At 34.8% G+C, this 107,990-nt stretch carries 105 protein-coding genes, 2 tRNA genes and 3 pseudogenes (1 of these 110 only partly in view); 36 read left to right on the forward strand and 74 right to left on the reverse strand.

Annotated features, from left to right (window positions below; all coding sequences use genetic code 11):
• From D778_RS06530 to D778_RS06550, 5 genes are all read left to right on the forward strand, one after another.
• Positions 1-468: the 3' portion of a TIGR04283 family arsenosugar biosynthesis glycosyltransferase gene (locus tag D778_RS06530; RefSeq protein ID WP_007648908.1), read on the forward strand. It extends 246 nt beyond the left edge of the window; 468 of the gene's 714 nt are visible here — the last part of the coding sequence; its start codon lies off the left edge, out of view; its stop codon occupies positions 466-468.
• 112 nt (positions 469-580) lie between these two features.
• Positions 581-4,033 carry a pyruvate carboxylase gene (locus D778_RS06535; protein ID WP_007648909.1) on the forward strand — a complete coding sequence of 1,151 codons (3,453 nt, stop codon included), beginning with the start codon at positions 581-583 and terminating at the stop codon, positions 4,031-4,033.
• A gap of 62 nt (positions 4,034-4,095) precedes the next feature.
• Complete coding sequence (locus D778_RS06540; RefSeq protein WP_007648910.1) at positions 4,096-4,545, forward strand: hypothetical protein; 450 nt, start codon at positions 4,096-4,098, stop codon at positions 4,543-4,545.
• 113 nt (positions 4,546-4,658) lie between these two features.
• Positions 4,659-5,348, forward strand: a complete 690-nt coding sequence (locus D778_RS06545; RefSeq protein ID WP_040491725.1) for a glycosyltransferase family 2 protein — start codon at positions 4,659-4,661, stop codon at positions 5,346-5,348.
• Positions 5,348-6,838 (forward strand): cellulose synthase family protein, encoded by a 1,491-nt coding sequence (locus tag D778_RS06550; protein WP_040491727.1) that lies wholly within the window; start codon positions 5,348-5,350, stop codon positions 6,836-6,838. Before D778_RS06545 ends, D778_RS06550 begins: the two co-directional genes overlap by 1 nt.
• Here D778_RS06550 and D778_RS06555 read toward each other — a convergent pair.
• Together D778_RS06555 and D778_RS06560 are read right to left on the reverse strand one after the other, a co-directional pair.
• On the reverse strand, positions 6,835-7,644 hold the full coding sequence (locus D778_RS06555; RefSeq protein WP_007648913.1) for an amidohydrolase family protein: 810 nt from the start codon (positions 7,642-7,644) through the stop codon (positions 6,835-6,837). The genes D778_RS06550 and D778_RS06555 overlap by 4 nt on opposite strands.
• A 21-nt stretch (positions 7,645-7,665) precedes the next feature.
• Positions 7,666-8,907 carry a serine hydrolase domain-containing protein gene (locus D778_RS06560; RefSeq protein ID WP_007648914.1) on the reverse strand — a complete coding sequence of 414 codons (1,242 nt, stop codon included), beginning with the start codon at positions 8,905-8,907 and terminating at the stop codon, positions 7,666-7,668.
• Positions 8,908-9,036: 129 nt separating this feature from the next.
• Here D778_RS06560 and D778_RS06565 point away from each other — a divergent pair, with 129 nt between their 5' ends.
• Positions 9,037-10,425 (forward strand): MptA/MptB family glycosyltransferase, encoded by a 1,389-nt coding sequence (locus D778_RS06565; protein ID WP_007648915.1) that lies wholly within the window; start codon positions 9,037-9,039, stop codon positions 10,423-10,425.
• The gene (locus D778_RS06570; RefSeq protein WP_007648917.1) at positions 10,397-11,218 is read left to right on the forward strand and encodes an alpha/beta hydrolase; all 822 of its coding nucleotides are present in this window, start codon (positions 10,397-10,399) and stop codon (positions 11,216-11,218) included. The genes D778_RS06565 and D778_RS06570 overlap by 29 nt, the downstream gene beginning before the upstream one ends.
• Before the next feature lie 97 nt (positions 11,219-11,315).
• On the opposite strand, the pseudogene D778_RS14785 reads toward D778_RS06570, so the two are convergent.
• From D778_RS14785 to D778_RS06605, 8 genes and pseudogenes are all read right to left on the reverse strand, one after another.
• Positions 11,316-11,804: pseudogene (locus D778_RS14785) on the reverse strand (RMD1 family protein); the annotation flags it as partial.
• Positions 11,805-11,825: 21 nt separating this feature from the next.
• Positions 11,826-12,095 carry an RMD1 family protein gene (locus D778_RS14790; RefSeq protein WP_007648919.1) on the reverse strand — a complete coding sequence of 90 codons (270 nt, stop codon included), beginning with the start codon at positions 12,093-12,095 and terminating at the stop codon, positions 11,826-11,828.
• On the reverse strand, positions 12,095-12,508 hold the full coding sequence (locus tag D778_RS06580) for a VOC family protein (RefSeq protein ID WP_007648920.1): 414 nt from the start codon (positions 12,506-12,508) through the stop codon (positions 12,095-12,097). Before D778_RS06580 ends, D778_RS14790 begins: the two co-directional genes overlap by 1 nt.
• Before the next feature lie 11 nt (positions 12,509-12,519).
• A complete protein-coding gene (locus D778_RS06585; RefSeq protein WP_007648922.1) occupies positions 12,520-12,750 on the reverse strand; it encodes a hypothetical protein in 231 nt (76 codons plus the stop codon).
• Between the two features lie 12 nt (positions 12,751-12,762).
• Positions 12,763-13,122, reverse strand: a complete 360-nt coding sequence (locus tag D778_RS06590) for a hypothetical protein (protein ID WP_007648923.1) — start codon at positions 13,120-13,122, stop codon at positions 12,763-12,765.
• Positions 13,123-13,132: 10 nt separating this feature from the next.
• Entirely contained in the window at positions 13,133-14,107 is a 975-nt protein-coding gene (locus tag D778_RS06595; protein WP_007648925.1) for a deoxyhypusine synthase family protein, read from the reverse strand.
• Entirely contained in the window at positions 14,097-15,038 is a 942-nt protein-coding gene (gene speB, locus D778_RS06600) for an agmatinase (protein ID WP_007648926.1), read from the reverse strand. The genes D778_RS06595 and speB overlap by 11 nt, the downstream gene beginning before the upstream one ends.
• Positions 15,028-16,428 (reverse strand): type III PLP-dependent enzyme domain-containing protein, encoded by a 1,401-nt coding sequence (locus tag D778_RS06605; protein ID WP_007648927.1) that lies wholly within the window; start codon positions 16,426-16,428, stop codon positions 15,028-15,030. The genes speB and D778_RS06605 overlap by 11 nt, the downstream gene beginning before the upstream one ends.
• A 477-nt stretch (positions 16,429-16,905) precedes the next feature.
• Here D778_RS06605 and D778_RS06610 point away from each other — a divergent pair, with 477 nt between their 5' ends.
• Positions 16,906-17,145: a hexameric tyrosine-coordinated heme protein gene (locus D778_RS06610; protein WP_007648929.1), complete on the forward strand. Its 240-nt coding sequence runs from the start codon at positions 16,906-16,908 to the stop codon at positions 17,143-17,145.
• A 71-nt stretch (positions 17,146-17,216) separates the two neighbouring features.
• Here the strand turns inward: D778_RS06610 and D778_RS06615 are convergent, their stop codons facing one another.
• The 9 genes and pseudogenes from D778_RS06615 to D778_RS06655 form a co-directional block, all read right to left on the reverse strand.
• The gene (locus D778_RS06615; RefSeq protein WP_007648932.1) at positions 17,217-18,125 is read right to left on the reverse strand and encodes a pseudouridine synthase; all 909 of its coding nucleotides are present in this window, start codon (positions 18,123-18,125) and stop codon (positions 17,217-17,219) included.
• A 66-nt stretch (positions 18,126-18,191) separates the two neighbouring features.
• Positions 18,192-19,094: a geranylgeranylglycerol-phosphate geranylgeranyltransferase gene (locus tag D778_RS06620; protein WP_007648935.1), complete on the reverse strand. Its 903-nt coding sequence runs from the start codon at positions 19,092-19,094 to the stop codon at positions 18,192-18,194.
• A gap of 46 nt (positions 19,095-19,140) precedes the next feature.
• Entirely contained in the window at positions 19,141-20,070 is a 930-nt protein-coding gene (locus D778_RS06625) for a mevalonate kinase family protein (protein WP_040491729.1), read from the reverse strand.
• A gap of 36 nt (positions 20,071-20,106) precedes the next feature.
• Positions 20,107-20,271, reverse strand: a pseudogene (locus D778_RS14895) (four helix bundle protein); the annotation flags it as partial.
• Positions 20,272-20,510: 239 nt separating this feature from the next.
• Complete coding sequence (locus D778_RS06635) at positions 20,511-21,611, reverse strand: diphosphomevalonate decarboxylase (protein ID WP_007648939.1); 1,101 nt, start codon at positions 21,609-21,611, stop codon at positions 20,511-20,513.
• 9 nt (positions 21,612-21,620) lie between these two features.
• Positions 21,621-22,148: pseudogene (locus tag D778_RS06640) on the reverse strand (DUF1697 domain-containing protein).
• The gene (locus D778_RS06645) at positions 22,145-23,356 is read right to left on the reverse strand and encodes a BaiN/RdsA family NAD(P)/FAD-dependent oxidoreductase (protein WP_007648941.1); all 1,212 of its coding nucleotides are present in this window, start codon (positions 23,354-23,356) and stop codon (positions 22,145-22,147) included. Before D778_RS06645 ends, D778_RS06640 begins: the two are co-directional and overlap by 4 nt.
• Positions 23,353-24,042 (reverse strand): glycerophosphodiester phosphodiesterase, encoded by a 690-nt coding sequence (locus D778_RS06650; RefSeq protein WP_007648942.1) that lies wholly within the window; start codon positions 24,040-24,042, stop codon positions 23,353-23,355. The genes D778_RS06645 and D778_RS06650 overlap by 4 nt, the downstream gene beginning before the upstream one ends.
• A 28-nt stretch (positions 24,043-24,070) precedes the next feature.
• Positions 24,071-24,934 carry an acyl-CoA thioesterase gene (locus D778_RS06655; protein WP_007648943.1) on the reverse strand — a complete coding sequence of 288 codons (864 nt, stop codon included), beginning with the start codon at positions 24,932-24,934 and terminating at the stop codon, positions 24,071-24,073.
• Positions 24,935-25,038: 104 nt separating this feature from the next.
• On the opposite strand from D778_RS06655, the gene D778_RS06660 reads away from it, so the two are divergent.
• A complete protein-coding gene (locus D778_RS06660) occupies positions 25,039-25,848 on the forward strand; it encodes a hypothetical protein (RefSeq protein WP_007648945.1) in 810 nt (269 codons plus the stop codon).
• Between the two features lie 13 nt (positions 25,849-25,861).
• Here D778_RS06660 and msrA read toward each other — a convergent pair whose 3' ends face one another.
• The 3 genes from msrA to D778_RS06675 all read right to left on the reverse strand — a co-directional run bounded on the left by msrA (position 25,862) and on the right by D778_RS06675 (position 27,072).
• The gene (gene msrA / locus D778_RS06665; RefSeq protein ID WP_007648947.1) at positions 25,862-26,401 is read right to left on the reverse strand and encodes a peptide-methionine (S)-S-oxide reductase MsrA; all 540 of its coding nucleotides are present in this window, start codon (positions 26,399-26,401) and stop codon (positions 25,862-25,864) included.
• Positions 26,402-26,851, reverse strand: coding sequence for a peptide-methionine (R)-S-oxide reductase MsrB (gene msrB / locus D778_RS06670; protein WP_040491772.1), 450 nt, complete (start codon positions 26,849-26,851; stop codon positions 26,402-26,404).
• A gap of 139 nt (positions 26,852-26,990) precedes the next feature.
• Positions 26,991-27,072: transfer RNA gene (locus D778_RS06675), tRNA-Leu, on the reverse strand.
• Between the two features lie 103 nt (positions 27,073-27,175).
• Here D778_RS06675 and D778_RS06680 point away from each other — a divergent pair.
• Complete coding sequence (locus D778_RS06680; protein ID WP_007648951.1) at positions 27,176-28,564, forward strand: dipeptidase; 1,389 nt, start codon at positions 27,176-27,178, stop codon at positions 28,562-28,564.
• Positions 28,565-28,689: 125 nt separating this feature from the next.
• On the opposite strand, the gene D778_RS06685 is transcribed toward D778_RS06680, so the two are convergent.
• Complete coding sequence (locus tag D778_RS06685; RefSeq protein ID WP_007648953.1) at positions 28,690-30,057, reverse strand: M28 family peptidase; 1,368 nt, start codon at positions 30,055-30,057, stop codon at positions 28,690-28,692.
• Positions 30,058-30,178: 121 nt separating this feature from the next.
• On the opposite strand from D778_RS06685, the gene D778_RS06690 reads away from it, so the two are divergent.
• The 4 genes from D778_RS06690 (at position 30,179) to D778_RS06705 (ending at position 34,520) form a co-directional block, all read left to right on the forward strand.
• Entirely contained in the window at positions 30,179-30,547 is a 369-nt protein-coding gene (locus D778_RS06690; protein ID WP_007648959.1) for a BlaI/MecI/CopY family transcriptional regulator, read from the forward strand.
• Between the two features lie 110 nt (positions 30,548-30,657).
• Positions 30,658-32,541, forward strand: coding sequence for a M56 family metallopeptidase (locus D778_RS14165; RefSeq protein ID WP_162138293.1), 1,884 nt, complete (start codon positions 30,658-30,660; stop codon positions 32,539-32,541).
• Positions 32,542-32,654: 113 nt separating this feature from the next.
• Positions 32,655-33,755: a DUF4407 domain-containing protein gene (locus tag D778_RS06700; RefSeq protein ID WP_007648961.1), complete on the forward strand. Its 1,101-nt coding sequence runs from the start codon at positions 32,655-32,657 to the stop codon at positions 33,753-33,755.
• Positions 33,756-33,845: 90 nt separating this feature from the next.
• Entirely contained in the window at positions 33,846-34,520 is a 675-nt protein-coding gene (locus D778_RS06705) for a hypothetical protein (protein WP_007648962.1), read from the forward strand.
• A gap of 5 nt (positions 34,521-34,525) precedes the next feature.
• Here D778_RS06705 and D778_RS06710 read toward each other — a convergent pair whose 3' ends face one another.
• Genes D778_RS06710 through D778_RS06725 form a run of 4 tightly spaced genes read right to left on the reverse strand, consistent with a single transcriptional unit; the run spans position 34,526 to position 39,253 of the window.
• Positions 34,526-35,989 (reverse strand): class I adenylate-forming enzyme family protein, encoded by a 1,464-nt coding sequence (locus D778_RS06710; RefSeq protein ID WP_202898524.1) that lies wholly within the window; start codon positions 35,987-35,989, stop codon positions 34,526-34,528.
• A 7-nt stretch (positions 35,990-35,996) separates the two neighbouring features.
• Positions 35,997-36,977 carry an NAD(+) synthase gene (gene nadE, locus D778_RS06715; protein ID WP_007648965.1) on the reverse strand — a complete coding sequence of 327 codons (981 nt, stop codon included), beginning with the start codon at positions 36,975-36,977 and terminating at the stop codon, positions 35,997-35,999.
• 12 nt (positions 36,978-36,989) lie between these two features.
• Entirely contained in the window at positions 36,990-38,963 is a 1,974-nt protein-coding gene (asnB, locus tag D778_RS06720) for an asparagine synthase (glutamine-hydrolyzing) (RefSeq protein ID WP_007648967.1), read from the reverse strand.
• A 29-nt stretch (positions 38,964-38,992) separates the two neighbouring features.
• Positions 38,993-39,253, reverse strand: coding sequence for an acyl carrier protein (locus D778_RS06725; protein WP_040491732.1), 261 nt, complete (start codon positions 39,251-39,253; stop codon positions 38,993-38,995).
• 277 nt (positions 39,254-39,530) lie between these two features.
• Here D778_RS06725 and D778_RS06730 point away from each other — a divergent pair, with 277 nt between their 5' ends.
• A complete protein-coding gene (locus D778_RS06730) occupies positions 39,531-39,965 on the forward strand; it encodes a YybH family protein (RefSeq protein ID WP_007648970.1) in 435 nt (144 codons plus the stop codon).
• On the opposite strand, the gene D778_RS06735 is transcribed toward D778_RS06730, so the two are convergent.
• The 9 genes from D778_RS06735 to D778_RS06775 all read right to left on the reverse strand — a co-directional run bounded on the left by D778_RS06735 (position 39,966) and on the right by D778_RS06775 (position 46,026).
• The gene (locus D778_RS06735; protein WP_007648972.1) at positions 39,966-40,244 is read right to left on the reverse strand and encodes a hypothetical protein; all 279 of its coding nucleotides are present in this window, start codon (positions 40,242-40,244) and stop codon (positions 39,966-39,968) included. It lies immediately after the preceding gene.
• 206 nt (positions 40,245-40,450) lie between these two features.
• Complete coding sequence (locus D778_RS06740) at positions 40,451-41,029, reverse strand: PhnA domain-containing protein (protein WP_007648978.1); 579 nt, start codon at positions 41,027-41,029, stop codon at positions 40,451-40,453.
• A gap of 36 nt (positions 41,030-41,065) precedes the next feature.
• Positions 41,066-41,428 (reverse strand): MmcQ/YjbR family DNA-binding protein, encoded by a 363-nt coding sequence (locus D778_RS06745; RefSeq protein WP_040491733.1) that lies wholly within the window; start codon positions 41,426-41,428, stop codon positions 41,066-41,068.
• A gap of 54 nt (positions 41,429-41,482) precedes the next feature.
• Positions 41,483-41,824 (reverse strand): DUF4870 domain-containing protein, encoded by a 342-nt coding sequence (locus D778_RS06750; RefSeq protein WP_007648983.1) that lies wholly within the window; start codon positions 41,822-41,824, stop codon positions 41,483-41,485.
• A gap of 221 nt (positions 41,825-42,045) precedes the next feature.
• Positions 42,046-42,795 carry a cyclase family protein gene (locus D778_RS06755; RefSeq protein ID WP_007648985.1) on the reverse strand — a complete coding sequence of 250 codons (750 nt, stop codon included), beginning with the start codon at positions 42,793-42,795 and terminating at the stop codon, positions 42,046-42,048.
• A 2-nt stretch (positions 42,796-42,797) separates the two neighbouring features.
• Positions 42,798-43,574 (reverse strand): DUF3667 domain-containing protein, encoded by a 777-nt coding sequence (locus tag D778_RS06760; protein WP_007648987.1) that lies wholly within the window; start codon positions 43,572-43,574, stop codon positions 42,798-42,800.
• 2 nt (positions 43,575-43,576) lie between these two features.
• Positions 43,577-44,788, reverse strand: coding sequence for a radical SAM family heme chaperone HemW (hemW, locus tag D778_RS06765; protein ID WP_007648989.1), 1,212 nt, complete (start codon positions 44,786-44,788; stop codon positions 43,577-43,579).
• 45 nt (positions 44,789-44,833) lie between these two features.
• A complete protein-coding gene (gene ruvC / locus D778_RS06770; protein ID WP_007648991.1) occupies positions 44,834-45,388 on the reverse strand; it encodes a crossover junction endodeoxyribonuclease RuvC in 555 nt (184 codons plus the stop codon).
• On the reverse strand, positions 45,388-46,026 hold the full coding sequence (locus D778_RS06775; protein WP_007648993.1) for a hypothetical protein: 639 nt from the start codon (positions 46,024-46,026) through the stop codon (positions 45,388-45,390). The genes ruvC and D778_RS06775 overlap by 1 nt, the downstream gene beginning before the upstream one ends.
• Before the next feature lie 49 nt (positions 46,027-46,075).
• Between D778_RS06775 and D778_RS06780 the strand changes: the two genes are divergently transcribed.
• Genes D778_RS06780 through D778_RS06795 form a run of 4 tightly spaced genes read left to right on the forward strand, consistent with a single transcriptional unit; the run spans position 46,076 to position 49,844 of the window.
• The gene (locus D778_RS06780; protein ID WP_040491777.1) at positions 46,076-47,047 is read left to right on the forward strand and encodes a lysylphosphatidylglycerol synthase domain-containing protein; all 972 of its coding nucleotides are present in this window, start codon (positions 46,076-46,078) and stop codon (positions 47,045-47,047) included.
• Positions 47,044-48,168 carry a glycosyltransferase family 2 protein gene (locus tag D778_RS06785; RefSeq protein ID WP_007649011.1) on the forward strand — a complete coding sequence of 375 codons (1,125 nt, stop codon included), beginning with the start codon at positions 47,044-47,046 and terminating at the stop codon, positions 48,166-48,168. Before D778_RS06780 ends, D778_RS06785 begins: the two co-directional genes overlap by 4 nt.
• Before the next feature lie 53 nt (positions 48,169-48,221).
• Positions 48,222-49,109: a hypothetical protein gene (locus D778_RS06790; protein WP_007649013.1), complete on the forward strand. Its 888-nt coding sequence runs from the start codon at positions 48,222-48,224 to the stop codon at positions 49,107-49,109.
• 3 nt (positions 49,110-49,112) lie between these two features.
• Positions 49,113-49,844: a Bax inhibitor-1/YccA family protein gene (locus D778_RS06795; RefSeq protein WP_007649016.1), complete on the forward strand. Its 732-nt coding sequence runs from the start codon at positions 49,113-49,115 to the stop codon at positions 49,842-49,844.
• Between the two features lie 3 nt (positions 49,845-49,847).
• On the opposite strand, the gene D778_RS06800 is transcribed toward D778_RS06795, so the two are convergent.
• From D778_RS06800 to D778_RS06815, 4 genes are all read right to left on the reverse strand, one after another.
• Complete coding sequence (locus D778_RS06800; RefSeq protein ID WP_007649018.1) at positions 49,848-50,324, reverse strand: hypothetical protein; 477 nt, start codon at positions 50,322-50,324, stop codon at positions 49,848-49,850.
• A gap of 125 nt (positions 50,325-50,449) precedes the next feature.
• Positions 50,450-51,583, reverse strand: a complete 1,134-nt coding sequence (locus tag D778_RS06805; RefSeq protein ID WP_040491736.1) for a tetratricopeptide repeat protein — start codon at positions 51,581-51,583, stop codon at positions 50,450-50,452.
• Positions 51,576-53,009, reverse strand: a complete 1,434-nt coding sequence (locus D778_RS06810; protein ID WP_007649022.1) for a M56 family metallopeptidase — start codon at positions 53,007-53,009, stop codon at positions 51,576-51,578. Before D778_RS06810 ends, D778_RS06805 begins: the two co-directional genes overlap by 8 nt.
• 2 nt (positions 53,010-53,011) lie before the next feature.
• Positions 53,012-53,371, reverse strand: a complete 360-nt coding sequence (locus D778_RS06815; RefSeq protein ID WP_007649024.1) for a BlaI/MecI/CopY family transcriptional regulator — start codon at positions 53,369-53,371, stop codon at positions 53,012-53,014.
• A gap of 244 nt (positions 53,372-53,615) precedes the next feature.
• On the opposite strand from D778_RS06815, the gene D778_RS06820 reads away from it, so the two are divergent.
• Positions 53,616-54,125: a DUF456 domain-containing protein gene (locus tag D778_RS06820; RefSeq protein ID WP_007649032.1), complete on the forward strand. Its 510-nt coding sequence runs from the start codon at positions 53,616-53,618 to the stop codon at positions 54,123-54,125.
• A 256-nt stretch (positions 54,126-54,381) separates the two neighbouring features.
• Here D778_RS06820 and D778_RS06825 read toward each other — a convergent pair whose 3' ends face one another.
• The 3 genes from D778_RS06825 to D778_RS06835 all read right to left on the reverse strand — a co-directional run bounded on the left by D778_RS06825 (position 54,382) and on the right by D778_RS06835 (position 57,406).
• Positions 54,382-55,056: a response regulator gene (locus D778_RS06825; RefSeq protein WP_007649033.1), complete on the reverse strand. Its 675-nt coding sequence runs from the start codon at positions 55,054-55,056 to the stop codon at positions 54,382-54,384.
• 15 nt (positions 55,057-55,071) lie between these two features.
• On the reverse strand, positions 55,072-57,012 hold the full coding sequence (locus tag D778_RS06830) for a tetratricopeptide repeat-containing sensor histidine kinase (RefSeq protein WP_238307603.1): 1,941 nt from the start codon (positions 57,010-57,012) through the stop codon (positions 55,072-55,074).
• A gap of 208 nt (positions 57,013-57,220) precedes the next feature.
• Positions 57,221-57,406, reverse strand: a complete 186-nt coding sequence (locus D778_RS06835; protein WP_007649035.1) for a hypothetical protein — start codon at positions 57,404-57,406, stop codon at positions 57,221-57,223.
• 432 nt (positions 57,407-57,838) lie between these two features.
• Between D778_RS06835 and D778_RS06840 the strand changes: the two genes are divergently transcribed.
• Entirely contained in the window at positions 57,839-59,128 is a 1,290-nt protein-coding gene (locus D778_RS06840) for a DUF2254 domain-containing protein (RefSeq protein ID WP_007649036.1), read from the forward strand.
• 119 nt (positions 59,129-59,247) lie between these two features.
• Here the strand turns inward: D778_RS06840 and D778_RS06845 are convergent, their stop codons facing one another.
• The 11 genes from D778_RS06845 to D778_RS14170 all read right to left on the reverse strand — a co-directional run bounded on the left by D778_RS06845 (position 59,248) and on the right by D778_RS14170 (position 75,747).
• Complete coding sequence (locus D778_RS06845; RefSeq protein WP_007649037.1) at positions 59,248-60,702, reverse strand: hypothetical protein; 1,455 nt, start codon at positions 60,700-60,702, stop codon at positions 59,248-59,250.
• A 2-nt stretch (positions 60,703-60,704) separates the two neighbouring features.
• The gene (locus D778_RS06850) at positions 60,705-62,645 is read right to left on the reverse strand and encodes a T9SS sorting signal type C domain-containing protein (RefSeq protein ID WP_007649039.1); all 1,941 of its coding nucleotides are present in this window, start codon (positions 62,643-62,645) and stop codon (positions 60,705-60,707) included.
• A 34-nt stretch (positions 62,646-62,679) separates the two neighbouring features.
• Entirely contained in the window at positions 62,680-63,123 is a 444-nt protein-coding gene (locus D778_RS06855) for a response regulator (RefSeq protein WP_040491738.1), read from the reverse strand.
• The gene (locus D778_RS06860; RefSeq protein ID WP_040491740.1) at positions 63,116-64,951 is read right to left on the reverse strand and encodes a PAS domain-containing sensor histidine kinase; all 1,836 of its coding nucleotides are present in this window, start codon (positions 64,949-64,951) and stop codon (positions 63,116-63,118) included. The genes D778_RS06855 and D778_RS06860 overlap by 8 nt, the downstream gene beginning before the upstream one ends.
• 11 nt (positions 64,952-64,962) lie before the next feature.
• Positions 64,963-65,379: a DUF7793 family protein gene (locus D778_RS06865; RefSeq protein ID WP_007649050.1), complete on the reverse strand. Its 417-nt coding sequence runs from the start codon at positions 65,377-65,379 to the stop codon at positions 64,963-64,965.
• Between the two features lie 211 nt (positions 65,380-65,590).
• On the reverse strand, positions 65,591-67,945 hold the full coding sequence (locus D778_RS06870) for a sigma 54-interacting transcriptional regulator (protein ID WP_007649052.1): 2,355 nt from the start codon (positions 67,943-67,945) through the stop codon (positions 65,591-65,593).
• 403 nt (positions 67,946-68,348) lie between these two features.
• A tRNA-Asp gene (locus tag D778_RS06875) sits at positions 68,349-68,422 on the reverse strand.
• Between the two features lie 80 nt (positions 68,423-68,502).
• Entirely contained in the window at positions 68,503-69,432 is a 930-nt protein-coding gene (locus D778_RS06880) for a DUF58 domain-containing protein (protein ID WP_007649054.1), read from the reverse strand.
• A gap of 159 nt (positions 69,433-69,591) precedes the next feature.
• Entirely contained in the window at positions 69,592-69,909 is a 318-nt protein-coding gene (gene trxA / locus D778_RS06885) for a thioredoxin (RefSeq protein WP_007649058.1), read from the reverse strand.
• A 218-nt stretch (positions 69,910-70,127) separates the two neighbouring features.
• Complete coding sequence (gene dnaE, locus D778_RS06890) at positions 70,128-74,513, reverse strand: DNA polymerase III subunit alpha (RefSeq protein WP_007649060.1); 4,386 nt, start codon at positions 74,511-74,513, stop codon at positions 70,128-70,130.
• Between the two features lie 229 nt (positions 74,514-74,742).
• Entirely contained in the window at positions 74,743-75,747 is a 1,005-nt protein-coding gene (locus D778_RS14170) for a DUF6252 domain-containing protein (protein ID WP_007649062.1), read from the reverse strand.
• Between the two features lie 151 nt (positions 75,748-75,898).
• Between D778_RS14170 and D778_RS06900 the strand changes: the two genes are divergently transcribed.
• From D778_RS06900 to D778_RS06920, 5 genes are all read left to right on the forward strand, one after another.
• Positions 75,899-76,438 carry a 30S ribosomal protein S16 gene (locus D778_RS06900; RefSeq protein ID WP_007649064.1) on the forward strand — a complete coding sequence of 180 codons (540 nt, stop codon included), beginning with the start codon at positions 75,899-75,901 and terminating at the stop codon, positions 76,436-76,438.
• 177 nt (positions 76,439-76,615) lie between these two features.
• Positions 76,616-77,143, forward strand: a complete 528-nt coding sequence (gene rimM / locus D778_RS06905; protein WP_007649066.1) for a ribosome maturation factor RimM — start codon at positions 76,616-76,618, stop codon at positions 77,141-77,143.
• Positions 77,144-77,264: 121 nt separating this feature from the next.
• Positions 77,265-77,978: a tRNA1(Val) (adenine(37)-N6)-methyltransferase gene (locus tag D778_RS06910; protein WP_007649068.1), complete on the forward strand. Its 714-nt coding sequence runs from the start codon at positions 77,265-77,267 to the stop codon at positions 77,976-77,978.
• Positions 77,979-78,018: 40 nt separating this feature from the next.
• Entirely contained in the window at positions 78,019-79,197 is a 1,179-nt protein-coding gene (locus D778_RS06915) for an acyl-CoA dehydrogenase family protein (protein ID WP_007649071.1), read from the forward strand.
• A 118-nt stretch (positions 79,198-79,315) separates the two neighbouring features.
• Positions 79,316-80,215 carry a metallophosphoesterase family protein gene (locus D778_RS06920; RefSeq protein WP_040491744.1) on the forward strand — a complete coding sequence of 300 codons (900 nt, stop codon included), beginning with the start codon at positions 79,316-79,318 and terminating at the stop codon, positions 80,213-80,215.
• 103 nt (positions 80,216-80,318) lie between these two features.
• Here the strand turns inward: D778_RS06920 and D778_RS06925 are convergent, their stop codons facing one another.
• The 7 genes from D778_RS06925 to trmB all read right to left on the reverse strand — a co-directional run bounded on the left by D778_RS06925 (position 80,319) and on the right by trmB (position 85,092).
• A complete protein-coding gene (locus tag D778_RS06925; RefSeq protein ID WP_007649078.1) occupies positions 80,319-80,651 on the reverse strand; it encodes a 2Fe-2S iron-sulfur cluster-binding family protein in 333 nt (110 codons plus the stop codon).
• A gap of 44 nt (positions 80,652-80,695) precedes the next feature.
• Positions 80,696-81,757 (reverse strand): NAD(P)/FAD-dependent oxidoreductase, encoded by a 1,062-nt coding sequence (locus D778_RS06930; protein WP_007649081.1) that lies wholly within the window; start codon positions 81,755-81,757, stop codon positions 80,696-80,698.
• Positions 81,758-81,841: 84 nt separating this feature from the next.
• Positions 81,842-82,084 carry a NifU family protein gene (locus tag D778_RS06935; protein ID WP_007649083.1) on the reverse strand — a complete coding sequence of 81 codons (243 nt, stop codon included), beginning with the start codon at positions 82,082-82,084 and terminating at the stop codon, positions 81,842-81,844.
• Between the two features lie 3 nt (positions 82,085-82,087).
• A complete protein-coding gene (locus tag D778_RS06940; protein WP_007649085.1) occupies positions 82,088-83,224 on the reverse strand; it encodes an Mrp/NBP35 family ATP-binding protein in 1,137 nt (378 codons plus the stop codon).
• A 220-nt stretch (positions 83,225-83,444) separates the two neighbouring features.
• Positions 83,445-83,774, reverse strand: a complete 330-nt coding sequence (locus D778_RS06945; RefSeq protein WP_007649095.1) for an MGMT family protein — start codon at positions 83,772-83,774, stop codon at positions 83,445-83,447.
• 7 nt (positions 83,775-83,781) lie between these two features.
• Positions 83,782-84,414, reverse strand: a complete 633-nt coding sequence (locus D778_RS06950; RefSeq protein WP_007649096.1) for a LysE family transporter — start codon at positions 84,412-84,414, stop codon at positions 83,782-83,784.
• 3 nt (positions 84,415-84,417) lie between these two features.
• Positions 84,418-85,092, reverse strand: coding sequence for a tRNA (guanosine(46)-N7)-methyltransferase TrmB (gene trmB / locus D778_RS06955; RefSeq protein WP_007649098.1), 675 nt, complete (start codon positions 85,090-85,092; stop codon positions 84,418-84,420).
• Between the two features lie 87 nt (positions 85,093-85,179).
• On the opposite strand from trmB, the gene D778_RS06960 reads away from it, so the two are divergent.
• The gene (locus D778_RS06960; protein WP_007649101.1) at positions 85,180-86,235 is read left to right on the forward strand and encodes a glycosyltransferase family protein; all 1,056 of its coding nucleotides are present in this window, start codon (positions 85,180-85,182) and stop codon (positions 86,233-86,235) included.
• Here the strand turns inward: D778_RS06960 and D778_RS06965 are convergent.
• Positions 86,209-87,246, reverse strand: coding sequence for a sensor histidine kinase (locus D778_RS06965; protein WP_040491746.1), 1,038 nt, complete (start codon positions 87,244-87,246; stop codon positions 86,209-86,211). The two genes, D778_RS06960 and D778_RS06965, sit on opposite strands and share 27 nt — an antisense overlap.
• Positions 87,246-87,929 (reverse strand): response regulator transcription factor, encoded by a 684-nt coding sequence (locus D778_RS06970; RefSeq protein WP_007649105.1) that lies wholly within the window; start codon positions 87,927-87,929, stop codon positions 87,246-87,248. Before D778_RS06970 ends, D778_RS06965 begins: the two co-directional genes overlap by 1 nt.
• 184 nt (positions 87,930-88,113) lie before the next feature.
• Here D778_RS06970 and D778_RS06975 point away from each other — a divergent pair, with 184 nt between their 5' ends.
• The 3 genes from D778_RS06975 (at position 88,114) to D778_RS06985 (ending at position 91,380) form a co-directional block, all read left to right on the forward strand.
• On the forward strand, positions 88,114-88,446 hold the full coding sequence (locus D778_RS06975) for a T9SS type A sorting domain-containing protein (protein WP_007649108.1): 333 nt from the start codon (positions 88,114-88,116) through the stop codon (positions 88,444-88,446).
• Positions 88,447-88,561: 115 nt separating this feature from the next.
• A complete protein-coding gene (locus tag D778_RS06980) occupies positions 88,562-90,313 on the forward strand; it encodes a DUF5689 domain-containing protein (protein ID WP_007649110.1) in 1,752 nt (583 codons plus the stop codon).
• A gap of 86 nt (positions 90,314-90,399) precedes the next feature.
• The gene (locus D778_RS06985; protein ID WP_007649111.1) at positions 90,400-91,380 is read left to right on the forward strand and encodes a LuxE/PaaK family acyltransferase; all 981 of its coding nucleotides are present in this window, start codon (positions 90,400-90,402) and stop codon (positions 91,378-91,380) included.
• Between the two features lie 101 nt (positions 91,381-91,481).
• Here the strand turns inward: D778_RS06985 and tyrS are convergent, their stop codons facing one another.
• The gene (tyrS, locus tag D778_RS06990; protein ID WP_007649112.1) at positions 91,482-92,789 is read right to left on the reverse strand and encodes a tyrosine--tRNA ligase; all 1,308 of its coding nucleotides are present in this window, start codon (positions 92,787-92,789) and stop codon (positions 91,482-91,484) included.
• 88 nt (positions 92,790-92,877) lie between these two features.
• Between tyrS and D778_RS06995 the strand changes: the two genes are divergently transcribed.
• The gene (locus D778_RS06995) at positions 92,878-93,885 is read left to right on the forward strand and encodes an NAD-dependent epimerase/dehydratase family protein (RefSeq protein ID WP_007649113.1); all 1,008 of its coding nucleotides are present in this window, start codon (positions 92,878-92,880) and stop codon (positions 93,883-93,885) included.
• On the opposite strand, the gene D778_RS07000 is transcribed toward D778_RS06995, so the two are convergent.
• From D778_RS07000 to D778_RS07010, 3 genes are read right to left on the reverse strand one after another with little or no spacing between them, the layout of a single operon-like run.
• The gene (locus D778_RS07000) at positions 93,882-94,337 is read right to left on the reverse strand and encodes a DUF4296 domain-containing protein (RefSeq protein WP_007649114.1); all 456 of its coding nucleotides are present in this window, start codon (positions 94,335-94,337) and stop codon (positions 93,882-93,884) included. The two genes, D778_RS06995 and D778_RS07000, sit on opposite strands and share 4 nt — an antisense overlap.
• Positions 94,338-95,678, reverse strand: coding sequence for a dihydroorotase (locus D778_RS07005; protein ID WP_007649117.1), 1,341 nt, complete (start codon positions 95,676-95,678; stop codon positions 94,338-94,340).
• Position 95,679: 1 nt separating this feature from the next.
• Positions 95,680-96,405, reverse strand: a complete 726-nt coding sequence (locus D778_RS07010) for a polyprenol monophosphomannose synthase (RefSeq protein ID WP_007649119.1) — start codon at positions 96,403-96,405, stop codon at positions 95,680-95,682.
• Positions 96,406-96,513: 108 nt separating this feature from the next.
• Between D778_RS07010 and D778_RS07015 the strand changes: the two genes are divergently transcribed.
• Together D778_RS07015 and D778_RS07020 are read left to right on the forward strand one after the other, a co-directional pair.
• A complete protein-coding gene (locus D778_RS07015; protein WP_007649120.1) occupies positions 96,514-97,167 on the forward strand; it encodes a DUF4271 domain-containing protein in 654 nt (217 codons plus the stop codon).
• A 13-nt stretch (positions 97,168-97,180) separates the two neighbouring features.
• The gene (locus tag D778_RS07020; RefSeq protein ID WP_007649121.1) at positions 97,181-97,930 is read left to right on the forward strand and encodes a uroporphyrinogen-III synthase; all 750 of its coding nucleotides are present in this window, start codon (positions 97,181-97,183) and stop codon (positions 97,928-97,930) included.
• A 70-nt stretch (positions 97,931-98,000) separates the two neighbouring features.
• Here the strand turns inward: D778_RS07020 and D778_RS07025 are convergent, their stop codons facing one another.
• The 5 genes from D778_RS07025 to D778_RS07045 all read right to left on the reverse strand — a co-directional run bounded on the left by D778_RS07025 (position 98,001) and on the right by D778_RS07045 (position 103,444).
• Positions 98,001-98,975, reverse strand: coding sequence for a T9SS type A sorting domain-containing protein (locus D778_RS07025; protein ID WP_007649122.1), 975 nt, complete (start codon positions 98,973-98,975; stop codon positions 98,001-98,003).
• 208 nt (positions 98,976-99,183) lie between these two features.
• Complete coding sequence (locus D778_RS07030; RefSeq protein ID WP_081602625.1) at positions 99,184-100,140, reverse strand: T9SS type A sorting domain-containing protein; 957 nt, start codon at positions 100,138-100,140, stop codon at positions 99,184-99,186.
• Positions 100,141-100,335: 195 nt separating this feature from the next.
• A complete protein-coding gene (locus D778_RS07035; protein ID WP_007649124.1) occupies positions 100,336-101,127 on the reverse strand; it encodes a T9SS type A sorting domain-containing protein in 792 nt (263 codons plus the stop codon).
• A gap of 250 nt (positions 101,128-101,377) precedes the next feature.
• Positions 101,378-102,988 (reverse strand): phosphoenolpyruvate carboxykinase (ATP), encoded by a 1,611-nt coding sequence (pckA, locus tag D778_RS07040; protein ID WP_007649125.1) that lies wholly within the window; start codon positions 102,986-102,988, stop codon positions 101,378-101,380.
• Between the two features lie 60 nt (positions 102,989-103,048).
• Positions 103,049-103,444: a DUF423 domain-containing protein gene (locus D778_RS07045; RefSeq protein ID WP_007649127.1), complete on the reverse strand. Its 396-nt coding sequence runs from the start codon at positions 103,442-103,444 to the stop codon at positions 103,049-103,051.
• A 79-nt stretch (positions 103,445-103,523) separates the two neighbouring features.
• Here D778_RS07045 and D778_RS07050 point away from each other — a divergent pair, with 79 nt between their 5' ends.
• Both D778_RS07050 and D778_RS07055 read left to right on the forward strand, forming a co-directional pair.
• Positions 103,524-104,888: a saccharopine dehydrogenase family protein gene (locus tag D778_RS07050; RefSeq protein ID WP_007649132.1), complete on the forward strand. Its 1,365-nt coding sequence runs from the start codon at positions 103,524-103,526 to the stop codon at positions 104,886-104,888.
• A gap of 7 nt (positions 104,889-104,895) precedes the next feature.
• On the forward strand, positions 104,896-105,366 hold the full coding sequence (locus D778_RS07055) for an Lrp/AsnC ligand binding domain-containing protein (protein WP_007649133.1): 471 nt from the start codon (positions 104,896-104,898) through the stop codon (positions 105,364-105,366).
• Between the two features lie 317 nt (positions 105,367-105,683).
• On the opposite strand, the gene D778_RS07060 is transcribed toward D778_RS07055, so the two are convergent.
• Together D778_RS07060 and D778_RS07065 are read right to left on the reverse strand one after the other, a co-directional pair.
• On the reverse strand, positions 105,684-106,409 hold the full coding sequence (locus D778_RS07060; RefSeq protein ID WP_007649134.1) for a Bax inhibitor-1/YccA family protein: 726 nt from the start codon (positions 106,407-106,409) through the stop codon (positions 105,684-105,686).
• A 100-nt stretch (positions 106,410-106,509) separates the two neighbouring features.
• A complete protein-coding gene (locus D778_RS07065) occupies positions 106,510-107,208 on the reverse strand; it encodes a zinc metallopeptidase (RefSeq protein ID WP_007649135.1) in 699 nt (232 codons plus the stop codon).
• A 375-nt stretch (positions 107,209-107,583) separates the two neighbouring features.
• On the opposite strand from D778_RS07065, the gene D778_RS07070 reads away from it, so the two are divergent.
• Positions 107,584-107,874, forward strand: a complete 291-nt coding sequence (locus tag D778_RS07070) for a GIY-YIG nuclease family protein (RefSeq protein ID WP_040491758.1) — start codon at positions 107,584-107,586, stop codon at positions 107,872-107,874.
• The last annotated feature ends 116 nt before the right edge of the window (positions 107,875-107,990 follow it).

Consider the following 107,990-nt stretch of genomic DNA (forward strand, 5'->3'; position numbering starts at 1 on the left):
ACAGCGCAAGGCAACATCCTTTACTTTTTGCATGCCGATTCCTTTCCTCCCAAAAACTTCGATCAATACATTATAAATGAAGTCAAAAACGACCATTTAGCTGGTTGTTTTAGAATGCAATTCAACCACAAACATTGGTGGCTGCGCTTGGCAAGTTGGCTTACCCAATTTCACTGGAGAGCCTGTAGAGGTGGCGACCAAAGTCAGTTTATCACCAAAAAATTGTTTCAGGAAATTGGAGGATATAATGAACGCTATATCATTTACGAAGACAACATCCTAATTAACCAACTCTACAAACGCAAGCAGTTTAAAGTCATCAACAAAAAACTCACAACCTCAGCCAGACGTTACGAGACTCATGGCATTTGGAAACTTCAATATCATTTCTGGGCCATTTATGTTAAAAAATGGTTTGGCGCTTCTCCCGAAGAACTTTACAAATATTATAAAAAACACATTGCTTAAAACCTGTTGATAACCCCTAACTTTCTGATTGAAAAATCGTTGTCCATTTAATTTCCGTTTGCTACATTTGTAGCGAACATTCGCTAAAATCAATTAAAACACACAACCAACCATGAAAATCACGAAAGTACTTGTTGCCAACAGAGGGGAAATTGCCATTAGAATTTTTAGGGCTTGTACAGAAATCAATGTAAGAACCGTTGGTATTTACACCTTTGAAGACAGATATTCCCTACACAGATATAAAGCTGATGAATCTTATCAAATTGGGGAGGACAACGATCCTTTAAAACCCTATCTGGATATAGATGAAATTATAAAAGTAGCTTTGGAATGTGGTGCCAATGCCATTCATCCTGGTTATGGTTTTTTGTCTGAAAATGCACAATTTGCGCAAAAATGCGAAGAAAATAACATCATATTTATTGGCCCTAAAGTATCTGTTTTAAAATCTTTAGGTGATAAGATTACAGCTAAAGAAGTGGCTGTGGCCAATAACATCCCTATCATCCAAAGTAACCAAAAACCTCTTAAAGATATTGACACAGCACTGTCTGAAGCTAAAAACATTGGCTATCCCATTATGTTAAAGGCTGCTTCTGGTGGTGGTGGTCGTGGTATGCGCGTCATACGACAACCCGAAGAACTAAAAGGGGCTTTTAACGAAAGCAAGCGTGAAGCCTTGAATGCTTTTGGAGACGATACCGTGTTTTTGGAAAAGTTTGTTGAAAACCCAAAACATATAGAAATTCAAATTGTAGCAGATAACTATGGAAATACGGTTCATTTATTTGAACGCGATTGTTCGGTGCAACGTCGTTACCAGAAAGTCATTGAATTTGCTCCTTCATACGATTTGAATCAAGAAACCAAGGATGCCCTTTATAAGTATGCCATTAATATTTGTAAGGCTGTTGATTATAACAACATAGGAACCGTGGAGTTTTTAGTGGATGATGACGGCTCCATCTACTTTATTGAAGTCAACCCAAGAATCCAGGTAGAACACACAGTAACCGAAGTGGTAACAAACATCGATTTGGTTAAAACACAACTTTTTATTGCTGGTGGCTATAAATTGTCGGACCAACAAATAAAAATACCAAACCAGGAAGCCATAAAAGTAACAGGGTATGCATTACAATGCAGGATCACCACCGAAGATCCCCAAAACGATTTCAAACCAGATTATGGAGAAATAACCACGTATAGAAGTGCTTCCGGTTTCGGGATACGTTTAGATGCTGGTTCTGTGTATCAAGGAGCCATTGTGTCTCCTTTTTTCGATTCCATGTTGGTAAAAGTGACTGCCAACAGTAGAACGTTAGATGGTGCCTGTAGAAAAGTACGTCGTGCTCTGGCCGAATTTAGAATTCGAGGCGTAAAAACAAACATGCCGTTCCTGGATAATATTTTAAAACACGAAACCTTTAGAAGAGGTGATGTAACCGTAAATTTCATCAAGCAAAACCCAGATTTATTTGTCTTTAAAGCCCCAAGAAACAGAGCCACCAAATTAGTGACATATTTAGGGGATGTGATAGTCAATGGAAATCCTGATGTTAAAAAAACAGATCCAACCAAAACCTTTGTAAAGCCTGTTGTTCCTAAATTCAATCCAAATGGCAGCTATCCTGAAGGGACCAAGGACTTACTCACAACCTTAGGGCCAGATAAATTTGCCCAATGGCTAAAAGCCGAAAAGAAAATTCACTTTACAGACACCACCATGCGCGATGCGCATCAAAGTTTATTGGCTACCAGAATGCGAACCTACGACATGCTGAAAGTAGCTGAAGGCTATGCCAAAAACAATCCCGACATTTTTAGCATGGAAGTTTGGGGAGGAGCCACCTTTGACGTTTGTTTCCGTTTTTTGCAGGAAAATCCATGGGAACGCTTGCAACTTTTGCGTAAAGCCATGCCAAACATCCTACTTCAAATGTTGATTAGGGGATCGAATGGGGTTGGCTATACAGCTTATCCAGACAACCTAATTGAAAAATTTGTGGAGCAATCCTGGGAAAATGGCGTGGATCTTTTTAGGATTTTCGATTCGCTTAACTGGATGAAATCCATTGCGCCTTGTATCGAACATGTAAGAAACAGAACCCAAGGTTTGGCCGAAGGTTCCATCTGCTATACAGGTGATATTTTAAATCCTAAAAACACCAAATACAACCTTAAATATTACACAACTTTAGCAAAAGACATTGAAAATGCTGGAGCCCATATTTTGGCCATTAAAGACATGGCTGGACTGTTGAAACCTTATGCTGCCTTCGAATTGGTTTCTGCCTTAAAACAAGAATTGAACATTCCTGTTCACCTGCACACGCATGATACCTCTTCCATCCAATCGGCTACTTACTTAAAAGCCATTGAAGCTGGTGTGGACGTGGTAGATGTGGCACTAGGAGGCTTATCGGGTTTAACCTCGCAACCAAATTTTAATTCGGTTGTGGAAATGATGAAATTCAACCCACGAGAAAATTCACTAAACATCGACTCCCTAAACGAGTATTCCAACTATTGGGAAACGGTAAGGGAGTATTATTACCCTTTTGAATCTGGTTTAAAAGCTGGTTCTGGGGAAGTATTCAAACATGAAATTCCTGGAGGTCAATATTCCAATTTAAAACCACAAGCTCAAGCATTGGGTCTGGAAGACCGTTTTCACGAAATTACAGCCATGTATGCAGATGTCAATCAGCTTTTTGGAGACATTGTAAAAGTGACTCCAAGTTCCAAAGTTGTTGGAGATATGGCTCAATATTTGGTAAGCAACAATCTAACCGTTCAAGATGTATTGGAACGAGGAGACAGCATTTCGTTTCCACAATCTGCAGTGAGCTTCTTTAAAGGCGACCTAGGCCAACCTGTTGGTGGCTTTCCTAAAGACCTTCAGAAATTAATTTTAAAAGACGAAAAACCTTATACAGATAGACCAAATGCCCATTTGGAACCCATAGATTTTGAAAAGGAATACGAGGCTTTTAGAAAGATTTTCGAAAAAGATCTAAGCAGACCTTTAAAAATAACCGATTTCCTATCCTACAAACTCTATCCTAAAGTTTTTACGGATTCTTACAACAAACATTTGAAGTATGACAACCTGATGAATCTACCGACCAAAAATTTCTTTTATGGTATGGAAATAGGTGAGGAAATCATTGTGGAATTGGACAAAGGCAAAACACTTCTTATTACTTTGGATTCGGTAGGAAAACCTAATGAAGATGGTATGGTAACCGTGTATTTTAAAGTAAACGGACAAGGCCGATCGGTTCAAATAAAAGACGAATCGATTAAAATTGATAAAGTGGAACACCTAAAGGCAGACAAAGCCAATACCAAAGAGATTGGCGCTCCTTTACAAGGTTTGTTATCTACCATTTTGGTCAAGAAAGGAGACAAAGTGACCAAAAACCAACCTTTGTTTATAATTGAAGCCATGAAAATGGAAACTACCATCACTGCCAACGAAGCTGCCACAGTAAAACAATTGGTTTTAAATCCTGGAGTCATGGTAAATTCAGAAGATTTGGTAATTCGTTTAGAATAAAATTAACATCAAAAACTGAAAGGTCTTCTTATTTTTATGGACAAAACAGCAAAACAAACTGTATGAAACCTGACAACCCTGAAACTAAAGAAGAACCTAATTTCTTTAAATGGGCATTTAAATATGCTGCCACAGCCGGAATAGCAGGTATTATATGCTGCGTGGCTCCAGCCGTCTTATTCATGTTTGGACTCATGGGAGGCATTTATGCCATTTCCTTTGCCGATTTCTTTTATGCCGAAGACGGTTCCATTGGAACAGGCTCGTGGATTCTTAGAGGTCTCGCAGTAATAATTGGTGTGTATGGAATTTATCTTTACCGAAAAAAGCAAAATCAATGTTCCATGGATCCTAAAAGAAAAAAGAAAAACCTCATTTTAATGATCGTTATTACCTTTATTTTGGGGCTTGGCATCTTTTTGTCATTAGAAAAATGGTCTTCTTGGTATTTTGATGAACATATTGTTCCTGCCCAACAAGAAGAATACAAGCAAATGGAACTTCAGGAGTAAGTGTTTTTCCTATTTGAAAAATGATATCCAGAAATTCATGGAAAAAGATGCCTTATAACTTAATAACTAAATAACTTAATAACTTAAAAAAATAGAATTTAGCCAAATCATTCATGCCAATACTAAAAGTTATTATTCCTGCATATAACGAAGCTGATTCTATTGCGAAGGTCATTCATGATATCCCTAAAACGGTAAACGAAATTATTGTAGTGAACAACAATTCCACCGATGCTACTGAAGTCAATGCCAAACAAGCAGGAGCAACCGTTTTAACGGAGTCCAGAAAAGGATATGGCTATGCCTGCCTAAAAGGAATGGCTTATGTGTCCAAACAAAAAATAAAACCAGATATTGTGGTCTTTCTTGATGGCGATTATAGCGATTATCCAGAAGAATTAACTAAAATAGTTCAGCCAATTATTGAAGATAACATCGATTTTGTAATTGGAGCCCGTGTAAAACGACTTAGAGAACCTGGCTCCATGACCCAACCTCAAATTTTTGGGAATTGGCTGGCCACCTTTTTAATGCGTATCATGTTTGGTTCAAATTTTACAGACCTAGGGCCTTTTAGAGCCATTAAGTACCAAAAACTACTGGCTTTGAAGATGGAAGACAAAACCTATGGATGGACTGTGGAAATGCAATTAAAAGCCTTGAAACAAAAACTATCTTACATTGAAATTCCTGTGAGCTATAGAAACCGAATTGGAGTTTCAAAAGTCTCTGGCACCTTAAACGGAGCCATTATGGCTGGTATTAAAATTTTAGGTTGGATTTTTAAATACAGTTTCAAATGATGTATTTGCTTAGTGTCATCATAGTTGTATACACCATTGCCCTTACGCTGATATTTATCTATGCGTTGGCGCAGCTCAACTTGCTTTCAAATTATTTAAAGGCTCAAAAAAAACAATCTCAAGCTGTTAAATTTGACTTTTCAAATCCAAATAACATTCCTTTTGTCAGCATTCAACTTCCTGTGTATAACGAAATGTATGTGATGGAACGTTTGCTTGAAAATATTTCCAAAATGGATTATCCAAAAGACAAATTGGAGATTCAGGTTCTGGACGATTCCACAGACGAAAGTTTGGAACTTACCCAAAAATTGGTAAAACAATTGAAACTTTCAGACGTTAACATAGTGCATATTCACAGAACAAAAAGGACTGGGTTTAAGGCAGGTGCATTAAAAGAAGGACTGAAAGTTGCTAAAGGGGAATTTATAGCCATTTTTGATGCCGATTTCCTTCCAAGGCCAAACTGGTTAAAGGAAACCATCCCTTACTTTAAAGATGAAAATATTGGTGTTGTACAAACCCGTTGGAGCCATCTAAACAGGAACCATTCCGTTTTAACAAAAATCCAAGCGTTTGCGCTGGATGCCCATTTTACCCTGGAACAAGTAGGCAGAAACAGTAAATCCCATTTTATAAATTTTAATGGAACAGCTGGTGTATGGCGAAAAACCTGTATTCTGGAAGCTGGAAATTGGGAAGGAGACACCCTAACGGAGGACTTGGATTTAAGCTACAGAGCCCAATTGAAAAACTGGAAATTTAAGTACCTGGAAGACGTTGAAACCCCAGCCGAACTTCCTATGGCAATAAGTGCTGCACGTTCACAACAGTTTAGATGGAACAAAGGTGGCGCAGAAAACTTTAGGAAAATGGCTTGGAAACTCGTTAAGAACAAACATATATCAGCAAAAACAAAAGCTCATGGATTACTGCACTTATTAAATTCCACCATGTTTTTAAACATCTTTATTGTGGCCGTTTTAAGCATTCCCATGCTTTATATTAAAAACGAATATGAATCTTTAAAACCTTACTTTTATGTCATGAGCTTTTTTGTGGTGAGCTCGATAATTTTCTTTGTTTGTTATTGGTTTATGTACAAAAAAATATACGGCAACGGCTTAAAAGACTTTATAGAGTACCTAGGTATGTTTTTTACCTTTTTCTCAATAGCTATGGGTTTTTCGCTGCATAATTCCGTAGCTGTCCTGGAAGGACATTTTGGAAAACGCAGTGATTTTGTGAGAACCCCTAAATTCAACATAAATTCATTATCAGACAGCTGGAAAAACAACAAATACCTTTCTAAGAAAATTCCAATTTATGTGCTTTTTGAAGGGCTATTGACGCTCTATTTTGGGTTCGGTATGTATTCGGCTTTTGTAGTGGGAAATCAAGGTGGCGATTTTGGTCTTTTCCCGTTTCACCTCATGCTATTTCTAGGGTTTGGCTATGTTTTTTTTAAATCCGTAACATCAAGTGCTTAAAGTTTTGAAACATCTATTCGAAACAGTTCAGCAGCATTTTTCCATAGAATCAGTTCTTTTTTTTCATCTGCCAGTTCCAGTTGGTCCATAAATTTCAAATAGGATTTCATATTGGAAATAGGCCAATCTGTTCCATAAAGCAAATAGTTTGGATCGCCAGCATAGGTAATCATTTCTTCGATTTCCTTTTTCATATAACGCTCAAACTTTTCGGAAAAATCTCCAAGCACCAATCCAGAAATATCGGCATAAACGTTTTTGTTTTTATAGACCACCTCCATACAATCCTTAATCCAAGGGTTTCCTACATGACAAATAACAATTTTTAGGTCTGGGTAATCCACTGCTAAATCGTCTATATGTAAAGGATGTGAATACTTTACTTTTCCAGTTGGCGCATAGGTGTCTCCAGAATGAAACATCACAGGTACATTGTACTCTATAGCCATTTCGTACCATACTTTCAATCTGGTGTCATTAGGATAAAAGGGTTCGTAACCAGGATAAAATTTCAAACCTTTAATCAACCCGTTTTCAAGATACTCCCCTATTTCCCTAATATCCCTATGATTGTAATTCAGGTAACTGATTCCAGACACAACTCCCAAGTTATTCCTGTCTTTAATGGCTTCAACTACCTGTTTGGTGCTTGGTCTATGCTCATTAACCTTATAAGATGATAATACCAATGAATATGCTACCTTATTTTCCAACATGGTTTCTGTTAACCGGTTTAAACATTCGTTTAGCGACACCACTCTATCTTCGTGATAATTGTTGATATGGGTATGTACATCTATAATCATATATCTTGCTTAAGGTTGTTTTTATTTTATTTCTTTAAGAACAGCTGCATAAGCTGCATTTTCCTCTAAACTTTTAGATGAAAGAGCTATGGCTCGAAACAGTTCCAAATGGGCAAAGTCGTTACTAGGAACATAGTCCTTATCGTTATATTTTGGATTTGCTGAAAGTTTAACAACTACGGTTTTTGTTGTTGGGTTTACATAAATATATTGTCCGTAAACACCCATAGCCATAAATTCCCCTTGCTTACTTTCTGGAATCCACCATTGATAGCCGTAACCAAAATGGGTTTCGCTAGGTTGAACATGTGGTGCATCTGGATGTGTGGAGGCTTCAACCCACTGTTTTGGCACTACTTGCTTGCCTTGAACCACTCCTTTGTTTAAAAACAAGGTGCCCATTTTGGCAAAATCCCTAAGTGTTAAATTTAAACCTCCTAATACCATTTCCATCTGTTCCCCATCCAACAACCAATAACCATCATATTCCATGCCCAAAGGATTGTATAATTTTTCTTGCATGTATGCTGTGATGGTTTTTCCTGTGGCCCTTTTTAAAATCATACCCAATACATGCGTGTTTATACTTACATAATGGCATACGGTTCCAGGTTCCAATTCGCGATCTAAACTGGCAGCAAAGGCGTCTTGGGAATTCCCCATGGCAAAACCTCTGCCCCAACGATTGATATCGCTAAAAAAATCGGCATAATCTTCATTAAATTTCACTCCTGTGGACATCTGAAGGACGTCTTTAATCTTTACACCTTCATAAGCAGATTCTTTCAGTTCTGGAACATAAACTTCAACAGTTTCGTCAATGCTCTTAATATAACCTTCATGGACTGCAATTCCCATTAAAGCTGATATAACCGATTTTGCCATGGACCACGAAATGTTTCTTGTGGATTGGGTATTTCCCAAATAATAATTTTCAAACACCAAACTGTCCTGCTGAATCACTAAAAATCCGGTGGTCCAGGAATCTTCCAAAAAAGACTCTGTCTGGTACTTTTTGCCATTGAATTGAAAACTTTCCGGTAGTTTGATGCTAGTAGCTTTTGGATATGCCAATTTATTCTCTGGAGCTTCCAAAACGGCCACTGGCCAAACGGAATCAAATGACCTAAAATTACTTACAATCTGGTCTTCATCAAAAAGATGCATGGTTAAATTTAGCATTTTGTATTTTGGATAAAACCAAATACCAAATACAATAAGTATGGCCAACAAACCCAATCCAATTTTTTTCCATGTTTTCATAAGAGTCCTATGTTTAAAAAACAGCTTGTAAGATAACATCTAATTTGTACTTTATTAAAAAAAAGCCTGTTTTATTTGTCATGGAAATGGATTGGGTTTTAAAAAACAAATTATGGCTATCTTTGATTCATGCTATTAAACCCTACATTTTTAAAGCTGTATAAATTTCCAATATTACTGGCTATTTCAAGCTTGTTGTTCTATTTTGGCTTTGCCTACAACCTACAAAGAACAGATTCCATTAAGCTTGTAACCTTATATGTTGCTTTGTTTTTTGTGTTTTACAAACTGGTTAAACTTACTAAAAGCAATCTCTTGTTTTTAACTGTATTGGCTTTTGCATTTAGGGCTGTTTTTATTTTGGCCATCCCAAATCTGTCACAAGATTTTTATAGGTTTATCTGGGATGGACGTATGGTTTTACAGGGTTTTAACCCCTATCTTTACACGCCATATTTTTTTATTTCCATAAACGATTTTCCAATTCCTCAAGCCCAAGAACTGTATTTGGGGATGGGAAGCCTAAGCGCCAATCATTATACCAATTATCCACCATTGAACCAATTGTGTTTTGCTTTAGCCGAATTGTTTCCAGGAAAAAGCATCTTAAGCTCTGTTATTGGCCTTCGACTTATAATTATAGCAGCCGATTTTGGAACGCTTTATTTTGGAAAAAAACTACTGCAACAATTAAAATTGCCTGTTCATCATATTTTTTGGTATGTATTAAATCCGTTTATAATTATTGAGCTTACTGGCAATCTGCATTTTGAAGGTGTCATGATTTTCTTTTTGTTATGGAGTTTGTATTTATTGTCATGCAATAAGTGGTTTTTGGCAGCTGTTGTCTTTGCCTGTTCTGTTTCCATAAAGCTTATTCCATTGCTATTTTTACCTTTGCTTTGGCAGTGGTTTGTACCCAATAAAAAAGATGCTTCTATCTGGCTTAATATTATAAAATTAATAGGGTTTTATGCTGTTGTTGGTTTATTTGTTGCTTTACTATTTACGCCATTTTACTCACAACAATTCATACTAAATTATGCTGAAACCGTTGGTTTATGGTTTCAAAACTTTGAGTTTAATGCAAGCCTCTATTATATTGCCAGGGAAATAGGATACCAAATAACAGGCTATAATGAAATTGCCATAATAGGAAAATTTATGGCGCTATTGGTGTTTATTATGGTGATTGCTTTGGCTTTTTTTAGAAAAAATGCCACCATGGTTCAACTTTTTTCTGCCATGCTTTTTGCTTTAACTTTTTATTACTTTACAGCCACAACCGTTCATCCTTGGTACATTGCAACGCTTTTAATATTATCCATTTTTACTAAATACAAATTTCCATTGGTTTGGAGTTTGGTAATTATTTTAAGTTATTTGGCGTATGCAAATTTCAACAATACCGAAAATTTATGGGTAGTGAGTTTGGAATATGTCGTGGTTTATAGTGTATTTTTGTACGAAATTTTAAGAAAAGAATCTGTTGAAACTAAATTTCCCAAAACTCTTTAGGCGTATTGCCAGAATTATAGCAACGCTTTTAATTTTATATGTCCTTTCGTTGGTTTTTGTTTATTTTAATCAAGAACGTTTCTTTTTCAACCCAAAAACACTGGCAAAAGATTACCAATTTGAGTTTGAAGAACCTTTTGAGGAACTCAATATTCCAGTTGCAGAGAACACCAATTTAAATGCAGTGCTGTTTAAAACCGAAAATCCCAAAGGCGTTATCCTATATCTACACGGAAATGCTGGAGCTATTCACGATTGGGGAAAACGCGCTTCGTTGTATTTAAACAATCAATACGATATTTTATTTGTGGACTACAGAGGTTATGGAAAAAGCGATGGGTCTTATTCTAATTCCGAAGAGTTGTTTAACGACATGCAAAAGGTTTACGATTACACAAAAACACGTTACCATGAAGAAGACATTGTAGTCCTTGGCTTCTCTTTAGGTTCTGGGTTGGCCAGTTATTTAGCTTCTAAAAACAATCCGAGGATGCTTATTTTAAACGCTCCTTATTATTCATGGAAAACCTTGATTACAGAAGAAATTGCTCCTCTCATTCCAGGGTTTATCATAAAATACGACATTCCTTCCTATCAATTTGTCAAGCAGGTAACTTGTCCCATCAAGATTTTTTATGGTACAAGGGATTTTTTAATCCATCCGGATACAAATGCCAAAAAACTTCAGGCATTGCAGCCAAACAACATAACACTGTATCCTATTACAGATGCTGGACACAATGGTTTGCATATTACCAAACAGTACTACGAAGATTTAAAACAGGTACTCTAAACTTCCAGTCTTTTTTATTGTTGTATCTTTTGAAGAACATAAAAAATCCCGTATCCAAAAATACCATTTACTTTTGGAAAGTGTCGGCATAATGCACTTACAAAAGGAATTTGGCTATAAACATATCTACCACTTCTATAACAATAAGAATGATAATAACCCATTCCAATCTGCTACTCTCTTTGTGGTCCATGATGTCCTTAAAAAGCTCCAGGTTTTCTTTAATAATTTCAATTCTATCGTGAATTAACCTATATCTGTCTTTTAAATCAAAGGTTTGTTTTAAATCCGTATTAAGCTTGTTAAGCTGTTCATTTTCCCAAGTAATTACAGGAGAATCAAAAATGTACAAGTTTTCTAAAATACGGTTCTTTATGTTTAAAACCTTACCTATAAACCGTTTCAACTTGTTCCCGGAAATATCCAGCTTACCTTTGTTTTCCAGGTATTTAGTATGTTTATTGGTTTCCATTAAAAGTTCTTCCGTAATTTCGGAATAACCGTTTAAGGCAACAGATTGCGAAGTGTTTAGCATCACCAACCTTATCATTTCTTGATTGAGTTCTGGCAAAACCACATGGTCAAACTGAACCTTTAAGGTATTGGGCTAGATGTAAATAGGAATCTCGTCGGAGTTTTTTTGGGTGAAAAAAGGATCACAAAAAGGTTTTATGTCCATAAAGGCTTTTTCAATTTCGGCTGGAACCATATTGAAAAAACAAACCAGTCCATAATGAAAAATGTAAATAAAGCTGTCTTTGGAACTTTTATAAAAAAGTTCATCACTATCTTGAAACAACAACTGCCATGGCAGTTGTTGTTTGCAGGTTTTTATTTGGATAGTGTTTGCTACTTGATAAGCAACAACGGAGTACATTATGATTTAAAGATGTTATTGGAATCCTTAAAGCATTTAAACTCCAACATATAATCGTTTGGATCTTTAATAAAGAAGGAGGTGTGCTCTCCTGCCTTATTACTTAAAAACGTGGATTTTTCCACTAATTCCATATCCAGTTCCTTAAGCTTGGAATAAATGTTGTTCCACGTATTTTCATCTACTATAACCCCAAAATGGAAAGCAGGTAAAATTTTACCTTCAAACACATAATTAGGACTGTTGAAATTAAATTTCTCGGCTTTTATAAACGTTAATTGATGACCAAATAAATTTATATCCACCCAAGTTTGGGTAAATCTGCCAGAGGTTGCGCCAATCCTGTTTAAGTAAAAGTTTTTGGTTTCTTTTACGCTTAAACATGGTAAAGACATGTGAAATGACGTATTCATAAAGTTACAGATTAAAGTGGTTTTAAGCTTTCTACTCTGTAAATTACGAAATCTTCGTCATTATCTTCATAAACTTCAATAAAAGTTATTTTAAAAGATTTGTTAATCAAACTTTTATCGTTTTTCAAATCGAATTGTTTTAAAACTCTAGGATGAACTTCGTCGAAAACCAGTTCTTCTCCATTTTCAAACAAGAAGGTAAAATACCCGTCTTTATATGATAAAAATTCAGCTTCTCTCATCACTACAACACTTTAATCTTCATCATCAACATCTACGTCGTCTTCTTCGTCCTCCACATCATCCTCATCATCCACATCGTCTGCATCATCAAATTCCAGGTCTTTAACAGCATCGTCTTCCCCAACAACCACGTCATCATCTGCATCGTTATCATCGTCTGAATAATCTTCCATAGCTTGAACCAATCTCACGCCCACTTTTACCAAGTAAATGGTGTCTTCGGTCCTAACTTCTACAGCTTCAACAATTTCATTTTTAATGTTCCTGAAGGAAATGATATCCTCATCATCATAACCGTCAGGGAATTTTTCAACAAGAAGATCCAATATATCTTCGTTTAATTTTTGATAGTCTACTATTACTCGTTTCATTTTAAATAGGTTACATGTCTAATAAATAAGCAAATATTAATGGAGCAACGATGGTTGCGTCGCTTTCAATTATAAATTTTGGGGTGTTGATATCTAGTTTCCCCCAAGTAATTTTTTCGTTAGGAACAGCACCTGAATAGGATCCATAACTGGTTGTGGAGTCACTTATTTGGCAGAAATAACTCCAAAAAGGCGTATCTGTACGTTCCATATCTTGATACAGCATTGGTACCACACAAATTGGGAAATCGCCAGCAATACCTCCTCCTATTTGGAAGAACCCAATTCCGTTTTTAGAATTGTTTGTGTACCAATCTGCCAAAAACGTCATGTATTCTATACCAGATTTCATGGTGCTTGCTTTTAACTCGCCTTTAAGCACATAACTTGCAAAGATATTTCCCATGGTACTGTCTTCCCAGCCAGGAACAATAATTGGCAAATTCTTTTCGGCAGCTGCATACATCCAAGAATCTTTGATATCTATCTCATAATATTCTTCCAAAACGCCTGAAAGCAATAATTTATACATGAATTCATGTGGAAAATAACGCTCTCCTTTTGCTTCGGCATCTTTCCATATTTTAACAATATGTTTTTGTAAACGTCTAAAAGCTTCTTCTTCCGGAATACAGGTATCGGTTACCCTGTTAAGGCCTCTTTCCAATAAATCCCATTCCTCCTGAGGGGTTAAATCTCTGTAATTTGGAACTCTTTCGTAATGGGAGTGAGCGACCAAATTCATAATATCCTCCTCTAAATTTGCTCCAGTACAAGAGATTATTTGTACCTTATCCTTACGGATCATTTCTGCAAATATTTTACCTAATTCGGCAGTACTCATGGCTCCTGCAAGAGACACCAGCATTTTTGCTCCAGAATTTAACTGGTCTTCATACCCTTTTGCTGCATCTACCAAGGCAGCCGCATTAAAGTGTAAATAATATTTTTCTATAAAATTTGAAATGGCTCCTTTAGTACTCATCGTCTTCGTTAAATTTTGAATTGTTGTTTTTATTTACGTATGAATTGTCAAAAGAGTTGTCGTACTCATCATCCACACTTTCGTTTTGAAATTTATAGCTTAACATTTTATAATACAATTTTGCGGCCAAGAAATCTGAAGATCTTTCAGTTTCATTAGGGCAAAGCTCCACTATATCGAACCCAACTACGTTTTTTTCGGCAAATACTTGTTTTAAAAACTCCAAGGTTTCGTACCATAACAAGCCTCCAGGTTCTGGGGTTCCTGTACTTGGCATGATGGAAGGGTCAAAAGCATCCAGGTCTATGGTAATAAACACATTGTCTGTCATCTGATCTATGGCAGAATCCATCCAAGTATCGTCTATAGCCATTTCATGGGCAAAATAAGTTTTATCTGAGTCCATAACGGTCGTTTCCATCACGTCCATGGAACGAATCCCTATTTGTATTAAATTGGTATTCTGGCTTGCTTCGTACAAAGCACAAGCATGATTGCACTTAGAACCATGGTATTCTTTACGTAAATCTGCATGTGCGTCCAATTGCACAACGGTTAGGTTGTCAAAACATTCATTAAAAGCCCTAATGGTTCCTATGGAAATGGAATGTTCTCCACCAAAGGCTGTCACAAATTTATTGCGCTTAATATATTTCTTGGTGACTTGGTGTACGGCATCCACCATAGCTTCCGGCGACGAGTTTTCTGTAACTGCATCAGCCAAAAACACGCCTTGCTGGTACACTTCTGTTCCGGTTTCAATGTCGTAAAGCTCCATATTCTCAGAAGCGTTCAAAAAGGCTTCTGGCCCTTTATCCGCTCCTTTTTGCCAAGTACTTGTACCATCATAAGGCACAGGAATCAAAACAATTTTTGAACTATCTAATTTTGAATATTCTTCTGGAATCCCAGCATACGTTTTATTGTTCATGGTAACCTAAAATTTTAAGTAAGTCTTCACTTTTTTGTTGTTCACTAAATAATTTTGTGGTGATGTTTCCATCTTCGTCTTTGTCTATTAATATGTGCTTTGGCGACGGTATCAAACAGTGTTGCAAGCCTCCAAATCCACCTATGGTCTCTTGGTAAGCTCCTGTATTAAAGAAGCCTAGGTATAAAGGTTTTTCTTTATTGTATTTTGGCAAATAAATGGCGTTCATATGCTGTTCGCTGTTGTAATAATCGTCACTATCGCAGGTTAAACCTCCTAGAAGCACACGCTCGTAACTATCGTTCCACCTGTTAATTGGCAACATGATAAAGCGTTTGTTTATGGCCCAAGTGTCTGGCAAGGTTGTTATAAACGACGAATTGATCATGTTCCATTTCTCACGGTCGTTTTGTTGTTTTTGGTAAAGCACTTCGTAAATGGCTCCTCCACTCTCTCCTACCGTAAAGCTACCAAATTCTGTAAAGATATTAGGTACAGGCACTTCTTCTTGTTCGCAAAACAGTTTGATTTGATTTATGATTTCATCCACCATGTATTCGTAATCAAAATCAAAAGCCAACGAATTTTTTATAGGAAAACCCCCTCCAATGTTCAAACTGTCCAAAGAAGGGCAAATTTGTTTTAAGCTGGTGTAAACCTTCAAACATTTAGAAAGTTCGTTCCAATAATAGGCATTGTCCCTAATTCCCGTATTGATAAAGAAGTGAAGCATTTTAAGTTTCACTTTTTTATTGTCTTTTATCTGTCTGTTGTAAAAAGGTACTATGTTTTTGTAACCAATACCCAAACGTGAGGTATAAAATTCAAATTTAGGTTCTTCTTCAGAAGCTATTCGGATCCCTATATTGTATTTGCCTTTTATTTCTTGAGACAGCAAATCTATTTCTTCGTAATTATCAATAATGGGAATACAGTTTTTATGACCATTATTGATTAGCCTGGCAATATTTGTAACATATTGAGAACGCTTGAACCCATTGCTTATAACATAGGTCTTATCTGTAATTTTCCCTTCGGCCTTTAAGCTTTCCACAATATCGATATCGAAAGCCGAAGAGGTTTCAATATGAATATCGTTTTTTAAAGCTTCGTTTAAAACATGTTTAAAATGAGAGCTTTTTGTGCAATAACAATAATGGTATTTGCCCTTGTATTTATGTTTTTTAATGGCTTTTGCAAACCATTCCTTGGCACGACCAATATTATTGGAAATTTGAGGCAGATAAGTGAATTTTAAAGGGGTTCCATATTCTTCAACCAAGCCCATTAAATCTACATCATGAAATTGAAGGTGTTTGTCTTCCAGCTTAAATTCTTCTTGTGGAAAATAAAAAGTTTGATTGATTAAATCAATGTATTTTGTATTCATTATGTGTTTTTAAAATGTAAATAATTTAATTTTTTAAAACGAAATGTTTAAAAGTAAACAATAATGAGTACAAATCAAATTTGAATTTGACTTTGTGTTGTTGGAACAAAGCCATATTGATGCTGACTGGCATATATGGTTAACATGGAAGTGAGCTTTAAAATCCGGTTGCTTAATCTGTAAGCTGCTTTTGATTGTAACTTCCTAATATTCAAAAGCCCGAACATAAAAACATAATTCAATTTGTTCAGCTAAATACTGTGCAAAAGAAATACTTTTTTTTAAAAATACAACTGGTTTTAAATTATTTTTTAATCTTAAAATTACAGCTTTATTTTTAGCTGTTTATGGCCATTAAAATATATACAAACGCAAGTTTTAAAACTTAATCGAATTGGGTATTATTTTATTCTTTGTGCTATTATTAGTATCTTGTGTAGACAGAAGATTTTTGTAAAACTTTTAAAATTATTAAGTATGTCAGATCAAGTTCAATTAGTACCAAATAATTCCTTAATCACTAAAACTCCTGAAGAAGGAAGACAGTTGGCCGTAAAGATGGCGCGACTAATTATTAAGGTAACACAACCAGATGCAGAGATTAGGGAGAAATTACGACCAGAATATGCAGAGGATGCTGGTCTGCTTATTGCTGTGGGCCAAACCGTAGCTACGGAATTTGCTACCATTGCAGCTGCCAACAATTATTGGAGATAGCAGTGAGCTTTAAAGCCCGCTATTTAAAAAAAGCCATCAATAAATAAATTGATGGCTTTTTTAGTAGTTTTTTATAGCATTTTTAGCGTGTTCAATTCTTGCTCTGTCAAGTGTTTCCAATGGCCACGAGGAATATCTTTCTTGGTCAAGTGACCTATAGCCACACAATCCAAACTAATAATATCGTATTTCAACTCGTCAAAAATAGTCCTAATAATGGTATTTCCCGTGTTTTTAATTTTTAAACCTATTTCTTTTTTGGAAGCTCCATCAATATAGCTTATTTCTTCAACAGCTATTAATTTACCATCTACCTTAAAGCCATCCCTAATTTTTTTTAGGTCGTCTATCTTTAAATTTTTATCCAATTCCACATGAAACAAACGTGGTACACCATGTTTGGAATTGGTGAATTTTTTTACAATGGCTTCATCGTTGGTAAACAACAACAACCCTTTGGAATTTCTTCCCAAACGTCCTATGGGCTTTATCCTTGAAGAGGTTGCGTTAGCCACTAAATCCATAACGGTTCTGCCTTTACCTTCGGCTGTTGTAGTGGCAAAACCTTTTGGTTTATTAAGCAATACGTATGCTTTTTTTTCAGGATTGACACGTCTGCCATCATAACGTACCTCATCTTCCAACTTTACCTTGTAACCCATTTCGGTTACCACTTGCCCATTAACGGAAACCAGGCCTATGGCAATGTGCTCATCTGCCTCTCTACGTGAACAAATTCCAGAATTAGCGATGTATTTATTTAAGCGAATCTCATTTGGATTGGATTTTTTTGGAGCTGCTTTTTTCTCCACTTGTGGTTTGGATGCAGAAAATGAATTCTTTCTTAAAGGCGAATTTCCTCTGGCATAACTTTTACCCTGTTGCGAACTACCTCCACGACTCGATTGGTTAGCTCCCGACTTTTGCTGTCCTCTACCAGATGATTTCCCCTTGCTACTGCTACCTTGATGTCTGCTCATAATTCGTTATTTTTTTTGCAAAGATACAGAAAGAGCAATTGCTTTCAAGCATCTAATAAACAAATCTTATATTCTATTAAGAAGTAAATTGGTGTTTATAAGCATGATGCTGAAAACACCTGCTACAATTATAAACTTTAGGATGTTATGCAATATTAAATAATGTGTTTTGGTTTTTGAAGCCCATAACAACAAAACAAACACAAACAACAAAACCACACTTAAATAAAAGAAATATACCATTTGTCCAACATGAAAATGAAATAATAGAAAATAAGCAGGAACGGTTGTTAAAAGCGCTAAAATGGTAAGCATGATTTTAGATACATTCTCGCCATACACAATAGGAATGGTATGGTAATTTAAAACCAAATCGCCTTTTATGTTTTCCAAATCCTTGGTAAGTTCCCTCATGGATATAATTAAAAATAAAAATGCAGCATGAACAAAAATAACATGCTCAAAATTTTTGTAATACATGAAAATGGCAAAAAAAGGTGTAATGGTTAAAATGGCTGATGTTAAGTTTCCCACAAAAGGCAGTTTTTTTAACTTGTGGGAGTAAAACCAAATACCAAAAATATATAATGAAAAGAAAATTACTGCTCTAAAAGACACATAGCTTGCCATAATCACAGCCATGAAATTAAGTACAAAATAAAAAGAAAGCTTGGTATTCTGACTCACCAATCTGTCCAACCTGGATTTATTAGGCCTGTTAATCAAATCTTTTTCAGAATCGTAGAAATTGTTAATGATATAACCTCCTGCTATGGTAGCTGCAGATGCCAAAACCAACATTAAAAGATTCAAATCCAACACCACTTCCCTTAAAGGCAGGTCGTGTGCAAGAATGTAAATGGATGTTAAATATTGGGCAATAACAACAATTAATATGTTGTAGCCCCTTACCACAGAAAACATGCTAAAAAACTTAAGTAGAATGTGTTTCTGTCTTCTGGTTAACATAAACTATTTTTAGGTTTTTTTGAACAGGCTCTGTACAAAATAGGGTTTAGAAGTTATAAACCACTTCCAAATTATAATCTTTAAGGGATTGTTTAGCCTTGTCAATATCTTCGGTGAACCCAAGAATATAACCACCACCTCCAGAACCACAGAGTTTCAAATAATACTCGTTGGTTTCAATACCCTTTTTCCAGAGTTCATGAAACTGTTGTGGGATCATTGGTTTAAAATGGTTCAGCACTACTTTGGAAAGCTTTTTGGTGTTCCCAAACAAAGATTTGATATCGCCTTTTAAAAAATCGTCCACACAGGCATCTGTATGCTTTATAAACTGATTTTTAAGCATTTTCCTAAAGCCTTCCTGCTTCATGCTTTCCATGAAAATACTAACCATGGGAGCAGTCTCTCCTATAACACCACTATCTATTAAAAAAACGGCATTCTTGCCTTCTGTATTTTGCGAAGGAATACCTGTAGCTTCTATATTGTCTTTGGAGTTGATAAGGATAGGAATGCTCAAATAACTGTTCAAGGGATCTAATCCAGACGATTTACCGTGGAAAAAAGATTCCATGGCAGAAAAAATGGCTTTTAACTTTAAAAGCTTTTCCCTTGTTAAATTTTCCAAAACCGTAATTTTATCAAAGGCATATTTATCGTAAATGGCAGCAACCAAAGCTCCACTGCTTCCTACGCCATAACCTTGAGGAATAGAGGAATCAAAATACATACCTGCTTCCAAGTCCTGTTGTAATTTTTTAAAATCGAAAGTTACCAATGAAGCATCTATGGTATGAAGATACGCTTCAAAACGTTTTAAACTATCATTGGATTTAATGGCTGTTTCAGAAGCATCATTGTTCATCTTCAACGCACCATTATAAAAATTATAAGGTATAGACAAGCCTTTGGAATCTTTGATAATTCCATATTCTCCAAAGAGTAAGATTTTCGAATAAAAAAGTGGTCCTTTCATTTTCTTAATGAACAATTAATAATGCAAAGTTAATAATTAATCTTTAGATGTTTTTACAATACTAACTAATAATCGTAACATTTTCTGCGATTTAAGCTTAAATTTTTCAAATTCCTCCTCATTTAAAAAACCTGTAGCATGAAGCAAATCAATCCAATACTGGCTTTCGATAGCAATTTTTAAGCTAATCGACATTTTGTTTGTAAAACCGGAATTAGTTTAAGCAAATTCAATTTCTCACAAATTAGCCCCTTTAGAATTCAGGATTTTAAGAGTTGTATTAACATCGCACATCCTTTTTTATTGTATGCTAAATCTTGATTTAGATTAAGATATCCAGTGCAAAATGGAACCTCTTTTCTATAATATTTGGTTATATGCTGAATAATTTTGGTTAAACTTTTTTAAAGTCGCCCTTTATAATTATTCATTTTTAACTTTTAACTACTTAATAGTTTAGCTCCAAAACCTACTTGGTCACAAATAAATTGTCCGTTTTGACAATATGCCACCAATTCATTCTTAATGAAATCCAAAATAACTTTACTTTCTTTTTTTGGATAAAGCACGTGAACATTAGCTCCAGCATCCAGGGTAAAACAGATATGCAACCCAGTATCTTGTCTAAAACGCCATATTTTATTGATTATTTTAAGCGTATTGGGTTTCATTAAAATAAAATAAGGCATGCTGGTCATCATCATGGCGTGTAGTGTTAAAGCTTCGCTTTCAATAATGGCAATAAACGCATCTAAATCTCCAGACTTGAGAATGGGCTTTAATTTTTCAAGATTTTCGTGTGCTTGTTTAAATCGGTTTTCGGCATAAGGATGCATGTGCATTAAATTATGGCCAACAGTACTGCTCACCTGTTTTTCGCCTTTATCAACCAATAAAATGGTGTCTTGGTAATCTTTAAAATTATCGTGGACTTGATAAGGGTATTTAACCCCAAATAAATCTGTGCTGCCCTCAACCGTTGTACTGTCTCCCCAAACAATTAAATCGCCTTCAATACTTCTGCAAGCAGATCCAGAGCCTAAACGCGCTAAAAAGGATGCTTTCTGGTTGAAATATTTTTGAGATTCTACACTATCGTCCTGAATGGCACTAAGTTCTTTTTCAACACTCATTAGGCACAAAGCCAAAGCACTCATTCCAGAAGCCGAAGATGCTATTCCGGAACTATGTGGAAACGTGTTGGACGTTTCAATTTTAAAATGATAGTCTGTTAAAAAGGGCAAATAGCTTTCTATACGTTTAAAAAACGTTTCAACTTTTGGTTTAAATTCCTCCTTTTTTTCTCCATCCAAAAACACTTCAAAAGAAAAATGCTGTGTGTTCTCTTTTTTGGAAAATGTAAGTGTGGTTGTTGTTTTGCAGTTATTTAAAGTAAAGCTAATGGATGGATTTGCAGGAATTTGATGCTCTTTTTTTCCCCAATACTTTACCAATGCTATATTACTTGGGGATTCCCATGTAACTGTTCCACTTTCCAACTTTGTGCGATATGGTTTTGGAATAAAATCTTGTTCTGTCATTATTGCAGTTTATTGTGACAAAGATAATAACTTTAGCATGGTATTGTAGTTTCTTGCCGTTGCAAATGTTTTAAGTGTACGTTCAAAATAATTAACATTAAATTTGGATTTTCCCATACCTTTATCGCAAAACAAGTAAAGACAGTCGTCAATTATTTGGTATTCATCAGCTTGATATACTATTTCCGAAGCTGTTTTTACCAAATCATCTTTTGGAGTTTGGTGAAGCATCAAAAAATAACTGGCTTTCTTTTTATCTTCTGAAAATGGACAATTGGCAAACATACGTTCGAGATCTGGTCTTGTTTTTGCCATCACCAAAACTTCAAAACCAAATTGAGCCAAAATGGCTTTTTGGATCTTGTTTTCTATAGAATTTGCATTTTCAGAAGATTCCAAAATTACATTCCCACTTTGAATATACGTTTGCACATTTTCAAAACCTTATTTGCTTAACAAGCCCCTCAAGTCTGCCATAGGCACTCTTTTATGTCCACCAACATTAATGCCTTTTAACAATACAATGTATGTCTTCATTCTAAAATGGATTTAGAAACAATATAAGCTCCTGTCCAGGCATTTTGAAAATTAAAACCTCCTGTAATGGCATCTACATTGATAACTTCGCCAGCAAAATATAGGTTTTTATGAAGCTTGCTTTCAAAAGTTTTAAAATTGATTTCTTTTAAATCAACACCTCCAGCCGTAACAAACTCTTCTTTAAAGGTACTTTTTCCATCTACCTTGAAAACTGCTTGGGTTAATTGCGAACTTAAATTTTCCAGTTGCTGCTTGTTTAAATCTGCCCAACGCGTATTTGAATTCATTTCTGAAGCTAAAACCAGTTTTTGCCATAATCGTTTTGGCAAATCAAACTGTGTGGATTTAAAAACTGTTTTTTTAGCCAGGTTATGTTTGAATTCCTTTAACATGTTTAAACAATCTTGAAACGAATGGTTTATAAAATTAATTTCAATTTCAAATTTATAATCGCGTTCAGCTAATTCAATGGCACCAAAAGCAGACAATTTTAAGATTGAAGGTGCGCTCATCCCAACATGTGTAATAAGCAATGGACCTTCACTACATAAATCAGTATCTAAAACTTTAATGGTAACATGCTGAGCCACAACTCCAGGAATATCTTGAATACGCTCATCTTTAATGTCAAAAGTAAAAAGCGAAGGCACTGGATTTAAAATGTTGTGCCCTAAGTTTTCGAGCAGTTTCCAGATTTTTGGGTTGCTTCCTGAGGCTATTACTAATTTTCCGGTTGTAAATTCTCCTTCGGTTGTTTTAATATTCCAAGAAACACCTACTTTTTCAAATGCTTTTACCACATGATTGTACATCACCTCAATCTTGAGTTTTTTGGCTTCGTTTAAAAAACAATCTATGATGGTTTGTGAGCTGTCTGACTCTGGAAACATCCTACCATCTGCTTCAACTTTTAAAGGAACACCTTTGTTTTCAAACCACGCTATGGTATCTCCAGTCATAAACTGATGAAAAGGTCCCAACAACTCTTTTTCCCCTCGAGGATAATTCAAAACCAATTCCTGTGGAATAAATTCGGCATGTGTAACATTACAGCGTCCACCTCCAGAAATTTTAACTTTTTGCAAGCCTTCTTTTCCACGTTCCAAAATGGCAATGGTCAAGTTCGGGTTTTGTTCAGCGATATTTATTGCTGCAAAAAAACCGGCTGCTCCACCTCCAACTATTATCACGTCTTTTTGTATCATAATCTATCTGGGACATCTGAAATTATGCCATCTACTCCATAGCGTTTCATGCGTTTTATGGTTTTCCTGTCGTTTACTGTCCAGGTATACACTTTATAGCCATTGGCTTGAGCCATTTTTACATTTTCTGAAGTTAACAGGGCAAAATTTGGATGAATGGCCATGGCATTAATGGTTTTGGCAAATTCCATGGCTTCAGTCACACTGGCCTTGGTTAACACTCCCAACGGTATTTGTTTATCCAATTTGTAAATGGCTTCCAATTCATGATGCTGAAAACTGGACACTATAAAATGACTGTAGTCCCATTTTTTTTCTTTGATATATTTTTGAACAACTTCACAACATGCCAAAGCCGTATTCCTTCCTTTTAATTCTATGTTTAAAATACATGTTTTATCAATCACATCAAGAACTTCTTCCAAAGTTGGAATTGAAAACCGATTGTTTACTTTCAATTGTTTTAATTCTGAAAGACTTGTTTTCCCTATTTCCCCTGTGCCATTTGTCATCCTATCCAAGGTAAAATCATGAAACACAACCAGTTCTCCAGTGGCACAAACATGGACATCTATTTCAATGCCATCAACCTGTTGTTCCAATGCTTTTTGAATAGATTCCAAGGTATTCTCGGGAACATAGCCCTTGGCACCACGATGGCCTATTTTTAAAAAGGGATTATTCATGTTTAAATGAATTAAAAAATTTGGTTTTTTAAACTATGGGACGCATTAAACCCTCTTGAGCAACCGAAGCCACCAATTTGCCATCACGCGTAAAAATATGTCCTTTGGCAAAGCCTCTGGCATTTGATGTGCTTGGCGACTCCAATGAAAAAAGGAGCCAATCGTCAAGATCAAAGTCCCTAAAATACCACATGGAATGGTCCAAACTGGCTGTTTGCAAATTTCCCCAATGCGCCTTACTGGCATGTGGCTGAATGGCAACCGATAAAATATTGTAATCTGAAATATAGGTCAGGATTTTTTGCTTGGTAGGCAAATCCAGGCTTGAAGTGTCACCTTTCAATTTAAACCAGATGTCTGCATAAGGAGGTAAATTCTTCTTTTCAAAAGGATTTGGTATTTGGGTAGGCTTAAATTCTACAGGTCTGGGTATTTCTAAAAATGTTTTTGTTTTTTTAGGCAACATCTCACCAAATTGCTCAAGTAAGTCGCTCCAACTCATTAAATCCTCTGGTTGTGCCACATTTGGTTCCATCTGGATTTGATGTTCGTAACCTTTTTCGTCTTTATGAAAGGATGCCGATAAAATAAATATAACGGTACCATTTTGGCTTGCCGTAACACGTCTTACAGAAAAACTGCCTCCATCTCGCATAATGCTTACTTGATAGCGTATAGGCAAGGATAAATTTCCGGCTTCCAAAAAATAGGAATGCATGGAATGCAACACTCTATTGTTTGTAATGGTCCTATAAGCTGCATTTATGGCTTGAGCCAAAACCTGACCTCCAAAAACATTGGGGCTGCCAACTGTTTCGCTTGTGCCTTCAAACTCGTTTTCAGAAAGTTGTTCTAAAATTAAAATATCTAATAAATCGTTTACAGATGTCATAAAAATGGAATTCTATTCTTTAATTTATCAAAACTATTAAAATCATTTTTGGGTTGGTCTTATTTTTATAATTAGTTTTGAAAAAAACCTGTTTTCTACCTTTTATGATTCGTAAAACACTGTATATCGTCTTATTGCTTTTTACAATAACATCTTGTAGGAAAGGAGGTTTAAAAAAAGTAGCCAGTCTTCCTTTATCCCTTAAGGAAGCTTCTGCTGCTGAAATGATTCCTGGCTCTTCACTTATTTGGACCATTGAGGATTCCAGGAACCGGAATGTGCTTTATGGTGTAAATGAGCATGGAACCCTTATCAAGGAAATAGAAATTAGCAATGCCAAAAACATAGATTGGGAAGATTTAACCAGTGACACTTATGGAAACATTTACATAGGTGACTTTGGCAACAATAAAAAAGAAAGAGACCATTTTACCATTTACAAAGTAACAGACCCAATGGCTATTGAACATTCCACCATGGCAGATGTCATTACATTTAAGCTTCCGCCTAATTTCAAACCAATGAATTTTGAAGCTTTTTTTATTTATCAACATCATTTTTACATCATCAACAAAGCCAATAAAGAAACCAAAATGTTTAAGGTGCCCAACACTATTGGAAACCATACAGCCGAATTTGTGTGTTCTTTTGATTTGGATTGTGAAGACACCAAAATTACCTCTGCAGCCATAAGTCAAGACAATAAAACCATTGTGCTCCTCAATAAAAGCATGCTATGGAAAATAACAGAATTTCACTCAGATAACTTTTGTGAAGCAACCATTGAAAACAGGTCATTCAATCATTTTTCCCAAAAAGAAGGTATTTGTTTCAAAGACAATCATACCATTTATGTTACAGACGAACGCGTATGGTTTATTGGAGGCAATATTTACAGGATTGAAATTGACTAACCTTCACAAAAAATTATTTCAACTTGTTTGCATGTAGTTTTCGCAGTTTCGCCAATTTTGGCGTAATTACAAAACTGCAATATCCTTGTTCTTTATTGTTTTTATAATAATCTTGATGATAGTCTTCTGCTTCATAAAACACATCCAACTGGCTTATCTCGGTCACAATCTTATCTTCGTAGTAAGAAGCCACTTCTTTAAGCACTTGTTCGGCCACTTCTTTTTGAGTACTGCTGTGATAATAAATAACCGAACGATATTGAGTACCTGTGTCTCCTCCCTGACGATTTAAAGTTGTTGGATCATGCGTTGTCATAAAAATGATTAGAATCTCTTTAAAGGAAATAACATTAGGGTTGAAAGTGACTTGAATCACTTCGGCATGACCTGTTAAGCCAGAACATACTTCCCGATAAGTAGGTTTGCCTGGAACCGTTCCTCCAGAATAACCCGAAACCACTTTTTCCACACCTTTAACCTCTTGAAAAACAGCTTCCGTACACCAAAAGCAACCACCTCCAAAAGTGGCTAATTGTAAATTTTTATCAGTCATTTATACTTCCTTTTCTAAAATAATGGATTCAGAATTTACACAATACCTCAACCCACTTGGTTCAGGACCATCTGGAAACACATGCCCTAAATGCGCATCGCAGGTATTGCACATCACTTCCACACGAACCATTCCAAAAGAGGTGTCTTTTTCATACTTAATGGCGTTTGGCTGAATGGGTTGTGTAAAACTTGGCCAACCGGAATTGGACTCAAATTTTATGGTAGAGTCAAACAATGGTGCATGGCAACACACACAATTATATTTTCCAGCATCATGAGCTTTACAAAGAGCTCCACTATGTGGACGCTCGGTTCCTTTCTGTCTGGTAATCCTATATTGTTCTGGTGTTAAAATGGTTTGCCATTCCGCATCAGACTTTTCAACACGTTTATCTGGAGCAGGATTACCATTTACCGAATAATCAATAACATCTTTCCAAGTTAGCATTTTAATGGTTCTTTCTTTTTTGTTTAACATATCATGCTTATTAGCTTTTGTTTGTCGTAAAATATCATTTTGACTTACAAAACAAAGCTACTGAAAACAAAAAAGCTCCAACATAATGTTGAAGCTTCTACTTATTTTGTGCGGGTGGGGAGACTCGAACTCCCACACCTCGCGGCACCAGATCCTAAGTCTGGCGTGTCTACCAATTCCACCACACCCGCAATAAGGAGTGCAAATATAAAAATTAGTTTTAATATACAAACGCATCTTATCATAAAAAATTCTTCATGTTTTTGTATTTTTGAGGAAATTCAAATATATCTTATGAAAAACATATCCACTTACGTTAATCAACATAAAGATCGGTTCTTAGAAGAACTTATAGATTTACTAAAAATTCCATCCATAAGTGCAGACTCTGCCTATAAAAAAGATGTCTTGCACACAGCCGAAGTTGTAAAAACCAGATTGGAGGAAGCTGGTTGCGACCATGTAGAAATATGTGAAACAGCTGGCTACCCAATAGTTTATGGCGAAAAAATAATTGATAAGGATTTACCAACTGTTTTGGTTTATGGACATTACGATGTACAGCCACCAGACCCTTTAAATTTATGGAATTCACCTCCTTTTGAACCTGTAATCAAGAAAACCGAACTGCATCCAGAAGGCGCCATTTTTGCTCGTGGTGCTTGCGATGACAAAGGACAAATGTACATGCATGTTAAAGCCCTGGAGTTTATGACCAAGACCAACCAGTTGCCTTGTAATGTAAAATTCATGATTGAAGGTGAAGAAGAAGTAGGAAGTTCCAATTTGGCCATTTTTGTTAAAGAAAATCAAGAGAAATTAAAAAACGACGTGATCTTAATTTCTGATACAGGCATGATAGCCAAGGACGTTCCGTCCATTACAACAGGCTTACGTGGTTTGAGTTATGTGGAAGTGGAAGTTACTGGTCCCAATAGGGATCTACATTCAGGTTTATATGGTGGAGCTGTCGCCAATCCTATAAACGTTTTAGCTAAGATGATTGCTTCCCTGCACGATGAAAACAACCATATTACCATTCCAGGTTTTTATGACAAAGTGGAAGAACTTTCAAAAGAAGAACGTGCCGAAATGGCCAAAGCGCCTTTTTCTCTTGAAGCCTATAAAAAATCCTTGGATATTGATGCCGTTTATGGCGAAGCAGGTTATACCACCAACGAACGAAATTCCATTCGCCCAACACTAGATGTAAATGGCATTTGGGGAGGATACACTGGCGAAGGGGCCAAAACGGTTATTGCCAGTAAAGCCTATGCCAAAATTTCCATGAGGCTGGTACCTCATCAAGATTGGGAAAACATTACGCAACTTTTTAAAACTCATTTTGAAAGTATCGCTCCAAAGGGTGTAAAGGTAGAAGTAAAACCCCATCATGGTGGACAAGGTTATGTTACTCCTATAGACAGTATAGGGTATCAAGCAGCAAGCAAGGCATATTTTGATTCTTTTGGCAAAACACCTATTCCACAACGTAGTGGAGGAAGTATTCCAATTGTTTCTTTATTTGAACAGGAATTAAAAAGCAAAACCATTTTAATGGGCTTTGGTTTGGATAGTGATGCCATTCATTCACCTAACGAACATTATGGCTTGTTCAATTATTACAAAGGCATAGAAACCATTCCTTTGTTTTATAAGTATTTCACTGAATTGAGTGAATAACGAAACTAAAAAAACTGTCTGAAAAAAAAATCATCTTATCATTTTAAGCGCAGTCAAAAAATGTAAATTTTAATTTTTAACTGCATTTTGACTGCGCTCAAGATGAGATTTTCATTAGAATAAACTTATTGTTTCACCACTTTAAAGGCGCCCGATTTTTGAGTGCCTTTTATTTTTAAATAATAGATTCCTGATTGATAATCATACATGTCTATTTTTAGTTGCTTTGTTTTTGAAGTGGTTTCCAAAATTAATTGTCCGGAGACGTTGTATAATTGAATAGCAAAAGCAGTTTCTAGATCTGAATCGATTTGCAAGGTAGATGTAACCGGATTTGGAGTAATCTTAAAATGCTCAGCATTGGATTCCTCAATACTTAAATTTGTAAATAAAATACAATCGCTCATTTCCACACAGGAACCTACAGTTATTTCAACAGCATAAGACCCAATGGTTTCTGGATAATACGTTTGGTTAACTGCTCCTGCAATTAAAGTATTTGTATCGCAATTATACCATTGATAGTTGGCACCATTTTGATTGGCCTCTAAATAGGCTGCTGTACTTGTTAAAGTGTTGTCTATGGCCTGCAAATTTCCTTTTGTAAGCAAATAGGCTGTCACCAATTTTGTGATTTCTTGAAAATACGGCAAGTCCAAAGTGCTTAACCTATCTGCAGAGGAGTGATAAAATGGTGTTTCATCGTTGGTTTCCCAGGATTCCCCAACCAAAACAGCTGGAAAACTGTTAACCCAAAAAGAGGCATGGTCGCTTGCTGAAGTTCCTGGATTTACAGTTATGGGATTCAAGTTAAAAGTATAAGTATTTAACAGGTTTAACAAATCGTCTTTAATAGTTAAGGAACCATGTAAATCCCTTACATCAATATCAAAATCGTTATCACCTGGTTGTCCAGGTTCATCTCCATCGTAACCCATCATGTCCAAATTAACAACACCAAGAATGTTTAAATTATCGGCATTTGCTAAATTGGCATAGTGTCTGGAACCACGCAATCCAATTTCTTCTTCATCCCAAAAAGCATAAACAATAGTGTTTTCCATACATTGAGTTGAAAGTACTCTGGCAATTTCCAATATGGCTGCAACTCCAGTTGCGTTATCGTCTGCACAGTAATCTGCAATGGCGTCATAATGGGCACTTACCAAATAAATATTGTTTGGATTGGTATTGCCCAATTGTGTGGCTATAATGTTTTTGCCTGTAGTGTTAAAAAGTTGCTCTTCAATCGTTAGGTTGTTAAATTGCTCAAGTCTCTCTTTAATATAATCTGCTGCCAAATCGTTGTTAGCATGCTGACGGTTTATAATGGTTACTTCAGTTCCGTATACCATAGTAGGTTGTTCGCCAGAAAATTCGCTAACTGTTGCTTCCAGTCTATCAACATCTATTTGGTTCATGAGCTCTTGAACGGTTTGAGCAAAAGAGCTTACGGGAAGCAACACAAATGCAAGGATAATAAGTTTTTTCATCTATAATTAAGTGGGGTAAATTAGATGCAAAGATAGGTTTTTTAAAAAAATATTGTGAAACTATTTTGATTTAACTAAATTTATTCTACATTTGTAGAGTAAACTCTAAATCTGTAGAACAATGCAAAGTTTATCCAAAACCGAAGAAGATTTGATGAATTATTTATGGAAACTTGAAAAAGCTTTTATGAAAGATTTACTGGAAGCTTATCCAGACCCTAAACCTGCAACCACTACTGTTGCAACCTTATTAAAACGCATGACAGAAAAAGGATTCGTAGATTATAAATTGTACGGAAAGTCCAGGGAATATTTTCCTTTGGTGAAAAAAAAGGATTATTTTTCCAAGCATGTAAACGGACTCATAAAAAATTTCTTTAATGATAGTGCATCACAATTCGCCTCTTTTTTTACAAAAGAAGCCAACCTAACAAAAGAAGAACTGGAGGATTTAAAAAGACTAATAGATAACGAAATTAAAAACAAGTAACCATGGTAGACTATCTTATAAAATCCAGTGCTTGTCTGGCTGTTTTTATGCTTTTCTATAAACTGTTTTTAGAAAAGGAAAGCATGCATGTTTTCAAGCGGTTTTACTTATTGATATCCTTATTGATTTCTATTGGGATTCCTTTTATCACTTTCACACAATTTATTGAAGTTCCAGTTAAACCGAATGATTTTATTATAAGTAACTCTACTAATCCAACAACTATCCAAGAGGAATCTATTAATAATTTTCCCTTAATTCTTTGGAGCATCTATGTTTTAGGCGTTGTCGTTTTTGGCCTTAAATTCATTTTCAATTTATCTAAAATTTTGAAAAAAATAAAACAAAATACAAAGTTGAAAACTCAAAAATCTATTCATGTTTTATTAGAAGAATTAATAGTTCCACATACGTTTTTAAGCTACATTTTTTTAAATAAAACACATTTCGAAACCCAGAAAATTCCAGCAGAAGTATTGATTCATGAAGAAGCTCATGTCATACAAAAACACTCGCTAGACATTTTATTTATTGAATTATTTCAGATTATATTCTGGTTTAATCCACTTATCTACATCCTAAAAAAAAGCATCAAGTTAAATCATGAGTTCTTGGCCGACCAAGAAGTGATTAAAAAAGGAGTTACACTCTCAAAATATCAACAAATGTTATTGGCATTCTCATCAAATGCCTTAGAACCACAATTGGCAACAGCCATTAATTATTCATCCATCAAAAAACGATTTACAGTTATGAAAACATCATCATCAAAAACAGGAATTTGGTTGAGAAGCATCGTGCTACTCCCTTTATTAGCATTATTAATTTATAGCTTTAGCACAAAGAAAGTTATTGAAAAAGAAACTGCTATTTTAAGCGAAATATCTCATGACGCACAACAAAAAGCAAGTCCAGAAGAACTTGCAGAATACAACAAGTTGGCTAAACAATATAATTTACAACCTGAAGCCACACGTATCGTTCCTTTAAATGATTTAAAAAAGCTAGAATCTATTTTTAATAAAATGACAATTCAACAAAAAGAAAATGCACAACCATTTCCTAATTGTCCACAAAAACTTATTCCAACTATTAATGGAATTCTTTGTGAAGGAGGCTGTACAGTAAACATATCTAGAGAAGCAACTAAAAAATTAATTTTAGGAACCAATACAGGAGAAGCCATAACTGACTTTATGATTAAATTTATTGGTAAACCAACGGTTTCTGTTTCTGGCAACAAACTAAACAAGAAAGCCATTGCTTTATTGAATGAAAATGAATCTGATAAAATGATTCAGATTTTTAATATAAAAACCACGAACTCACATATTAAAATGCCCATTTTAATTCAATTGGCAGATAAAAACGATGAGAATTACTCACATTCTCCAATTGTAAAAAAAGGTGAAAAAAGTGACATTCCACCTCCTCCAACACCACCAAAAGCCCCTGAGATACAAATGAATCAAGACATGCCTCCTCCACCTCCTCCAATTCCAGCAGATGCAACTCCAGAAGAAAAGGTTAAATATCAAAAAACAATTGACGAATACAATAAGTGGTATAATACAAAAGTAAAAAAAGGTGAAAAAAGTGACATTCCACCTCCTCCAACACCACCAAAAGCCCCTGAGATACAAATGAATCAAGACATGCCTCCTCCACCTCCTCCAATTCCAGCAGATGCAACTCCAGAAGAAAAGGTTAAATATCAAAAAACAATTGACGAATACAATAAGTGGTATAATACAAAAGTAAAAAAAGGTGAAGTGTCTAATATTCCTCCACCACCTCCACCAAAATCACCTTTAGATTTTGTTATTGATATGGCGAAAAAAGATGCTACATTTTATTATGAAGGTGAAAAAATATCTTCAGACAAAGCTATAAGTATATTAAAAGAAAATAAATCTATGAATATTTCATCTAAAAATTCAACTGGAAAAAACCCAAAAGTTTATCTAAGTAAAGAGCCTATTACTATAGATTAATAGTTACAACTTTTGAATTTATATGTTAATGCCTCGAAAATTCGAGGCATTTTTTTGTAACAAATAAGCATAAATTGCGTTCTAATAGTCTATCAATCAAAATCAATCGCATCATGTTAAAATCATTCTTTATCCTGTGTTCTGGATCAGATTCCGATATTTTAAAAAGCTGTTCCAATGGCGAACAAAACAAATATGCAGGCATTGGGGCCACTGTGTTCTTTACAGCTGTTATGGCAGGTATTGCTGCTAGCTATGCGCTTTACACTGTTTTTAATAGTGTTTACATGGCTATAGGCTTTGGACTTATCTGGGGTTTACTCATTTTTAATTTGGATCGCTTTATTGTTTCAACCATAAAAAAAAGAGAGCGTTTTTTGGATGAATTTATCCAAGCTTTGCCCAGAATTATTTTGGCGATTATTATTGCCATCGTTATTTCGAAACCCTTGGAACTAAAAATATTCGAAAAAGAAATCAATCACGTATTATTGGAACAAAAAAATGAATTGACGCTTGCCAACAAAGAACAGATTGCGCAGCAATTCAATCCTAAAATTTCAGATTTAAACAATGAAATTGCAGGTTTGGAACTTCAAATTACAGAAAAAGAAAACAGTGTAAACAACCTATACAACACGTACATTTCTGAAGCTGAAGGTACAGCAGGTACCAAATTACTTGGCAAAGGTCCTGTTTATAAAGAAAAAAGGGATAAACATGATGCTGCTTTACTGGAGTTACAGCAACTTAAAAAAGAAAACAAAGAAAAAATTGCAACTCTGGAGAACCAAATTACCAATCTTGAAAACACCTATAACACTCAGGTTAAAAACACACAACCAGTTATAGATGGTTTTGATGGCTTAATGGCACGAATAAATGCATTGGGGAAACTACCTTGGCTACCTTCGTTTTTTATATTTTTACTGTTTCTGGCCATAGAAACATCACCAATAATAGCTAAACTTCTCTCTCCTAAAGGGGCTTACGATTTAAAACTGGAAGATGCCGAAAGTGCTTTAAAAACTTGGGTAAAACGCAATGCAGAAGAAAGAAACACCCTTTTAAAAACAGAAATAAACTTAAACAATAAAGTTTACAGCAATATAGCCGAAGAGGAAGAACTATACCAATATAAACGCAAAAAAGCCAGGGAGTTGATGCAGTTGCAAGCTGACGCCTTTTTTAAAAAACAACAAAACATCCTGTAATAAATATCTTCAAAAAAGCAGTTTCCCTATTGCATTTGAACTATTATGATTATTTTTACAAAAACCTAAAGTTGTTTCACTTACATATTTATGAGCCATCATCCGTTTCAAAAAATTGCTTTATTGCCTACATTGTTAAAAAAAGGTAGAGCTAAATATGTTTGGAATGTTTTTTTAAACAGATTGTACTCCAAAGAAATTGCTTTTGGTTTTAAAAGGGATTTAAGTGTGCCTTTTAAAAAACCAAGAACCCTTAAACCCATCACCATTCGTACATGTATTGATACCGACGAGGCTTATTTTATAGATAACCCAAACAATGGTTTAATCCATAAGTTCAACACTTGTTATGTTGGTTTGACCAAAGAACAAATTCCTTGTGCAAGGGTTTGGTTAATTGATGCTTCTGAAAATAAAAAGTTAAAATCCATTTGGGGAAAACGGTTTCCTCAACTTAAAAAAGACGAGGTATTACTTGAAAACGTTTTTACAGTCCCAAAATATAGAGGTATGGGTATTATTCCTGCTTTTTTATATGATGTCGCTGAAACAAGTAAAGACCTAGGAGCCAAATATGCCATCACGTTTGGTGAGGTAAAAAACAAAAACACGTCCAGGTCTTATAATTATGCTGGTTTTAGTCCGTATATAGTAAGACGTGTCTCTTACTTTTTGTTTATAAAATCCATAACATTTGAAGAGGTTTCTAAGGAATATTTAGATTTTTATAATGAATCCATTAATAGAAAGACAACTTCAAAATAAGCTGACTATTTTATTTTTTTTCCTGAAGCACTCATTTTAATAGCTTTTTCAAAACAGATTTTTTGAGGGATTTTATACATGGCCAATTTTTTGGAACAGATATGCAATATTTTTTCCTTGAGTTGTTCCTCATTAAATGTTCCCTTGGCTACAATGGTAGCCAGTATGGCCTCTCCAAACACATCGTCGTCGTAACCAGAAATGGTACAGTCCATCACTTCTTCCAATGAAAGGATGACAGCTTCAATTTCCTTGGGACTCACTCTTTTTCCTGTCACTTTTAAGATTTCTTTTTTTCTGGCTACCAAATAATAAAAGCCTTCATTGTCCATAATGGCTACGTCTCCTGTGTAAAGCCAACCATTTTTTATGGTTTTTTTTGTTTCTACCACATCTTTATAATAACCCAACATAATGTTTTTGCCTTTGGCCAATAATTCGCCCTCTTTGTTGGCACCTAATTTCTTACCTGTTTCATCTACAATTTTAAAACTCACTTTTGGAATGGGTTTCCCTATGGAACTGGTTTTTGCTTTAATGTGCTTGGGCTCCAAATAAGACAATCTGGCTGTAGCTTCGGTTTGTCCATACATGATATAGAAATCTATTTCTGGGAATGCATCAATAAATTCTTCAATAAAAATCGTGTGCAATTTCCCTCCTGCTTGAGTTACATACCTTAAATCTGGAAAGGCTGTTGTTTTAAAACTATTCGATTTTTTCAACAAAATTTGAAAATGACTTGGCACGCCAGCAAAACCTGTGCATTTATAATCTTTAATATCGCTAATAACAGCTCCTAAAAACATGAAACTATTATTTAAAACCATGGAGCCACCAACCCTTAAATGGGTGTGCAAAAGCGACAAACCGTAGCAATAATAGAAAGGCAACACCACACACATAATGTCTTTGGAGGTCAGTTTCAGGTACGAAATAATGGAGTTGGTATTGGCTATAATATTTTCATGGGTAATCATGACACCTTTGGGAAGTCCCGTAGAACCTGAAGTAAAAATAATTTCTGCCACTTGATTTTTGTTTATATCCACGTAATAATCATCCATCGCTTGATGATCTATTATTTGTTGTAAATCCAACTCTTCAATAACCTGAATTTCTGATGGCAGCATGTATTTGTCCCGAATGCTTTTGGCCATAAAAACCGTTTCACATTCGGTTTCCTTCAAGATATAATCAAGCTGTTCCTGCTCGATAGCGAAATTTAATGGCACGCAAACATTTCCAGATTTTAAAATGGACAAATATGCTGTAATAAAAAACCCTGAATTTGGACTAATTATCAAAATGTTTTTATGAGCTCCAACATACCTGTTTAAAAATGCGGCCACTTTTAAGCTCTGTTTATACAGGTTTTTAAAAGAAATGGTTTCTTTGGAGCCCAATAAAAAATCTTTTTCAAGATGTTGTGAAGACTCAAAAAAATAATCGAAAACATTCATGTTCATCGTTTTTTTAAAAAATTGGTTTCATTCTTAAATACTCGGTCGTTTTTCTTTTTCTTTCAAAACTTTTATAGATGTTTTCAATCTCCTTGGTGGTTTTTCCCATAACCTTTCCAACCTCTTCTGCTGGGTACTTATGTTCCCATCCATACCATATCAAATCCATGGATTCAAAAGGCATTTGGTAAAAAAAGTCTTCTTGGGATTGTTCTGCAGTATATGTATCTGTAGTTGGAGTCCTGTCTATAATTTCTTGAGGCACGCCTAAATGTTTTGCCAATTGATACACTTGGGTTTTGTATAAATGCCCAATAGGCATGACATCTGCACCACCATCACCATATTTTACAAAAAAGCCTTGCTCTACCTCGTGTTTGTTTGGCGTTCCAATAACAGCATAATGCATGCGTTCTGCATGATAGTAAAGCATAGACATCCTGCTTCGCTGTTTAAAATTTGTTGAAGCTACAATCTGCAAATACTCCTTTGCTGGCAAAAGTTTGCTTACAACATCACCATTTGGCTTGATGACAGTTATGGAAAAAATAGCTGGAATGTTTTCAGCAATATTTTGTTTGATTTCAATTTTAGCCTTATCCACTTTTTTATCGAAATCTGGAATCACACGTAAAATTGCTTCATCCCTTCTTTCGTAACACCCAAAACCATCCAATGCATTCGTTATGTCTTCCACCAAAGTGCTTACGCCATAAGTTGCTGCCAATTGTTCGGCAAGTTGTCTGCTATCATCACTGGAATCCTGTTCTGGAAGCATGATGCCCAAAACGTTTTTAGCACCAAAGGCCTTGGCAGACAAAGCCAAACAAACCGAAGAATCAATGCCTCCACTTATTCCTACAATGGCTCCACGACGTTGCAGGTTTTTAGTCACATCTGTTTTTAGTTTGGCAACAATACGGTTACAGACTTGCTCGATATCGTCTATGTGAATGATTTCTTTTGAAAATGGCTTGCGTTGTTCTGGTTTCATGGTGTTGCGGTTTTATTCTATGATTATTTTATCTAGTGTGATTAATTCGGATTCTGAAATATTTGGAATGGATTTTTTTATAAACAAATCGTATAAGATCTGAATGGATAGCACAGCTGTTATGGCCATGTTATCCATCTCTGAAACCCCTTTATTGGATATTATTTTTGAAAGTAAGGTTTTTACATGTTCTACATTGAAAACACCAAACTCTGTTAGTCGCTGTTCTGAAAGCATGGTTTTTAAGTATTCCGGTAATGTTTCTGAAGCAAAAAGGCTTCTAATTGGCGCTCTATAGGCCTGTTTGGACCTATTTAAAATGGCATCTGGCAATCTGTCTTTCATCATTTTTTTTAAGAGATACTTCTCGTTTAAACCATGAAGTTTTAAATCTGGATGTAAAGCCATGCAAAACTCAATGACACGATGATCCAGAAACGGATAACGACCTTCTATGGAATTGGCCATTCCCATCCTATCTCCTTGTGAGGATAACAAATAGCCAGACATGAACAAGTGGATTTCCAGCCATTGTGCTTTTGTAAGATAATCGTAACCCGAAAGTTTGGATTCCAATTTTTCTTCCACTTCTGCAATAGGATTGTAGTCTTTAATGGTTTCTTTAATAGTGTCTGAAAAGTAATTTTTTATTCTACTGGTATTATGCCATCTTAACAAATGAGAATAAATTGGTGAATTTGTTTCGGTTAATTTATAGCCAAAAAACATCTTTAACATGTTGCTGCTGGCTTTATTTATTTGTGGCAGATAAGGATAGAGCCTTTTTAACAACAATGGTCTTAGTTTGGACTGTGGGTCTTTTGCCCAAAAATGTTTTATTTTTGCCTCCTTAAAAATGTTGTAACCTCCTAAGAGTTCGTCGGCACCTTCACCAGTAATTACCACTTTTATATTATGGTCTCTCACGTTTTTGGACAGCAAGCCCATAGGTGTTGGTGCTGTACGTAAAAGTGGCGCTTCGGCAAACCAAACCACCTCCTTAAAGTAATTGGAAATATCTTGTTCGCTACAAGTCACACTGGAATGCTCTGTCTTAAAATAGGAAGCAGCTATATTTTGATAAGCAGATTCATCGAAATCCGTTTCTGTAAAACCAATAGAAAAGGTTTTAAGCTTATTTGGTGAAACCTGTTTGATAAACGATGTGGTTATGCTGGAGTCTATACCTCCACTTAAATAAGCAGCAACTGGAACATCTGCTCGTAGCCTTAGTTTGATGGAGTCTAAAAAAATATTTTCGAAAGCAGTTGCAGCTTCTTCAACAGTTGTAAAATTATATGCGTTTGGTTTTATTATAGGCAGCTCCCAATACGTGTTACTTTTAATCCCTTTGTGATTGACAAGCATATAGGTTCCTGGAGGCACTTCAAAAACATTTTCAAAAACAGTATTTGGAGATAAGGCTGTCCAAAATGTTACATATTCAGAGAGTGCTTTGTTGGAAAATTTCAATGAAACCTCAGGATATTCCATAAAGGCTTTTATTTCGGAAGCAAAGACAAAAGCGCTCTTGGTTTGGGTGTAAAATAGAGGTCTGATCCCTACACGATCCCTTGCCAAAAACAATTCCTCTTTATGCTTGTCCCAAATAGCAATGGCAAATTGTCCGTTTAGCTTCTTGAGGCATTCTGGACCATATTCTTCGTATAGATGCAAGATCACTTCGGTATCGCTTCGGGTTTTAAAGCTGTGGTTTTTCTGGATTAAATCTTCCCTAAGTTCCATGTGGTTATAGATTTCGCCATTAAAAACAATCCACAATGAATTGTCTTGATTGGAAATAGGCATGGTGCCTGAACTCAAATCAATAATACTCAACCTCACACTACCCAAGCCCACGTAATCTGAAACATAAACACCACTTTGGTCTGGACCACGATGTTTAATTCTTGTAAGCATGTGTTTTAAGGTAGAAACAGATTGCTTTTTATTTATTTCTCCATAAAATCCAGCGATACCACACATATTAAATTAGTTGTTGCTTGCTGAAAGGGTTAAACTTTTACAGAAAGTTTATTGGATACAAAAGAGACAATATTATTAATGGATTCGAAGTTTTTTGGGTTTAACTCATCATCACTTACTTCTACCTGAAAGGCTTCTCCCAAAAACTCAATAAGAAATAACAATCCCATAGAATCCAGCAAACCGTTTTCAAAAATCAGGGCATCATCATCAACATCTTTCACATCAGACAAAGAGGCTTCCAGGATGTACTTTTTAATTTCGGCTTTTACTTCGTTTGTATTTTTCATTTGATATAATAACATTTAATACTTAAATCAATTCCAATAGCCATTGAAATTTTATCTATACTATTAATATGTTTAGGGAGAAAATTAAATAGTTAGAGATAATAGCAAGTTAATGAGACTAATATATTCTATTTTTAGTAAACTATAAAACAGCTTTTTAAACTATTCGTTTAAGTTATAAAAAATCAGATTAAAGTTACAAAAAACCAAAACAATGCTACTTTGTGGATTGCTTAGTTTTTGTTAGTATCTTTAAAATCATTTAAAAACATGTTATATGAAAAAAGTTCTTGTTTTAACGCTTTTTATGTTTTCTGTTTTTGGTATGATGGCACAATCTTCCAAAAATTCTGAAAAAGAAGCTATTTTAAACGTTATGAAATTACAGGAAAAAGCCTGGAACAAACATGACCTGGAAGGTTACATGGAAGGTTATTGGAAAAATGATTCGCTTAAATTTTATGGCAGAAGTGGTTTAACCAAGGGATGGCAAAACACGTTGAACAATTATAAAAAAGGTTATCCCACACAAGCTGAAAGTGGCATTTTAAATTTTGTGATCAAAGATATATCAAGAATTGAAAGCCATACCTATTGGGTTATGGGAGAATATCATTTAACCAGGGATGCTGGTGATGCCAAAGGTGTTTTTATGGTTATTTTCAAAAAAATTGAAGGTGAATGGAAAATAATAGCAGACATGTCTTGTTGATTAAGCTGCGTCGTTGGATTTAAAATGATCGTATAAATCTTTGCAACCAAATCCGATAATGGATAACTGTTTGTTTAAGGCCAAAGACTCGTTATGCAGTTTGGCCAAGGCATTTACACCATCCCTATCAATACTTTGAAGTCCTTCTATACTAATGGTTACAGATTGGAATTTTTTAAATACTTCTTGAAATTCTTGCTGAAATACTCCAACAGACTGTTTGTTTAAAACGCCTGTAACTTTAAAGAAATTATTGTAGTGAGTAATGGTAAGGTTCATAATAACATAAATTAAGTTAATCAATCTGTTTATGCTATTAATCAGGTTCGATACTGTAAATATATAGTGAATAGCTATTTACATATAAAAAATTCGATAAAAACCCTAAGAATTAGATAAATGAAACATTGGTGTTTTTTTATCCGATTAACGACCTAATCTCTTACATTAATCTCTTAATTACTTGTAATTAAGAATTTTACACCTTAAGTTTTCTTGACAAATTTAGTAATTATCACAATATTTTGACCATCAACCTTCCCTTCAATATACTCGGCATTTTCATGATCTAAACGAATGTTTCTTACAGCAGTTCCTTGTTTGGCAACCATACTGGATCCTTTTACTTTAAGGTCTTTTATCAATACAACAGAATCTCCTGCCTCCAAAACAACTCCATTGGAATCCCTATGGATTATTTTATTGGCTTCATCTTCATGTTCGCCAGTTGCTCTTGCCAAAGCCAATGCGTCATCATCCAGATACATCATGTCCAATAAATCTTTTGGCCAACCTTCATGACGTAGTCTTTGCAACATTCTCCAAGACAGTATCTGTACAGCCACATGCTCGTTCCACATGCTGTCATTTAAACATCTCCAATGGTTTACATCCATCTCCACATGACCTTCTATTTGGCCCAGACAGGTCTTACATACCAAGATACTGTTATCTACATTTTCGTTTAATGAAGGAGGCAGGATATATTGGGTTAAACCTTCGGTAGAAGCACATAATTCGCAAGTGTTCTTGCTTCGTTCTTGTAGTGTTTGCAATACAGACATAATGACATTTTATTTGTTTTTGCAAACATACTGTTTTTATTGAAGAGATTCCCTCATTTTTTTGGGCATGCCTTTTACAACCATATCATACGAATGATCTATTAGTGCACAAATAAATTTGGGAGATAATTCCCCTTCTTGGATATAAAGGGTGTTCCAATGTTTTTTACTCATATGGTAACCAGCACGAATACTGCTGTATTCTGCTCGAAGTTCTTGGGCATATTCAGGATCGCATTTTAAATTAATGGCTTTTTCGCCAGCTTCCCATTTTTTCAATCCTACCAATGCAAACATTTTCCCCAAGACTTTAAAAACCAAGGTATCTACATCAAACGGAAAGTCTTCGGTAACACCTTTTTTTGAAATACAATATTTGCGAAGTTCTTCAATGTTCATAAAAAAACACATTCAAGATTAACATTTTGAATGTGTTTAAAATTACACAATAAATTAAAGATTTTTAAACCATTCGGCATATTTATTTCCCAAAATCGGCACTACTTTTTCGGTTCCATTTATGGCATTTAACAGTCCCATAATCCACATGTAAACCAAAACAAAGATTCCAATTATATTAATAAGCCATCCTATTATAGGGATAATGCCTATAATTCCCAATGCAAATCCGGTTAAAGCCAAGCCCAAAGATTGTTTGATATGAAAGGCTGCAAATGGGTTTTTCTTGTCGTTATTCATCACAAAAGCAATAATTAGTCCTATAACAGTTATGTAAGCAATAATTGCTGTGTTTTTTCCTTCGGTTACAGTTGTAGTGTTTTTAATAGATTCCATAGTTTCGTATTTGATGTTAATGAATATTTTCTCTTTTATGGAAGAAAACCCTCATTGGTTAACAACATAGCAAGGAATTTTTATGTAAACTGAATGAAAAAGAACTTCAGAACAACTGATGAAATCAAACCAAAAACCACCAAGCATAGTCCAATTGGGCAAAAGCTAAAATAACCATTATAAACATGAAGGGTTCTTCTATCTTTAAAGAGGTTTTATGATCAATCTAAAATATTATATAAAACAGGTTTGCTGGGAGTTGCATCATTTTCAAATGGAGCGATTTGTAAATTTAAAAAGTAAGTGCCATCTAAAACGGTATTTGGCACAAAAATAAATTCGGTAATCGTGGCATCCATTCTGGTTCTTCCTGCTGTATTCCAAAAGGCGTTATGTGCCAATAATTCGCCATTGTCCTGCTCTTTATCTACACTTGGCAAATCTATCAACAAGTGTTTCACACCTTTATCACGCAAATATATGGCAGCTTCGGACAGTAAATAAGGAGGATTGGTATGCGAATAGTGCTGGCTCAATTTCTCGATGGTATTGGGAATGGTCCTTATTACAACAGCATCGCGTTTTTTGTTCCCCAAAGCAAACTGAAGTTGTTTTTTTGAAATAACAAAATCTTTCCCTTTCTTTTCGGGAGCAACAGTAATTACTTCTGCCAAGTAGAAAAATTGCTTTAATTGCTGATTGATGGAGTGCACCTTTTTGGTAATGTGCCCAACACATTCTGTATGTGTACCATGAGCATGAGGATTGAACCAAATATTATTAAAATTCACATCGGCTCCATCTGCCACACTTGCAACCCATTCACCATCTTTAACTGGTTCTATCTTGGGTTGGTCAAGATACCAAGCATTTACGTTGTTTGTTGAAGCCCTTAATGGTATGGAAATATCTAAAGGTTTAGATAAATCAATTTGAAGTTTCTTTGAATTGTACTGTATGGTTGCAATCACTTTTATACTAATTTATATGATAAATAACTTATGAATTCTCTGTAAAGGGCTGTAATTCCTACAAAAGCAAGAAGTATTACCAAGGCTTTAAAAAACACCATTGCCTGTTTGCTTTTATATACATGCTTAAGAGCAAAAAATAAATATATAAAATTAACCAATACAATAAAAACCTGAACGGCTCTATTGCCTAAGCTTACAACAGATATGGCCAAAAGGCAACTTATGAAAAAAAACGACAGGTAATGCATGGCAAAAATTAAATGCATCCCAAAGAGAAAGTGGTTTTTATAAAACAATATCCAAAACACCAATGCCAATACTGGTACAATTATAATTACTATAGATTTTGACAAGTTGGCTGAGAGTCCATCATACGCCTGAATTAATTCTGCTTGTGTACTTTCTGTCTGTAACAATTTTGTTTCAATATTTAAATCTCTCCCACTATTAAAATAATACTTTGCAGGAATCCTTAATATATCTGCTTGGGTAAGCAATAAAAAAAACAAGACGTTGGAAATTAAAAATACTTGAATGGGTTTCATAAAAGGTTTTCTAATTCCATCCAGATAATTGGTAGTTAACTTACCAGGTTTAAATAATAAATAGATGAAGGTTTGATATACTTTGGAATCGATATTAAATAGGCCATCAACCAACTGGTGAAATAATGTTTTTAAAGAAAAATCTGTTTTCTCTACCACTTTTTCACCACAGTTATGACAAAATTTGCCAATTAATGGTTGGTTGCAATTTTTACAAGACGCACTATTCATTTTTAATCCAACTTAAATAAATCTGAAGCAATCCCATCACTTAAAAACTTTCCTTTTTCAGCGACTGTTAATTTGCCTCCATCAAGATACAATAATTGTTGGTTTATATGCTTTTTGGATTGCTCTAAAAGATAGGTTTTAAACACAGTACCAAAATCCGTTTCAACTTTATCCAAAGAAACTCCCCAAATGGTGCGTAACCCTGTCATTACGTATTCGTTATATTGCTCTTGGACTGTTAAGGTTTCCATGGTGTGTGGCAGTTTGTTTTCTTGGATACCCTTAATGTATTTGGTATTATTGGCCACATTCCAACTTCTTGTATTTCCATGGAATGAATGTGCCGAAGGTCCAATGCCCAAATAAGGTGTTCCTTGCCAATAACTGGTATTGTGTTTTGAGAAAAACCCTGGTTTTCCAAAATTGGAAATCTCATAATGGACAAAACCTTGTTTTTGGGTCTCTGCTATTAAATGCTTAAAGTGAAGTTGCGCCAAAGCATCATCCATGGGTGGATATTGTCCCTTTTTTATAAAAGTATCCAACGCTGTTTTTGGCTCTACCGTTAAGGCATAACTGGAAATATGGTTCACCCCAAAACCAAATGCCATTTCAAGGTTTTTGTTCCATTTTTCCAAACTCATGTTTGGAATGCCATAAATTAAATCGATGGTAATATTATTGAAATGACGAGTAGCTTCAGACAGACATTCTTTTGCTTCCAAGGATGAATGCGCACGATTCATGGCTATTAAATCGTCTTCAAAAAACGATTGAATCCCTATGGAAAGTCTGTTTATCCCTATATTTTTATAGTCTTCAAAAATAGTTCCCGACTGGTCACGAACAGACAACAGATCGTCTGGATTGGCCTCCAAGGTAATTTCCGGATTTTCTATTACTTGATAATTTTTATAGACCTTGGCTATTAAGAACCGTAGTTCTTCTATAGTCAATAAGGATGGTGTTCCTCCTCCAAAATAGATGGTTTCAATGGTATGGTTTTTTAGTTCGTTTTGTCGCAACTCAAGCTCCTTTCCCAAAGCTTGAACCAATTCGTCTTTTTTCTTTAAAGAGGTGGAAAAATGAAAATCGCAATAGTAGCAGGCTTGTTTACAAAAAGGTATGTGAATGTAAATTCCTGCAGTACTTTGCCTCTCCTCTGTTGGGTTTGAGATATTGCTTAAATGGTTATAATCCAAATCCTTTTTCATATTATTCCAACACAGATCAAACTGCTTACTATCATTAAATCCTGGCTACTTTTTCACACGTTCTTCGTTCTGTTTCACAAAACTTGCCCAACCAGAATAACTTTTGCCTATTTCTATTCTACCATCATTATAGAAATGACAAACAGCAGCACCCAAACCATCCATGGAGTCCAGATTTTTTGGAAGGGTTTTAATCCCCAACAAGCTTTGAAGCATTTTGGCCACTTGCTCCTTACTGGCATTTCCATTTCCGGTAATGGCCATTTTTATTTTTTTGGGCGAATATTCGGTAATGGGAATTTCCCTGCTCAAACCTGCTGCCATGGCCACTCCTTGAGCTCTACCTAACTTAAGCATACTTTGAACGTTTTTTCCAAAAAATGGTGCTTCAATGGCTATTTCATCTGGATGATGGGTTTCTATAAGTTCAATGGTTCGCTCAAAAATAAGTTTCAACTTTAAATAATGATCGTCGTATTTTTTTAAATCGAGTTCATTTAACTGCATAAACTGCATGGTTTTTCCAACCACTTTTATAAGACCAAATCCCATAATGGTTGTTCCTGGATCAATTCCTAAGATGATTTTTTCTTTGCTCATTAATCGCAATAATAACAACCACTTAAAGAGTAAGACACTCCAATGGTTGCAGTTAGTAAATTTCCGTTAAATGACCCATAGCCTTCTGTAACAGGGTCAAAATCGCCACTAAGTCCATATATATAAGAAGTATCCAAATAAATGGTTAATACATCTGTAATGCTGTAATGAAATTCAATGCCTGCCATGACATTTACAAACGAGGTTTTGTTTGCACCATATGTTCCCAAAGGTTTTATTATGCTAAAACCTGGTCCTGTATGAGCCACAATCCCCATGCCAATTGGTAAGAATCCCAAAACTGGTGTAGGATCGTAAACAAACTGGGCATTGATCCTGGAGTAATTTACCTTAAAGTATGGAGAATCTGCCTCATGAGCAATCCTATTGTAACCAAAATCCAATTTTGCCCCAAACTGTCTTTTGAACATGTGCTGAATCCCTAAATTAATAGTTGGAAAGTTTATAGGCTTGGCTTCAAATCCTGTAACAAAACCATTATCACTAGGACTGTTAACACCTATGGCAAGCTGGGCTTTCCATTTGCTGGTTTCGGCTTGACCAAATCCAGAAAAAGCAATAAACAAAAAAATAATAAAAACCGAAGTTTGTTTGATGTTTATAAAATGTGTGTTCATAAAAGGATATTGTTTAATTTGCGGCTTAAAAAGCAGGTATTCCAAAAATATGCTCAGAACCTTACCATACAAAACTAAACAATTCTTTTTTGTGCTTCTTAAAATAAGCTTGGTAGTTGGTGCTTTTTATTTTATTTATTACAAATTGACATCAAATAACCAATTGGATTTTCAGGTTTTTAATGGTTTTTTACAGAAAAATAAGGTTTTTAGCCTTAAAAACATCGGTTTATTGATGATTTTAAGTGTTTTTAACTGGTTTTTGGAAATTTTAAAATGGAAACAACTTGTCTCCATATTTAAGAAAATTTCTTTTAAAAAAGCAGTGCAACAAAGTTTAGGTTCTTTAACAGCATCTTTATTCACTCCAAACCGAATAGGGGAATATGGCGCCAAAGCTATTTTTTTTACCTCAGAATTTAGAAAAAAAATAGTCCTGCTCAATTTTCTTGGAAACATGATACAAATGCTTGTTACAACAGTTTTTGGAATTATTGGCTTATATTATTTTATTTCAAAATATCCTGTGGATATCGACTATCATAAAACAGTTAGGTTTTTAGGGATTATTTTAATCATCACTAGCATGGCTTTCTTAGGATGGAAGAAAAAAGAAGTCACTATAAAAGGAATTTCCATTGAAAAGATTATAAACTTCTTTAAAAACATATCTTTAAGACATTATCTCACTTGTTTGATTCTTTCCACAGGCAGATATCTTGTTTTTTCATTTCAGTTTTATTTGTTGTTGCATTTTTTTGGTGTGGAAGTGTCTTATAAAAATGCCATGATTGTTATTACCTCCATGTATTTATTGGCTTCTGTTATACCATCCATTTTTATTTTTGATGTGGTTATAAAAGGCAGTGTAGCGGTCTATTTGTTTTCCATTGTTGGCGTAAACGAACTCACCACCTTAAGTGTTGTTACCTGTATGTGGTTGTTAAATTTTGTGTTTCCAAGTATAGTTGGCAGTGTGTTTGTGTTAAAATTTAAACTTCCTAAACCTGTGGAACCATGATTGTTTTTATTTTTTTCATCACATGTTGTTACCTGTTTTTAATAGGATGTTTTATCTATGGGTTTGATAAGGTTCCCTACTTTTATTACTATGAAGAATCCCTAAAAAACAAATTTTCGGTAGTGATCCCTTTTAGGAACGAAGCCGAACATTTACCAACATTGTTGAATACCATTTTAAACTTAAAGTATCCTGTTTCACACTTTGAGCTCATTTTTGTAAATGATAACTCTGAAGATGCTTCAGTTGAAATTATAGAAAAACATTTAAACAACACATCCATTGATTACAAAATCCTTCAGAATATACAATGTTCAAAATCCCCAAAAAAAGAAGCCATTAAAATGGCCATTGAAAAAGCTCAATATGAATGGATCTTAACTACAGATGCCGATTGTTTGCTCCCTAAATTCTGGTTGGAATGTTATAATGGCCTTATCACAAAAACCTCTTGCCATATGGTTTGTGGCCCTGTTGCCTATACACACATCCATAAGTTTTTGGATCGTTTTCAAGCTTTCGATTTTTTAAGTTTGATTGGAGCGACCATTGGTGGTTTTGGATTAAAGAAACCCTTTTTAAGCAATGGTGCCAATATGGCTTACCGAAAAACATTTTTTTTTCACCTAAATGGTTTTGAAGGTAACACAAACATAGCCAGTGGCGATGATGTGTTTTTATTGCAAAAAGCCATAGAAAAACAACCCAATGCTGTGGTGTTTTTAAAAGCCAAGGAAGCCATTGTGTTAACCAAACCGCAACCCAATTTTGCGAGTTTAAAATCGCAACGGGTTCGTTGGGCTTCCAAAACCACAAACTATAAAAACACCTTTGGGAAATTAACGGGTTTGCTGGTTTTACTTATGAACGCTACTTTATTAGCCACATTGGTTTTCACTGGTATTGGTTCCATGGATGCCTACACGTTGGTATTGGCTTTTGGCTTAAAACTAACTATCGATTTTGTACTGCTTTTTAAAACAGCCTCTTTCTTTAAACAGAAACAGCTTTTTGGATCCTATCTCATTTGCGCTTTTTTGTATCCATTTTTTAGTGTATACATAGCAACCTTATCCCTTTTTTCAAACTATAAATGGAAAGACAGAGCCTATGAAAAATAGTGGATGAATCATTTATTTTTGTTAGATTTACAAGAATTGAAATCCTAAATCTAATGAAAAAGCTCATCTTTATTTTATGTTTATCTTTTAGCTTTGTTTCTTTAAAAGCACAAGAAACTTATACTGTTAATGGTGAAACCTTGGAACTTAAAACAGAAGTAGAAGGGAACCTGGATTTACTCTGGAACATTATCGATGGTCAATACAGGTATTTTGTTAGAACAGAAGATGGTTCCATAAAAGAATTGGTAAACACTAAAAATCCGGATACCAAAAAATATCAAAAAGAATACAGACACACTTTAAATGCCCTAACACAAGATTATGGTCTCTCGGCAGGGAAAGTAAACCTAACACTTGCCAGTTTAAAAGATTATATTAACATGTACAATTCTACCAGTGATTTGAGTTACAATTACGAACCAAGAAACAAGATCCAAGCCAGGTTGGGCGTTTTTGGAGGCCTTACCAATCAACCGTTTGTAAACAATCCCAACAATACATCTGTACCATTTTTTGGGGCAGAATTTGAAGTTTACAGCAACACACGATTAACACGTCATGCAGGATATGTTAATTTGAGAACTGCTTTGGAAGCAGATGATTTTGAATATTCGGCTACCCAATTGGGTTTAGGCTATAGATTTCGAGCCATCAATAAAGAAACTTTTAGTGTGTATGGAAATGTCACGCTTGTAACCTACACATTTCATAATGAAACCCTAAGCTACGAAGACCCTTTAAATCCTGGTACATATATTTCAGAAGAAAACTCAGATTCTGAGTTGGAAGTCCCTTTTATTTTTGGTTTGGGAAGTGATATAAAAGTCACTAAAAATGGATACGTCACTTTAGCTTACAACAATCTGTTTGCCTTATTTATTGATAATCAAGGAAATTTCCCGATAGATTTTGCTATTGGTTTTAAATTGAACCTATAATACATGCGCTTAGACAAAACCTCCAATCCAGCTTTTAACGATTATTTTTGGGAAAATGATCCAACTGCTTCCAAAAAAATGAGCGTAACAGGCATCCTTTTAAAATCCTTGTTTTCATTACTCATTGTTGCGGCCATTGTTGTATATGTATGGAATTTATATATTTCTGGTACAGACATAAAATGGTTTGTAACAGGAGGCATGATTGCTGCCATTGTACTAAGCATTGTTATTTCAGTAAAAAACCAATGGGCTAAGTTTTTAGTGCCACTTTACGCCATTGCCAAAGGGTTTTTTCTTGGTGGCATTACCAGTTATGCGCATGCTAAATTTCCCAATTTACCTTTTCAAGCCATAGGAGTGACCATTATGACGTTTTTTGTGATGCTGCTGTTATACCAAACCCGAATTATTGTGGTCACGAAAAAATTGAGAAGCGTTATCATTACAGCTTGTGCCAGCATTTTTATAATATATCTTTTGTCCTGGATCCTTAGCTTTTTTGGGATTGAAACCTTTATTTGGGGAACGTCCTGGCTTGCCATACTTTTTAATGTCTTGGCAGCTATTTTTGCCTCTTTGGCATTGCTTTTGGATTTTGATTATATAGAAAAACACAAAAACAAGGCTCCAAAAGAAAAAGAATGGTTGGCCACTTGGGGACTTTTGGTGACACTTATTTGGCTGTATGTTGAAATATTGAGGCTCATGAAAAAACTGGCCATTAGGTTTTAAACCTTAATCCACTTGAATGATTACAGGCAAAGTAAACGCTGTTTTTACTTGCTGTCCACGTTTAATGGCTGGATAAATCTCTGGCAAAGAGTCCAAACTGTTTTTGAGAAGCTCTTTGATGTTTGGGATTTCGTGAAGCGTTATCGAGTCTATCTTGGCTTCCATTAAGGATAGAATTCCAGTTTCAGAAATTTGAAATTTCATAAAAATGGTATCGTTAATATCTTGCGAAACCACAATGGTATCCCTTTGAATTTTATTGGTAATAATAGCTATTAAAGTGTTTTGGAAACAATGTTTTTTTTCTTCTTTGGAAATAGCATCGTTGCAGGATGCAAAAGAAGGATATTCATCCACGTCGCTCCAATTGAATGTCTTTAATTCTTCGTTTAAAATAGCATCAGAGGTTGTCTTCTTGACATCAAAATAATTGCAAGAAACAAGCAATAAAAAACCAAAAGAAAGGTACAAATGTTTCATCTATCTAAATTTTATCAGATAGCTGTTGCTTAGCTATGTTATTACTTTGATTGGTAATCTCCATTTTTTTGCCCATTTGGGCTTTCATACAGATCTGAAACCGAAAAGTACAATTTTTTTAGATTTTAATCTGTATTCATAAACTTTTCTTGTTTCAATTGAGATAATTGGGCTGCTGCTACAGTCTTGAGAACACTGTCTGGAAATTCTTTTATAAACTTTTGGTACAGATTTATTTTTGTGTCGAAATCTTCATAATACGCGTTTTTTGATTGAAGCAGGTAAAATGCTGCAGTGTCGTTTTTAGGATTTTCTTGTCGTGCTTTATTTAAAACCTGTATAGCCTCTGCATATTTTTTTTGGTAATTTAAAACTCTTCCCAATTGTGTGTATTGAGCATCCAAAGGAGCATCTTCAATTTCCAATGCTTTGGTATAATAACTTTCTGCTTTGTCAAATTCCTTGTTTTTTTCGTAAAGCCGTCCCAGAACAAACAGGTTATTGGTGTTGTTTGGCTCAAATTTCAAGGCTATCAATCCTTCCTCTATAGCTTTAGAAAGTTGATATGTTTTGTCATAACACAAACTTAGTTGTTCATGAATAAATTTTGATGACTCCCCTAAGGCCACTAATTTTTCAAACCAAACAATGGCTTCGTGGTAATCTTGTTTCCAAAAATAATTTTGAGCTTTTATGTTAATGAGCTCCACATTAAATTGATTTGATTTCAAGCCTGTATTCACTAATTTTTCAACTTCATCAAATTCTCTTTTCTGCAACTTATATTTTGCCACTTTATAGATGGCTTTTTGATGTAAAGAATCTAAAAGAAACGTGTTTATAAACTCTTCAATAGCTGTAGAATCATTTTGTTTTTCTAAAATTAAACCATATTCAAAATGATAATTGGGGTTTAAGGAATCTATAATGATTAATTTATTAAATTGTGAAGCAGCCGTTTGAAGATTGTTTGTTCTTGATAACAATTTAGCATATTCGTACTTCAGTAACGTGTTGTTTGGATGTGCTTTAATGCTTTTTTGATAATTTAAAAGGGCTTGGTTGTAGTTCCCAATAGCAATAGATGCTTTGGCTATTTTTTCATAAACTTCCGAAGGCTTGTTGTAAACTTCATATTGTGCTATGGCTTTAGAGTAATAACCGTTTGCGTACAAACTATCTGCAAGCATTAAAACCGAAGTTTGTGCTTCGGTTTTAAAAAAAGACATGATGATGAATAGTACTAAATACCTACTCATTAATTTCAAATTTAATAGGTAAATAATAAGGTACGTTAACAGCTTTCCCTTCGTGCATTCCAGGAATCATATTTGGCAATAAATTGATTACGCGTTCTGCCTCTGCTTCCAATTCTGGATGTGGAGCTCTTGCTTTTGCTTCTAAAATTTTTCCTTGAAAACCGATTATAAAGAAAACAGAAATTTTGACAGTACCATTTAAGCCTATGGTTTTAGCTAAATCTGAATTAAAATTTTCAACAATAAAAGTACTAATCTCTTTGTTGAAACAGGCTTTTTTACCTGCTTCATTTGCTTGAGATTCACAACCTGGAAATACTGGAACTTCATCTAAATTTTCAAATGGAATTCCTTCTCTATCATTAAAACCAAATGGCTTAATCTGCTTTGTTGAAACATCCTGACCTTCAACATTAGCTTTAATAGCATCTAAAAAATAAGTTGTTAGCTCTTCCTTTTCAGAGTTGTTTAATTTCCCTTCTTTATCTAATGATTCGATTATCATTTTTAATTGTTCTTCCTGAGAAAGTTGATTTTCAACCATACTATCTTGGCTTGTATCACTACAGGAGGAATAAACAAGCATCCCAAATACCATAGGAATCAATAGGGCATACTTTACCAGTTGAACTTGTTTTGATTTTGATTTTTGTAACATAACGATTCGTTTTTTGATTAATGATTGTTTAAAAAATGGATTGATGAATGATACCTGTTTGGCATTGAAAACTTGCGACAACAGGTTTTCATAATATTGTGCTTTATTGTGTTTAACAGCTTCGGCATCTGCTAGAAATTCATGTACGACCGAAATCCTGTTTTGATACATATAGATGAATGGATTGAACCAAAAAAAGATACGTAGGATTTCGAAAAACAACATATCCAGACTGTGCTTTTGTTTAACATGGACCCATTCGTGTTTTAAAATGGTTTCCCGTTCTTCCTTTACCAATTGCTTTCCTATAAAAATGTAATTGAAAAAAGAAAAAGCATCCCGACTGTTTTCCAAGTTCACGATCTGCAAATTAGATTCATGATGTTTTGGGTTGCCATAAATTAATCGAATAATATTAGTCAGTTTATAGGCAAAAATGGAAAAAGCGATGGCAGAACCCAGATAAAACAAATACATCCAAGACCATGAAAAACTAGATGCTTGGTTGATACCTTCAATAAAAACTTCGTCTAAAACAATTGGGTTTTGCTTGCCAATTACAACTTCTGGAAGTGTGATGATATATTGCTGTGGCACGATATCCTTAAACCTGTCTATTTTAATAACAGGTAACATAAAAGACAATGCTGCAGTTATTAAAAGATAGGCTCTGTTCCAGTTAAAAAAAGTTTCTTTTTTTAAAAACACATCGTAAACCACTAAAAAGAAAAGCTGAAATGCGATGACTTGAATAACATAGTGTGCCATGATCAATCTTTTTTATTAATATCTTTTAAAACCGATTCCAGTTCTTTTAAGCTAATGTCATTTTTCTTCACAAAAAATGAGACCATACTTTTAAAAGAGCCTTGAAAATAATTGTCTACCAAGGAATTTAAACTTTGATTGCTATAATCCTGTTTTTTTATAAGTGGAAAATACACATGTCCTTTGCCTTGCTTTTTATAATCCACAAAACCTTTGCTTTCCAAGATTCTTACTATGGTTGAAACTGTGTTGTAGGCTGGTTTTGGTTCTGGTAATTGCTCAATAATTTGTTTCACGTTGGCTTTTTCAAGTTGCCATAACACATGCATGATTTCTTCTTCGGCTTTGGTAAGTTGTTTCATAATATATTTTGTTTAAAACAATAATTTTATAATTGAGACTCTTCGGCAAGCTCAGAGTGACAAATAACTATGTCTTTAGGCGACTTAATTTAATGTGATTCTGAAATAAGTTCAGAATGGCGAAAACATGTAACTAAAAACTTAGTTGAACACAAATATAACTAAAAAATTAGTTTAAACTAATTTTTTAGTTATAAAGTTTTGTAACTTTCATTTAATATCTTCGTCTTATAAATAAAATTCTATGGATATACTATTGACCATACTTGGCTTCCTGTTCATGTTGCTTGGCATTTTAGGCAGTTTTTTACCTGTACTTCCTGGTCCTCCTTTAAGTTGGATTGGTTTGTTACTACTGTATTTAACCCATGCAGTACCCAACAATTGGCTATTTTTAGGCATCACCTTAGCTGTAGCACTTATAGTATTTGCCTTGGATTATATTATTCCTGCTTTGGGAACAAAAAAATTTGGAGGCAGTAAATATGGGGTTTTAGGGACTACCATTGGTTTATTGGTTGCTATTATTTTTCCTGTTTTGGGAGTTTTTGGTATCATTATCTGGCCTTTTGTAGGGGCTTTTATTGGTGAATTGTTAAACAGAACAGACTCCAAAACAGCTGTTAAGGCTGCCTTTGGTTCTTTTTTAGGCTTTTTAACAGGCACCTTTATAAAATTTTTGGTAGCAGTAATTTACTTAGGTTTTTTTATTATGAAAGCTTGGGAATATAAAGGCAGTATCTTTAGTTTTTAAAAAGAAGAAACCTCATGACTCTTATAAAAATATAAAAAGTCACGAGGTTAGTGTAAATGCTATTATCAACGAAATACTTCTGAGGGATTAATTAATATGCTGTTGATACTTCAAATATAAAGCGAACATTTAAGTTACGGTTACGGTAAAACCACAAATTAATTACGGAAAAACCGTAATATCCAATAAGAGCCTTATATTAGAGCCTGTTTAGCAAACAGATTTTTTATGAATTTTAACAATTATTGATCCTTTTTTAAATAAATCCTTTGTTTCTTGCTTCAAATAATAAGGTTTCATCACTTCCATCTTCAATCTCAAAAACTTCCTTTAAATACTTTTTTCGTTTTTCAATGGCACTCATGGACAAATCTATATGATCTGATAAACTTTTTGTCTTCACACCCTGAGATAAGAGGTAAATAATTTTTCTGTTAATCTCATCTAGAACAATATCTGTGGAGATGGTCTTTCTAATAATTTTATTTACAGTTCCACTGTAAAAAGGAGGGTTGCTCAATACAGCCTGAAAAGCACTTGCCAATTCCTTGGACGTTAAGTCACTTTTAATTAAAAAGCCTTCTGGGTCTATGGTTTTTACAATGTTGTGAATCCTGTAGGCTTCATTAAACATAGTTAAAATAACTATTTTGGCTTTAGGCATGATGGTTCTGGCATATTTGGCCAGGTCTTCACCAGAAGTGTATTTTCCATCGCTTGAAGGAGGCAAGCTAATATCCATGAACAAAATATCGTATGGATTGTTTAATGACACTGCTTTTTCCATGAATTTTATAGACTCGTCGCAACTATTGGCTATGTCAATTGTTAAATCTTGATTTTCTTTTTTGGTGGCAATTAATGTGTTTTGATATCCTTCAATAATCATGGGATGATCGTCTGTCATTAAAATGCGAATGGTTTGTTGCATAAGGCTTTTTAGATTTTAGATTGGGGTTTTTATACGTATTTCCGTTCCAGAATCCATGGCTGATTTTATATCCAGTTCTCCTTGAATTTCTTTTACCCTGGAGTTAATGTTTTTCAATCCAATGCCTTTCCTGGCTTTATTAACATCGAAACCAGAACCATTATCTGAAATGGACAAGCAAATTACATTATTTTTTTGTTTAAAGCTAATGTGAACTTCTGTTGCATTGGCATGTTTGTAGATATTTTGAAGCGATTCCTGAATGATCCTGTAATAATGGATTTTTGTTTTGTTATTGATGCTGTCCCAATCAATGTTGTCGTCGTTTCTTAACACATATTTCAGTTTATACGCTTTTGTTTGTTTTTCCAATAGAGATTTAATAATGCTTATATAATTTGAGCCAGATACAAAATCTGAATTCAATTCGTGCGACACCTTGCGTATGTCCTGTTCAATTTCTTTTAAATCTTCCAAATATTTTTCCCTGGTTTCTATTGCTTCTGGTTGCGTACTCATGTTTAGGCTATCCAGACTTAACCTTATCCCGAAAAGCCTGCCTAAAATACCATCATGTATTTCTTCTGAAATTCTCTTTTTTTCGGCTACCCTTGCTTCATCTATTTTATCTTGTTGAGATAACATTAGGTTGTATATTTCCTCGTTGGTTTCTTGTTGCTGTTGATTGAATCTCAGTTCCTTGTTTTTTGTTCTTTGTGTTACGATAATATACAACAACAATAAAGTAAAAATCAACCCAATGGATAAAAACAGCAACCAAAGCCTTTCTTTTGCAATTTGCTTGCTTCTTTCCACAATAAGGTCTGTTTCAAATTCAATTCTGGCAAATTTGTTTCTAATGGCACGCTCTTTATTTTGAAGGCTATCGCTTAATTTTACATATTCGGTTAAATAGGATTTGGCCTTGTCTGGTTCTTCAATATCCGATTTTAAAATAAGCGACCTTAAAATAACATCGTTGGTGTTGGTTTCCCTGGCAAGATGGTAAGCCCTATTTGCAAAGAAAAGCGCTGAATCCTTTTGGTTTATATCCTTATAAAATTCTGAAGCATTTAAACTAATGGACATCAGGCTGTAAATATCCTGTAAGCTATCGCTTATCTTATAGGCTTCGGTAAACATGCTGGTAATCTCGTCTGTTTTAAAATTCTCAGACAAGTGTTTCACATAGGCATAATCGCCTAAAATTATGGCGTAGTTGTAAGGCTCTTGGAGCAAGATCTCCTTGTTTTTAAAAAGATTTTTATAAATATCCAATGCTTTTTCATACTGTTTTTGTTCTTTATGAATTAAAGCAATGTTGCTGTAAGAGTATAAAGTGTATAAATAATTGTCTTCTATTTGATCACTGAAGGATAAAGCCTTATGATGGTATTCTATGGCTTTATCGAATTGTCCCAATTCGTCGGAAATAATTGCCAGTAAATTATTGATGGACCACAAAGTGTCCAAGTTGTTTTCAGTTTTTGGAAGATTGCGTATTAACCGAAGGGCTGTAATGGCGTTTTCTTCGGCTCCCAAATAATCTTTTTCCTCAAATTGTATGTTGGCCAAGCTAAATAAAACTTCCCCTTCATTTCTGTCCCTTTGAAGTTTGCTGAACAGTTTGGATGCTTTATAATAGTAGTAATAGGCACTATCGTTCTTTGACAATGATTTATAAGCCCAACCTAAATTGTTATTGGCAAAAGCAATTAACAGAGAGTCCTTTAGGCTTTCGGCCAATTGAATGTTTTGAAGGTTTGTGGTTATAAGGGTTTCATAGTCTCCTTTTAAAATGTAAATATTGTTTAAAACAACTTTGCTTTTTAAAATGGTAGAGTCTTGATTGGTTTTTTTGGATAGTTGTATGGCTTTGTTGGCAAACTGAAACCTTTGCGAAGGGTCTAGATCTGAATTGTTTGCTTGGCTCCTATAATAGTATATACTGTCCAATGTTTGAATACTCTTGCTATTTTGCGCATGGGCAAACATTATAGGAAACAAGAGGGCTACAATTAAACAATATGATTTCAACCTTTTGGTTTTTTAAACGATTCTTTCAAATTTATAATAATTTTTAATAAAATATGAAATATTAAACCTAAGGTTGAAACAAAAAACAGAGAGCCTTTGATTAAAGGCTCTCTGTTGAAATGTCATCTTATTGGTTTGAAGGCACTTTGTCTTTTTTAATGTGCTTTCCAATCTTGAAGTTGTATTCAAAATTATCCACACTTGTAAATGTTTGTTTTTTAGATGGTTCGGTTACTACAGTATCTTTAAGGTTTACACCAGATACGGTTACACAAAATAATGCTACTAATAGTGTAATTGTTAGGGATTTCATATATTCTCAATTTTAAGTTATACAATTAAATTCATGTTTAACAAGTTCAGCGCTTTACCAAACTTAAATTGAGGGAATAAATGGATAATTAATTTTTTTAAAATATGCGCACACAAAAAGAACGAACATATTTTAACAACATGAGGGAAACAGACAAATTACTGTCTAAAATGGAATAATTAACCTTATTAAGCTGAATAAATCGATTTAGGGACTTAAGAAGGACTACAAACATAATGTTTATTAAGTCAAAACTATTAAATATCCGATTAAACGATTATTTTTATCGACAAAATACACATAATGAGGTGTATTCTTACAAAATTATGTTAATAAGTTTTTGAAAATAACTTTTAAAACAATCAAAATGTTTTATTAAGTCTCCTACTTATATTTAAAAATGTTGCTAAATTGTAAACTCAAAGCAACCATATGAAATCACTTTACAACCGTTTTTTGAGTTTTATTAATACCATTCAAGGTAAAATAGCTTTCTATCCTACGCTATTTGGTATTGTAGGTTTTGGTTTTGCCATGCTCATGTTGTATTTGGAGAAGATTGGCATTTCGGCTTTTGTCATAGAACATGTGCCACAGTTGGTCATTAACAATGCAGATACCGCCAAAACGCTTTTAAGTTTTTTAACAGGTGGCATTATTTCCATTATGGTGTTTAGCTTCTCTATGGTAATGGTGTTGCTAAACCAAGCCTCCAGCAATTTTTCGCCTCGCGTATTGCCTGGCCTAATTTCCAATAGAAACCATCAGTTTGTTTTAGGCATTTATTTAGCCACCATACTATACAACACATTTACATTGGTTGGTATCAATCCTCAAGAGAACAACAAATACCAACTTCCAGGTTTTTCGGTTTTAATAGGGATTATTTTAACGGTTGTATGTTTGGCTGCCTTTTTATATTTCATTCATTCCATTTCACAAGCCATTCAAGTAAACAACATTTTGGATGGTATTTACAAAAAAGCCAAAACGCGATTGGAGTATTTATTGGAAAAAGAATCAGATGAAGCTGTTTCTTTTCCAGACACTTCAAGCTGGACCTCTTATTATAGTACACAAACAGGTTATTATCAAAATATTGCAGTAGCAAACCTGATTAGTATTTGCAAAGAAGAAAAACTTCAAATGAAAATCCTGATCATTCAAGGCATGTTCGTACTGGAAGGTGTTCCAATCATTCAAGTAAGCCAAAAGATTGACGAGGCTTTAGTAAAGAAAATACTTTCAAATTTTAATTTTGCCAAAGGTGAATTTGTGGAAGACAATTACACATTGGCTTTTAAACAAATTACCGAAATTGGCATAAAAGCCATGTCTCCGGGTATTAATGATCCTGGAACTGCCATTAGTTCCATAGATTACCTAACAGAGTTGTTTGCCTTACGTCTTAAAAAAAACGACAAAACCATTATCACTTCCAATAATAAATCGTTTATTGCCATTACAACCACTAATTTTAAAGAACTGGTCTATCAAGTTATGGTTTCTTATCGTACTTACTGTAAACACGATATCATTTGTATCCAAAAGCTATTTATCATGTTTAAATACTTACTGCTGCAAAAAGCCCAATTACCGGAATACCATGATGTATTGTTAGCCGAAGCCAAGCTCTTATTCGAAGATGCACAGCAAAGCATACAAAACAAAACCGACTTAAGACGGATTGAGACATTGTATCAAACCTTGTCCAACCCATAGAAATGTTAACCAATGTTTCACAAAACCTATCCATTACAAACAAAAACATGCCTGTCTTTCGACAGGCATGCCTTCAAATTTTTCACATATTTTAACCAAAGTTATAGCAAACAAAAAAGTTATTTAATACTTAAGTTTAACGAGAAAACAGTAATACTTGTGGTTCCTGAACCCACTAATCGTTGACCCCAAATTTCAATATAATCGTTTGGTGCCAATTCCACTGTTCCTGAAATGGCGTTGCTTGAGATGTCAGACGTATTATTAACCCTCATTAAGGTATTGGTTTCTATTAAGGTTGTACTTCCATTCTTTCGAATAAAAAAGGCATAATAATCTCCTAGTCCAGAATTCCCTCTAATGGATAAGGCTGCATCCACTTGGAATGTTCTTGTTTTTTTTCCTACATAGGTAATACGGTTGTCTTGAGTGGAATTGGTTCTCAATAAATTTACTGCAGTTGTGGTGTTGGAATTGGAGTTACCTGTTAAATTAAAAACATTATTGTTTGCAACGGTTTGGACAAATCCTGTGGTAATGGTTCCATCGTAATAAATATTAGCAGATGCAACTTCATCTGATTCCAATTTTATCCCTGGGCAATTTACGGTCCAAGAGTTGGTAAAATTATAATTAGGATAAGAACCTGTAGTATATTTTTTTACATATTCTGTGCTTGTTCCACTGAAACTCACACCTGTCAATACAGCTTTTGTAACAGTTGGGTTACTGCTTACATCTATCCCTTTAGCAGAACCATTAACAACCATAAAACCTCCTTGCTTTTCAATAAAATCAAAAGTTCCAGTATATGTTTCGTAGGTTCCTAAATTTGTAGAGAACCAACCTGTGTTGCTTATAAGCAAATTTCCAATATTAGTATACGTCACTCCAGTTGTGTTACCAATATACTGCACAACGCTAAGAAACACCATGCCATATCCACTAATGGTCCCAACAGAGGAGGCATTGGCAATAACCAAATCCCTTATAATTAAGTTCTGTGCTGCACTTCCTGTTAAATTAAAAATGGTACCACCAGCTAAGGTTAAGTTTTTGATAGAACCTCCTTGGTTTCCAACAAATAAATTTCCACTGGCTCTTACCAACTTGTCTTCGTTTGTATCCAAGCCCATTACATAAGCATTATTGATGTCTATAGGATAAGCCAAGTTTATGGTTCCGTTGATTTCATAAAGTGTGTTGGAATTAAGCAGGTATTTGCTGCCACCACCAGCTGTTAATTCGGCACTCAAATCGGCAGCAGATTTTATTAACTTATAGTTATCCCTTACTTGAGAGTCTAATTTGGTCCAAGTAGCAGATTTATAAAAATAAAAAGCATTTTCAGTCGTATCATACACCAACAAGCCATTGGCAGGGTTTGAGATGGCTGTTCTTTCTGCAGAAGTCATCCTTGGAGTCAACAAACCTTTGGTTGTAGACTCAACGTCCAACATGGCAGAAGCATTAGGTGTTAAAGTTCCTATGCCAACCTGTGAATATATATTGGCACTCAATAAAAATAAAGCCATGCATTTTATTGCGAATAAGGGTAAATTTTTTGTTTTCATAATTAGTATTTTAAGATTTTAGTAGATTTTTTTGAGCTTTTTGAATTTATAACAACCAAATAAACCCCTTGGCTGTTTGTAAAGGGAATTAAAATTTTATTTTGATTTTTTAAGTTTTCTGAAACAGATAAAATATGTTGTCCAAGCATGTTGTATACGTCTATACTATCAACTTCCAGGGAACTTGGCTTGGAAACCACTATATGGTTTTCACCATTGTAATAAACCAATGTTTGTTCCAATTCTGGGTTGGATGTTGTTAAGGTCTCAGCCGGCTGGAAAACTATAGAGAACCTGTCCAAATAGTCTCCTGCTGGTAAATTAATTTCTAAATTAGACGCAGTTAAATCATGGGTTATGTTCAATAGATTGTCCTTTAGATAAACGGTTTCTGTAAAATTTTCAACAGCATCCAACATTAGTTGATGGGTTCCTGCTTCAGAAATGACCAGTCCTATGGGAAATTCCATGAATTCCGAAAAACCATTAACACCTTGAATGGCATACTGTTTGTTGGGATTGTTGTCTATAATAAAAAACACATCGTCTTCCCTAGTCATTAACTGAATGGCATCGTATCCAGGATTATAGCTTAAATCTGCCGAAGAATTTGGCATAAAGCCCAACAATAACTGTCTATGAAAACCTTCAGGATCTTCATACCCGATTCTTAGGTACTTATTGCCGGTATCTAAAGTATTAACAAGTCTGTTGGAGTCTGTTTTAAAATAACGCTGTGAATTATTAAAAACAACATTTCCAGAACCTATGGCTAGCACAAAAAACCCTTTGGCAATTGGCACATATTGTGAAGGTGCAGTCACTGTTCCCGAGGTACCAATTCCTGAAATAAGTGGTGAAGCAATGGAAGGAGGTGTTCCTCCAGTAAGGTTTCTTATGGCATATCCTCCTAAATAATCTGAAAGCACATGAGACGTCGATCCTCCATCCACCCAAAAATAAAGGGACTCTACCACAGAAATGTTATCGTTCAGGAATTTTTCAGCATCTAATGCAGATGGATAAGGGTTTCCCAATAAAATACTTTCTCCAGTGGTTATTGCAAACTGATAATCGCCATTATTTGGCAGTCCATAATACACATAATTTTGCTTGGCAGTTAAAGCATTGGGACCTTTCATGGTGTAACCTTCCCCTGGAAGCAAGGTACTTGAACCATTTAAAGCAATCCATTCTGCATAAGAGCCAGAGCCTCTAGAATATTTATAAAGCCATCTGGTATTAATGGTTAAGGCTGTTGTAACATTGCCTCCTCCATCCAATACAGATGGTAACCCATTGTAAGGCGAGCCAGAATTGAACAATATTTGTGTAGGATTAAAAGCATTGATTACGGCATCTGAGCCATCAAACTTTCCTCCAGAAAGAGAAAACATGCCTCCATTAGTTACTGGTGATGACCAATAATCATATTGAAAAGGAGACACAGTTCCTTGTTGGTCTACAAGCAGTTTTCCAGAAACAGCCGTATTGTTGTCTGTTCCAGCATGCTCCTGTATAAGCTGGGCTTCTCCTACAAGCCTTAAATCGCCACTTTTAAAATGCACAGCATTTGCCACTTGCAATGCAAAATTATTTGCCACAGAAACCCCTTTCTTATCAGCAGCAGTGACATCAATTTCTAAATTGTAAAAATTGGCATTGTCGCTGGTTCCTGACAAGGTTAACAGATTGTTGGTGGCACTCTTAAAATAAGTGGTCCCAGAGGATGCAGATGTGGTTCCATTGTTTACAAAATTACTGTTTAGGTAAAAATTGCCATCACAAACATGATTGCCCGAAGTATCGTTTGTGTACTCATCCTGAACAAACACGTTTGTGTTTGTTGTAATTTTAATTATGCCATTGTTAATTATTTGTGCATTTGCCAGAGAGCAGATACCCAAAACAAAAACAGGCAATAGTTTAGGTTTTAAGTTCATTTTTTAAGATTTGGTTAATAATTGGTTTTTAGGTCTAGATTATTTTTTTGAATTTTTCATATTCCACATTATTTACAGATTTGTTAAACACATTTTCAAGTTTAGAGACTGTTAAGGGTTTGGTAATATATCCAGAACAATGGGTTTCCATTCGAGCTCTATAAATATCGTCTGGGCAAAGCGAAGAGGATAACATATAGATATCTATTTTACTTTTATCAATAAGGTTTAACCTGTTAAATTCTTTAAAAAAGTTAAACCCATTCATTTCTGGCATATTGATATCCAACAAAACAACATCTGGAACCGTTAAAGGTTTCATATTGATATTGAGTTCCAAAAGTTTAAAAAAACTTATTGCAGAAATGGCATTGTTAAATGTCTTTATATCTATTTCAGGATTGTATTTTTCAATAATTCTTTGATTGACAAATAAGTCTATTTTGTTGTCATCAATCAGCATCACATTTTTAATCATTATTTAATTCTCCTTCTTTTAAATTTGGTAAAATCACTTCAAACGAAGTGCCTTTGTTTATTTTACTGGTTACAGTAACATGCCCATTAAAATCGTCCACTATTCGTTTCACAATATATAATCCCAATCCAGCACCATTGGAGTTGACACTATTTGCCTTAAAATAAAGATCGAAGACTTTATCTATAAATTCATTACTAATTCCCAGACCATTATCTGCAACTATTACGCTCACATGTTTTTCTGAAACCTTTACCTTAATTTTTGTGATTGGTGTGTGGTTGTTGGTTTTTGATTTAGAGAAACAAATAGCGTTATGTATTAAGTTTTGAAAAACAGAATCCATGAGCTCTTGATTAAAGTAAAAATCTGTTTTTTGCTCTACTTGAACCTGGAATTTTATAGCATCAAAATTTTTAATCCCTTTAAAAGTTTCCAGGGTCGTGTTAATTTTGGATTTAAAATCTATAACCGTAATGCTTCTTCTTTTTTCTGAAATTATTGAAGCAAAAGCCAAATCATCCAGGAGCAAACGCCCTTTTTCCAAGGTTTCATCAAGCATGTTTATTAGAAGGGACACCCTTTTGCTTTGCTTCTCTTCTTTTAACAAAAGAAGTAAGCCTTCAGCAGAAGTAAGTGGCGCTTTTAACTCATGTGCAGAACGATATAAAAACAGTTCTAAATCTTTAGTGGTCTTTTTTAATTTTTCTTCCAGTTTTTTTCGTTTGGAAATATCCAACATAAAAGCACAGTAAAATTTTTCTTTGCCATTTCGCCAATGGCTCATGGCAAATTCTACTGGAAATTCTTCACCATTCTTTCTTTGGCCCAACATTTCTATGGTGTCGTCATACGTGTTATTGTCCAATTTGTTTTTGGCTTTCAGCAATTCTTTAACACCAACATCCACTTGTTTTTTAGACATTAAGATGGTTAATGGTTCTCCTATGATTTCTGAACTGGAGTAGCCAAAAGCCAACTCAGCTCCTTTATTCCATTCAATGATGTTTCCTACACTATTGGCAACAACCAATATTCCAACATTTATAGATTGAAATATGTTACTGTATTTGGTTTCAATAGCTTTAAGCTTATTATTGGCATTGCTATTGTTTCTATGTTTTTTAGATTTTAAGGTGGCGTAGATAACCTCGTTATCTATATTAAACACAGGTTTGATCTTGGAGACATATAAGGTTTGGTTTCCTTTGGGAGACAATCCTACCGACTGATATTTACATTTTTTACCTTTATCAAACACCTTGTCAACCTGCTCTTTTATATATCCATGGTTGGCAGGATGAATAAAGTCATAGATATTGGATCCCACTATACTATTGTAGGTATTGTTTAAAATGTTTTCTGAGGTGTTGATTATTTTTCCATATCTATTTATGTACAGTACTTCCTTGGTAAAATTTTCTATTAGCTTCTTTTCTTTACAGTATATGGTATTGTTGTGAGTTTCCTTGCAATAATAATTAGTGATATCATTGCTTATGGTTACATACCTTACAATGTGTCCGTTTTCATTTTTAATGGGACTAATGGTTGTATCCAACCAATGATTTTTATTGCCATTCCCTTTATAGAACAAGATGCCTCTCCACTTTTCACCAGCCAAGATCGCTCTCCAAACTTGACAAAAGAGCTCTTTGGTTTGCAAAAGGGATTTAAGCAATTCTTGAGCCTGCCCTACACTTTGATTGATTGGTTTATTTAATAATTTTAAAAAATTATCATTGGAATAAACAATGTTCCCTTGAGTGTCTGAAATGGAGACGATAAAATGGTTTTCAAAAGAATTCAATAGCATATTGTCCTGCATGTTCTAAGCCTTTAATTTTTTTGAGTTAAAAATTTATTTTTATATTCAATACAATATGCCAGAGCAGATTCAAAATCGTTAAATATCTTAACATGGGAGTCCTTGGCGTAAATCCTAACATAAGAACTGATAAGGAGTTTGCTATTTAACGTGTCTGCCACAAAAGCCTGTAACATCACATGATGTTTTAAAATGGGACTATTGGCAAACATTTTTGCAGCAGTGGGAGAAAAATTTCCTATAAAATTACGGATATCAATTAGTAAAGGCATGGATTTACCTTGACAGATTTTTTTTATGATAAGCAAGTAAGCTTTTGCTGCTTCTTCAGAAAGGTAGCAGTCAACCTGACTGAACTTACAAAACAGAATGTCGTTTTCAATCCAAAATTTTACTTTTTCAGATTGATCTAAAATAGGTGTATTCATATAAAGGCATCATTTGGGGATTTAATGCGAAAACACATTGCCAATATGTGTGCCAAACACTTCAAAAAAGACTAAATTGTCTTTTATGTAATTGTAAGTAACTGAAATATAGATGGTTGCAAATAATAAAAATTAATGGTCGAAAAAAAATCGGTCACGGCATACCGATAAAAATATTCGACGAAAAGAAATTACACGGAATACCGTGTTTTTATTTAGGTCTTTCTATACCCAATTTTTTTATCCGGTCCCTTAAGGTGCTGGGTTTCATTTCCAGTAATTTTGCAGCTCCTTCTGGGCCGTCAATTTTGTAGTTACATTTTTTTAGAACTTTCTTGATATGGTTTCTTTGTACATCGTCCAAAGACAAAATGGTAGATGAGATTAAAGACTCTTTGGATGAGGATTTAAAATTGGGAATCACCAGTTTTTCATCATTGGATAAAATAACGGCTCGCTCCACCAGATTTTCCAATTCCCTTATGTTACCTGGCCAATTGTAGGATTGTAAATTGCGTTTGGTCTCTTCAGAAATGTATTTGACGTTTTTATTGTATTGTTTACTGAATTTATTGACAAAATGTTCAATTAATATTGGTATATCCTCAACACGTTCTCTTAATGGCGGAATGATAATGGGAAAAACATTTAGCCTGAAATATAAATCTTCACGAAAGTTTTTTTCTTTAACTTCTTTTTGAAGGTTTCTGTTGGTTGCTGCAATAATTCTTATATCAACTTTTTCAGTTTTAGTGCTTCCTATTTGTTCCACTTCCGATTCTTGAATGGCTCTTAGCAACTTAGGTTGCATGTCCAATGGCAATTCGCCTATTTCATCTAAAAACAAAGTCCCTCCATCTGCCAATTGAAATTTTCCCAGTTTATCATTAATAGCACCAGTAAAAGATCCTTTTTTATGACCAAACAGCTCACTTTCTATAAGTTCCTTGGGTATGGCAGCACAGTTTACCTTAATCAATGGTTTGTTTTTTCTAGGGCTAATATTATGTACAGCTCTAGCCAACAACTCCTTACCTGTGCCAGACTCTCCCAATAACAAAACGGTAGCATTTGTGGCTGCCACATGCTCTACCTCTGTAAGCACTTGACTAAAAGACTTGCTTCCATAAACCATTTCTTCATAATTAAACACCAAATCAATTTCTTTGCGTAAATAGATGTTTTGCTGTTCCAATTCTTTTTTTAATTTACTTAATTCTGAATTTAAGGATACCAGTTTTTCATTGGATTTGATAAGCTCTATTTCGGCTGTTTTTCTTTTGTCACTTTCCACAGCCAATGATATGATACTAGCTATGGATGTTGCAAATTCCTCGTCTTCAATTGTCCATTCATCTGTAGATTCCAAACGCTCAAAACACAACACACCATAAGGGGAATAATGTCCTTGTATTAAAACATCCAGAGTGGATTTAATCCCATAAGGCTTAAAATAAGCATCTGCAAAATTCTTTGTTCTTTTATCTTCCAAAACATCATCAACCTTCATAATTTTGTTCTTAAAAAGCGAATTAAAATATTTTGGGTAATCGTGTGACTTAAGTTCAATATGATTGAAATATTTTTCATCTTTGGAATTGAAGGCACATTTACAGGAAATGTATTTTCTTTTGGAATCAAATTCCCAGATGGAAACCCGTTCCGTTTGCATGGTATTGGCAGCCAACTTGGTAATCTCTTCAAAAACATAATTTAGATCACTGCCAACCAATCCAGCCAGCTTTAAAATGGCATCTTTTTTCTCTATGGATTTTTTGGATATGCTTTTTAATTCCTTTTGATATTTTATCCTATCTGTAATATCGTTTATAACTTCAAGCAAAAACGCTTTACCATTAATAACAATTTTTTCATAGTTTAATATAACCCGTTTCTTTTCTGAAGATTTTAAAAAGACAATTCCATTATCTAAATTATGGGTGTGATTTTCTTTGGATTTTAAGTTCTCGACAAAACTTGTATCGAAGTAGTTGTGAATATTTAAATTTTCTGGTGTTTGGCCAACAACCTCCCTTTTATTGAAACCAATGAAATTTTCCCAAGCGTTGTTAACATCTATATATTGAAATGTATCCAAGCTAAATAGGGCTTTAGGAATGGGGCTGTTAACAAAAAACCATTTGAAACATAACTCGTTGTCCACAAATTCCTCAACTTCTTTAGGTAGAGGCAATAATTTAAAGACACATAAAAAATATGCTTCTTTGTTTTCTTGACTCTCCATCAAGGAAACTGTACTCATTAACTTTCGCTCTTGGCCATTTTGTTTTAAAAAATTAACATACCCATGCCAATGGTGAGTTTCTTTAATTGTGGTCCACCAATCTTTACTTTGATGCTTATTGACTGATGTAGGTTTAAGTAAGGTTATGTTTTTGTTAAACAAATCTTTTTCTTGATATCCCAATAGGGAACACAACGGGTCGCTTATATAAACAAATTTACCCTTTAGGTTTAGTAAACACATTAAGGTGTTTTCGTTTAATATTTGGGTAAACTCACTTGAGTTTAATCCACTCAATATTTCATTATTTTGTTTGCTCATACCATATTAAACCTACATTTTTTTGGATTTGAGGACAACTTTTTTATGCAGGTCTATCAATAAATTTACGGAATTTAATGGAGTTAAAAAAAAGATTGACTGAAACTTAAGAATGGAATTAATTATTATTGTAGAAATTAAATGACTGATTATTAATTTAAAAACAATCTTTAGTCATGGTGTTTTTTATAAAGCAAAAATGGTCTTAAAACAAAAAAGCATCCCAATTTTCAAACTCTTTAGCCAAGGCCATCAAGTACTGAAGAAAGGAAAGCTTTCCATTGGATAAAGCTGAAAAAATCAACTTTACTACCATTGACAGACTACTACACCTGTCAAAACAACACAACTAATTTTTATCGCGAAAAAAAGCTCCAACTTCTTGGAGCTTGAGCAATATTTGCGGTCTGGACGGGACTCGAACCCGCGACCTTCGCCGTGACAGGGCGACATTCTAACCAACTGAACTACCAGACCGTTGCTTTATTGCGAGGGCAAATATACATTGCAATTTTAACTTCACAAATATTTTTTGAAGTTTTTTTTGTTTTTTTCTTTTAACCAAACTTTTGGCGCTCTACCATATAGGTTGTAAGGATATTATCGAATTTTTTATTGATGTCTGCTTCCACATATTTTATCCGATACTGTCCACACTTTAATTTTATGGTTTCAAAATAGGTTCTTACTGCTTCCTTATAGTTGTCTCTAATGTTTTCGGCATAAAGGTTAATATGCTCTCCTGTTTCTACATCCACATAGCGTTTGGGTGAGTTATCAAAATCGAATAAAACTTCTTTCTCTTTATCGAATACATGAAACAAAACCACTTCGTGTTTGTTGTATTTTAAATGACGTAAAGCTTCAAATAATTTTTCTTGATCCACAGAGGTTTGCAACATATCTGTAAAAAAGAAAATCAATGATCTCCTTTTTATTTTTTCAGCTATTTGGTGCAAAAAAGTATAGGTTTCTGTTTGTTTGTTTTCTGGTTTGCTAAGCACCAGTTCGCTTAATTGGTGCAACAGCATTTGATGATGTCTTTCACTTCCTTTTTCTGGTGCGTAATAGGTATAACTATCGCTGTAAACACTCATGCCTATGGCATCTCTTTGTTTTTTTAAAATGTGCATTAACGATGCCGAGGCCAAAGCCGTAAAAGCGATTTTATTTAAATGATCTATGGAAAACGTCCTTAATTCTGGATAGTGCATGGAACTGCTGTTGTCTATAATTAAGTGACAGCGCAAATTGGTCTCTTCGTCGTAACGTTTTGTGAATAATTTATCGGTTTTGGCATACAGTTTCCAGTCTATGTGTTTGGTGCTTTCGCCTTGATTATAAATTTTATGTTCTGCAAATTCTGCTGAAAACCCATGAAACGGACTTTTGTGCATGCCAGCAATAAAGCCTTCCACCACTTGTTTGGCAAGTAAGTCCAAGTTTTTAAACCCGCCCGTTTTATTGAGTTCTTTTTGTAAGTCCATTAGCCCATCTGTCTCAAGAGACATCTTCCCATATTCCGACCGTGTTCAGTACAAGAGAGGAAGAATTCAACATTTTAAATTAGTTCATATGAATCTTCTAAACTAAAAAAGGTTTGCCGTTTAAGCAAACCTTTTATCTTTTCTTTTAGAAAGTAATTTTTATAAAAGTGAGTCGATTGCTTCAGTATAAGCACTTTTTTGTGCCACACCTACTTGGCGACCTACTACTTCTCCATTTTGAAACACCAAAACCGTAGGAATGTTACGCACACCATATTTAGCAGCAAACTCTTGATTTGCATCTACATCTACTTTTCCTACCACAGCTTTACCCTCATATTCTTTACTGATTTCATCAATAATTGGTCCAACCATTCTACATGGTCCACACCAAGCTGCCCAAAAATCTACCATCACAGGCTTATCACTCTTTAAAACGGTTTCTTCAAACGTTGCATCTGTTATCTCTAATGCCATAATTTATAATTTAATATGTTCTACTTCTATTTATATTACAATATTAGTCAAAAATTTTGCCAAAGCTTACAACCTGACAATTTGTTTTGTTTATGTGTGTATTGGTTTCGGTTATTTTTTGGTGTTTTGGACGTTTTCTTTGATGCTGTAAGTATTAATCTTTCAGTATTAAAAACTTTAAATGTTTACAATCAAGCTATATTATTAAATGAAGTTTGTCAATTCAACTTATAAAAAACCCCATCCGATTCCAGTTCGTCCAATAGTTCTTGGGATATTTTTATTTTTTGTTTTCTACTTGGCATGTTCAATTTTATCTGCTCTTCGGTGTCGTAAATTATAAAATTCAACAAGTGATCGCCTTTATGCATGTTAAAAAGCTCTTTTAATCTGTTGACACGTGCTTCCTGTAAATCGGAAATCTGCAATTGTACAGACAATTTTTTGGCATAGGCGTCCATGACATCATGTAACAACTGGAAGTTGTTAAACTGAATTCTAGGTTCTGATTTATTCCCTGTATCTCTATTGACCCATCCTTCCCGAACAAACATTTTCACATATACAAAAGAATTTTTTAACAGAAAGTGCCTAAACTTTAGGTATTCTTCTCCAAAAATCCGAAACTCATGGCTATCTGTATAATCTTCAACGGTAAACAAGGCCCAGCCTTTTCCTTGTTTGCTCACACGATGCTGCACATCTGTAACCACACCTCCAAAAGTAAGTTCTCTATTTACAAATGGCTCTAAATCTTTTAACAAAGCCAAATTGGCATTGCAAAAGGTTTTCATTTCTATTCTAAAATCGTCTAATGGATGTCCAGAAATATAAATTCCAACTACTTCTTTTTCTTTTGCAAGTTTTTCCATGGTACCCCATTCTTCGCAAGGTGGTACCAAAGGTTCTGCTATTTGCACATCACTGGCTTCGCCAAACAAACTCACTTGGGCCGAATTTTCATTTTCTTGATGTTTGGCACCATATTTAATGGCCTTTTCGAGAAAAGTAATTCCGTCTCCATCATCATGAAAATATTGCGCTCTATGTGTGTCGCTAAAGCAATCAAAGCCTCCAGCCAAGGCTAGGTTTTCAAACGCTTTTTTATTGGCTGCCCTTAAGTCTATACGCTTGGCAAAATCAAAAATGGACTTGTAGTGACCATCTTTTTTTCGGTTTTCCACAATGGTTTTTACGGCTCCATGACCTACCCCTTTAATGGCTCCCATTCCAAAACGAACGGCATTGTTTTGGTTTACAGAAAACTTATAATAACTCTCGTTGATATCTGGCCCAAGAACATTTAATTTCATGCGTTTACATTCTTCCATGAAAAAGGTAACCTGTTTGATATCGTTCATGTTATTGGACAACACAGCTGCCATATATTCTGCTGGATAATGTGCTTTTAAATAGGCTGTTTGATAAGCTATCCAAGCGTAACAGGTGGAATGTGATTTATTGAATGCATAACTGGCAAATGCTTCCCAATCTTTCCAAATTTTCTCCAGTTTATTGGCATCATGACCTTTGGCTACGGCTTGTTCAATAAATTTTGGTTTCATCTTATCCAATACAGCTATTTGCTTTTTACCCATAGCCTTTCTCAACACATCAGCTTCACCTTTTGTGAAATCTGCCAGTTTTTGCGACAGCAACATTACCTGCTCTTGGTAGACTGTTATCCCATAGGTTTCTTTAAGATACTCTTCCATGGCTGGCAAATCGTAGTCTATTTCTTCTAAACCATGTTTACGTTTGGTAAAACTTGGTATATATTCCATAGGTCCTGGTCTATACAAAGCATTCATGGCTATTAAGTCTTCAAAAACGGTTGGTTTAAGTTCTTTTAAATGTTTTTGCATGCCAGGCGATTCGTATTGGAACACCCCAACGGTTTCACCTTTTTGAAAGAGCTCATATGTTTTTTCATCATCCAGAGGGAAGCTATCTGGATCGAGATCAATATTATGCTTGGCTTTTACAATTTTAACAGTATCCTTAATTAATGTTAAGGTTTTTAAACCCAGGAAATCCATTTTTAACAAACCTGCATCTTCCACCACAGAGTTATCGAATTGCGTGACATACAAATCGGAGTCCTTGGCAGTGGCTACTGGCACAAACTTGGTAATATCATCTGGAGTGATAATTACACCACAAGCGTGAATTCCTGTATTTCTAACCGAACCTTCCAATGTTCTAGCCAAATTGACTGTTTCTGCTTCTAAATCTTCTCCTTCGGAAATGTTTAAAAGCTGATTGACCTTTTCCAAGTCTTCAGATCGAAACATGTTTTTCAAGCTTTTTTCGTCCGCTCCAAAAATTTTGTGCAGTTTGGACATGGTAGGAATCAATTTGGCGATCCTATCAGCATCAAAAAGTGGCAAATCCAGTACTCTAGCTGTATCACGAATGGAAGATTTGGCTGCCATGGTACCATAAGTGATGATTTGGGCCACTTGATTGCTACCATATTTTTTGATAACATAATCCATGACGCGACTTCTGCCTTCATCATCAAAATCGATATCGATATCTGGCATACTGATACGATCCGGATTTAAAAAACGCTCAAAAAGCAAATCGTATTTTAAAGGGTCTATATTGGTTATCCATAAGCAATAAGCCACAACCGAACCTGCAGCCGAACCACGACCAGGACCTACAGAAACATCCATGTTTCTAGCTTCCCGAATAAAATCTTCCACAATTAAAAAATATCCTGGATAACCTGTGTTTTCAATAACTTCCAGTTCAAAATTCAACCTTTCTGTAATTTCATCGGTAAGTGTGCCATAACGTTTTTTGGCACCTTCAAAAGTTAAATGCCTTAGATATGCATTTTCCCCTCTTTTTCCTCCATCTTTGGCATCTTCGTCGTTTTTAAATTCGTCCGGAATATCAAAAGCAGGCAATAACACTTCCCTAGCCAGTTGGTAATGTTCTATTTTACCTACAACCTCTTGAATGTTTGAAATAGCTTCGGGCAGATCTTTAAAGAGATCCTTCATCTCTTTTGAAGATTTAAAGTAATATTCCTGATTTGGCAATCCGTAACGATAGCCACGACCGCGACCAATAGGTGTCGCCTGCTTTTCGCCATCTTTTACACACAGCAAAATATCATGCGCATTGGCATCTTCCTGCTTGGCGTAATAGGTGTTGTTGGTGGCAACCAACTTTACATGGTGCTTTTTGGACAATTCTATTAAAACAGCATTCACCCGATTTTCATCTTCTTGATTGTGACGCATAATTTCTATGTACAGATCGTCTCCAAATGCATCTTTCCACCAAAGCAAAGCTTCTTCTGCTTGATTTTCTCCTATGTTCAACACTTTGCTTGGCACTTCACCATATAAGTTTCCGGTGAGCACAATGAGGTCTTCCTTGTATTGAAGAATTAATTTTTTATCGATTCTGGGCACGTAATAAAATCCTTCTGTATAGGCATGAGAAGATAATTTAGCCAAGTTGTGATAGCCTTTTTTGTTTTTGGCCAAAAGCACAATTTGATAACCATTGTCCTTTCTGGTTTTATCCAAATGGTCTTCGCAAACAAAAAATTCGCAACCAATAATAGGTTTTATTTCTTTTAAGCTTGGCGTTTTACCTGCTTCCAGAGCCTCTTTGTTTTTGGCCTGAACCGTTTTGTTATGGTTGGTCACTGCTTTTACAAAATGAAATGCTCCCATCATGTTTGCATGATCTGTTAAGGCAACAGCTGGCATATTGTGCTGGGCTGCAGCTGCTACCAATGCTGGAATGCTTATGGTGGATTGCAACACCGAAAACTGGGAATGGTTATGCAGGTGAACAAATTCTGCATCGGCAAGTTCTGAAATATTTTCCCTTATTTCGGCATCGGACAAACTGTCCTTTTGTTGCTCTTGTAAACGCTTATTTATTTTTGCACTCTCCTGTTTTAAGTTGATGTGTTTTAAACCAATAAGTTGAATTTCCTTAGGGTTGGCCTCATTAAAATTCTTAAAATAATCTGGTTGAACATCCAGTTCTTCTTTGGTATATTCCTGTCTTCTTATCAGTTCCAAGAAGCAACGTGTGGTAGCTTCCACATCTGCAGTGGCATTATGTGCTTCTGCAAAGGGTTGGTTAAACAAATACTGGTGCAACTCGGTTAAGGTTGGGAGTTTAAACTTCCCGTAACGTCCTCCAGGAATTTGGCAAAGTGAGGCTGTATGTTCTGTACAGGTATCCAAAACCGGTAGCTCCTGTAAGGGGTTGGCGATGTTTTCCCTAACAAATTCAGCTCCCATAATATTGAGATCAAATGACACGTTTTGTCCAACTACAAACTTGGTTTTGGCCAATGCCTTATTGAATTTCTCCAAAACCTCAACCAAAGGCCTTCCTTGCTCTTGGGCCAATTCGGTAGAAATGCCATGGATTTTTTCGGCATCGTAAGGAATGTTGAAGCCATCGGGCTGAATCAAATAATCTTGATGCTCCAAACAATTTCCCATACCATCATGCAATTGCCACGCAATTTGTATGGCTCTTGGCCAATTATCTGTATCTGTAATTGGAGCATCCCAACGTTTAGGTAATCCTGTGGTTTCTGTATCAAAAATTAAATACATCTAATAAATGTTAAGTTGTTTTTGTATTTGGTCGTTAAACCGACTTTTGACCCACAAATTCACGAATAATAAAATACAAATCCCTGAATATATGGCTGATTTTCTTTAGATGAAAAGTTTTTAAAAATACAGATAATTATCGCTTTTTTAAAGTGAAGTTATAAACAGTTATAAACAAAAAAACGCAGTTCTAAGACTGCGTTTTTAAATTTTGTTTTAGAGGCTACAATTAATTATTATCTAGATAGTCTGGAACGCCATCACCATCGGTATCATCATTGGTTGGATCACCATCTCCATCAACATCCTCATTAATGGTTAAAATGCCATCACCATCATCATCATTGTCTAAATAATTTGGCACATCATTCATGTCTGTATCATCATTAGTAACGTCTCCATCTCCATCAACATCTTCATTCATTGTTAAAATGGAGTCTCCATCATCATCATCATCCAAGTAATTGGCAATGCCATCACCATCTGTATCATCATTTATTAAATTCCCATCTTGATCAAGATCTTCATTAATGGATAGAATTCCATCATTGTCATCATCGTCACAATACAAGCCATCAATAATTCCTTGAAGGATTCCGGTATCATCGCCACACGCCACTTGCTGATCCATTAAAGCATTTTTGTATGTGTTACATACAGTTGAATATTCTGCGTCTGTAGTGCTAGTTGTCTCATAAACCAATTGTGCATCTTCTGTTGCTGCTACAGCCTCATCGCAAGACATTAAACCAGGACCAGAGCTAAATGGAATTGGTATATTGTAAAAAATACCTTGACTGAAATTAACTGTTTGGGTTCCTGATGCCGAGTAAGCATTGAACCAAAACTTTCCAGAAATGGAATTATTGACTTGGTTAAACTCTGTTATTTCTATAATACCATCTGGTGGATACAGTTCAATGTCTTGATCTGGCAAGTTATTTGTAGAATACTCCTCTAGGTTGGACCCTATCAATGTAGCTATGTTTGAGTTGCTTTCTCCTAACAAATAAGTTCCAACAGAAAATGAAGACACTTGTAAATTTATGGTTTCGTAATTATTGTGACCTGTAATAATGGACTTCCCGTTTTCATCAATATAGGCTCTATAGGACACAGCTTTCCAAGTAGTTCCATCCTTTTTACCTTGCATGGCTGGAGAGTTGAATTCCACTTCATCACCACAGCTTACCATGGCCAATATGGCAATTGCCAACACAAATAATTTTTTCATATTTTACTTTAATCATTAATATAAGAACTCAAAAATAAGATAAAAAAAAACAACCTATTAGTTTTTACATAAAAAGTTGAAAATTAAAAAATAATCGTATCTTTGCACCCTTATTAATAATCGAGGTCGCGAACCTCACTAATTAATTTATATGTCAGTTAAAATTAGATTACAAAGACACGGAAAAAAAGGGAAACCTTATTATTGGATCGTTGCTGCAGATGCTAGATCTAAAAGAGATGGTAAATACCTAGAAAAATTAGGTGCTTACAATCCAAACACAAATCCAGCAACCATTGAATTGGATGTTGATGGAGCTGTTAAATGGCTACAGAATGGTGCACAACCAACAGATACTGCTAAAGCCATTTTGTCTTACAAAGGCGCTTTGCTTAAAAACCATCTTGCTGGTGGCGTAAGAAAAGGGGCTTTAACCGAAGAGCAAGCAGAAGCTAAATTTGCTGCTTGGTTAGAAGAAAAAGCTGGAAAAGTAGATGCTAAATCACAAAATTTAGCAAAAGCTGAAGCTGAAGCAAAAGCGAAAGCATTAGAAGCTGAAAAAGCTGCCAACGAAGCTCGTATGGCTGCCAATGCACCTGTTGAAGAAGAAGCTGCTGAAGAAGTTGCTGAAGAAGCAACAGCAGAAGACGCTCCAGCTGTGGAAGCAGAAGCTACTAAAGAAGAAGAATAAAAACAGTTATTTTTTATACTTTTGAACCCAGACCTTAAAAGTCTGGGTTTTTTATTGCCTTAACCCGAAAAAAGGTATGGGCAACATTTCCCACGCCTGCCACTTAACAGGTAAGGAAATTAAAATTTCATGATTTTTTGAATTGAATTAAGACTCCCGTTTTCAAGGGAAATAAATATGAAAAAAGAAGATTGCTTTTACTTAGGTAAAATAGTATCCAAATATAGCTTTAAAGGGGAACTCCTTATAAAGCTTGATACAGACGAACCGGAATTATACGAAAACCTGGATGCCATGTTTATTGATTTACGCAATAACCTGGTGCCTTTTTTTATTGAATCGTCACAATTGCATAAATCCGATTTGTTGCGTGTTCGCTTTGAAGATGTCGATACAGAAGCCGATGCAGATGCCCTGATTAAATGTGACGTATATTTACCTTTGGAATTTTTACCTAAACTTGAAGGGGATAAATTTTATTTTCACGAAGTAATTGGTTTTAAGGTAGAAGATATCAACCATGGAACCGTTGGAACCATTGTGTCCATTAACGATTCCACAGCTCAAGCCCTTTTTGAAATTGACAGGGAAGGCATTGAAATTTTAATCCCAATGAATGATGAGTTCATCCATAAAATTGACAGAGCAAACAAAACCGTTTTTGTAGAAACTCCAGAAGGGCTTATTGAACTTTATATTCAATAAATTCCAAACCTTGCTACTATGGATTCTGAGAAAATTCATGATGTCGACTATCGTAGATTGAAAAAACCTATAAAATATTATCTGCTATTAATAACAAACCATAATCCTTTGTAGTGTATTTATGGACAAGCCATTCAAATTTAAACAATTTAGTGTAAACCAAAACCGTTGTGCCATGAAAATCGGTACAGACAGTGTGTTACTTGGCGCTTGGGCCTCTATTGAAAAACAACCATTTTCTATTCTAGACATTGGTTCTGGAACTGGTGTTTTGGCCCTAATGTTGGCTCAAAGGAGTTCAGCAGAAGTAATTGATGCGCTTGAAATAGACGCGAATGCTTTTGAACAATGTGTTGAAAATTTTGAAAATTCGCCTTGGGCTGATAGACTTTTTTGTTATCATGCCTCTCTCAAAGAATTCGTTACTGAAATAGATGATAAATACAATCTGATTGTATCTAATCCTCCGTTTTATTCAGAAGATTATAAAACCGAAAACACTCAAAGGGATTTGGCGCGATTTTCTGAAGCCTTACCATTTAACCATCTATTGGAAAGTGCTTCAAAACTACTATCCCAAGACGGTTTGTTTTCTATAATTATTCCGTTCAAGGAAGAAGAACCGTTTATCGCTTTGGCTTCAAAAGTAAAATTGTTCCCAACTAGGATTTTACATGTCAAGGGCTCGTCCACTTCCGAAACTAAAAGGAGCCTCCTGGAATTTTCATTCCACAAAACCAAAACAGACATTACAGAACTTACCATTGAAACTGCAAGACATCAATACACCACAGACTATATAAATTTGACTAAAGATTTCTATCTAAAAATGTAGCATTTTGTTACATTTGCTATTCTAACAAAACGATATAACAATGAAGCCTGATTTATTTGAAGCTCCTGATTATTACAATCTAGACGAATTATTATCCGACGAACATAAATTGGTGCGCGATGCTGCCAGAGAATGGGTAAAGCGCGACGTATCTCCAATTATCGAAGAGTACGCTCAAAAAGCAGAATTTCCAGAACAAATTATTGGTGGCCTTGCAGAAATTGGGGCTTTTGGACCTTATATTCCTCATGAATATGGAGGAGCAGGATTAGACCAAATTTCTTATGGTTTAATCATGCAGGAAATTGAACGTGGCGACTCTGGTGTAAGAAGTACAGCTTCTGTTCAGTCGTCTTTAGTCATGTATCCTATTTGGAAATATGGAACTGAAGCACAACGTCAAAAATACTTGCCAAAATTGGCTTCAGGTGAATGGATGGGCTGCTTTGGACTTACAGAACCAGATCATGGTTCCAATCCTGGAGGTATGGTAACCAATTTTAAAGACAAAGGAGACCACTATCTTTTAAATGGTGCCAAAATGTGGATAAGCAATGCGCCATTTGCTCAAGTGGCTGTTGTTTGGGCAAAAGATGAGTCTGGTAGAATTCACGGACTAATTGTGGAACGTGGCATGGAAGGTTTTACCACACCAGAAACACATAATAAATGGTCTTTAAGGGCTTCAGCAACTGGTGAGCTTATTTTTGATAACGTAAAAGTGCCCAAAGAGAATCTTTTACCTAACAAATCTGGATTGGGAGCGCCACTTGGATGCTTGGATTCTGCCAGATATGGCATAGCTTGGGGAGCCATTGGCGCTGCCATGGATTGTTATGACACGGCCTTACGCTACAGCAAGGAACGCATGCAATTTGGCAAACCTATTGGACAGTTCCAATTACAGCAAAAAAAACTGGCAGAAATGATTACCGAAATCACCAAAGCCCAATTATTAACCTGGCGACTTGGCGTATTGCGCAATGAAGATAAAGCCACTTCTGCACAAATATCCATGGCGAAACGCAATAATGTGGATATGGCCATAAACATAGCACGTGAGGCCAGACAAATGCTAGGAGGTATGGGAATTACTGGTGAATATTCAATCATGAGACATTCCATGAACCTGGAAAGTGTGATTACCTACGAAGGAACCCATGATATTCATTTATTGATAACCGGTTTGGATATTACTGGCTTAAACGCCTTTAAATAAGGCCTGAGGCTTATTTAATTATTTCACTCGAACAGAATCTGTGTGAAATTAAATATTAACTAAATGCTTCTCTAATTTGAGAAGCATTTTTTTATTGAAATTTGTTTACATTTACTTTATGTGGTCATCCAAAAAACGATTAGATAGAGCCTATAAAAACGCTAAAGTCATCCCTTTTGACGACTCTAGCAAGTTTATTTTGTTTAGCGATTGCCATCGAGGGGACAATAGTTTTGCAGACGATTTTGCCAACAACCGGAACATTTATTTTCATGCCTTAAAGCATTATTATGCTGAAGGATTTCAGTATTGTGAATTAGGTGATGGCGACGAGCTTTGGGAAAACTTATCTTTTCAGCCCATTTTTGAGGCCCATAAAAATGTGTATTTGGTCATGAAACTTTTTCATGAGCAAGAAAGACTACATCTAATTTGGGGAAACCATGATATGGTATACCAAAACCCTGAATATGTAAAAAAACACCTATCTACATATTTCGATCCAAAATTGGAAAAAGAAGTTGATTTGTTTTGCAACGCTTCATATCACGAAGGCATTGTTTTAAAACACAAAAACACACAACAAGAAGTGTTTTTAACCCATGGACACCAAGCAGATTGGTGGAATTATACCTTTTGGAAATTAAGTCGTTTTATGGTTCGTGTACTTTGGAAACCATTGAACGTTATGGGTATTGCAGACCCAACTAGTCCTGCAAAAAACTACAAGGAACTGATTAAAGTGGAACGAAGGACCAAAAAATGGATTATTGAAAACAACAATATCCTTACTGTTGTGGGACACACTCACAGGCCTCGCTTTCCCAATCCTGGAGACATTGCTTTTTTTAACGATGGCAGTTGTGTACACCCTAGAAGCATTACAGGAATAGAGATTGAGAATGGTGAAATTTCTTTAATAAAATGGTATATAGACACCACTGAAAATGGAACCCTTCAAATAGTTAGGGTTTTGCTGGAAGGACCTAGAAAGTTGATGGACTATAAAACGGAATAAGTAAGCGCCATGATATTGAAGGAGCAACAACTTAAAGAATGTTTTTGTATTAGTTTCTTTTAGTGCTAGAGTTGAAATGTTTTAAAAAGCAACAAGATAAGCTTTAAGATTCAGGAGCCAATTCAACCTCCAAGCCTTCCATGTCTGGAGTTATTGGAATCTGACATCCCAATCGGGAATTTTCTTTTACATAAAACGCTTCGCTCAACATGGCTTCTTCGTCGTCTTGCATTTCTGGAAGTTGGGTATCACTTAACACATAACATTGACAAGAAGCGCACATGGCCATGCCACCACATATACCTATGGTTCCTTCAGGAGCCAACTCGTAACTACGCACCACTTCCATAAGATTCATAGCCATATCCGTTGGCGCAACTATGTTATGGGAAACCCCTTCCCTGTCTATTATTTTAATGTTTACGTCTTGTTCCATTTTTTAAAAAAGATATGTCATTTCACTAATGTGGCATTCATCGATTAGTCTATAGCTTTTACTACAGCTTTTGGGGCTTCTTTTCTGGAACCATCAAATCCATCAATTCCACTTACAGTTGTGTATTTAAGCACATATTTTTTTCCAGGATTGATAATTTGATACGCAGCTTGGCACATTAATGTTGCCTCATGAAACCCACATAAAATCAGCTTTAATTTTCCAGGATAGGTATTGACATCACCAATAGCGAATATCCCTGGAATATTGGTTTGATAATCTAAGGCATTGTTCACTTTAATGGCATTTTTTTCAATCTCCAATCCCCAATTTGCAATGGGACCCAATTTTGGCGACAAACCAAACAGAGGGATGAAATGGTCACATTCCACTTCAAATTCTGTTGGAATGTGTTCTGCCTGACTTACCACAACAGCTTTTACATGACGGTCTCCCAAAATACCAGTAACTTCAGCTGGAGTTATTAAATTTATCTTTCCAAGATTTTTTAACTCTTGAACTTTTTCCACGGAATCCAAAGCGCCTCTAAATTCATTTCTTCTGTGTATTAAGGTCACTTCAGAAGCAACATCAGATAAAAAGATGCTCCAATCCAGTGCAGAATCACCACCTCCAGAAATAACCACGCGTTTGTTTCTGTATTTTTCTGGATCTTTAATAAAGTATTCCACGCCTTTATCTTCAAAGTATTCAATATTGTGAATTAATGGCTTTCTAGGTTCAAAACTTCCTAAACCTCCAGCAATGGCAACTACTGGAGCTTGGTGTTTGGTGCCTTTGTTTGTAGTTACAATAAAGGTACCATCCTCTTGCTTGTCAATAGTTTCAGCTCGTTCCCCAAGTGTAAAACCTGGCTCAAATTGCTTGCATTGCTCCAAAAGGTTTTTGGTTAAATCATCTGCTAAAATTTCTGGAAAACCTGGGATATCATAGATAGGTTTTTTTGGATAAATTTCTGAACACTGTCCTCCTGGTTGTGGTAAAGCGTCTATTAAATGACATTTTAATTTTAGTAATCCTGCTTCAAAAACGGCAAATAAGCCTGTTGGACCAGCTCCAATAATAAGAATATCTGTTTTAATCATGAATTGTAAATTTCAAGAGACAAAGTTATTATTTACTTTATTAATTAAATGTGACAAAAGTCACATTTAAGGTTTTTTAATAATTTAAGCGTCTATATTAATAACTTGTTCTATTTGAGGTGCATACTTTTTAATGGTCATTTCCACGCCAGACTTAAGGGTCATTTGGTTTACACTGCAACCTACACAAGCACCTTGCAGTTGTACTTTAACCAGCTTATCATCCTCTATGGATAGTAATGAAATATCACCACCATCACTTTGTAAAAACGGACGGATTTCGTCTAGCGCTTTTTCAATGTTCATTTTAAGTTCTTCTGTAGTCATAACCTATTTTTTTACGGCCGAACATCCAGCCATGGTTGTAATTTTTATCGCTTCGGTTGGTGGCAAATTGGTATTGCGTTTTACCACTTCTTGAACCACTTGTTGTGTTAAGGTCTCAAAAGCCTCTTCTAAAGGCGTTGCTGTTTGCAAAGCAGCAGGACGACCTACGTCTCCAGCTTCACGAATGCTTTGAACCAATGGAATATCTCCTAAAAATGGCACATTCAAGTCTTCTGCTAGGTGTTTAGCTCCTTCTCTTCCAAAAATATAATATTTGTTTTCTGGTAGTTCTTCTGGAGTAAAATATGCCATATTTTCAATAATTCCTAAAACAGGAACATTGATACTTTCTTGCTGAAACATAGCAACTCCTTTTTTAGCATCTGCCAAAGCCACATTTTGAGGTGTACTTACTACTACAGCACCTGTAATTGGTAAAGATTGCATGATGCTTAAATGAATGTCTCCTGTTCCTGGAGGTAAATCTATGAGCATAAAATCCAATTCTCCCCAATGGGCATCGAAAATCATTTGATTTAAGGCTTTGGCAGCCATAGGACCTCTCCATACTACTGCTTGGTTAGGTTGCGTAAAAAACCCTATGGACAGTATTTTTACACCATAATTCTCAACCGGCTTCATTTTGGATTTTCCTTCAATGTTAACGGCCAAAGGTTTTTCGTTTTCAACTTGAAACATCATGGGAACTGAAGGTCCATAAATATCGGCATCTAAAACTCCCACTTTAAAGCCCATTTTAGACAAGGTCACAGCCAAATTGGCAGTGACTGTAGATTTTCCCACACCACCTTTTCCGGAAGCTACGGCTATAATGTTTTGAATACCTGGAATCTGTTTTCCTTTAATAACATTAGGAGCAGGTTTTGTAGGCGCATCAACTTTTACGTTTACTGTAATTTTAGCTTTTTCATAAACCAAATCGTGAATGGTTTTCATAATCTCGACTTCGGTTTTCTTTTTGGCTTGTAGACTTGGGTTGTTTATGGTAATATCAACAATAACCTCATCGGCAAAAGTCACAACGTTTTTTACTGCGCCACTTTCCACCATATTTTTTCCTTCTCCAGGTGCCGAAATGGTTTCAAGCGCTTTTAATATGTCTTGTTTGTTTAATTTCATGGTAAACTATATCTAAAAAAACAGTCCATAAAACAGATATTTTTATCCTATTTTATACGACTCATTTTTAATTATTAAGAATCATTCTAAAATGCAAATATACAGCGAATAGTTTAGAATTTGAAAAAGTTTAATTGAAATGATTGATGTTTGGATTTGGTTTTGTTATCGGGTTGTGGATTTGTAATTATTTCCTAATTTTTCAAGAATTTACAAATAATTACAATTCCTTAGAAGGATCCCAAAACACTTCCTCAAAATTCTGAATTTGATTGTCTGTTACTTGAACACCTTCACTTTCCAAGAGTTGCTGCATTAAATTGGTGCCTTCAAAATGATGTTTTCCTGTTAGCAACCCCTTTCTGTTTACCACACGATGTGCTGGAACATCTTTATTATGCGAACCATTCATGGCATAACCAACCATTCTGGCGCTTCTTGCTGCTCCAAGATACTTGGCTATGGCTCCATAACTGGTTACACGACCATAAGGGATTTGTTTTGCCACTTGATAAACTTTGTCGAAAAAACTAAGTGCTTTTGTTTGCATGGAGCAATTAATAATATTTTCTAAGTATACTTATTAAGGTAATAATGGAAATTATTCCAGTAATGACACCTATAATGTAATTCATGTTTGTTTGCGAAGTTTCTTTGGTCTTTTTTATTTTGTCGAAAAAGAAAATATATACATATAAATTGGTAAAAGACCCCATGGCTGCTCCTGCAACATAGGTGGAAATTCCAGGTTTATCAAACGTCAACCATCCAAATGAAGCAATGGTAATGGTAATATATGCTTGAAAAGGTATGGGAAACATGTTGATACTGGACAAAAACATACCTTGAAAAAACCTGCTTCGTTTGCTTTTGGTTTCTAATTCTGTGTCTGGTTTGGATTGTTTTTTTGCAATAAGCAAAAAGTAAATGGTAATTAAAACAAAAATCACAAAAGCCACTTGCTGAAGTATATCTATTACATCTGGATGTTTGCTTAAATATCTGGCAAAAACTGTGGCAATAAGCGTTTGGAAGAGAAAAATCAAGGAGGCGCCCAAAGAAAACATTATCCCTCTGGCATGACCTTCTTTTAAGCTAATTTTAGCTGCAGTCATGTTTAACAACCCTGGAGGAACTGCTGCTAAAAAAGCCACTAGCATGGCTATAAAAAAAAGGGCTGTTAAACTCAAAATTTACTTGATTTTAAATCGAATATACGTAATTGGTTTGTTTTGTTCTAAATATTGGCTCTCATAAAATGTTTGAATGCCAGTCACATCTTCTGGGCTGCCTTCCTGTTTATACACATTATGGTTGGCATAAAGCACCTCATGTCCTTCGCCATGGAGCAATCCAAGTGTATAGCCATGCATAAACTCGCTATCGGTTTTTAAGTTTACTACACCATCTGGTTTTAATATGTTTTTATAACGTTTTAAAAACCCTGAATTGGTCATTCTGTGCTTGGTTCGCTTATACTTAATCTGAGGGTCTGGAAAAGTAATCCAAATTTCATCCACTTCATTGTTTGCAAAAGCATCATCAACCAGTTCTATCTGTGTACGTAAAAACGCTGCATTTGGTAAACCTTCTTCCAAAGCTGTTTTGGCCCCTCGCCAAAACCTGGCCCCTTTTATATCGATACCAATAAAATTTTTATTTGGATATTTCTTTGCCAATGCAACTGTGTATTCCCCTTTGCCACAGCCCAATTCCAATACCAAGGGATTGCTGTTTTTAAAATAGGTTTTGTTCCAGTTTCCCTTTAAGGGAAATTGATTGTTTACCAATTCATCCCTTTTGGGCTGAAATACATTTTCAAACGTTTCGTTTTCCTTAAAGCGTTTTAATTTATTTTTACTTCCCACGTAATAAATTTTACAATTAAAATATCATTCGGTAAAATTAAGGAAATATATGCAAGTGTTAATATCCTTATCTTTGTTTTTACGTATATGAACAAACGAATTTTAGTTGCGCCTTTAAATTGGGGATTGGGCCATGCAACCAGATGCATCCCAATTATTGAAGCTTTAATCCAACAGCAATTCACACCTGTAATAGCTAGTGATGGTTATGCACTGGAGCTTTTAAGAAAAGAATTTCCAGGATTGGACAGTTTTGAGCTGCCATCCTACCACATTAGGTATGCAAAAAACAAGCATTTGTTTAAACTGAAACTCTTACAACGCGCACCCAAATTGCTTAACGCCATAAAAGCTGAAAAAAAAATTGTAAAACAGCTTATAGAAACAGAAAACATCCATGGCATTGTTTCGGATAATAGATTGGGAGTTTACAATAAGCTTGTTCCTTGCGTATTTATCACACACCAACTACAGGTTTTAAGTGGGACTACCACATGGATTAGCACCAAGCTTCATTTAAAGGCTATGAAGCAGTTTAATGAATGTTGGGTTCCAGATTACCATGGCACTCCCAATTTAAGTGGCAAGCTTGGCCATATGGACACTAACCAGATTCCTATAAAATATATTGGCCCAATAAGTAGGTTTGTAAAAAAAGAATGTCCCATCAAATATGAGGTGATGGTATTGCTTTCTGGTCCAGAACCTCAACGATCGTTACTTGAGAAAAAATTATTAAACATGTTTAAATTATTTTCAGGTTCTGTTTTATTTATAAAAGGTATTGTAGAGAAACACCAAAAAAAGGAGCAAATAAATAACATGACTGTTTATAATTTTATGACCAGTGACTTGTTGGAAACATCTTTAAACCAAAGCAAATTAATTATTTCTAGGTCTGGTTATACAACCATTATGGATTTGACCAAATTAAGAAAGCAGGCCTTTTTTATCCCTACTCCTGGGCAATTTGAACAAGAATATTTAGCTGAAAGATTGGACAGGCAAGGCTTGGCACCTTATTGCAATCAAGAAGATTTTGACTTAAAAGAGCTTGAAAGAGTAATTGATTATAAAGGGTTGAACGATTTTGGATATGAGTTAAACTACAAAAAACTATTCGGCCTTTTCAAGACTGAATGAAAACTCGCTTCCAACACCAAGTTCGCTCTCTACATAAATTTTTTCGTCGTGGGCTTCAATAATATGTTTTACTATAGATAGTCCTAAACCAGAGCCACCTTCTTTTCTGGAGCCACTTTTATCCACTCTGTAAAAACGCTCAAAAACCCTAGCTAAATTTGCTTTGGCAATGCCTTCGCCATTATCGGTTATCCGGACAATGACCTTATTTTTTATTAAATTTTCTATACTAATTTCTGTAGTGCCTTTTTCCCTTCCGTATTTTATGGAGTTTACAACCAGATTGGTTATGACCTGTTGGATACGTTCAAAATCGGCATTTACCAAAATGGGTTTGTTGTAATCCATATCAAAGGTGAGAGTGATTTTTTTCTTTGAAGCTTTCATTTCAAGAAGATCGAAGACGCTTTTTATCAATTCAACAATATCAAAAGTAGTGATGTTCAGTCTTAAATCGCCTGCTTCAAATTTGGTGATCATATCTAAATCCTTTACAATATAGATAAGCCTTTCCACACCTTTATTGGCTCTGTTTAAATACTTCTCCCTGATTTTTTTATCGTTAATGGCACCATCAATTAAAGTCAGCAAATAGCCTTGAACCGTAAATAGTGGCGTTTTTAATTCATGGGACACATTCCCTATAAACTCCTTTCTATAGGCTTCCCTAATCTTAAGGGATTCAATTTCCAATTTTTTATCTCTGGCATACTTATCAATTTCCTTGGTAAGTGTTGCCATATCGGTTGTGATTGGTTTTTTTGTTAAAGAGGTGGATTCCAACAAAGTTAGGTCGTCGTAGATTTTTTTTACACGTCTGTAAATAAAACGTTCGGCCCTATATTGAATAATAAAAAAACTCACGAAATAACAAACTACTGCAAACAAAAGGATCAATGAAGTTAAGTTTCCCGTAGCAAACAAAAAAACACCCAATAAGAGTGTTGTTGAAACAGTAATATACAACGCTGTTTTAATAGCGAATTTATATGTTTTTTTAAGTTTCTGCATCAGTCGATAAACTTGTAACCTACACCTTTAACGGTCTTGAAGGATGTATCGCCTATTTTTTCCCGAAGTTTCCTAATATGTACATCTATGGTCCTTCCTCCAACAACCACTTCATTTCCCCAAACTTTATCCAAAATCTCTTCTCGTTTAAAAACCTTTCCTGGTTTGGAAGTTAATAGAGACAGTAATTCAAATTCTTTTCTGGGCAGGACTATATCCTTGTTTTTATAGGTGACTTTATAGGCTTCCCTATTAATAATGAGTTGGCCTATTTTCACTACTGCCTCTTCCACCTCATCGTCTTTAAAACGCCTTAAAAGGGCTTTTACCTTGCTTACCAGTAATTTAGGCTTAATGGGTTTGGTAATATAATCGTCTGCACCAGCATCAAATCCTGCCACTTGAGAATAATCTTCTCCCCTGGCAGTTAAAAAGGTAATTACGGTATTGTTCAGTTCTGGGATGTTCCTTATGTTTTCGCAGGTTTCAATCCCATCCATATCTGGCATCATTAAATCCAGTATAATTAACTGAGGTTTTTCCTTTTTAGCTTTTTTTATGGCTTTAATACCGTTTTCGGCAGTAAAAACTTGATAGCCTTCATTAGACAGATTGTAACCAACTATTTCCAAAATATCTGGTTCGTCATCAACCAAAAGAATTTTTATATCCTTTTCATTCATATAATTCGTATTTCTTTTTTGCTAGGTAAAGATACTATTATTGATAATTACTTTAAACTTAAACACAGACAAATAACAATTAGGTAACACTGAGCATACATTGCTTTAACAAAAAAAGCAGGTTTAACATTTTTTTGGTACATTTTTTGACATTATTTAGTAACTTTATATAAATCCATTTTTTATGAAAAAGCAATACGTTTACATTCTAACATTGGTTATTGGCTTGCTCGCATTTAAGGGATTTGGCCAGTCTAACGATTTGGTTTTAAACGAACCTTCGGATATTGAGAACCTTTCCATTTATCCCAATCCAGTAAGTACGGGAAAGGTCTATATTACTTCAAAAAACAATGCCCCAAAACACATTGAGATTTACAATGTTTTGGGTAAAAGCATCCTAACGGTTACCCTTTTACAAAAAGAGCTGAATGTTTCCAAGTTAAAAGCTGGGGTTTATATTATTAAGGTAACCGAAAACAACATCTCTACTACTAGAAAACTTGTTATTAGGTAATTATAGCTTTAGTGTTATATAATTGTAAAATAGCCAATTAATTATGGATTCTAATTATTTTTAGTCAATAAATTCTTATATTTGCTAACCTAATTTTATATATAAATAATCAATTATGAAAAAAATTTACTTTTTATTATTAGCTCTCATTGGCTTTTCTTCTTTTGCACAATCACCAATTATCACTTCCATTGTAGATGGAGATTGTTCTGGAGGAAACCCAAAATTATTAGAAATTTATGCAAATGGTGCAGTTGACTTTTCTTTATATAGCTTAGAAAACCAAACCAATGCCAACACCACATGGGGAAACTCTCAAGATTTATCAAGCTTAGGAACTGTAGTAGATGATTTTGTATACGTCACTACATCAGGCAGTGCAGACGCTATAATTAGTGAATTTCCTTCTTTAGCTTCAGCTAATATTTTAATTTCAAACACCATGAATTTGAACGGTGATGATAGAATTAGAATTGTATTAACTTCTGATTCTACAGTAATTGATCAATATGGTGTAAGTGATGTTGATGGTAGTGGCGAATCTTGGGAATATGCTGATTCTTATGCTACTAGAGTTAATGGAACAGGACCTGATGGTGGTTTCATTGAAGCTAATTGGAATTATGGAGGTGCTGGAACTTTAGATGGTCTGGGAATATGTCAAGGTGGATCAGATGCATTTGAAACATTGATGGGTGGAATTGGTGTATACACAACAACTGGTTCTACAGAACCTACTTTAAACATTTTAACACCTGGCGAAGGTGCTACATTAATACCGGGAACAACAAGTGTAAACCTATCCATTAATGTGCAAAACTTTAATGTCGGTCCAACAACCGGTGGTTTCGATGGACATATCCATTGGACCATTAACGGAAATGCGCAATCAATGAAATATGACACAAATGATGAAAGTATATCCGTTGCAGATGGACAATCTTATACAATATTTATGCAATTGGTAGATAATGCGCACGCACCTATTTCTCCTGCTGTTAATGCTACTGTTAACTTCTCTGTTGCATCTGCAACTGTAGTAGCTGATTTAGCTGCTTTAAGAGCAGATTATGTTGCTAATGGAGCTGGAGCTTATTATCAATTATCAAGTACTCCCACTGTAACCTACACAAGATCCAATAGAAACCAAAAGTATATCCAAGACGTTACTGCTGGTATATTAATTGATGATGCAGCTGGTAATATTTCTACTACTTTTGCTATTGGAGACGGTATGTCTGGTTTAATGGGGCAAGCGTCTGAATTTAATGGGGTACTTCAGTTAATACCTATAACAGACGCATCTGTTACAACTGGTACAACTGTTACACCTCAAGTTGTAACTATTACAGATTTATTGACTGGATGGGAAACTTATGAGTCTGAATTGGTACAAATAAACAACACATCTTTTACAGATGCTGGTGGCACATTTGCTACAAGTACTAATTATGACATTACTGATCCTTCTACTGGAACAATGGTTTTTAGACCATTTAATGAAGCTGATTATATTGGAGAAACTATTCCTTCTGGAACTTTACCATTAGTTGGCTTAATAGCTGAATTTGGTGGTGCACCACAAATTAGTGCTAGATCATTAAATGATTTGACTTTATCTACGTCAGCTTATGAATTGACTGATTTCAATGTATATCCAAACCCAACATCTACAGGTTATGTTAACATTACCAGTAAGACCAACGATATTATTAACGTAGCTGTTTTTGATATTTTAGGAAAACAAGTATTGAATAACACTGTAAACAACAATAGATTGGATGTGTCTACCTTAACAACTGGTGTTTACATTATGAAGATTTCTCAAAATGGACAAGTTATCACTAAAAAGTTAGTGGTGAAATAATCATTTATTAGTATAAATTTTAAAAGCGTTATCAAAATTGGTAACGCTTTTTTATTTTACATACTTTTGTTGAGACTTGATTTAACATGATAGACACAACAGGCATTTTTCAATTACAGTCAGAAGCCACATTCGAAGACATGGCTTTTAAAATTTTCAATTTTCAATTTGAAAACAATGTTGTGTACCGTTCCTTTTGCGATTTACTCTACATCAACCCTAGTGATGTATGCTCTTTAAAGGAGATTCCCTTTCTCCCTATCCAATTTTTTAAAACGCATAAGATCTTGAGTTCTAATCAAGCCGTAGAGAAAACATTCACTAGTTCTGGTACAACCGGAAGCACCACCAGCAAACATTATGTTACAGATTTAAATATTTACGAAAAAAGTTTTAATCAAGGCTTTGAACAGTTTTATGGAAACATAGAAGATTATACTGTTTTGGCCTTATTGCCAAGTTATTTGGAGCGTGATGGTTCTTCCTTAATTTATATGGTGGACGCTTTAATAAAACAATCCAAAAAACCTAAAAGTGGATTTTATTTAGATAACCTTACAGAATTAAAAGACACGTTAATTCAGCTGGAAATTGCTAATGAAAACGTCCTGTTAATAGGTGTGTCTTTTGCCCTTTTGGATTTAATTGAACAACATCCATTTCAATTAAAGAACACCATAGTAATGGAAACAGGTGGCATGAAAGGCAGACGTAAAGAACTGGTTAGGGAAGAACTTCATGAGAGACTTAAAAAAGGGTTTGGGACAAAACAAATACACAGTGAATATGGCATGACTGAATTATTGAGTCAAGCTTATTCCAAAGGAAATGGTGTTTTTGAATGTTCCAAGACCATGAAGGTTTTTGCCAGAGATACTGAAGATGCCTTAACAATTTTAGATAACAATAAAACTGGAGGCATCAATATTATAGATTTGGCCAATGTAAATTCCTGTTCTTTTATTGCTACGCAAGATTTGGGTCGTGTATATAAAAATGGCAACTTTGAAATTATTGGAAGATTCGACAATTCTGATATTAGAGGTTGTAACTTGATGGCCTTATAAGTTTTAAGCACTAATTACACTAACTGAATTATCTAAAAAAAGGAATAAACCCGTTTATATAAAAAAGCAAAACGTCCCAATATTTTGGGACGCTTTTTACTTTAAATCACTTTAATAATATAGGTGTTCTTTTTTCCTTTATTTAAAATGATATACTTGTTGTTTATTAAATCGTTAGCTGTAAGCTGGTAATCTTCTGTTACTTTTTCTTTGTTTACGGATACGGCATTTTCCTTTAATGCCCTTCTGGCTTCACTATTGGATGCCAAGAAATTTGTTTTAGCTGAAAGGGCCGCAATCATATCCAGGCCTTCATTTAAATCTGTTTGAGGGATTTCGGCTTGTGGCACTCCTTCAAAAACATCTAAAAAGGTCTTTTCGTCCAAGGTTTTGATATCATCTTTAAACGATTTACTAAACAGTATGTTCGAGGCTTTCTCAGCATTTTCAAAATCGGCTTTGGAATGCACAAAGGTGGTCACCTCTTCTGCCAAACGTTTTTGCAACAAACGCATATGTGGCATTTGTTTGTGTTCTGCCACTAGAGCTTCTATGGTTTCTTTATCTAAAAAGGTGAAAATTTTTATATATTTTTCGGCATCTTCATCGCTAGTATTCAACCAAAACTGATAAAATTTATACACAGAGGTCTTGTCTGCATCCAACCAAATATTACCACCTTCACTTTTTCCAAATTTAGAACCATCGGCTTTGGTAATCAAAGGACAAGTCATGGCAAAAGCTTTGGCTTCCTTCCCCACATTCATACGTCTAACCAATTCGGTTCCTGTAGTGATGTTTCCCCATTGGTCACTTCCACCCATTTGCAGCAAGCAGTTGTAGTGTTTATGCAAATGGTAAAAATCGTAACCTTGTATAAGTTGGTAGGTAAACTCTGTAAAAGACATGCCTACATTGCCTTCTTCTCCGGAAAATCGTTTTTTTACCGAATCCTTAGCCATCATATAGTTTACTGTAATACGCTTCCCGACGTCTCTAGCAAAGTCTATGAATGAAAAGTTTTTCATCCAATCGTAATTATTAACTAAAACAGGTGCATTTTCCTCTTTAGAATCAAAATCCAAAAACCTTGAAAGGACATTTTTAATTCCCTGTACATTTTTGTTCAATGTTTCTTCATCCAGTAAATTGCGCTCATCACTTTTCCCTGAAGGGTCCCCAATCATTCCAGTGGCACCTCCAACCAAGGCTATGGGCTTATGACCTGCTTTTTTAAGATGAACCAATAAAATAATAGGAACCAAACTACCAATATGCAAAGAATCTGAAGTAGGATCAAACCCTATATAAGCAGTTGTGCTCTCTTTATTTAATTGTTCTTCAGTTCCAGGCATGATATCGTGTACCATACCTCTCCAACGTAGCTCTTCAACAAATTTATTGGTCATTATTTCTGTTTTAATATTTAATTGCGGCAAAGATAAAAATCAATGAATAATTACTCTCTCTTTATTAATAATTCTTTATTTTAGTTTTATGATATTAGTAACTGGAGGCACTGGATTGGTTGGTTCGCATCTACTGTACCAATTAACAACAAACAACAATCCTGTAAGGGCAATTTATAGGAATAAGAACAAACTCGCTTTAACAAAAAAAATCTTTTCCTATTATTCTGAAAACCCAGATATCCTTTTCAATAAAATTGATTGGGTTGAAGCAGATTTGTTGGACATTCCTCTTTTAACAGAAGCCTTTAAAGGAATAACACATGTTTACCATGCTGCTGCTTTTGTGTCTTTTGAACCTGATAAATACCACTTATTGAGAAAAACCAATATTGAAGGCACAGCAAACATAGTTAACCTAAGTATCGCGAATAAAATTGAAAAACTGTGTTATGTAAGCTCTGTTGCTACTATTGGCAGCGCTACAAGTAAAGATACTTTAAATGAACTGACGCTTTGGAACCCAGAAGCTGACAACAGTGTTTATAGTATCACAAAATATGGTGCAGAAATGGAAGTTTGGCGAGGCACACAAGAAGGTTTAGATGCTGTAATAGTAAATCCAGGTGTGATTATTGGTCCAGGAATCTGGAACTACGGAAGTGGCAATATCTTTAAAAAAGTTTACAACGGTTTACCCTTTTATACCAAAGGGGTAACTGGATATGTGGGTATAGAAGATGTTGTATTGCCTATGATGAAACTTATGGAGAGTCCTATTAAAAACGAACGCTTTATCTTGGTTTCTGAAAATTGGCCCTATAAACAATTTATTGACAAAATAGCAACTTCCTTAAATGTTAAAGCACCTTCAAAAAAAGCCAGTTCTTTGTTGTTGCAAATGGGCTGGAGATTGGATTGGTTGAAACACAAATTAACAGGAAAACGAAGACGATTGAGCAAACAACTGGTCCATACATTAAATTCTAAATCGGTTTACGATAATACTAAACTAAAAACCCAATTGAACTATCAATTTAAACCTCTTGAAAAAAGCATTAAAGAGGTTGCTGGCATTTTTTTAAAAGAGCATTAATTATTTTCCAAGGTTTTAGTTGGGATAATGTCTTCTTTAATAAAGCCTTTATTTTTACGCTTGGATCGTTTTATGGAATCTAATTTTTTCTCTTCGTACTTTTCTTTTTCATACAGCACATTATATTTAGTTCTTAAAGTTTTTAAACTGTCGTTTACTTTATTAATAATTTCCTGATAATCGTTTATATAATATGTATAATAATTATTGCTGTTTAAAAACTGTAAACTGTCTATGTTATGTTTGTCATAAACATAAGAGTCTGGTACAATTCCATTTTTTTCCAGGATGGATTTGTTAATACCTTTTGCAGCATTCAACAGGGACACATCCAATAGAACCTCTACCATTTTGTCTTTGGAAAGAAGGTTTTCAGGTTTCTTGGGTTTTTCGGCATCATAACAGGAAGTTATAAGTGAAAAAAGCGTTATGGCAATGAATATGTTTTTCATTTATCTGTTAAATGTTAGTCGTTTTCCATGTTTGGTAGCACTAAACTTAGAATTCTCATATACTAAATGACCATTTAATATGGTATGGGTAACCCTGGATTTAAAAGCTGTTCCTTCGAAAGGCGACCAGCCACATTTATACAATATGTTTTGTTTGTTTACGGTCCAAGGGTTGTTTAGGTTTACAATAACCAAATCGGCAAAATACCCTTCTTTTATAAAGCCTCTTTTTTCAATTTGAAATAGGATGGCTGGATTGTGGCACATTTTTTCCACCAACTTTTCCATGGAGATTTTACCTTTATGATGAGCCTCCAACATGGCCACTAAGGCATGCTGAACCAAAGGTCCTCCAGAAGGTGCTTTGGTATACACTTGTTTTTTTTCTTCTAGGGTATGTGGTGCATGATCTGTAGCCAGGACATCTATTCTTCCGTCCAAAAAGGCTTTCCATAATTCTTCCCTATCTTTTGCGGTTTTAACAGCTGGATTCCATTTTATCAATGTCCCTTTAGTATCGTAATCCTCTTCGCTAAACCACAAATGGTGAACACAAACTTCGGCAGTTATTTTTTTGTCTTTTAATGGTATTTTATTTGAAAACAGTTTGGTTTCAATTCCAGTGGATAAATGAAACACATGCAATCTAGCTCCTGTTTTTTTTGCCAATTCTATGGCTTTAGAAGAAGAAATATAACAGGCCTTTTCACTTCTAATATGTGGATGAAGCTTTATAGGAATATTGTCTCCATATTCCTTTTTATACACTTCCAGGTTGGCTTTAATGGTTGCTTCATCTTCACAATGCACAGAAATTATCATATCTGTACTGGAAAATATATTTTCCAATACTTCCGGATTATCCACTAGCATATTTCCGGTAGAGGAGCCTAAAAACAATTTTAAACCAGCAACTTCTTTAGGGTTTACTTTTAAAATTTCCTCTAAATTATCGTTTGTGCCACCAAACATAAAAGAATAATTGGCATAAGAGGTTTCGGATGCTATTTTAAACTTCTCGTTTAAAGCCTCTATGGTTGTGGTTTGTGGGTTGGTATTTGGCATCTCAATATACGAAGTAATACCTCCAGCAATGGCAGCTTTGGATTCGGTTTCAATAGTTGCCTTGTGCGTTAAACCAGGTTCCCTAAAATGCACTTGATCATCTATAACTCCTGGAATGACATAGTTTCCTTCGGCATCGATAATTTTTACATTAGAGGATTTGGCACTTATGGAATTGGAAACCTCTTTAATGATGTCGTTTTCAATAAGAATGTCTCCTTCAAAAATCTGTCCTTCATTAACTATTTTAGCATTCTTAATTAGTATGTTGCTCATGTTATTTGCTATTGAAAATACTTTTTAATTTCATTTTAATGACACCAAAAATGGCTTCGGAGATGATGCCTCCACTCATTTTTGATTTCCCTCTTTTTCGGTCTGTAAAAATAACTGGAACCTCAACAATTTGAAACTTTTTTAAATAGGCTTTAAATTTCATTTCAATTTGAAAGGCATAGCCCACAAACTCTATCTTATCCAAATTAATGGCTTCCAAAACAGCTCTTTTGTAACAAACAAATCCAGCTGTGGTGTCTTCAATCTTCATTCTGGTAATGAACCTGACATATTTTGAGGCAAAATAAGACAGTAAAATTCGGCTCATAGGCCAATTGACCACATTCACGCCCTTAATATACCTGGAGCCTATGGCCACATCTGCTCCGTCTACATGGCAAGCGTTGTAAAGCTTTATTAAATCGTTGGGATCGTGAGAAAAATCGGCATCCATTTCAAAAATATACTTGTACCCTTTAGACAAACACCATTTAAAACCTGCAATATATGCCGTTCCCAATCCTGTTTTTTCCTTACGATTAAGCAAAAACAGGTTTTTCTGAAATTCTTGTTGTAATTCGGTTACTTTTTTGGCTGTTAAATCCGGTGAATTGTCATCGACCACTAAAATATGAAATTCTTTACTTTGAGAAAAGACGGCTTTTATAATAGCTTCAATATTCTCAATTTCATTGTAGGTTGGAATAATAACAATGGCGTCGTTCATTAAAAAGTATATAATTTCAACAAATGTAATCTATTTAAAAGAGATAGTTTTTTAAATATTCCTTAAAAAATATGAAATATCTATTATTTTTTATAATAATTTTACAAGATGATACGTCCTACATCCACAAACGATTTTTTTATCATCTTAATTGTAGTTAGCTTGGTTTTTGTGGCTATCGCAAAATTATTGTTTGAAAAAAGATTCAATCATTTTGCCTCCATATTAATCAATTCCAGCTATTTGAAAGTATATTCCAAAGATCAAAAATTCATTGATTTATTTGATGGTTTGCTGTTCTTAAATTTACTGTTTTCTGCTTCAATTTTTGGTTTCATATGTTACAACACCTTATTTGAAAGCATAGAAATGTCTGTTGCTTTAATATTTAAGTTCATGTTTGGTATTGGTGTATTTATATTGATTAAAGTTTTGTTGGAACGACTTATAGGCAGTCTTTTTAGCATAGATAATTTAATGGACAAATACCTATTTCAAAAAACCAGTTATAAAAATTACTTGGGGTTGGCACTTATTCCCATCAATGTGCTTTTACTTTTCAGCATGACACCAAATAAGGCCATAGTTTTAACCGTTATTATCTTATTAACCGTTATAAACATTATAGGTTTGCTTACTTCCTACAAATCAAATCTTAATTTAATTAAAAGAGATTTTTTCTATTTTATTTTATATCTTTGCGCACTTGAAATTGGACCTTATATTATTTTATATAAGGTTTTTATAGAAACCAAAGTTTAATACATACTAGCCTATGAAAGTGAAAACAATTTTAGTGTCTCAACCGGAACCTAAAATCGAAAATTCGCCTTACTTTGATCTTCAGGAAAAGCAAAAAGTTAAAATAGACTTTAGACCTTTTATTCATGTCGAAGGAGTTGATGCAAAAGAAATAAGATTACAAAAAGTTGATTTAAAAAATTACACAGCCATTGTTTTAACCAGCAGAAATGCTGTAGATCACTACTTTAGAGTTGCAGAGGAAATGCGCTTTAAAGTGCCTGATACTATGAAATATTTTTGCCAATCTGAAGCTGTTGCCTATTATCTACAGAAGTATGTAGTTTACAGAAAACGTAAAATATATGTTGGGAAACGTAATTTTGCCGAGTTGTCGCCTTTAATAAAGAAATATAAAGATGAAACTTTTTTGCTTCCAACTACCGATAAACTAAAACCAGAAGTCCCTAAAATATTGGACGAACTTAAAGTAGATTGGAAAAAAGCCATTTTTTATAGAACTGTAATAAGCGACCTATCTGATTTAGCAGATGTGTATTACGACATATTAGTGTTTTTCAGTCCTTCTGGAATAGATTCTTTATTCCATAATTTCCCGGATTTCAAACAAAACGACACACGTATTGCTGTTTTTGGAAATACTACCATTAAAGCTGCCGAAGAAAAAGGATTACGTGTGGACATTGCTGCTCCAACGCCTGAAACCCCTTCCATGACCATGGCTTTAGAGAAATATATTAACGAAGTAAACAAAAAGAAATAAATTACTTTAATGGAATATAACAAAAAGAGCAACCTATGGGTTGCTTTTTTGTTAGGATTAAAAAAACTGCTTATTTAATCATTAATTTTTTAGTGTCCAATTGGTGTTCTGTACTAAATCTTGCCAAATACATTCCAGAAGCTAAACCAGAAACATCAATTATATTATCGTATTTCGTTAAATGAGTTGTTAGGAGCACTTTACCCGTAATACTGCATATGGTTAAATCAGCCTCATTCACATAGCTTTCAATATGCAGTGCACCATTTACCGGGTTTGGATACATATTAAAGGCCATTTTGGCTGTTTCATTTGTATTTAAAGTATTCAAACACGTGGTACATTCTGTTTCATTATCAACCAAGCATGCACATAAATCATCAATAAACCATACAATATGCGCATCTCTATCTATTAGTGATGCATCATCAAATAACATACAGGTCAAGCTTGAATTTCCATCACAATCAAAATGTAACATATTAGCTTGATTGCCATTTCTTATATCTATAATACTCAGATTATTTAATTTAAGATCAACATCTTTAACAACTACATTCTGACTTAAATCTAAACTTACAAGATTGTTTTTTCTAAGGTTTAAAGTTTCCAAAGCCACATTGGTACTTAAATCTATAGAAGTTAAGCCACAACTCCTTAAATTTAATGTGGTTAGGTTTGCTAATCCAGATACATTTACGGAAGCCAAGTTAGCACAACCAACGCCTGATACTGTTAGTAAAGAAGTGTTGTTGGATAAATTGACGCTGGAAATATCTGGATTGTAGTTAAAGTTAATTCCCGTAATATTAAGAAAGGCCTCAATTCCTGATATATCTGCAATATCACTGTTGGCAATATTGAGCTCTCCTGTAAAAGCCATGGCATCTGCAGTTAAGATTTGATTGTCTGCTACAGGATTTGTGTCAATGCCACCACTGATTAATTTCTGTTCAAAGTTGCCATCTGGAATAGCTGTATATTGTGCGTAGCTGCTGTAATGAAACGCAACTGCGGCAATAAAAAAATAAATGATTTTTTTCATGATTATAGTTTGAAGTTTGTTACTATAAATCTAAGATATCCATATAATACCTCCAAAAAATTACATGGTAGTATATCCTGATAATTAACACTTTAAACTAAAATATGCCTAAGAACCAATAAAACAAAAACACATCTACAAGCCTTAAAAAAAGAAAGCAACCTTTTATGGGTTGCTCTCTCTAACTTTTTTTTATAAGGAATTGTACTTATTTTATAATTAATTTCTTTGTATCCACTTTGTTGTCTGATATAAATCTAGCTAAGTAAACGCCAGATGAGAGGGCAGAAACATTCACCACATTTTCACCTTGAGTCAATGTTTTGGTTAAAATCACTTTTCCAGTGATGTTGTAGATTTGCACGACTGCATGACTGGATTTTGAACTCACGTATAGCGTGTTGTTAACCGGGTTTGGATACATGTCAAAAGACACCTCATTTATTGAATTTAAAGATAAAGTGTTACATTCAGCTTCAGAACTTACATATGTGCTTAAATTATCTTTTATCCAAACTGGTGGTACCAAATTTGGGTCTGAAGCATCATCTACAAAGACACATTGTAACGCTGGATTTGTATCTGCGTTAAATAAGGTGACATTTGTATTGTTACCATTTCGCATATCTAAAAATGTCAGACCATTTTGTTTAACATTCACAGAGGTTAACATACCGTTTTGGCTTAAGTCCAAAGAGGTAACGCTGTTTTTTCTAATATTTAAAGTCTCAAGAGCTGTATTGGTAGTTACATCCAGCGAAAGCAAACTTGCATTTGCGAATTGCATTTCTGTAACATTTACTAGACCTGTAACATTTATGGATGTTAAACCAGAGCAGCCAGTTCCTGTGATGCTTGTCAACAAAGGACTGTTTGTTAAATCCACACTTGTAATTCCTGTATTGTAATTAAAGTTGATGCTAGTAATGTTAAAAAAGGCTTCAATTCCTGTTAGATCGGAAATACCACTATTGGCTATATCCAAAGCCCCAGAATAATTATTGGCTTCAGAAGTTAAAATTTGTCCATCTATTATCGTATTGGAGTCAATCCCATCATTTATCAATTGTTGCTCAAAATATATATCAGGTATTGAGGTATATTGGGCAAACGTGAGAGAACAAAATCCGAAAAATAGAATCATTAAGTAAGTAGTTTTTTTCATGATTTTATATTTTATATACCATAAAATTAAGTTTAATAATTATTAATGCCAAAAAATCAATAGGTTATATAACAGTATTTTTTATCTTTTAATCTAAAGCATGATTCTGCATCCAATGTTTTAAAGATCACAAATAGCAAAAAAAAACAGAGCAGCTTTAGGCTGCTCTGTTTTTAAATCTCTGTATTATGCTTGTTATTTTATAATGAGTTTTTTTGTATCCACTTTATTTTCTGAAATAAATCTTGCTAAGTAAACACCTGATGATAAGGCAGACACATCCATGGAATTTTCACCTAGGTTTAAGTTTTTGTTCAAAACTTGTTTTCCAGTCATATCATACACTTCAACAGTAGCTTTTTCCATGTTGGAAGAAACTACCACATGGTTTGAAGCTGGATTGGGGTATACTGAAAATGCAGATACTTCATTATTGTTTACTCCTAATGTTGGAGATCCTAGAAATGCAATTTCAGCAAAACCAGTTCCATCTGGATCTCCATGATTGGAAAGCACTTCCATTCTAATATAAGCTGCACTTACAGCAGGAAATGTAAATTGTTCTGGAGCTGAAATATTGGTAAAAACTTCTGCAAAAACAGTTGGAGCCCCTGGAATAGGCAAATAAGCTGTCCCATCCAAGGAGTAATAAAAAGCAACCCCATTCACACCAACACTTGTTGAAGGTCCACCTGCATTTTGATTCCAAAAAGACAAGCCTTCAATATCGTATGATGTTCCTAAATAAAAATCGATGGTCCCAGTAATTTCATTTGCAACAAAACTATTTACTGTATCTGTTCCACTATGATCAGAAGTTAAACTCCCTGGAGTTACTAAACCAGAGCCATCATAAGTATAGATGAGATTAGTAGAATAATCTGGAGTAAAAGTCGTAGTTGCCGAAACCGGGCTCACCATGGATTGAGCATGTAATTGGGTGTAAAAAGCAAATAATATTGCTATTAAAAAAGTAGTTTTCTTCATAGTTCGATAGTTTAAAAGTTATAGAATAAAATTACTTGTTTAAAGTACAAAAACCAAGTTTATTTGTCTTTATACATCTAATTATTATGCAGTTAATCCATTTTAAGTTCAATTTACGTATGAAAATAAAAAATTAACGGCATTTTATTCAATTATAGCTTGGTTTAAACAACACGAGAATTAGAATTTATTAAGAAATAAAAAAGTCAGCTACATGGCTGACTTTTTTCTTCTCTGAAAAATAATACGTTTATCTTACGTTTGGAGCACCTGCAAGAATTTCATCGTTTGCAAACTCTTCAAACTTTTTAAAGTTTTCCCTGAATGATTCCGATAATTTATACGCAGCCTTGTAATAGCCTTCATCATCGTTCCAAGTAGCTCTTGAACTCAACACCTCATCTGGCACACCTGGACAGGTTCTAGGTTGTTTTAAGCCAAATACAGAATGTGTTCTATACGTTTCATCAGTCACCTCATCTAAATCTCCTTTAAGAGCAGCACTTATCATAGCTCTGGTGTATTTAAGTTTAATTCTGCTACCTATACCATAAGGACCTCCTGTCCATCCCGTATTAATCAACCATACATTAACGCCAGCCTCTTTCATCTTGGCACTTAACATTTCGGCATATTTAGTAGGATGCAGTGGCATAAATGGTGCTCCAAAACAAGCAGAGAAACTTGGTAAAGGCTCATCAATTCCAGCTTCTGTACCAGCCACTTTTGCTGTATATCCAGAAATAAAATGATAAGCAGCCTGACCAGGAGTTAATCGTGAAATTGGAGGCAACACCCCAAAAGCATCTGCAGTTAAGAAAAAGATGTTTTTAGGATTCTTGCCAATGGAAGGCACCTGAATGTTATTAATATGATAAATTGGATAACTAACACGTGTGTTTTGAGTAATGGACGTGTCATCAAACTGAACCTCTCCCTTATCGTTCAAAATAACATTTTCAAGAATGGCTCCTGGTTTGATGGCGTTAAAAATATCTGGTTCGTTTTCTTCAGATAAGTTTATAACCTTAGCATAACAACCGCCTTCAAAATTAAAAACCGTATTTTCGTTGGTCCAGCCATGCTCGTCATCACCAATAAGTTTACGGGCTGGATCTGCTGAAAGAGTTGTTTTTCCTGTTCCAGACAGTCCGAAAAATATGGCTGTATCTCCATCTTCTCCAACATTGGCACTACAGTGCATAGGCAAGGTGTTTTTGAACACAGGTAGAATGAAATTTAAAGCAGAAAAAATGCCTTTTTTAATTTCCCCCGTATAACCTGTTCCTCCAATCAATGCTATTTTTCTAGTAAAATCCAAAATGGCAAAATTATGTTGTCTAGTACCATCTACTTCAGGATCTGCCATAAAACCTGGTGCATTTACTATGGTCCATTCTGGCGTAAAGTTTTTTAATTCGTCTTCTGTTGGACGCAAAAACATGTTGTAAGCAAACATGTTCATCCAAGGTTGCTCGTTAATGACACGAATGTTTAATTTATATTTTTCATCTGCACAAGCGTAGCTGTCCCTAACAAAAACTTCTTTATTAGATAGATAAGCGACTACTTTATCGTATAGTTTTTGAAATTTATCCGATTCAAAAGGAATGTTGATATTTCCCCACCACACTTTATCTTCGGTAATACTGTCCTTTACAATAAAACGATCTTTTGGCGACCTTCCGGTAAATTCTCCTGTGTTAACAGCTAAGGCCCCAGAGGATGCTTCCACACCTTGTCCTTTAGCTATGGTAATGTCGTGAAGTTGTTTTGGAGTTAATTGATAATGTACTTTGGCATTTTTAATTCCATACGATTCCAGAGAAATGGTATTGGATGCTTGGGTATGATCTACCATAATTATTTTGTGTTGTTTAAAGTGCAAAATTATAATTTTATTTTAAAGTAAGCACTTATTTTAGGAATTATCACCTTTGATTTTTAAAAAGTTTATTAACAATATTATCCATGAAACTATCAATAATAATCCCCCAATAGGTGTAATAAATCCAATGCTTTTAAAATTAAAACCTGAAAGTTCATTTGTAGCCAAACCGTATATAGAACCCGAAAAAAACAATATGCCCAAAAGAATGAGATAAAAAATTGCTTTTTTGGATTTTTCGCTGACAAAGGCAGAATTACCAACAAACAGCAACAGTAAAGCATGATACATTTGATACCTTACGCCAGTCTCAAAGGTTTGCAGTGCCTGTGTTGTAATCAATGCTTTTAAACCATGAGCTGCAAAAGCTCCTAAAACCACACTTAAAATTCCGAAAATGGCAGCTAAAATCAATATCTTTTTGTTCATATAAAATAAGGTTATGGGTTTTTAAAACCCTTAGTATTTATTACATTCGTAGCTGCAAAAATACTCAACAAATCTCATTATGCGAAAGATTTTAATTATAGGTGCAGGAAAATCCGCATCATACCTTATAAAATACCTATTAGACAAATCGGAAGAAGAGAATTTACTCATTATTGTTGGTGATGTTAATTTCTCTCATGCCAAAAAACTCATTGGAGACCATGACAATGCCCAGGCCATTATGCTGGATGTTTTTGACAAAAAATCCAGGGAGCAGGCTATTCAAAATTCAGACATTGTTATTTCCATGTTGCCAGCTCGATACCATATAGAAGTTGCCAAAGATTGCATCAGCTACAACAAAAACATGGTTACAGCATCTTATGTGAGTGAGGAAATGCACAAACTGGATAAGGCTGCCACAGAAAAAGGCCTTATTTTTATGAATGAAATTGGTGTGGATCCTGGAATAGACCACATGAGTGCCATGCAGGTTATAGACAAAATTAGAGCTAAAGGTGGCAACATTATTTTGTTTGAATCTTTTACTGGTGGATTGGTAGCCCCTGAAAGTGATAACAATCTATGGAATTACAAGTTTACCTGGAATCCAAGAAACGTTGTGGTTGCAGGACAAGGTGGTGCAGCTAAATTTTTACAGGAAGGCACTTATAAATACATTCCATACAACAGGCTATTTAGAAGAACCGAATTCTTGGATGTAGAAGGTTATGGCAGGTTTGAAGCCTACGCCAACAGGGATTCCTTAAAATACCAATCGGCTTACGGTTTGGAAAATGCTAAAACCCTTTATAGAGGCACCATGCGTCGGGTTGGGTTTTCCAGGGCTTGGAACATGTTTGTACAGTTAGGGATGACAGACGATGAATACCATATTGAAGACAGCGAAAACATGAGCTATCGTGATTTCGTGAACGCCTTCTTACCTTATAGCCCAACAGATTCAGTCGAGTTAAAATTCAGACACGCCTTAAAAATTGACCAAGACGATATTGTTTGGGATAAACTTATTGAGTTGGATCTATTTAGCAATAAAAAAATGGTAGGTCTTAAAAAAGCAACACCTGCACAAATATTGCAAAAAATATTGGAAGATAGTTGGACCCTACAGGATCATGAAAAAGACATGATTGTAATGTACCACAAGTTTGGATATGAACTTAACGGACAAAAACACCAAATAGATTCCACCATGGTTACCTTAGGAGAAGACCGTGTGTATACAGCCATGTCCAAAACCGTTGGATTGCCAGTTGCTATTGCAGCCTTAGCAATCCTAAACGAAAAAATAGTAACTCCTGGCGTTCAAATACCTATAACCAAAGAAGTGTATGATCCTATTTTAAAAGAATTAGAAGCTTACGGAATTTCGTTTACTGAAACCGATGTGCCTTATTTAGGCTATAATCCATTAAATATATAAGCATCATTTGAAAGTTGTAAACCAAAATATTGAAATAGATGGCATAGACAAAGCTATTTTACGCGCCTTAATGCATGATGCCAGAACTCCCATACTTGAAATTGCCAGACAGGTTGGGATATCTGGAGCAGCCATTCATCAACGGTTGCGCAAACTTGAAAAGTCTGGAATCATTTCAGGATCTAAATTTGTAATCAATCCAAAAGTTTTAGGCTATACCACTATGGCTTTTGTAGGTATTTATCTGGATAAGGCCATGAGCAACCCAGAAGCCGTAAAACAACTTCAAAAAATACCAGAAGTTTTGGAGTGCCATTATACTACAGGTAACTGGAGCATTTTCATTAAAATACTTTGTAAAGACAATGAACATTTAATGCATTTGTTGAATAAGGATATCCAATCCATTGAAGGGGTTTCCAGAACAGAAACCTTTATTTCCTTAAATCAGCAAATAGACAGGCAGATAAAAATATAATAAAAAGAGCTTTTGAAATTTCAAAAGCTCTTTTATTTAGACTATAATTCTCGTAGGTATCAATCAGGACACTTTCTTAATTTCATTTTACAACTAAATTGATATGGGGCTAAGCCAATGTATTTGTAAGTAAAAGTCGACATAAAGTCGGTATATAGTCGACATATACTCAACATATACTCGGTATATTCATATTGTATTTACGTTATAATATAACTGATTATAAAGAGTTATAAGCAAGAAAACATGAGCCTTTTGCGCATAAAAAAACCTTCAGTTTAAAATAGCTGAAGGTTTTAAATATTTTTGAAATGTAATTAATCCCTTGACATAAAGATGCTTAAAACATACCAGAACAACAACATTAATGAGGCAAACAAGCCCAAGGCAGCAGGAATATAATCGGCTGTTGTGTATTTGTTTACCAAGTTTGATGTTTGGTATAAGATAGAACCTCCAGCCAAAAGGCACATACCCACAGAAAACCACAGCCCTAAATTAAACCCGAATAAGGTTCCTGCAATAATTAATCCAATAGCAATAAAAAACCCTATGGTTAAACCTGTTCTTAAAAAGGAGAAATCCTTTTTAGTAACAAACACCACTGCCGATAATCCAGTAAACAATGCCAAGGTTACAATGGCAGCCTGATTCAATAACTCTGGACCGGAATCCATATAATATGCAGCAATATAAATTAAAGGCACAAAAATAAAGGCTTCAGCAAAAATGTATAAGCCATAGGCCAGATATTGCATGTTCTTATCTGTTGATTTTAAAGTCATTTTTTCAGCATAGTTGGTAATGAACATGAAACCTCCCAACATCAGGAGCCATTTAAAGCCTTCTGTCATGGACAAAGCAAAATTGACTATGGTTTCACTTTGCAACAATAAATATTCAAACAATATAAACACCAAGACACCTCCTGCCACATGTGCATAGGTTTTTTTATAAAAAGCCACTCTATCTGTTTCAGACAAAGCACTTAACAACACTTTTGTTTGGGTAGGTTCAAACGGATTTTGAGGATGATTTTCCATACATAATTATTTAATTGGTTATAGTTTGATAAATGTAACAAAAAAATAAACCGAAGCCTTAATAAAAAAGCATTCGGTTTATATATATGTGTTTTGATTCTTAGTCCCTACTGCCACCAAAAACTTGCAATGCCCAATAAATTAAAGATGCCAAAGCACCAATTGCAGCAACCAAATATGTTCTTGCAGCCCATTTAAGTGCATCTTCAGACCCTTTATACTCTTCAGGAGTCACCATGTTTTTTGCTTTTAACCAAGCCAATGCCCTGTTACTGGCATCGTATTCCACAGGTAAAGTAATAAAACTAAACAAAGTAGCTAAGCCCATAAAAAGAACACCTGCAACTGCCACATACCAACCAAGGCCAATACCTGCAGCACCACCTAAGACCAAACCTCCAATAATTAACCATTGAGACATGCCAGAGGTAACACTAACCATTGGTACTAAAGTAGAACGCATTTGCAACCAGCTGTAGGCCTGAGCATGCTGTACAGCATGTCCACACTCATGTGCTGCTACTGCTGCTGCTGCTGCGTTTCGTTGATTGTAAACAGCTTCACTTAAGTTTACTGTTTTGTTTTTTGGGTTGTAATGGTCCGTAAGCTGTCCTGGTGTTGAAATAACCTCCACATCGTAGATGCCATTATCCGATAGCATTTTTTCCGCAATCTCCTTACCACTCATGCCATTACGCAATTGCACTTTAGAGTAGAACGCAAATTTCTTTTTTAACTGATTACTAACCAACCAACTTACCAAGCCTATAGCTCCAATTAAAATATAATATCCAATCATTTTTTTTGTTTTAAAAGATAAAATTACGAGATATATAGCAAATAGCAAGCCAAATATTCGTTAAGAAATTTTGTCAGTTTATTGTTTGTTCTCGATACAATTTTCAGTTTCTTAAGAAACTGAAAATCACTCGAACTGACGGGGTTATAGATACTATTTTCAGTTTTAAAAATTAAAAATTATTCAAACTGACACGTGGGCTGGTTTTATTGTTAGGCTCTGTTTTATAAATTGAACTCGTGTTCTCGATACATTTATTTTATTCGCTATCGCTAATAAAACAAACACTCGAACTGACGTTAGTATTAACTGCGTCACTTCGAGTGGTTTTCGAGGTACGAGAAAATTGTATCGAGAAGTTTATTATATTTATCTATGAGATTATCCTACGTCTACATATTAAAATGTTCTGATGATTCTTATTACACAGGAGTTACATCAAATTTAGACAAAAGGCTTCTTGATCATCAATCTGGAAAACATAAAGATAGTTACACATACAAAAGAAGACCAATCGAGTTGGTTTTTTATGCCGATTTTACAGATATTAGATTAGCTATTAATAGTGAAAAACAAATTAAAAAGTGGTCTCGTGCAAAAAAAGAGGCTTTAATTAATAATGAATTTGAAAAACTTCCTAATTTGGCTAAAAAGAAATTCAAATAGGTTTACCTGTTCTCGATACTATTTTCAGTTTCTTAAGAAACTGAAAATCACTCGAACTGACGGGGTTATAGATACTATTTTCAGTTTTAAAAATTAAAAATTATTCAAACTGACAC

It is taken from the genome of Xanthomarina gelatinilytica (assembly GCF_000348685.1).
Lineage (GTDB): Bacteria > Bacteroidota > Bacteroidia > Flavobacteriales > Flavobacteriaceae > Xanthomarina > Xanthomarina gelatinilytica.

Coding starts and splice junctions, on each gene's coding strand:
- D778_RS06535 (WP_007648909.1), top strand. CDS start 581: ATGAAAATCACGAAAGTACTTGTTGCCAACAGAGGGGAAATTGCCATT.
- D778_RS06540 (WP_007648910.1), top strand. CDS start 4,096: ATGAAACCTGACAACCCTGAAACTAAAGAAGAACCTAATTTCTTTAAA.
- D778_RS06545 (WP_040491725.1), top strand. CDS start 4,659: ATGCCAATACTAAAAGTTATTATTCCTGCATATAACGAAGCTGATTCT.
- D778_RS06550 (WP_040491727.1), top strand. CDS start 5,348: ATGTATTTGCTTAGTGTCATCATAGTTGTATACACCATTGCCCTTACG.
- D778_RS06555 (WP_007648913.1), bottom strand. CDS start 7,644: ATGATTATAGATGTACATACCCATATCAACAATTATCACGAAGATAGA.
- D778_RS06560 (WP_007648914.1), bottom strand. CDS start 8,907: ATGAAAACATGGAAAAAAATTGGATTGGGTTTGTTGGCCATACTTATT.
- D778_RS06565 (WP_007648915.1), top strand. CDS start 9,037: ATGCTATTAAACCCTACATTTTTAAAGCTGTATAAATTTCCAATATTA.
- D778_RS14790 (WP_007648919.1), bottom strand. CDS start 12,095: ATGTACTCCGTTGTTGCTTATCAAGTAGCAAACACTATCCAAATAAAA.
- D778_RS06580 (WP_007648920.1), bottom strand. CDS start 12,508: ATGAATACGTCATTTCACATGTCTTTACCATGTTTAAGCGTAAAAGAA.
- D778_RS06585 (WP_007648922.1), bottom strand. CDS start 12,750: ATGAGAGAAGCTGAATTTTTATCATATAAAGACGGGTATTTTACCTTC.
- D778_RS06590 (WP_007648923.1), bottom strand. CDS start 13,122: ATGAAACGAGTAATAGTAGACTATCAAAAATTAAACGAAGATATATTG.
- D778_RS06595 (WP_007648925.1), bottom strand. CDS start 14,107: ATGAGTACTAAAGGAGCCATTTCAAATTTTATAGAAAAATATTATTTA.
- speB (WP_007648926.1), bottom strand. CDS start 15,038: ATGAACAATAAAACGTATGCTGGGATTCCAGAAGAATATTCAAAATTA.
- D778_RS06605 (WP_007648927.1), bottom strand. CDS start 16,428: ATGAATACAAAATACATTGATTTAATCAATCAAACTTTTTATTTTCCA.
- D778_RS06610 (WP_007648929.1), top strand. CDS start 16,906: ATGTCAGATCAAGTTCAATTAGTACCAAATAATTCCTTAATCACTAAA.
- D778_RS06615 (WP_007648932.1), bottom strand. CDS start 18,125: ATGAGCAGACATCAAGGTAGCAGTAGCAAGGGGAAATCATCTGGTAGA.
- D778_RS06620 (WP_007648935.1), bottom strand. CDS start 19,094: ATGTTAACCAGAAGACAGAAACACATTCTACTTAAGTTTTTTAGCATG.
- D778_RS06625 (WP_040491729.1), bottom strand. CDS start 20,070: ATGAAAGGACCACTTTTTTATTCGAAAATCTTACTCTTTGGAGAATAT.
- D778_RS06635 (WP_007648939.1), bottom strand. CDS start 21,611: ATGACAGAACAAGATTTTATTCCAAAACCATATCGCACAAAGTTGGAA.
- D778_RS06645 (WP_007648941.1), bottom strand. CDS start 23,356: ATGATACAAAAAGACGTGATAATAGTTGGAGGTGGAGCAGCCGGTTTT.
- D778_RS06650 (WP_007648942.1), bottom strand. CDS start 24,042: ATGAATAATCCCTTTTTAAAAATAGGCCATCGTGGTGCCAAGGGCTAT.
- D778_RS06655 (WP_007648943.1), bottom strand. CDS start 24,934: ATGACATCTGTAAACGATTTATTAGATATTTTAATTTTAGAACAACTT.
- D778_RS06660 (WP_007648945.1), top strand. CDS start 25,039: ATGATTCGTAAAACACTGTATATCGTCTTATTGCTTTTTACAATAACA.
- msrA (WP_007648947.1), bottom strand. CDS start 26,401: ATGACTGATAAAAATTTACAATTAGCCACTTTTGGAGGTGGTTGCTTT.
- msrB (WP_040491772.1), bottom strand. CDS start 26,851: ATGCTAACTTGGAAAGATGTTATTGATTATTCGGTAAATGGTAATCCT.
- D778_RS06680 (WP_007648951.1), top strand. CDS start 27,176: ATGAAAAACATATCCACTTACGTTAATCAACATAAAGATCGGTTCTTA.
- D778_RS06685 (WP_007648953.1), bottom strand. CDS start 30,057: ATGAAAAAACTTATTATCCTTGCATTTGTGTTGCTTCCCGTAAGCTCT.
- D778_RS06690 (WP_007648959.1), top strand. CDS start 30,179: ATGCAAAGTTTATCCAAAACCGAAGAAGATTTGATGAATTATTTATGG.
- D778_RS06700 (WP_007648961.1), top strand. CDS start 32,655: ATGTTAAAATCATTCTTTATCCTGTGTTCTGGATCAGATTCCGATATT.
- D778_RS06705 (WP_007648962.1), top strand. CDS start 33,846: ATGAGCCATCATCCGTTTCAAAAAATTGCTTTATTGCCTACATTGTTA.
- D778_RS06710 (WP_202898524.1), bottom strand. CDS start 35,989: ATGAACATGAATGTTTTCGATTATTTTTTTGAGTCTTCACAACATCTT.
- nadE (WP_007648965.1), bottom strand. CDS start 36,977: ATGAAACCAGAACAACGCAAGCCATTTTCAAAAGAAATCATTCACATA.
- asnB (WP_007648967.1), bottom strand. CDS start 38,963: ATGTGTGGTATCGCTGGATTTTATGGAGAAATAAATAAAAAGCAATCT.
- D778_RS06725 (WP_040491732.1), bottom strand. CDS start 39,253: ATGAAAAATACAAACGAAGTAAAAGCCGAAATTAAAAAGTACATCCTG.
- D778_RS06730 (WP_007648970.1), top strand. CDS start 39,531: ATGAAAAAAGTTCTTGTTTTAACGCTTTTTATGTTTTCTGTTTTTGGT.
- D778_RS06735 (WP_007648972.1), bottom strand. CDS start 40,244: ATGAACCTTACCATTACTCACTACAATAATTTCTTTAAAGTTACAGGC.
- D778_RS06740 (WP_007648978.1), bottom strand. CDS start 41,029: ATGTCTGTATTGCAAACACTACAAGAACGAAGCAAGAACACTTGCGAA.
- D778_RS06745 (WP_040491733.1), bottom strand. CDS start 41,428: ATGAACATTGAAGAACTTCGCAAATATTGTATTTCAAAAAAAGGTGTT.
- D778_RS06750 (WP_007648983.1), bottom strand. CDS start 41,824: ATGGAATCTATTAAAAACACTACAACTGTAACCGAAGGAAAAAACACA.
- D778_RS06760 (WP_007648987.1), bottom strand. CDS start 43,574: ATGAATAGTGCGTCTTGTAAAAATTGCAACCAACCATTAATTGGCAAA.
- hemW (WP_007648989.1), bottom strand. CDS start 44,788: ATGAAAAAGGATTTGGATTATAACCATTTAAGCAATATCTCAAACCCA.
- ruvC (WP_007648991.1), bottom strand. CDS start 45,388: ATGAGCAAAGAAAAAATCATCTTAGGAATTGATCCAGGAACAACCATT.
- D778_RS06775 (WP_007648993.1), bottom strand. CDS start 46,026: ATGAACACACATTTTATAAACATCAAACAAACTTCGGTTTTTATTATT.
- D778_RS06780 (WP_040491777.1), top strand. CDS start 46,076: ATGCTCAGAACCTTACCATACAAAACTAAACAATTCTTTTTTGTGCTT.
- D778_RS06785 (WP_007649011.1), top strand. CDS start 47,044: ATGATTGTTTTTATTTTTTTCATCACATGTTGTTACCTGTTTTTAATA.
- D778_RS06790 (WP_007649013.1), top strand. CDS start 48,222: ATGAAAAAGCTCATCTTTATTTTATGTTTATCTTTTAGCTTTGTTTCT.
- D778_RS06795 (WP_007649016.1), top strand. CDS start 49,113: ATGCGCTTAGACAAAACCTCCAATCCAGCTTTTAACGATTATTTTTGG.
- D778_RS06800 (WP_007649018.1), bottom strand. CDS start 50,324: ATGAAACATTTGTACCTTTCTTTTGGTTTTTTATTGCTTGTTTCTTGC.
- D778_RS06805 (WP_040491736.1), bottom strand. CDS start 51,583: ATGAGTAGGTATTTAGTACTATTCATCATCATGTCTTTTTTTAAAACC.
- D778_RS06810 (WP_007649022.1), bottom strand. CDS start 53,009: ATGGCACACTATGTTATTCAAGTCATCGCATTTCAGCTTTTCTTTTTA.
- D778_RS06815 (WP_007649024.1), bottom strand. CDS start 53,371: ATGAAACAACTTACCAAAGCCGAAGAAGAAATCATGCATGTGTTATGG.
- D778_RS06820 (WP_007649032.1), top strand. CDS start 53,616: ATGGATATACTATTGACCATACTTGGCTTCCTGTTCATGTTGCTTGGC.
- D778_RS06825 (WP_007649033.1), bottom strand. CDS start 55,056: ATGCAACAAACCATTCGCATTTTAATGACAGACGATCATCCCATGATT.
- D778_RS06835 (WP_007649035.1), bottom strand. CDS start 57,406: ATGAAATCCCTAACAATTACACTATTAGTAGCATTATTTTGTGTAACC.
- D778_RS06840 (WP_007649036.1), top strand. CDS start 57,839: ATGAAATCACTTTACAACCGTTTTTTGAGTTTTATTAATACCATTCAA.
- D778_RS06845 (WP_007649037.1), bottom strand. CDS start 60,702: ATGAAAACAAAAAATTTACCCTTATTCGCAATAAAATGCATGGCTTTA.
- D778_RS06850 (WP_007649039.1), bottom strand. CDS start 62,645: ATGAACTTAAAACCTAAACTATTGCCTGTTTTTGTTTTGGGTATCTGC.
- D778_RS06855 (WP_040491738.1), bottom strand. CDS start 63,123: ATGATTAAAAATGTGATGCTGATTGATGACAACAAAATAGACTTATTT.
- D778_RS06860 (WP_040491740.1), bottom strand. CDS start 64,951: ATGCAGGACAATATGCTATTGAATTCTTTTGAAAACCATTTTATCGTC.
- D778_RS06865 (WP_007649050.1), bottom strand. CDS start 65,379: ATGAATACACCTATTTTAGATCAATCTGAAAAAGTAAAATTTTGGATT.
- D778_RS06870 (WP_007649052.1), bottom strand. CDS start 67,945: ATGAGCAAACAAAATAATGAAATATTGAGTGGATTAAACTCAAGTGAG.
- D778_RS06880 (WP_007649054.1), bottom strand. CDS start 69,432: ATGGACTTACAAAAAGAACTCAATAAAACGGGCGGGTTTAAAAACTTG.
- trxA (WP_007649058.1), bottom strand. CDS start 69,909: ATGGCATTAGAGATAACAGATGCAACGTTTGAAGAAACCGTTTTAAAG.
- dnaE (WP_007649060.1), bottom strand. CDS start 74,513: ATGTATTTAATTTTTGATACAGAAACCACAGGATTACCTAAACGTTGG.
- D778_RS14170 (WP_007649062.1), bottom strand. CDS start 75,747: ATGAAAAAATTATTTGTGTTGGCAATTGCCATATTGGCCATGGTAAGC.
- D778_RS06900 (WP_007649064.1), top strand. CDS start 75,899: ATGTCAGTTAAAATTAGATTACAAAGACACGGAAAAAAAGGGAAACCT.
- rimM (WP_007649066.1), top strand. CDS start 76,616: ATGAAAAAAGAAGATTGCTTTTACTTAGGTAAAATAGTATCCAAATAT.
- D778_RS06910 (WP_007649068.1), top strand. CDS start 77,265: ATGGACAAGCCATTCAAATTTAAACAATTTAGTGTAAACCAAAACCGT.
- D778_RS06915 (WP_007649071.1), top strand. CDS start 78,019: ATGAAGCCTGATTTATTTGAAGCTCCTGATTATTACAATCTAGACGAA.
- D778_RS06920 (WP_040491744.1), top strand. CDS start 79,316: ATGTGGTCATCCAAAAAACGATTAGATAGAGCCTATAAAAACGCTAAA.
- D778_RS06925 (WP_007649078.1), bottom strand. CDS start 80,651: ATGGAACAAGACGTAAACATTAAAATAATAGACAGGGAAGGGGTTTCC.
- D778_RS06930 (WP_007649081.1), bottom strand. CDS start 81,757: ATGATTAAAACAGATATTCTTATTATTGGAGCTGGTCCAACAGGCTTA.
- D778_RS06935 (WP_007649083.1), bottom strand. CDS start 82,084: ATGACTACAGAAGAACTTAAAATGAACATTGAAAAAGCGCTAGACGAA.
- D778_RS06940 (WP_007649085.1), bottom strand. CDS start 83,224: ATGAAATTAAACAAACAAGACATATTAAAAGCGCTTGAAACCATTTCG.
- D778_RS06945 (WP_007649095.1), bottom strand. CDS start 83,774: ATGCAAACAAAAGCACTTAGTTTTTTCGACAAAGTTTATCAAGTGGCA.
- D778_RS06960 (WP_007649101.1), top strand. CDS start 85,180: ATGAACAAACGAATTTTAGTTGCGCCTTTAAATTGGGGATTGGGCCAT.
- D778_RS06965 (WP_040491746.1), bottom strand. CDS start 87,246: ATGCAGAAACTTAAAAAAACATATAAATTCGCTATTAAAACAGCGTTG.
- D778_RS06970 (WP_007649105.1), bottom strand. CDS start 87,929: ATGAATGAAAAGGATATAAAAATTCTTTTGGTTGATGACGAACCAGAT.
- D778_RS06975 (WP_007649108.1), top strand. CDS start 88,114: ATGAAAAAGCAATACGTTTACATTCTAACATTGGTTATTGGCTTGCTC.
- D778_RS06980 (WP_007649110.1), top strand. CDS start 88,562: ATGAAAAAAATTTACTTTTTATTATTAGCTCTCATTGGCTTTTCTTCT.
- D778_RS06985 (WP_007649111.1), top strand. CDS start 90,400: ATGATAGACACAACAGGCATTTTTCAATTACAGTCAGAAGCCACATTC.
- tyrS (WP_007649112.1), bottom strand. CDS start 92,789: ATGACCAATAAATTTGTTGAAGAGCTACGTTGGAGAGGTATGGTACAC.
- D778_RS06995 (WP_007649113.1), top strand. CDS start 92,878: ATGATATTAGTAACTGGAGGCACTGGATTGGTTGGTTCGCATCTACTG.
- D778_RS07000 (WP_007649114.1), bottom strand. CDS start 94,337: ATGAAAAACATATTCATTGCCATAACGCTTTTTTCACTTATAACTTCC.
- D778_RS07005 (WP_007649117.1), bottom strand. CDS start 95,678: ATGAGCAACATACTAATTAAGAATGCTAAAATAGTTAATGAAGGACAG.
- D778_RS07010 (WP_007649119.1), bottom strand. CDS start 96,405: ATGAACGACGCCATTGTTATTATTCCAACCTACAATGAAATTGAGAAT.
- D778_RS07015 (WP_007649120.1), top strand. CDS start 96,514: ATGATACGTCCTACATCCACAAACGATTTTTTTATCATCTTAATTGTA.
- D778_RS07020 (WP_007649121.1), top strand. CDS start 97,181: ATGAAAGTGAAAACAATTTTAGTGTCTCAACCGGAACCTAAAATCGAA.
- D778_RS07025 (WP_007649122.1), bottom strand. CDS start 98,975: ATGAAAAAAATCATTTATTTTTTTATTGCCGCAGTTGCGTTTCATTAC.
- D778_RS07030 (WP_081602625.1), bottom strand. CDS start 100,140: ATGAAAAAAACTACTTACTTAATGATTCTATTTTTCGGATTTTGTTCT.
- D778_RS07035 (WP_007649124.1), bottom strand. CDS start 101,127: ATGAAGAAAACTACTTTTTTAATAGCAATATTATTTGCTTTTTACACC.
- pckA (WP_007649125.1), bottom strand. CDS start 102,988: ATGGTAGATCATACCCAAGCATCCAATACCATTTCTCTGGAATCGTAT.
- D778_RS07045 (WP_007649127.1), bottom strand. CDS start 103,444: ATGAACAAAAAGATATTGATTTTAGCTGCCATTTTCGGAATTTTAAGT.
- D778_RS07050 (WP_007649132.1), top strand. CDS start 103,524: ATGCGAAAGATTTTAATTATAGGTGCAGGAAAATCCGCATCATACCTT.
- D778_RS07060 (WP_007649134.1), bottom strand. CDS start 106,409: ATGGAAAATCATCCTCAAAATCCGTTTGAACCTACCCAAACAAAAGTG.
- D778_RS07065 (WP_007649135.1), bottom strand. CDS start 107,208: ATGATTGGATATTATATTTTAATTGGAGCTATAGGCTTGGTAAGTTGG.
- D778_RS07070 (WP_040491758.1), top strand. CDS start 107,584: ATGAGATTATCCTACGTCTACATATTAAAATGTTCTGATGATTCTTAT.